At 60.0% G+C, this 115343-nt stretch carries 103 protein-coding genes, 1 tRNA gene and 1 pseudogene (2 of these 105 only partly in view); 62 read left to right on the top strand and 43 right to left on the bottom strand.

From position 1 onward, the window contains the following. The 4 genes from AB4O36_RS25515 to AB4O36_RS25500 form a co-directional block, all read right to left on the bottom strand. Nucleotides 1–92, bottom strand: the start of a protein-coding gene (locus tag AB4O36_RS25515; RefSeq protein ID WP_460140563.1) for an amino acid adenylation domain-containing protein. 3325 nt of this gene lie to the left of the window's left edge; 92 of the gene's 3417 nt are visible here — the first part of the coding sequence; its start codon is at nucleotides 90–92; the stop codon falls past the left edge of the window. 13 nt (nucleotides 93–105) lie between these two features. Continuing rightward, a complete protein-coding gene (locus AB4O36_RS25510; protein ID WP_460140562.1) occupies nucleotides 106–1035 on the bottom strand; it encodes a diiron oxygenase in 930 nt (309 codons plus the stop codon). Continuing rightward, nucleotides 1032–1808, bottom strand: a complete 777-nt coding sequence (locus tag AB4O36_RS25505) for a DUF3050 domain-containing protein (RefSeq protein ID WP_460119227.1) — start codon at nucleotides 1806–1808, stop codon at nucleotides 1032–1034. The genes AB4O36_RS25510 and AB4O36_RS25505 overlap by 4 nt, the downstream gene beginning before the upstream one ends. A gap of 646 nt (nucleotides 1809–2454) precedes the next feature. Then, entirely contained in the window at nucleotides 2455–3159 is a 705-nt protein-coding gene (locus AB4O36_RS25500; protein WP_460119225.1) for a GntR family transcriptional regulator, read from the bottom strand. Nucleotides 3160–3356: 197 nt separating this feature from the next. Here AB4O36_RS25500 and lapG point away from each other — a divergent pair, with 197 nt between their 5' ends. Both lapG and lapD read left to right on the top strand, forming a co-directional pair. Then, the gene (gene lapG / locus AB4O36_RS25495) at nucleotides 3357–4049 is read left to right on the top strand and encodes a cysteine protease LapG (protein ID WP_460119224.1); all 693 of its coding nucleotides are present in this window, start codon (nucleotides 3357–3359) and stop codon (nucleotides 4047–4049) included. A 14-nt stretch (nucleotides 4050–4063) separates the two neighbouring features. Further along, on the top strand, nucleotides 4064–6010 hold the full coding sequence (gene lapD, locus AB4O36_RS25490; protein WP_460119222.1) for a cyclic di-GMP receptor LapD: 1947 nt from the start codon (nucleotides 4064–4066) through the stop codon (nucleotides 6008–6010). 42 nt (nucleotides 6011–6052) lie between these two features. Here the strand turns inward: lapD and AB4O36_RS25485 are convergent, their stop codons facing one another. Next, complete coding sequence (locus AB4O36_RS25485) at nucleotides 6053–6418, bottom strand: tryptophan synthase subunit beta (protein ID WP_460119220.1); 366 nt, start codon at nucleotides 6416–6418, stop codon at nucleotides 6053–6055. A gap of 231 nt (nucleotides 6419–6649) precedes the next feature. On the opposite strand from AB4O36_RS25485, the gene AB4O36_RS25480 reads away from it, so the two are divergent. The 18 genes from AB4O36_RS25480 (at nucleotide 6650) to AB4O36_RS25395 (ending at nucleotide 26806) form a co-directional block, all read left to right on the top strand. Continuing rightward, nucleotides 6650–7537 carry a TauD/TfdA dioxygenase family protein gene (locus AB4O36_RS25480; RefSeq protein ID WP_460119219.1) on the top strand — a complete coding sequence of 296 codons (888 nt, stop codon included), beginning with the start codon at nucleotides 6650–6652 and terminating at the stop codon, nucleotides 7535–7537. A 14-nt stretch (nucleotides 7538–7551) separates the two neighbouring features. Beyond that, nucleotides 7552–8412: an ABC transporter ATP-binding protein gene (locus AB4O36_RS25475; protein ID WP_460119216.1), complete on the top strand. Its 861-nt coding sequence runs from the start codon at nucleotides 7552–7554 to the stop codon at nucleotides 8410–8412. A 21-nt stretch (nucleotides 8413–8433) separates the two neighbouring features. Further along, nucleotides 8434–9300: an ABC transporter permease gene (locus tag AB4O36_RS25470; RefSeq protein WP_460119214.1), complete on the top strand. Its 867-nt coding sequence runs from the start codon at nucleotides 8434–8436 to the stop codon at nucleotides 9298–9300. 91 nt (nucleotides 9301–9391) lie between these two features. Further along, nucleotides 9392–10309, top strand: a complete 918-nt coding sequence (locus tag AB4O36_RS25465) for a LysR family transcriptional regulator (RefSeq protein ID WP_460119212.1) — start codon at nucleotides 9392–9394, stop codon at nucleotides 10307–10309. A 186-nt stretch (nucleotides 10310–10495) separates the two neighbouring features. After that, nucleotides 10496–12010, top strand: coding sequence for an MFS transporter (locus AB4O36_RS25460; RefSeq protein ID WP_460140561.1), 1515 nt, complete (start codon nucleotides 10496–10498; stop codon nucleotides 12008–12010). A gap of 37 nt (nucleotides 12011–12047) precedes the next feature. Beyond that, nucleotides 12048–13100, top strand: coding sequence for an HlyD family secretion protein (locus AB4O36_RS25455; protein WP_460142177.1), 1053 nt, complete (start codon nucleotides 12048–12050; stop codon nucleotides 13098–13100). Further along, entirely contained in the window at nucleotides 13097–14653 is a 1557-nt protein-coding gene (locus AB4O36_RS25450) for an efflux transporter outer membrane subunit (RefSeq protein WP_460140560.1), read from the top strand. Before AB4O36_RS25455 ends, AB4O36_RS25450 begins: the two co-directional genes overlap by 4 nt. A 68-nt stretch (nucleotides 14654–14721) precedes the next feature. Continuing rightward, nucleotides 14722–15231 carry a sigma-70 family RNA polymerase sigma factor gene (locus AB4O36_RS25445; RefSeq protein ID WP_460140559.1) on the top strand — a complete coding sequence of 170 codons (510 nt, stop codon included), beginning with the start codon at nucleotides 14722–14724 and terminating at the stop codon, nucleotides 15229–15231. Next, nucleotides 15228–16184 (top strand): FecR domain-containing protein, encoded by a 957-nt coding sequence (locus AB4O36_RS25440; protein WP_460140558.1) that lies wholly within the window; start codon nucleotides 15228–15230, stop codon nucleotides 16182–16184. Before AB4O36_RS25445 ends, AB4O36_RS25440 begins: the two co-directional genes overlap by 4 nt. Nucleotides 16185–16285: 101 nt before the next feature. Next, nucleotides 16286–18742: a TonB-dependent siderophore receptor gene (locus AB4O36_RS25435; RefSeq protein WP_460140557.1), complete on the top strand. Its 2457-nt coding sequence runs from the start codon at nucleotides 16286–16288 to the stop codon at nucleotides 18740–18742. A gap of 156 nt (nucleotides 18743–18898) precedes the next feature. Beyond that, on the top strand, nucleotides 18899–19150 hold the full coding sequence (locus AB4O36_RS25430; RefSeq protein WP_460119199.1) for a DUF2789 domain-containing protein: 252 nt from the start codon (nucleotides 18899–18901) through the stop codon (nucleotides 19148–19150). Between the two features lie 112 nt (nucleotides 19151–19262). Then, complete coding sequence (locus AB4O36_RS25425; protein ID WP_460140556.1) at nucleotides 19263–19691, top strand: MarR family winged helix-turn-helix transcriptional regulator; 429 nt, start codon at nucleotides 19263–19265, stop codon at nucleotides 19689–19691. After that, nucleotides 19688–21760, top strand: a complete 2073-nt coding sequence (locus tag AB4O36_RS25420; protein WP_460140555.1) for an FUSC family protein — start codon at nucleotides 19688–19690, stop codon at nucleotides 21758–21760. The genes AB4O36_RS25425 and AB4O36_RS25420 overlap by 4 nt, the downstream gene beginning before the upstream one ends. Further along, entirely contained in the window at nucleotides 21757–21966 is a 210-nt protein-coding gene (locus AB4O36_RS25415; protein ID WP_392893187.1) for a DUF1656 domain-containing protein, read from the top strand. The genes AB4O36_RS25420 and AB4O36_RS25415 overlap by 4 nt, the downstream gene beginning before the upstream one ends. Next, on the top strand, nucleotides 21963–22844 hold the full coding sequence (locus AB4O36_RS25410) for an efflux RND transporter periplasmic adaptor subunit (RefSeq protein ID WP_460140554.1): 882 nt from the start codon (nucleotides 21963–21965) through the stop codon (nucleotides 22842–22844). The genes AB4O36_RS25415 and AB4O36_RS25410 overlap by 4 nt, the downstream gene beginning before the upstream one ends. Beyond that, the gene (locus tag AB4O36_RS25405; protein WP_460119191.1) at nucleotides 22841–24289 is read left to right on the top strand and encodes an efflux transporter outer membrane subunit; all 1449 of its coding nucleotides are present in this window, start codon (nucleotides 22841–22843) and stop codon (nucleotides 24287–24289) included. The genes AB4O36_RS25410 and AB4O36_RS25405 overlap by 4 nt, the downstream gene beginning before the upstream one ends. Before the next feature lie 82 nt (nucleotides 24290–24371). Further along, nucleotides 24372–25007 carry an NADH:ubiquinone oxidoreductase subunit N gene (locus AB4O36_RS25400; protein WP_460119189.1) on the top strand — a complete coding sequence of 212 codons (636 nt, stop codon included), beginning with the start codon at nucleotides 24372–24374 and terminating at the stop codon, nucleotides 25005–25007. Nucleotides 25008–25300: 293 nt separating this feature from the next. Next, a complete protein-coding gene (locus AB4O36_RS25395; RefSeq protein ID WP_460140553.1) occupies nucleotides 25301–26806 on the top strand; it encodes a YdgA family protein in 1506 nt (501 codons plus the stop codon). A gap of 3 nt (nucleotides 26807–26809) precedes the next feature. On the opposite strand, the gene AB4O36_RS25390 is transcribed toward AB4O36_RS25395, so the two are convergent. Beyond that, entirely contained in the window at nucleotides 26810–28336 is a 1527-nt protein-coding gene (locus AB4O36_RS25390; protein ID WP_460119185.1) for an FAD-dependent oxidoreductase, read from the bottom strand. Nucleotides 28337–28474: 138 nt separating this feature from the next. Between AB4O36_RS25390 and AB4O36_RS25385 the strand changes: the two genes are divergently transcribed. The 3 genes from AB4O36_RS25385 (at nucleotide 28475) to AB4O36_RS25375 (ending at nucleotide 30050) form a co-directional block, all read left to right on the top strand. Continuing rightward, the gene (locus AB4O36_RS25385; protein ID WP_460140552.1) at nucleotides 28475–29035 is read left to right on the top strand and encodes a YbhB/YbcL family Raf kinase inhibitor-like protein; all 561 of its coding nucleotides are present in this window, start codon (nucleotides 28475–28477) and stop codon (nucleotides 29033–29035) included. A gap of 30 nt (nucleotides 29036–29065) precedes the next feature. Next, complete coding sequence (locus AB4O36_RS25380; RefSeq protein WP_460126857.1) at nucleotides 29066–29290, top strand: hypothetical protein; 225 nt, start codon at nucleotides 29066–29068, stop codon at nucleotides 29288–29290. 439 nt (nucleotides 29291–29729) lie between these two features. Next, on the top strand, nucleotides 29730–30050 hold the full coding sequence (locus AB4O36_RS25375) for a DUF6124 family protein (protein WP_460140551.1): 321 nt from the start codon (nucleotides 29730–29732) through the stop codon (nucleotides 30048–30050). Nucleotides 30051–30254: 204 nt separating this feature from the next. Here AB4O36_RS25375 and rhuM read toward each other — a convergent pair. Next, nucleotides 30255–30509 (bottom strand): annotated as a pseudogene (rhuM, locus tag AB4O36_RS25370) (RhuM family protein); the annotation flags it as partial. Nucleotides 30510–30818: 309 nt separating this feature from the next. Next, a tRNA-Arg gene (locus AB4O36_RS25365) sits at nucleotides 30819–30895 on the bottom strand. Nucleotides 30896–31243: 348 nt separating this feature from the next. On the opposite strand from AB4O36_RS25365, the gene gabD reads away from it, so the two are divergent. From gabD to AB4O36_RS25350, 3 genes are all read left to right on the top strand, one after another. Next, nucleotides 31244–32686 carry an NADP-dependent succinate-semialdehyde dehydrogenase gene (gene gabD, locus AB4O36_RS25360; protein ID WP_460119179.1) on the top strand — a complete coding sequence of 481 codons (1443 nt, stop codon included), beginning with the start codon at nucleotides 31244–31246 and terminating at the stop codon, nucleotides 32684–32686. Between the two features lie 189 nt (nucleotides 32687–32875). Next, nucleotides 32876–34153: a 4-aminobutyrate--2-oxoglutarate transaminase gene (gabT, locus tag AB4O36_RS25355; protein ID WP_460119177.1), complete on the top strand. Its 1278-nt coding sequence runs from the start codon at nucleotides 32876–32878 to the stop codon at nucleotides 34151–34153. Nucleotides 34154–34290: 137 nt separating this feature from the next. After that, entirely contained in the window at nucleotides 34291–35505 is a 1215-nt protein-coding gene (locus tag AB4O36_RS25350) for an HDOD domain-containing protein (protein WP_460140550.1), read from the top strand. Between the two features lie 36 nt (nucleotides 35506–35541). On the opposite strand, the gene AB4O36_RS25345 is transcribed toward AB4O36_RS25350, so the two are convergent. Beyond that, nucleotides 35542–36531, bottom strand: coding sequence for a GGDEF domain-containing protein (locus tag AB4O36_RS25345; RefSeq protein WP_460140549.1), 990 nt, complete (start codon nucleotides 36529–36531; stop codon nucleotides 35542–35544). 144 nt (nucleotides 36532–36675) lie between these two features. Next, nucleotides 36676–37863 (bottom strand): delta-9 fatty acid desaturase DesA, encoded by a 1188-nt coding sequence (gene desA, locus AB4O36_RS25340; RefSeq protein ID WP_460142176.1) that lies wholly within the window; start codon nucleotides 37861–37863, stop codon nucleotides 36676–36678. A 148-nt stretch (nucleotides 37864–38011) separates the two neighbouring features. Between desA and dibA the strand changes: the two genes are divergently transcribed. The 6 genes from dibA (at nucleotide 38012) to AB4O36_RS25310 (ending at nucleotide 44230) form a co-directional block, all read left to right on the top strand. Further along, nucleotides 38012–39943 (top strand): phosphodiesterase DibA, encoded by a 1932-nt coding sequence (dibA, locus tag AB4O36_RS25335; RefSeq protein WP_460140548.1) that lies wholly within the window; start codon nucleotides 38012–38014, stop codon nucleotides 39941–39943. A gap of 167 nt (nucleotides 39944–40110) precedes the next feature. Beyond that, nucleotides 40111–40293: a sulfur starvation response protein OscA gene (gene oscA / locus AB4O36_RS25330; RefSeq protein WP_007945260.1), complete on the top strand. Its 183-nt coding sequence runs from the start codon at nucleotides 40111–40113 to the stop codon at nucleotides 40291–40293. A 69-nt stretch (nucleotides 40294–40362) separates the two neighbouring features. Beyond that, a complete protein-coding gene (locus AB4O36_RS25325) occupies nucleotides 40363–41376 on the top strand; it encodes a sulfate ABC transporter substrate-binding protein (RefSeq protein WP_460119169.1) in 1014 nt (337 codons plus the stop codon). Between the two features lie 156 nt (nucleotides 41377–41532). Then, nucleotides 41533–42351: a sulfate ABC transporter permease subunit CysT gene (gene cysT / locus AB4O36_RS25320; RefSeq protein ID WP_460119167.1), complete on the top strand. Its 819-nt coding sequence runs from the start codon at nucleotides 41533–41535 to the stop codon at nucleotides 42349–42351. 13 nt (nucleotides 42352–42364) lie between these two features. Then, a complete protein-coding gene (gene cysW, locus AB4O36_RS25315; protein ID WP_460119165.1) occupies nucleotides 42365–43237 on the top strand; it encodes a sulfate ABC transporter permease subunit CysW in 873 nt (290 codons plus the stop codon). Nucleotides 43238–43240: 3 nt separating this feature from the next. Continuing rightward, the gene (locus AB4O36_RS25310) at nucleotides 43241–44230 is read left to right on the top strand and encodes a sulfate/molybdate ABC transporter ATP-binding protein (protein WP_460119163.1); all 990 of its coding nucleotides are present in this window, start codon (nucleotides 43241–43243) and stop codon (nucleotides 44228–44230) included. A gap of 107 nt (nucleotides 44231–44337) precedes the next feature. On the opposite strand, the gene AB4O36_RS25305 is transcribed toward AB4O36_RS25310, so the two are convergent. Continuing rightward, complete coding sequence (locus AB4O36_RS25305) at nucleotides 44338–44859, bottom strand: Mpo1 family 2-hydroxy fatty acid dioxygenase (protein WP_460140547.1); 522 nt, start codon at nucleotides 44857–44859, stop codon at nucleotides 44338–44340. Between the two features lie 85 nt (nucleotides 44860–44944). On the opposite strand from AB4O36_RS25305, the gene AB4O36_RS25300 reads away from it, so the two are divergent. Further along, on the top strand, nucleotides 44945–45631 hold the full coding sequence (locus tag AB4O36_RS25300) for a Crp/Fnr family transcriptional regulator (protein WP_460140546.1): 687 nt from the start codon (nucleotides 44945–44947) through the stop codon (nucleotides 45629–45631). 31 nt (nucleotides 45632–45662) lie between these two features. On the opposite strand, the gene AB4O36_RS25295 is transcribed toward AB4O36_RS25300, so the two are convergent. After that, nucleotides 45663–46667 carry an AraC family transcriptional regulator gene (locus AB4O36_RS25295; protein WP_460119157.1) on the bottom strand — a complete coding sequence of 335 codons (1005 nt, stop codon included), beginning with the start codon at nucleotides 46665–46667 and terminating at the stop codon, nucleotides 45663–45665. Nucleotides 46668–46767: 100 nt separating this feature from the next. On the opposite strand from AB4O36_RS25295, the gene AB4O36_RS25290 reads away from it, so the two are divergent. Beyond that, the gene (locus tag AB4O36_RS25290; protein ID WP_460140545.1) at nucleotides 46768–47841 is read left to right on the top strand and encodes a fatty acid desaturase; all 1074 of its coding nucleotides are present in this window, start codon (nucleotides 46768–46770) and stop codon (nucleotides 47839–47841) included. Nucleotides 47842–48139: 298 nt separating this feature from the next. Here AB4O36_RS25290 and AB4O36_RS25285 read toward each other — a convergent pair. Next, nucleotides 48140–49275, bottom strand: a protein-coding gene (locus AB4O36_RS25285; RefSeq protein ID WP_460140388.1) for an IS3 family transposase whose coding sequence is annotated in 2 segments (ribosomal slippage) — nucleotides 48140–49026 and nucleotides 49026–49275 — 1137 coding nt in all. Because the reading frame shifts where the segments join, the coding sequence is not laid out codon by codon here. Between the two features lie 261 nt (nucleotides 49276–49536). Between AB4O36_RS25285 and AB4O36_RS25280 the strand changes: the two genes are divergently transcribed. From AB4O36_RS25280 to AB4O36_RS25225, 12 genes are all read left to right on the top strand, one after another. Next, nucleotides 49537–50118 carry an alpha/beta hydrolase gene (locus AB4O36_RS25280; protein ID WP_414883324.1) on the top strand — a complete coding sequence of 194 codons (582 nt, stop codon included), beginning with the start codon at nucleotides 49537–49539 and terminating at the stop codon, nucleotides 50116–50118. A gap of 59 nt (nucleotides 50119–50177) precedes the next feature. Beyond that, nucleotides 50178–51104, top strand: a complete 927-nt coding sequence (locus tag AB4O36_RS25275; protein ID WP_460119152.1) for a sigma 54-interacting transcriptional regulator — start codon at nucleotides 50178–50180, stop codon at nucleotides 51102–51104. Between the two features lie 163 nt (nucleotides 51105–51267). Next, nucleotides 51268–52284, top strand: coding sequence for a hypothetical protein (locus tag AB4O36_RS25270; protein WP_460140544.1), 1017 nt, complete (start codon nucleotides 51268–51270; stop codon nucleotides 52282–52284). 320 nt (nucleotides 52285–52604) lie between these two features. Continuing rightward, nucleotides 52605–57017, top strand: a complete 4413-nt coding sequence (locus AB4O36_RS25265; RefSeq protein ID WP_460140543.1) for an RHS repeat domain-containing protein — start codon at nucleotides 52605–52607, stop codon at nucleotides 57015–57017. Between the two features lie 170 nt (nucleotides 57018–57187). Continuing rightward, nucleotides 57188–57970, top strand: a complete 783-nt coding sequence (locus AB4O36_RS25260; protein WP_095192416.1) for a MetQ/NlpA family ABC transporter substrate-binding protein — start codon at nucleotides 57188–57190, stop codon at nucleotides 57968–57970. A gap of 444 nt (nucleotides 57971–58414) precedes the next feature. Then, nucleotides 58415–59080, top strand: a complete 666-nt coding sequence (locus AB4O36_RS25255) for an amino acid ABC transporter permease (RefSeq protein WP_460119146.1) — start codon at nucleotides 58415–58417, stop codon at nucleotides 59078–59080. Next, on the top strand, nucleotides 59061–59720 hold the full coding sequence (locus tag AB4O36_RS25250) for an amino acid ABC transporter permease (RefSeq protein WP_460119144.1): 660 nt from the start codon (nucleotides 59061–59063) through the stop codon (nucleotides 59718–59720). Before AB4O36_RS25255 ends, AB4O36_RS25250 begins: the two co-directional genes overlap by 20 nt. Continuing rightward, a complete protein-coding gene (locus AB4O36_RS25245; protein ID WP_460119142.1) occupies nucleotides 59717–60493 on the top strand; it encodes an amino acid ABC transporter ATP-binding protein in 777 nt (258 codons plus the stop codon). The genes AB4O36_RS25250 and AB4O36_RS25245 overlap by 4 nt, the downstream gene beginning before the upstream one ends. Beyond that, entirely contained in the window at nucleotides 60490–61371 is an 882-nt protein-coding gene (locus tag AB4O36_RS25240) for a transporter substrate-binding domain-containing protein (protein WP_460119140.1), read from the top strand. The genes AB4O36_RS25245 and AB4O36_RS25240 overlap by 4 nt, the downstream gene beginning before the upstream one ends. Nucleotides 61372–61608: 237 nt before the next feature. Then, nucleotides 61609–62712 carry an efflux RND transporter periplasmic adaptor subunit gene (locus tag AB4O36_RS25235; RefSeq protein ID WP_460119138.1) on the top strand — a complete coding sequence of 368 codons (1104 nt, stop codon included), beginning with the start codon at nucleotides 61609–61611 and terminating at the stop codon, nucleotides 62710–62712. Then, nucleotides 62709–63776 (top strand): efflux RND transporter periplasmic adaptor subunit, encoded by a 1068-nt coding sequence (locus tag AB4O36_RS25230; RefSeq protein WP_460119136.1) that lies wholly within the window; start codon nucleotides 62709–62711, stop codon nucleotides 63774–63776. The genes AB4O36_RS25235 and AB4O36_RS25230 overlap by 4 nt, the downstream gene beginning before the upstream one ends. After that, nucleotides 63773–66814, top strand: a complete 3042-nt coding sequence (locus tag AB4O36_RS25225) for an efflux RND transporter permease subunit (protein ID WP_460140542.1) — start codon at nucleotides 63773–63775, stop codon at nucleotides 66812–66814. The genes AB4O36_RS25230 and AB4O36_RS25225 overlap by 4 nt, the downstream gene beginning before the upstream one ends. Before the next feature lie 136 nt (nucleotides 66815–66950). Here the strand turns inward: AB4O36_RS25225 and AB4O36_RS25220 are convergent, their stop codons facing one another. After that, complete coding sequence (locus AB4O36_RS25220) at nucleotides 66951–67577, bottom strand: class I SAM-dependent methyltransferase (RefSeq protein WP_460140541.1); 627 nt, start codon at nucleotides 67575–67577, stop codon at nucleotides 66951–66953. Nucleotides 67578–67708: 131 nt separating this feature from the next. Between AB4O36_RS25220 and AB4O36_RS25215 the strand changes: the two genes are divergently transcribed. Then, nucleotides 67709–70465 (top strand): RHS repeat domain-containing protein, encoded by a 2757-nt coding sequence (locus tag AB4O36_RS25215; RefSeq protein WP_460140540.1) that lies wholly within the window; start codon nucleotides 67709–67711, stop codon nucleotides 70463–70465. A 15-nt stretch (nucleotides 70466–70480) separates the two neighbouring features. Here the strand turns inward: AB4O36_RS25215 and AB4O36_RS25210 are convergent, their stop codons facing one another. The 11 genes from AB4O36_RS25210 to AB4O36_RS25160 form a co-directional block, all read right to left on the bottom strand. Further along, a complete protein-coding gene (locus tag AB4O36_RS25210; protein WP_460140539.1) occupies nucleotides 70481–71125 on the bottom strand; it encodes a methionine ABC transporter permease in 645 nt (214 codons plus the stop codon). Then, nucleotides 71115–72236, bottom strand: coding sequence for a methionine ABC transporter ATP-binding protein (locus tag AB4O36_RS25205; protein WP_460140538.1), 1122 nt, complete (start codon nucleotides 72234–72236; stop codon nucleotides 71115–71117). Before AB4O36_RS25205 ends, AB4O36_RS25210 begins: the two co-directional genes overlap by 11 nt. Before the next feature lie 2 nt (nucleotides 72237–72238). Continuing rightward, on the bottom strand, nucleotides 72239–73048 hold the full coding sequence (locus AB4O36_RS25200; protein WP_460140537.1) for a MetQ/NlpA family ABC transporter substrate-binding protein: 810 nt from the start codon (nucleotides 73046–73048) through the stop codon (nucleotides 72239–72241). A gap of 98 nt (nucleotides 73049–73146) precedes the next feature. After that, complete coding sequence (locus AB4O36_RS25195; RefSeq protein WP_460140536.1) at nucleotides 73147–74505, bottom strand: LLM class flavin-dependent oxidoreductase; 1359 nt, start codon at nucleotides 74503–74505, stop codon at nucleotides 73147–73149. Beyond that, nucleotides 74505–75698 (bottom strand): SfnB family sulfur acquisition oxidoreductase, encoded by a 1194-nt coding sequence (locus AB4O36_RS25190; protein ID WP_460140535.1) that lies wholly within the window; start codon nucleotides 75696–75698, stop codon nucleotides 74505–74507. Before AB4O36_RS25190 ends, AB4O36_RS25195 begins: the two co-directional genes overlap by 1 nt. A 24-nt stretch (nucleotides 75699–75722) precedes the next feature. Continuing rightward, nucleotides 75723–76964, bottom strand: a complete 1242-nt coding sequence (locus AB4O36_RS25185) for an SfnB family sulfur acquisition oxidoreductase (RefSeq protein ID WP_460140534.1) — start codon at nucleotides 76962–76964, stop codon at nucleotides 75723–75725. 286 nt (nucleotides 76965–77250) lie between these two features. Continuing rightward, entirely contained in the window at nucleotides 77251–77991 is a 741-nt protein-coding gene (locus AB4O36_RS25180; RefSeq protein ID WP_460140533.1) for a hypothetical protein, read from the bottom strand. A 454-nt stretch (nucleotides 77992–78445) separates the two neighbouring features. Beyond that, nucleotides 78446–79201, bottom strand: coding sequence for an L-cystine ABC transporter ATP-binding protein TcyN (gene tcyN, locus AB4O36_RS25175; RefSeq protein ID WP_460119116.1), 756 nt, complete (start codon nucleotides 79199–79201; stop codon nucleotides 78446–78448). A 4-nt stretch (nucleotides 79202–79205) separates the two neighbouring features. After that, complete coding sequence (gene tcyL, locus AB4O36_RS25170) at nucleotides 79206–79871, bottom strand: cystine ABC transporter permease (protein WP_192307450.1); 666 nt, start codon at nucleotides 79869–79871, stop codon at nucleotides 79206–79208. Beyond that, nucleotides 79871–80665 (bottom strand): cystine ABC transporter substrate-binding protein, encoded by a 795-nt coding sequence (gene tcyJ, locus AB4O36_RS25165; RefSeq protein WP_460119114.1) that lies wholly within the window; start codon nucleotides 80663–80665, stop codon nucleotides 79871–79873. Before tcyJ ends, tcyL begins: the two co-directional genes overlap by 1 nt. 330 nt (nucleotides 80666–80995) lie before the next feature. Further along, the gene (locus AB4O36_RS25160; protein WP_460140532.1) at nucleotides 80996–81988 is read right to left on the bottom strand and encodes a D-cysteine desulfhydrase; all 993 of its coding nucleotides are present in this window, start codon (nucleotides 81986–81988) and stop codon (nucleotides 80996–80998) included. Between the two features lie 189 nt (nucleotides 81989–82177). On the opposite strand from AB4O36_RS25160, the gene epsC reads away from it, so the two are divergent. After that, nucleotides 82178–83104: a serine O-acetyltransferase EpsC gene (gene epsC, locus AB4O36_RS25155; RefSeq protein ID WP_460119110.1), complete on the top strand. Its 927-nt coding sequence runs from the start codon at nucleotides 82178–82180 to the stop codon at nucleotides 83102–83104. Nucleotides 83105–83410: 306 nt separating this feature from the next. Next, complete coding sequence (gene betT / locus AB4O36_RS25150) at nucleotides 83411–85405, top strand: choline transporter BetT (protein ID WP_460140531.1); 1995 nt, start codon at nucleotides 83411–83413, stop codon at nucleotides 85403–85405. Here betT and AB4O36_RS25145 read toward each other — a convergent pair whose 3' ends face one another. Both AB4O36_RS25145 and AB4O36_RS25140 read right to left on the bottom strand, forming a co-directional pair. Further along, a complete protein-coding gene (locus AB4O36_RS25145) occupies nucleotides 85406–85666 on the bottom strand; it encodes a hypothetical protein (RefSeq protein ID WP_460140530.1) in 261 nt (86 codons plus the stop codon). A gap of 147 nt (nucleotides 85667–85813) precedes the next feature. After that, nucleotides 85814–86554, bottom strand: a complete 741-nt coding sequence (locus tag AB4O36_RS25140; protein WP_460140529.1) for an SDR family oxidoreductase — start codon at nucleotides 86552–86554, stop codon at nucleotides 85814–85816. Nucleotides 86555–86675: 121 nt separating this feature from the next. Between AB4O36_RS25140 and AB4O36_RS25135 the strand changes: the two genes are divergently transcribed. The 4 genes from AB4O36_RS25135 (at nucleotide 86676) to mgrA (ending at nucleotide 89511) form a co-directional block, all read left to right on the top strand. Further along, entirely contained in the window at nucleotides 86676–87566 is an 891-nt protein-coding gene (locus AB4O36_RS25135) for a LysR family transcriptional regulator (RefSeq protein WP_460119102.1), read from the top strand. Between the two features lie 130 nt (nucleotides 87567–87696). Then, nucleotides 87697–87879: a type II toxin-antitoxin system HicA family toxin gene (locus AB4O36_RS25130; RefSeq protein WP_460119100.1), complete on the top strand. Its 183-nt coding sequence runs from the start codon at nucleotides 87697–87699 to the stop codon at nucleotides 87877–87879. 59 nt (nucleotides 87880–87938) lie between these two features. After that, nucleotides 87939–88340 carry a type II toxin-antitoxin system HicB family antitoxin gene (locus tag AB4O36_RS25125; RefSeq protein ID WP_460119098.1) on the top strand — a complete coding sequence of 134 codons (402 nt, stop codon included), beginning with the start codon at nucleotides 87939–87941 and terminating at the stop codon, nucleotides 88338–88340. Between the two features lie 133 nt (nucleotides 88341–88473). Then, on the top strand, nucleotides 88474–89511 hold the full coding sequence (gene mgrA, locus AB4O36_RS25120) for an L-glyceraldehyde 3-phosphate reductase (protein ID WP_460140528.1): 1038 nt from the start codon (nucleotides 88474–88476) through the stop codon (nucleotides 89509–89511). A gap of 137 nt (nucleotides 89512–89648) precedes the next feature. On the opposite strand, the gene tauD is transcribed toward mgrA, so the two are convergent. The 7 genes from tauD to AB4O36_RS25085 all read right to left on the bottom strand — a co-directional run bounded on the left by tauD (nucleotide 89649) and on the right by AB4O36_RS25085 (nucleotide 97978). After that, complete coding sequence (tauD, locus tag AB4O36_RS25115) at nucleotides 89649–90491, bottom strand: taurine dioxygenase (protein ID WP_460119095.1); 843 nt, start codon at nucleotides 90489–90491, stop codon at nucleotides 89649–89651. Between the two features lie 146 nt (nucleotides 90492–90637). Then, on the bottom strand, nucleotides 90638–91471 hold the full coding sequence (tauC, locus tag AB4O36_RS25110) for a taurine ABC transporter permease TauC (protein WP_460119093.1): 834 nt from the start codon (nucleotides 91469–91471) through the stop codon (nucleotides 90638–90640). After that, nucleotides 91468–92262: a taurine ABC transporter ATP-binding subunit gene (tauB, locus tag AB4O36_RS25105; RefSeq protein WP_460140527.1), complete on the bottom strand. Its 795-nt coding sequence runs from the start codon at nucleotides 92260–92262 to the stop codon at nucleotides 91468–91470. The genes tauC and tauB overlap by 4 nt, the downstream gene beginning before the upstream one ends. Nucleotides 92263–92278: 16 nt before the next feature. After that, the gene (gene tauA / locus AB4O36_RS25100; protein WP_460140526.1) at nucleotides 92279–93256 is read right to left on the bottom strand and encodes a taurine ABC transporter substrate-binding protein; all 978 of its coding nucleotides are present in this window, start codon (nucleotides 93254–93256) and stop codon (nucleotides 92279–92281) included. Nucleotides 93257–93422: 166 nt separating this feature from the next. Beyond that, complete coding sequence (gshA, locus tag AB4O36_RS25095; protein ID WP_460140525.1) at nucleotides 93423–95006, bottom strand: glutamate--cysteine ligase; 1584 nt, start codon at nucleotides 95004–95006, stop codon at nucleotides 93423–93425. 264 nt (nucleotides 95007–95270) lie between these two features. Next, complete coding sequence (locus tag AB4O36_RS25090; protein ID WP_460119086.1) at nucleotides 95271–95654, bottom strand: PaaI family thioesterase; 384 nt, start codon at nucleotides 95652–95654, stop codon at nucleotides 95271–95273. After that, nucleotides 95654–97978 (bottom strand): Tex family protein, encoded by a 2325-nt coding sequence (locus AB4O36_RS25085; RefSeq protein ID WP_460140524.1) that lies wholly within the window; start codon nucleotides 97976–97978, stop codon nucleotides 95654–95656. The genes AB4O36_RS25090 and AB4O36_RS25085 overlap by 1 nt, the downstream gene beginning before the upstream one ends. A 359-nt stretch (nucleotides 97979–98337) precedes the next feature. Here AB4O36_RS25085 and ompR point away from each other — a divergent pair, with 359 nt between their 5' ends. Together ompR and AB4O36_RS25075 are read left to right on the top strand one after the other, a co-directional pair. Further along, nucleotides 98338–99078: an osmolarity response regulator transcription factor OmpR gene (gene ompR / locus AB4O36_RS25080; RefSeq protein WP_192307465.1), complete on the top strand. Its 741-nt coding sequence runs from the start codon at nucleotides 98338–98340 to the stop codon at nucleotides 99076–99078. 103 nt (nucleotides 99079–99181) lie between these two features. Then, nucleotides 99182–100495: an ATP-binding protein gene (locus tag AB4O36_RS25075; RefSeq protein ID WP_460119081.1), complete on the top strand. Its 1314-nt coding sequence runs from the start codon at nucleotides 99182–99184 to the stop codon at nucleotides 100493–100495. Nucleotides 100496–100577: 82 nt separating this feature from the next. Here the strand turns inward: AB4O36_RS25075 and rimK are convergent, their stop codons facing one another. The 3 genes from rimK to rimA are packed head-to-tail and all read right to left on the bottom strand — an operon-like array spanning nucleotide 100578 to nucleotide 102756. Further along, a complete protein-coding gene (gene rimK / locus AB4O36_RS25070; protein WP_065257794.1) occupies nucleotides 100578–101483 on the bottom strand; it encodes a 30S ribosomal protein S6--L-glutamate ligase in 906 nt (301 codons plus the stop codon). Further along, the gene (gene rimB / locus AB4O36_RS25065; RefSeq protein ID WP_460119079.1) at nucleotides 101480–101959 is read right to left on the bottom strand and encodes a retropepsin-like aspartic endopeptidase RimB; all 480 of its coding nucleotides are present in this window, start codon (nucleotides 101957–101959) and stop codon (nucleotides 101480–101482) included. Before rimB ends, rimK begins: the two co-directional genes overlap by 4 nt. A gap of 17 nt (nucleotides 101960–101976) precedes the next feature. Beyond that, nucleotides 101977–102756, bottom strand: coding sequence for a S6 modification regulatory phosphodiesterase RimA (rimA, locus tag AB4O36_RS25060; protein WP_460119077.1), 780 nt, complete (start codon nucleotides 102754–102756; stop codon nucleotides 101977–101979). Nucleotides 102757–102871: 115 nt separating this feature from the next. Between rimA and AB4O36_RS25055 the strand changes: the two genes are divergently transcribed. After that, nucleotides 102872–103279 (top strand): RNA-binding S4 domain-containing protein, encoded by a 408-nt coding sequence (locus AB4O36_RS25055; RefSeq protein ID WP_460119075.1) that lies wholly within the window; start codon nucleotides 102872–102874, stop codon nucleotides 103277–103279. Between the two features lie 122 nt (nucleotides 103280–103401). Here AB4O36_RS25055 and AB4O36_RS25050 read toward each other — a convergent pair whose 3' ends face one another. Next, nucleotides 103402–104202, bottom strand: coding sequence for a phosphatase PAP2 family protein (locus AB4O36_RS25050; RefSeq protein ID WP_460140523.1), 801 nt, complete (start codon nucleotides 104200–104202; stop codon nucleotides 103402–103404). Nucleotides 104203–104306: 104 nt separating this feature from the next. On the opposite strand from AB4O36_RS25050, the gene hslO reads away from it, so the two are divergent. Beyond that, nucleotides 104307–105209, top strand: a complete 903-nt coding sequence (gene hslO, locus AB4O36_RS25045) for an Hsp33 family molecular chaperone HslO (RefSeq protein WP_460119072.1) — start codon at nucleotides 104307–104309, stop codon at nucleotides 105207–105209. Nucleotides 105210–105388: 179 nt separating this feature from the next. Then, complete coding sequence (locus AB4O36_RS25040) at nucleotides 105389–106930, top strand: phosphoenolpyruvate carboxykinase (RefSeq protein WP_460119070.1); 1542 nt, start codon at nucleotides 105389–105391, stop codon at nucleotides 106928–106930. A gap of 75 nt (nucleotides 106931–107005) precedes the next feature. On the opposite strand, the gene AB4O36_RS25035 is transcribed toward AB4O36_RS25040, so the two are convergent. Beyond that, the gene (locus AB4O36_RS25035) at nucleotides 107006–107860 is read right to left on the bottom strand and encodes an EamA family transporter (protein ID WP_460142175.1); all 855 of its coding nucleotides are present in this window, start codon (nucleotides 107858–107860) and stop codon (nucleotides 107006–107008) included. A 129-nt stretch (nucleotides 107861–107989) separates the two neighbouring features. Then, nucleotides 107990–108277, bottom strand: coding sequence for a hypothetical protein (locus AB4O36_RS25030; RefSeq protein ID WP_460140522.1), 288 nt, complete (start codon nucleotides 108275–108277; stop codon nucleotides 107990–107992). A gap of 302 nt (nucleotides 108278–108579) precedes the next feature. Between AB4O36_RS25030 and AB4O36_RS25025 the strand changes: the two genes are divergently transcribed. Continuing rightward, nucleotides 108580–109083, top strand: a complete 504-nt coding sequence (locus AB4O36_RS25025) for a polysaccharide deacetylase (protein WP_460140521.1) — start codon at nucleotides 108580–108582, stop codon at nucleotides 109081–109083. A 28-nt stretch (nucleotides 109084–109111) separates the two neighbouring features. Here the strand turns inward: AB4O36_RS25025 and AB4O36_RS25020 are convergent, their stop codons facing one another. Continuing rightward, nucleotides 109112–110173 (bottom strand): S8 family peptidase, encoded by a 1062-nt coding sequence (locus AB4O36_RS25020; protein WP_460140520.1) that lies wholly within the window; start codon nucleotides 110171–110173, stop codon nucleotides 109112–109114. A 252-nt stretch (nucleotides 110174–110425) separates the two neighbouring features. On the opposite strand from AB4O36_RS25020, the gene AB4O36_RS25015 reads away from it, so the two are divergent. The 3 genes from AB4O36_RS25015 to AB4O36_RS25005 all read left to right on the top strand — a co-directional run bounded on the left by AB4O36_RS25015 (nucleotide 110426) and on the right by AB4O36_RS25005 (nucleotide 114255). Next, complete coding sequence (locus tag AB4O36_RS25015) at nucleotides 110426–112381, top strand: RecQ family ATP-dependent DNA helicase (protein ID WP_460140519.1); 1956 nt, start codon at nucleotides 110426–110428, stop codon at nucleotides 112379–112381. Between the two features lie 66 nt (nucleotides 112382–112447). Then, nucleotides 112448–113674 carry a 3-hydroxyacyl-CoA dehydrogenase gene (locus AB4O36_RS25010; protein WP_460140518.1) on the top strand — a complete coding sequence of 409 codons (1227 nt, stop codon included), beginning with the start codon at nucleotides 112448–112450 and terminating at the stop codon, nucleotides 113672–113674. A gap of 161 nt (nucleotides 113675–113835) precedes the next feature. Then, on the top strand, nucleotides 113836–114255 hold the full coding sequence (locus AB4O36_RS25005) for an acyl-CoA thioesterase (protein ID WP_371051203.1): 420 nt from the start codon (nucleotides 113836–113838) through the stop codon (nucleotides 114253–114255). A gap of 60 nt (nucleotides 114256–114315) precedes the next feature. On the opposite strand, the gene AB4O36_RS25000 is transcribed toward AB4O36_RS25005, so the two are convergent. Both AB4O36_RS25000 and AB4O36_RS24995 read right to left on the bottom strand, forming a co-directional pair. After that, nucleotides 114316–114789 (bottom strand): glycine zipper domain-containing protein, encoded by a 474-nt coding sequence (locus AB4O36_RS25000; RefSeq protein ID WP_460119057.1) that lies wholly within the window; start codon nucleotides 114787–114789, stop codon nucleotides 114316–114318. 291 nt (nucleotides 114790–115080) lie between these two features. Beyond that, on the bottom strand, nucleotides 115081–115343 hold the final stretch of the coding sequence (locus tag AB4O36_RS24995; RefSeq protein WP_460140517.1) for an FdhF/YdeP family oxidoreductase. The gene runs 2086 nt beyond the window's last position; only the last 263 of its 2349 coding nucleotides appear in the window; its start codon lies off the right edge, out of view — the gene reads right to left on this strand; the stop codon is at nucleotides 115081–115083.

The following is a 115343-nucleotide window of genomic DNA, read 5'->3' as shown; positions in this document are numbered from 1 at the left end:
TGCGTCAGTGAATGGCCGTGTTGTTCAAGCTCCAGCGTCAGTTCGGTCAAGGCCGGACTGCGGCCAATGAACAAAATATCGAGACGTCTCATGATGTGCTCCTCGTTAAGCCAGGTATTCGCTCAAGGCGGTCTGAACGCACGGTGAGTCGAGCAGCGAACTGCTTTGGAAAAACCGCACGATGTTGGCGACCAGCGGGTGATGGCGGTTGACCGGGTAGGCCAGTCCGCCGACTTCACTCTGGAGGGCATGGCGTGTGGTATCGCTGATCTGCAAGGCATCGATCAGGCGCAAGTCGAAGGATTTCTGGATGTCGTTGGTCAGGTAATGGCCGATGAACACCGGCAGGATTCGCGCGATGCATTGGCGGTCCGCTTCACTCGCCGTGTGCCAGTAAATGCGCACCAATTGTGCCCAGAAGCCGGAATGGCGACCCTCGTCCAGCAAGTGATCGGCCATCAGTCCCTTGATCGACTGCTTGACGCTGTCGTCCCTGGCGAATGCCGCGACATCGCCGGTGACGGTGTTCTCGGCTATGGCCACACAGATCAACTCCACGGCTGCGCGCAGAGGCTCGGGTGCCAGTGCGATCGCTGCTGGAATCGCCCGGCTCAGCTCGATTTCATCCGGCAACTCGATGGGAGCGATTCCCGTGAGTGCAATGGTCTGCTGCATGAAGTCCATCGCCACCAATGCGTGATAATCCTCATCAATCACCACGCTCATGGCGTCGTAACGGCAGGCAAACGGGAAGGGCACGGGGAAACGATTCTTGGCAATGCTGCGTGCGGTTTTGTCGACGATCTCGGTTTCGAAAATCACCACATCGTTGATGAACTTATAGAGCGTCTGGACGAGGGCGAAATCCCGTTGTTCCGGGCATTCGCTCCCGAAGGTCTCGCTCAGCACCAGTGGCTGGCGGCTGAGCGGGTAGATCAGCCTGTCGTCGTTCTCCAGCATGCGGCGCGGGCGGGTGCGAATGGTCGCGCGGCTTTCCCAGGTGTCGGCAAAGGATTGGTAGTCGGCGGCGTTCATGCGTTCACCTGCGCCAGGGGTTCGTTCATGCTTTGGCGCAGCCCGTCCCATAACGCTATGCGGCTTTCCACGGCGGCCAGGCCGCTGGCATACACGTCTTCTTCGCGTTTTGGGTCGCCATCGACCAGCCGAGCCAACAATTGTTGCGCAGCGGGGCCGTGATCTTCGGAATCGACTTCGATATGCCGTTGCAGGTAGTAACGGAAGGTCGGCGCCTGATCCATGCCGATGCCCCAATCATCGAGAATGCGTTGGAACATCTGCGGGATCACGCTTTCGCGTCCATGCAGAAAAGCGGCCGCCACGCTGTGGGCGGGCGCGTGCAGGGCAGTGCGCAAGGTTTGGCGCACGAACTGCGCGACAGCCGGGTCGACCTCTACGCTGCGCAACGCCACGTCATAACTCACGCCTTGCCGTTGCAGCGCCACGAAACGTTCTACGGTAAAAGTGCTGGCACCGACTTCGCGCATGGCATCGACGTACAACTCGAAATGGCTGCAGTGGCCCTGGATGGGACGATCGTCGGATTCTTCACCAAGCACGATTTCATTGATCAGTCGCGCGGCACGGGGATCCGATGGCGGCAGCCATGGCAACTGGACGCACGTCAGTTCCTGTTGCATGCGTTTGGTCAGCGACATGAAATCCCAGACTGCAAACACATGGGATTCCATGAAACGTTGAAGTACCGAAAGGGAATGTATTTCAGAAAATATGGGGTGCGAACTTAATTCTGCCTTTTTCTGATCAAGACGATCTTTAATCGATTTCATGACGAGCCTATAGGTCGATAATTTGAAAGAGGTGTACTGGGGTTACAACTTAAATGAAGTTTCCTTTTGGCGAGCGAGTGCTGCTGGCGTTGAGCGGTCAGTGATGTACACGACACGGTGTTAGCGCCTTCGAGCCATGATTCAGGGTGGCGCATAAAAAATTAATACACGAACAAAGTGTTGGGCAAGTTATTTTTATACTATTTTAAAGTTTAACTTTTTAATGCGCGACAGGCCCCGATAAAACTTTTTTATCAGGTTTTATTGGGGCGAAGTTGCTCCTTCCGACTTATATAAGTAGAAATGGAAATAAAGAGTGAATGCCTCACTCGAGCAACTTTCTAAGAGGGATAATTAGTGTGATTTGAGGAGTGGAAGATGGCCGAATGCCAATCCTTCCTTTTCCCGTGGCAAGACTCCTTCCGTAGGTTCTTGATGGGGTGGCGGCGCCGATCACACAGCGCTTCGCCGATTTGTTATTGGTTGGCAATCCAAGAGTGAGCGTAAATCAAGGCAGCCGCTATCACCGACGTGTCCTGTCGTCAGAGAAGGGATGGAACCCGCGGGAGGAAGGGACGTACGCGCTCGCGGCAGACACCTCGAGCAGGAACGCCTGCTCGATCAGGGCTGACACAACGCTTTGTATCTAGGCTTTTCTGTTTTTGGCTTCGGGGCTTTCGAGGTAACGGGTGATGGCCTCTACGCCTCGATTGAGGTGGTTTTCCAGCAACTGCACGGTGTGCTCGATGTTGCGCGCTTGTGCCGATTGCAGTAACGCGCGGTGATCATCCTGGGACAGCTTGCCCAGGCCCATGGCTTCCAGGTTGAAGCGCAGGAAACGTTCTTCTTCGTTCAGACCCTCTTCGATCAGCTTCAACAAACGCTGGTTAGGTGCCCGACTATAGAGTGCCATGTGAAACAAGCGGTTGAGCCGACCGATTTCGGCGTAGTCGTGCTCGGTTTCCAGCTCGTCGATACAGCGGGCCGCCAGTTCGAGATCCTCGGGTGTGAGCAACGGGATTGAAAGCCGCAGCGCCTCACACTCCAGCAGTATGCGCAGCGCATAGGTTTCGGCGGCATCACCCTGGACCAGGGGCGCCACGACCGCGCCTTTATGGGCGATGACATTGAGCAACGCCTGGGCTTCGAGCTGGCGCAGTGCTTCGCGCACGGGCATGCGGCTGACCCCGAACAGGTCGGCCAGATCCTGCTGACGAAGAGCGGCGCCGCACGGGATTCGACCGTCGAGAATGGCGGCGCGCAAGGTTTGCTCAATGACGGAACGGGCCTCGTGGGCGGGAATCGGGCCGTTGACCTTGATACTGCCCAAAGGGTTCGGTTTTTGTGTCACTACAACGCACCCTGAATGCTGAAAAATTGGATCCAAATTGACACTAGTGACTGCCCTCAAAGGTTGTCAAACCCGCTATTCAAACATCTTGTACACGCAAGCTTAGCGCGGCTGCGCGATCTCACCGTGCCATTGCTGCTGTAAACGGCTAACCTTCACCACCAACCGACTCCACCTGCCTACATGGATGCCTCGCATTGGCGGTACGTTTCGCGATCCCTCGGACTGTGCGCTGGCTATGCGGCGCGTTGTTGCTGGCCGGCATCTTGCCGTTTGGCCTGCATGCCGATTGGGATTTTTCCCTGATCAGCCGTCGGGCGCAGGCATTGTACGGACCTTTGGGCGAAGGTCAGCAACGAATCGATGCCTGGCAGAATCTGCTGGCTACGCAAAAGCAGGTCAGCGAGCTGGAGAAGCTCAAGGTGGTCAACCAGTTCTTCAATCGGCAAATGCGCTATCAGGAAGACATCGACCTCTGGCACACGGTCGATTACTGGGAGACGCCGATCGAAGCCTTGTGGAAGGGCGCCGGAGATTGCGAAGACTATGCGATCGCCAAATATTTCAGTCTGCGCCATCTCGGCGTTCCCAGCGACAAACTGCGCATCACTTACGTCAAGGCGCTGAGCCTGAATCGCGCGCACATGGTGCTGACGTACTACGCCAGCCCCGATGCGGTGCCACTGGTGCTCGACAGCCTGATCGAGGCGATCAAACCCGCCAGCCAACGAACCGACCTGCTGCCTGTCTACGCTTTTAATGCCGAGGGCGTGTGGCTGCCGGGTGCCAAGGGCAATAAACGAGTCAGCGATACCAAACGCCTGTCCCGCTGGCAGGACGTTCTGAAAAAAATGCAGGCCGAAGGATTTCCGGTCGAGTCGACTAACTAGGAGCACGCTCTCAGATGTCTTTGTTCAAACAGCTGTTGATCGCAATCTGTCTGTTCCTCGTGGTCGCCTTCACCGGCAGCTTCATGGTCAGCCTTGAAAGCTCGCGTACCCAATACGTCAACCAGCTGCGCTCACATGCGCAGGACGCCGCGACAGCGCTGGCGCTGTCGTTGACGCCGAACATCGATGACCCGGCGATGGTCGAGCTGCTGGTCAGTTCGATTTTCGACAGTGGGTATTACGCCAGCATCCGCGTGGTCGATCTGTCGAACGACAAGACGCTGGTCGAACGCAACGGCATTCCTTCGGTGAACAACGTGCCGGACTGGTTCGTCAAGCTGATCGGCCTGGAACCGGCCGGTGGGGATGCGATTGTCAGTCGTGGCTGGGAGCAGGCGGCGCGGGTCGAGGTGGTCAGCCACCCGATGTTCGCTATCGCCAAGTTGTGGCAGAGCGCGCTCGGCAGCCTCGGCTGGCTGCTGCTCTGCGGCGCGGTCAGTGCGGCACTGGGTGCGTTGCTGCTGCGCCGGCAATTGAAGCCGCTGGACTACATGGTTCAGCAATCCCATGCCATCGCCCGCCGGGAATTCCTCAGCCTGCCCGATCTGCCGCGCACCCCGGAATTGCGTCGGGTGGTCCAGGCCATGAACCAGATGGTTGAAAAGCTCAAGGCGTTGTTTCAGGAGCAGGCCGAACGCAGTGAAAAACTGCGCGACGAGTCTTATCGGGATTCGTTGACCGGGTTGGCTAACCGACGGTATTTCGAGATGCAGCTGAATGCGGCGGTGAGCAATCCCGAATCGGCCAGTTCGGGTTACCTGATGCTTTTACGGGTCAAGGATCTTGCCGGGTTGAATCAGCGCCTCGGGGGCCAGCATACCGATGAGCTGCTCAAGGCGGTCGGCCTGCAGCTATCCCGTGAATGCGCCAGGCATCCCGAGACGTTGAACCTGGTGACGCGGGTTCGCGGTGGCGAATTTGCCGTGCTGGCGCCGGGGCTGATGCATGCCGAAGCGCTGCAACTGGCGCAACACCTGGACCTGGCCCTGACCAGTTTGCATGCGACGGGCGCCACCGATGTGGCAGCAGTGGCCTACATTGGCCTGGCGCCGTTCAAATTTGGCGATGCACCTCAGGCGGTACTTGGCCTTGCCGACCAGGCCCTGGCCCAGGCAGAAGGCCAGGGTGATTCGAGATGGGTGTGCCTGGATCACAGCGCACCTTCCACCCTCGCCGACGATCATCACAGCTGGCACCGTTTGCTCGATCAGGCGCTGAACCAGCGTCGGTTCGAGTTGTATTTCCAACCCGTGGTGGCCAGCCAGGACACGACGTTGGTGCTGCATTACAAAGTGCTGTCGCGGCTGATCGACGATCAGGGCGAGGCGATTCCCGCTGGTCGGTTCTTGCCGTGGCTCGAGCGTTTCGGCTGGGCCGCGCGGCTGGATCGCCTGATGTTGGAACAGGTGCTTGAGCACATGCCAGGCCATCAGGCGTCACTGGCGCTGAACCTGTCGTCGGCGACGCTGACCCATCCGCAGGCGCTGGGGAAAGTCTTCGACATCCTGCGCGCCCATTCCAACCTCGGTCCAAGGCTGATCCTGGAAATCGGCGAAGAACAATTGCCAGAACAGGCCAAGCTGGAAGACCTGATGCGACGCCTGCGCGAGATTGGTTTCTCACTGGGCCTGCAACACTTCGGCGGGCGCTTCAGCATGATCGGCAACCTGGCCCGCCTGGGGCTGGCGTATCTGAAAATCGATGGCGTGTACATCCGCGCCATCGATCACGAGAGTGACAAGCGCTTGTTTATCGAGGCGATCCAGCGCGCGGCACACAGCATCGACCTGCCGTTGATTGCCGAGCGGGTTGAGACCGAAGGGGAGCTGGCGGTGATTCGCGAGATGGATATTTTTGGTGTGCAGGGGCAGTTGGTTGGGGAGCCAAAGCCCTGGGAGTGATTCCGCAAAGGCTTTGCCCTCCTCAAGGACAAAAATCCGAAGCTAGATCAGCCCCAGATCATCCTCATCCACAAGATGAGCCAAACCGCCCAGCGCTTCCCGCGCCTGGTAGCGATCTGACAGCTTGGTTTGCGCGGCGGCTGGAAGGTCGGTGACGCGGATGACGCCCTTCTCGATCAGCACTTGGATCAGGTCGTCGATGACCCGGATCATGTCCAGGTCGCTCTGTTTCAATTGCTTGAGCTGTTTGATCTGCTGCGATTGTTTCTGGCTGGTGGCCATCAACTTGCTGGCAAACCATTCCTGCAGGTCGGGGTGATCGGCCGGCAGGGTTTCGGTGGATTCGGCGTACGCTTGGGCTTCGACGCGCATCAATTGGCCGGCTGTGTCGCGTTGCACGTAGAACATTGAGCATCCCTCACACGTTGAGCAGCGTCATCCTGTCAGCAGCATAGGCGAAATAAGCCATATGGTTATTCGCTAACGGTATTTAAATTAAGCTTCTTATATCTATAAAGTCATCCCCCTGCGTACCTGCCGACCAATCGGCGCGCCGCACGACACGAACCAACACGGGACCTCCGTGAGTTTCTGATCGACGTGCGCGCCTTTGAGCGTGCCGTGCGTGGGAGTAATTTTATGTCCGCCGTTTGCGAAACACGCAATATCGCACCGCAAGCCTTCGAGATCCGCCCGTTCAACGGCGTCGTGGGTGCCGAAATTGTCGGCCTCGACCTGTCCCTCCCGGTCAACGACCAGGACTTTGCTCGCATCCATCGCGCACACCTGGAACATCATGTCGTGGTCTTCCGCGACCAGCGCATTACCCCAGAACAACAGATCGCCTTCAGCCGCCGTTTCGGCGTGTTGCAGATCCACGTACTCAAACAATTCCTGCTGACCGGGCACCCGGAAATCCTCATCGTTTCCAACATCATCGAAAACGGCCAGTCCATCGGCCTGGGTGACGCCGGCAAATTCTGGCACTCGGATCTTTCCTACAAGGAACTGCCCAGCCTGGGTTCGATGCTGCATGCTCAGGAGTTGCCCTCCGAAGGCGGCGACACCCTGTTCGCCGACATGCATAAAGCCTGGGACAACCTGCCCGACGCGTTGCGCAAGGCCGTCGAAGGACGCTCGGCGGCGCATTCCTACACGGCACGCTACAGCGAGACCAAGTTCGAGGGCAATTGGCGCCCGACCCTGACGCCGGAGCAACTGGCCCAGGTCGCCGAAGTCGTTCATCCGATCGTGCGCACGCACCCGGAAAACGGGCGTAAGGCGTTGTTCGTCAGCGAGGGTTTCACCACCCGTATCGTCGGTTTGCCTGAGGACGAGAGCAAGCACCTGCTCGATGAGCTTTATGCCCACAGCGTGTTACCGCACAACATCTACCGCCACCAATGGCAGCCCCACGACCTGGTGTTCTGGGACAACCGCTCATTGATCCATCTCGCCACAGGTTGCCCAAGCCATCTGCGCCGCAAGCTGTATCGCACCACCATCCAGGGCACCAAGCCGTTTTAAGGGAGCTGATCGACATGAACGCCCCATTGCCAGGCCACACGGTCAGCAACCCGAACGCCACAGCCCAGGCGCTGTTGTCGGTCGATAACGTCAGCCTCGAGTACCGCACGCCCCAACGGGTGGTTCGAGCGACCCATCAAGTCAGTTTCGAGATCGATCCGGCGGACCGTTTTGTCCTGCTGGGGCCATCCGGATGCGGTAAATCGACCTTGCTCAAGGCTGCAGCCGGATTCATCCAGCCGGTCGAGGGTGAAATCCGTCTGCAAGGCCAGCGCGTCGATGCGCCGGGGCCGGACCGGATCGTCGTATTTCAGGAATTCGATCAGCTGCCGCCGTGGAAAACCGTCAAACAGAACGTGATGTTCCCGTTGCTGGCGTCGAAAACCCTCAAGCGCAAGGAAGCCGAAGCCCGAGCGCTGCATTATCTGGAGAAGGTCGGGTTGGCGGCATTCGCCGATGCCTATCCGCACACCCTCTCGGGCGGCATGAAGGCGCGCGTGGCCATTGCCCGGGCCTTGGCCATGCAGCCAAAAATCCTGCTGATGGACGAACCCTTCGCCGCGCTCGATGCGCTGACTCGGCGCAAGATGCAGGAAGAATTGCTGCTGCTCTGGGAAGAGGTGCGGTTCACGTTGCTGTTCGTCACGCACTCCATCGAAGAAGCATTGGTGGTGGGCAATCGCATCCTGTTGCTGTCACCGCATCCGGGGCGCGTGCGGGCGGAAGTCCACAGCCATCAATACGATCTGCACAGCCTGGGTGGCGCGGGGTTTCAGGAATCGGCGCGGCGCATTCATCGGCTGTTGTTCGATGAAGGCCCGTCAGAGCAAACCGAACGCGAACTGGATTTCACCGATATCCGCATCGCTTATTGAGCCAGTTGAGAGGAGGGCCCGATGAGCCATTTATCATCCCCGCGTGAAGAATTCGAAAATGTTCTGCCGCCACTTGCCAACGTGCCGCTGGAGCGTGAACTGCCGCTGGGCCAGCGCCTGTGGCAACAGGGCTGGATTCGCAAAGGCCTGATCCTGATTCTGTTGGCGGTGCTGTGGGAAGCCATCGCCCGTTACCAGAACAACGACCTGCTGCTGCCCAGCTTCGTGCAGACCGCCCAGGCGCTGTATGGCGGGCTGGCCAGTGGCGAATTGCTCGGTAAGGTGTGGATTTCCCTGGTGGTGTTGGTCAAGGGCTACCTGATCGGCATCGTTCTGGCGTTTGCCCTGACCACCCTGGCGGTGTCGACCCAGTTGGGCCGTGACCTGCTGAGCACGCTGACCTCGATGTTCAACCCGTTGCCGGCCATTGCCTTGTTGCCGCTGGCGCTGTTGTGGTTCGGGCTGGGTCAGAACAGCTTGATATTCGTGCTGGTGCATTCGGTGTTGTGGGCTCTGGCGTTGAACACCTACGCCGGCTTCCTCGGTGTTTCGGAAACCCTGCGCATGGCGGGCCGCAACTATGGCCTCAAGGGCATGCGTTTTGTGCTGTTCATTCTGATCCCGGCCGCGCTGCCATCGATCCTCGCCGGGTTGAAAATCGGTTGGGCGTTCGCCTGGCGCACCTTGATTGCGGCGGAACTGGTGTTTGGCGCCACCAGTGGCAAAGGTGGACTGGGCTGGTACATCTTCCAGAATCGCAATGAGTTATACACCGACAAGGTGTTCGCCGGGTTGGCGGTGGTGATCCTGATTGGGTTGCTGGTTGAAAATCTGGTGTTCGATTCGCTGGAGCGGGTGACGGTGAAGCGGTGGGGGATGCAGCGGTAGGTGTTGCCTGCTCGCGATGGGCCGGTGCAATCACCACCCGTTTTGCTAGCATTGCGCTCAAATCAATCCCCATTGCCAATGAGTGCTCAGCATGCAACTCCCGGACATCAACCTTTTGGTCGCCCTCGACGCCCTGCTCGACGAAGGTAGCGTGGTGGGCGCGGCGCGGCGGATGAACCTCAGCCCGGCCGCCATGAGTCGCACGTTGACGCGCATTCGCGAGGCGATTGGCGATCCGATTCTGGTGCGCGCCGGTCGTGGCCTGGTGCCGACACCCAAGGCGCTGGAGTTGCGTGAACAGGTGCGCGATGTGGTGGAGCAGGCCGCCAGGCTGTTTCACTCGGCGCGAGTGGTGGACCTGGGCAGCTTGCGCCGGCGCTTCAGCATCCGTGCGAACGACTTTTTTGTCGGGGTTTACGGCGGCAAGCTGTCCGACACCCTTGAGCGTCAGGCGCCGCATTGCGAGCTGCGTTTCGTCCCGGAAGGTGATGGCGATGATGAGGCGTTACGCGAAGGGCGTATCGACCTGAACGTCAGCAACAACCGTCCGCTGATGCCGGAAGTGAAGGTGCAAAATCTGTTTTCCACACAGTTTGTCGGCCTGGTGCGCGAGGATCACCCGCTGCTGGACGAGGAGATCACGCCCGAGCGTTTTGCCACCTTTTCCCACATCAGCGTGTCCCGGCGCGGCATCGCTCGCGGACCCATCGATACGGCGTTGAATGCCCTTGGCCTGGATCGCCGGGTCGCGGTGATCGCCCCGAGTTTCCATGCGGCGATGTTCGCATTGCCCGATTCTGACCTCATTCTGCCAGTGCCGCGCGAAACGTTGCTGAGCGTGCGCCGCCTGGGCTTGAAATTGCGTTCGTTCACCCTCCCGGTCCCGCTGCCAACCCTCATGCTGACGCAAGCCTGGCACCCGCGATTCGACAATGACCCGGCACACCGCTGGCTACGCGAAACGGTAAAAGCCTGCTGCGAGGAAACGTGGTTGGCCGCCCAAGGTTGATGACTGCAATGGTCGTTAACACCTATGGATGGTGTTGCGTCTGACACTGAGGTGTCAGGCTGTGCGCCTCGGAGCGCGACACAACATCGTTGTGTCTGGTGCACTTATACATTGCCGATAAGTCAGTTTTCGTCAGTGGTGGGCGTCCGTAAACTGCCAACCTATTCATTTTGGAGTCTTGAACCGATGACCTCCCTGACGGCCTCGGCGCCGTTGGCCGCGCCCGCACAATTGGGCCTGCGGACCATTATTGGCCTGGTGGGCGTGTTGCTTGCCGTGCTGGTGTCGGGCCTCAACGAGATGGTCACCAAGGTCGCCCTCGCCGACATTCGCGGGGCCCTGGCCATCGGCTACGACGAAGGCACCTGGCTGGTCGCCAGTTACACCGCTACCTCGGTGGCCGCAATGGCCTTCGCGCCGTGGTGTGCCGTAACGTTCTCGTTGCGACGCTTCACCCTCTGCGCCATCGGCCTTTTCACCTTCCTGGGCGTGCTGTCGCCGTTTGCCCCGAACTACGAAAGCCTGCTGCTGATGCGCACCTTGCAAGGCCTGGCGGGCGGTGCATTGCCGCCCATGCTGATGACGGTGGCCCTGCGTTTTCTGCCGGCCAACGTAAAGCTATATGGCCTGGCCGGTTATGCCTTGACCGCCACGTTCGGCCCTGGACTGGGCACGCCGTTGGCGGGTTTGTGGACCGATCATGTCGGATGGCAATGGACGTTCTGGCAAATCATCGCACCGTGCCTCATTGCCATGGCGGCGGTGGCCTATGGCATCCCCCAGGACCCGGTGCGTCTGGAGCGTTTCAAGCAATTTAACTGGCGCGGCGTGGTACTGGGTTTTCCAGCGATCTGCATGTTGGTCATCGGCATTTTGCAGGGCAATCGGCTGGACTGGTTCGAGTCGAGCCTGATCTGCGGCTTGCTGGGCGGCGGGCTGGTTTTGCTGGTGCTTTTCCTTTTCAACGAATGGTCACAACCGATTCCGTTCTTCAATCTGCAGATGCTGGGCATCCGCAACCTCTCGTTCGCCTTGCTGACGCTGGCCGGCGTATTGGTGATCCTGCAGGCGGTGATCATCCTGCCTTCCAGTTACCTGGCGCAGGTTCAAGGATATCGCCCCGTGCAGACGGCACCGATCATGTTGCTGGCGGCCTTGCCGCAGTTGATCGCACTGCCGTTGGTAGCGGCACTGTGCAACCTCCGTTGGGTGGATTGCCGCTGGGTGTTGGGGGCCGGCCTGAGCATGCTGGCGCTGTCCTGCATCGGCGGCTCGCAACTGACGTCGGTGTGGATTCGCGACGACTTCTACGCGCTGCAACTGCTGCAGATTTTCGGCCAGCCGATGGCGGTGCTGCCGTTGTTGATGCTCTCCACCGGCAGCATCACGCCAATGCAGGGGCCGTTCGCCTCTTCGTGGTTCAACACCGTAAAAGGCCTGGCAGCGGTGATCGCCACAGGCGTGATCGAGACGCTGACCACTTCGCGGCTGCACTTTCATTCGACCATGTTGGTGGACCGCCTCGGTCATTCGCCGATGGTCGATGGCGATAGCGCGGGCTTGGCCCATCGGCTGCACGAGCAAGCCGTGGTGCTGACCGCTTCGGACCTTTATCTGTGCATGACCGGTATCGCCGGCGTGCTGATGCTGTTGATTTTCTGGCTGCCGACCCGGATTTTTCCGCCGCGCGCGCCGACGTGAATGCTCCACTGGAACTGAAGGTTTTTATGATGACTCAATCAAAGAAAAAGTGGCTGTAGCCATCGCCGCCGTGGTGGCGGTGGGCGTGCTGGTCTATGTCCTGGCGCCGGGACTGTTCGGCAAACGCACCCAACAGAACACCAATGATGCCTTTGTTTCCGCTGACTTCACCCTGGTGGTGCCGCGTGTCGCCGGGTTCATCAAAGAGGTGTACGTGGAGGACAACCAGCAGGTCAAGGCCGGGCAATTGTTGGCGTTGATCGATGATCGGGACCTGCGCGCCGCCGCCCAGGCGGCCGACGCCGAAACACTGGTCGCGCGGGCGCAACTGCAAAACGCGAGGGCGACGCTGGAGCGCCAGGTGTCGGTGATTGCCCAGGCGCAAGCTTCGGTCGTGTCGGCCAAGGCGGAACTGGCTTTTGCCGAACATGAATTGAAACGCTACAACCACCTGGCCGGCGTTGGCGCGGGCACGGTGCAGAATGCCCAGCAAGCCAGCTCGCGGATCGAACAGGCCACGGCCAGGCTGGCGAATGCCACGGCGGTGCTGGCAGCCGAACGTAAACAAGTCGAGATCCTCACGGCGCAGCGTGATGCGGCCGACGGGGGCTTGAAACGCGCACAGGCGGCGCTGGAAATCGCCAGCTTCGAGCTGTCCTACACTCGCATCGTCGCCCCGCAGGACGGCATGGTCGGCGAGCGCGCAGTGCGCGTTGGTGCGTATGTCACGCCCGGGAGCAAGCTGCTCGCGGTGGTGCCGCTGACCCAGGCCTATGTGGTCGCCAACTTTCAGGAAACCCAACTGACCGACGTGCAACCAGGGCAGGACGTGCAGGTGCGCGTCGACAGCCTGGGCGGTGCGGCGCTGTCCGGTCGCGTCGAGAGCATCGCACCGGCCACCGGGGTGACCTTTGCCTCGATCAAACCGGACAACGCCACCGGGAACTTCACCAAGGTGGTACAGCGCATTCCGGTGAAAATAGTGCTGGAGCCGGGGCAGCCGTTGGCCGATCGGTTGCGGGTGGGGATGTCGGTGGAGGCGATTATTGATACCGCTGGAGGCGGCAAGCGTGAGGTTGTGCAGCGATGAAGATTATTGCTGGCCGCTCTGGCTTCATCGCGGGCAAGCCCGCTCCCACACGAGCACCGCTGTACCTGTTGAAGCAGGCTTGTCCAATCGTCGCACCGTCGCGATGGCGCCATCAGCCCCCACTCATCGTCGGCGCCTTGCTGGCCATCAGCTTGTCAGCCTGTACCCTTGGGCCTGACTTTCACAAACCCGAATCCCAGCCCATCAGCCAATGGTCAAAACCTGAGCAGCCGGCCCCCAGCCAAGCCGTTGCCGAGACCATGAACGAGCGCTGGTGGGAGGTATTCCAGGACGCCAAACTGTCGGCCCTGACCCAGCGTGCACTCACCCGCAACCTGGACCTCAAGCTTGCCAGCAGCCGCTTGCAGCAGATCCGTGCCGTGCGCCAGGTGATCACCGCCGAGCGTTACCCGAACACGGCGGCCACGGCCAGCTACGGACGCAAGCGCAACAGCAGCGAAGGCTTGAGCGACCCATCGGGGCACCAGGGGAAATCGGCTTTCAACTTGTGGGACGCGGGCTTTTCCGCCTCCTGGGAGCTGGATTTCTGGGGTCGGGTGCGCCGTGAAACCGAAGCGGCGGATGCGACCCTCGAAGTCGCCGAAAATGACCAGCGCGGTGTGCTGTTGTCGGTGCAAGCCGAAACCGCTCAGGATTACATTCAACTGCGCGGCGTGCAAAACACCCGGGCGGTCACCGAACAGAACCTGGAGGTCGCAAGGCACAGCCTGAAGCTGTCGCGGCTGCGTTTGGCTGACGGTGTGGCCACGGACCTGGACGTTGCAGAGGCTGCCGCGCAGGTGGCTGCCATCGAATCGCGCCTGCCGGCATTGGAGCAACGCCAGTCGCAATTGATCAACGCGCTGAGCTTGTTGATGGGCGAACCGCCGCAAGCGCTGCAAGCCGAATTGTCCGCTGACGGCCCCGTTCCACAGACCCCGCGCCAGGTAGCGATCGGCCTGCCCTCGCAATTGGCCGAGCGCCGGCCGGACATTCGCCAGGCCGAAGCGCGCCTGCATGCCGCCACAGCGAACATTGGCGTGGCCAAGGGTGACTTCTATCCGCGTATTACGTTGTCCGGCAACTTCGGTTCCCAGGCAATGCAATTGAGCGATTTTGGCTCCTGGAGCTCGCGCTCGTTCGGCATCGGCCCGCAGATTAGCCTCCCGCTGTTTGACGGTGGTCGCCTTCGCGGCGTGCTGGAACTGCGTGAAGCCCAACAACAGGAGGCCGCGATTGCCTATCAGCAAACCGTACTGCGCGCCTGGCATGAAATCGACGATCAACTGACGGCCTACAACGCCACTCAACTGCGCCGCGACAGCCTCGCCGAAGCGGTGCGGCAGAACCAGATCGCCCTGAGCACTGCCAAGCAGCAGTACGTGGAAGGCGTGGTGGATTTCGTCAACGTCCTCACCGTGCAAGCCGAGTTGCTGGCGACGCAGCAGCAATGGGTCGAGAGTTCGACCGGCGTGTCGCTGGCGATGGTCGGGTTGTACAAGGCGTTGGGTGGCGGGTGGGAGTCCGTGTATCCATTGGCGGCGCAACGCTAATCGTTTTGCCAAGTGGCTGCGTTAAGTGTAATGATAATTGCTATCAATCACGCGCATAGAATCACACCATGGACGCAGCCACTGGCGGCAACGATTCCCTTCATCGTCTTTACCGCGAGAACCATGGCTGGCTGCAAGGCTGGTTGCGCAAACGCCTGGGCGACCGGGAGCACGCGGCGGACGTGGCGCAGGATACCTTCCTGCGCCTGCTGGTGTCGGGTCGCATGCCCGGCCCGCAGGAAAGCCGCAGTTACCTGACGCAAATTGCCCGCAATCTAGTGATCGATCAGTGGCGCCGCCTGCGGATCGAGCGCGCCTATCTGGAAAGCATCGCGCATCTGCCGGAGCCGGAATCGCCTTCGCTGGAAACCCGAGCCCTGATCCTTGAAACCCTGATGCAGATCGACGCGATGCTCGATCGCATGCCGGATAACGTGCGCCAGGCTTTCCTGCTCTCGCAATTCGAAGGGATGAGCTACGCGCAAATCGGCGAGCGGCTCGGGGTCACGGTCAGTTCGGTGCAGAAGTACATGACCCGGGCGATTCTCGCCTGTTATCAGTTGGTCTACGAGTCATGAGTCGCGCCCACGACGCGCCCATTGATCCGGTCATTGTCGAGCAGGCGAGTGAATGGCTCATGCTGCATTGGGGCGATGATCTGAATGCCGAGAAGCGCCAGGCCTTCGTGCTGTGGCAACAGGCTCATCCAGAGCACCAGCGTGCCTGGCAGCGCTTGCAGCAACTCCAACAAACCTTCGGCTCGGTGCCGGCGCAATGTGCACGGGCGGTCTTGCGCGACAGCCCTGACCCGCAGCGCCGCGCTGCGCTGAAGATGCTCGGTGTGCTGCTGGTCGCGGGTGGGAGCGGATACCTGCTGCAAAATCAGGTGGCCTGGCGCGCTACCTTCGCCGAGCACCGCACCGCCACAGGCGAGATTCGCCACATGACCCTGGGCGATGGCACCCGGCTGGACCTCAACAGCGACAGTGCAGTTGATCTGCGTTTTACCGCGCAGGAGCGTCGGATCAAATTGATCAAGGGCGAAGTGCTGCTCACCAGTGGACACGACCCGATCCGGCCGCTGATCGTGGAAACCGCCGGCGGCGATGTCCAGGCGTTGGGCACGCGGTTTTCCGTACGTGAAATGGATGACGGCGCGCTCGTTGAACTGTACGAAGGGCAGTTGCGCATCAGCCCCAGACGAGGCACGCCAGTGCTCATGGATGCCGGCCATAGGCTGTGGTTCAACGCTGGCGGAACCGGTTCGATGCATCCGGCAAGCGTCACTGCCAGCAGTTGGAGCCAGGGCCGCCTGGTGGCCGAACGGCAGCCGCTCGGGCTGTTCCTGGCGGAGCTGGCGCGTTATCGGCCGGGTTGGATTCGCTGCGATGAGTCGGTCTCGCCGTTGCTGCTGACCGGCGTATTTCCACTCGATAACACCGACGCGGTCCTCGCCGCGCTCGAACGTACCTTGCCGGTGCAAGTGCGGTCCGTGACCCGTTACTGGGTGACGGTGAAACGCCGCACCTGAAGTCGCAAAAAAATTTCTCACAAGCGCTTGTCGGTTTTCTTGCCCCGTTCGGGATACCTCTTGAAAGCAAATCAAGAAGCATTCTCATACGGAGTTCCAGAATGCCAACACAGAAGACTTTTGCGCTTGATGGCGTCTTGCGTCGCAGCGTATTCGCTACCTTGCTGGCCACCACGCCACTGGTGCCAAACCTGGCCTGGGCCGAAGACGCCGCCGTCAGTCAGGCACGCCAGTACACCATTGCCGCCGGCAACCTCGATCAGGTTCTGAATCGTTTTGCCAGTGAGGCGGGCATTCTGCTGTCGGTGGATGCGCAGCTCACCGAGGGCAAGCGCAGTGCCGGTCTTCAGGGGCGTTTCGATGTGAGCCAGGGTCTTGAACGGTTGCTGGCGGGCAGTGGCTTGCAGGCCGTTTTTGCCCAGGGTGGCTGGTCCTTGCAGCCGATCTCGCAAGATGGCCCTCTGCAGTTGGGCGCTACCCGTGTCAGCGCGCCCGAGGCGCGGGAAAATGCCTGGGGCCCGGTCGCGGGCATCGTCGCCAAGCGTAGCGCCACCGGCACCAAGACCGATGCCGCGCTGGTGGAAATCCCGCAGACGATCAACGTCGTCACCGCCGCCGAAATCAGCTCGCGCAACGCGCAAAGCGTGACCGAAGCCCTGCGCTACACGCCGGGGATTACCGGCGGTGGCTTCTCCGACCGGGTAAAGATTTTCGATGAGCCAACCTCGCGCGGCTTCTCGCCGACGCCGCTGTACCTCGATGGCCTGCACCTGCCGTATGGCGGTGGCAGTACCGGTGGTGCATTGCAGATCGAGCCCTACTCGCTGGAACGCATTGAAGTGCTCAAAGGCCCGGCGTCAGTGTTGTACGGACAGAATCAGCCGGGCGGCATCGTCAATCTGGTCAGCAAGCGCCCGACCGCAGAGGCCCTGCACCAGATCAAGTTCGAAGCTGGCAGTTACGATCACAAGAGCGCCGCCATCGACCTCGGTGGGCCGCTGGACGACGAAGGCAAGTATCTTTATCGCCTGACGGCCCTGGCCAACGACAGCCAGGATGAAATCGATTACGTCAAAGACAAGCGTCAGTTCATCGCCCCGAGCTTCACCTGGCGCCCCACTGACGACACCAGCCTGACCCTGTTCGCCCAGTACCAGAAAGACGAAGGTGTTCCTGAGGCGCAGGGACTTCCGGCCGTGGGTACGTTGTTCGATAACCCCAATGGCAAGATCGACCGCGACCTGTTCCTCGGCGAGCCTGGCGTCAATGACTATCACCGCGAGCAGTACGCCTTCGGCTACGAGTTTTCCCATCGCCTGAACGACGTCTGGACCCTCAAGCAAAACGCACGATATGCGCGGGTCAACGACCACTACACAGCGCCCCTGCATGGTTACCGCTTCGTCGCCAACCCGATCACAGGGCAGAACGATCAGCGCTACCAGACCCGTTACGGCGTGAACTGGCAACAGGACAACAAGGTGTTCGGTGTGGATAACATCGCTCAGGCCGAGTTCGACACTGGGCCTCTCAGCCATACGGCAATCGTCGGTGTCGACTACTACCACTTCAACTCGAAGTTCGACGGTCTGTATGACTACAACCCGCCGATCATTGACCTGTTCACGCCGGTCTATGGTCAGTCGCTGAATTTCAGCAACAACAATCGCTGGGACAACACCATCACCCAGACCGGTTTGTACGCGCAGGACCAAATCAAACTCGACCAGTGGGTCTTCGTGCTCGGTGGTCGCTACGATTGGGCCGAAACCGATAACAAACAGCCGCTGACAGGTGTGCACAGCAACAACAAGGACGAGAAGTTCACCGGGCGTGGTGGCATCGTCTACCTGTTCGATAACGGCATTGCACCTTTTGTCAGCTATTCGGAGTCGTTCCTGCCAATGACGGGCACCGATGTACGGGGCAGCGCCTTCGACCCGTCCACTGGCAAGCAGTACGAGGCGGGTGTGAAGTACCAGCCGCCGGGCCAGAACAGCTTTGTGCAGATATCCGCCTACGAGTTGGAACAGGAAAACATCCTGACCACGGACCTCGCCAATCCCGGCTTCAGTGGCCAGACCGGCGCCATTCGCTCCAAGGGGATCGAGTTCGAAGCCAAGGCCGAGGTCACCGAATCCCTGCGTGTGATCGCCTCGGCATCGCGTAACGATATCAAGTACACCAAGGACAACGACGGTCGAGAGGGTCGCCACCCGGCGAGCAGTCCGCCGCTGACGGCGGCAATGTGGATCAACTACACGGTGCTGGGCGACACACCGTTGGCCGGAGTCGGCGCCGGGGTCGGCGCGCGGTATGCCCGCAGCAACTATGGCGATGATTACGAGGGTTCCTTTCAGATTCCTTCCTACACCGTGTACGACGCGAGCCTGACGTACGACCTGGGCATGTCTGCCTTTCGTCTCAAGGGGGTGAAACTGGCGTTAAACGTGAAAAACCTTACGGACAAGGAATACGTCGCCAGTTGCAGAAGTGAGTGGGATTGCTACTACGGAGAGGGTCGGACGGTGGTGTCGAGCGTGTCTTACGATTGGTAACCCGGGCTGTGCTAGCCGGCATCCAGGCGCGATGCCGGCATCCGGCCTAGACTTTTGGGTCATGAGCGAAGTGGTCGTCGCCGCACACACCGCTATCGCGAGCATGCTCGCGATTGATCGCAAAGCGGTCGCTCAACTTTTCCCCAGGAGCCCACTATGCAATCCCCAACCCACAGCCTGCCCTCGCTCTTCAAGCAATTGGGCCTGCCCAATGATCCGGTCAGCATTGACCAATTCATCACGTCCCATTCCCCGCTCAAACCCGACCTGCACCTGGCCGACGCTTTTTTCTGGAGCCAGAGCCAGGCGGCGTTTCTGCGCGATGAAATACTGGATGACGCCGATTGGGCGGAGGTTGTGGACCAGTTGAACGTGCTGCTGAGGAAGGGGCGGGTACAGGGTTGCTGATCGGATAATTGTTTCAAAACTTGACCGGATTTCCCGGTGGATGTCATATTGATAGTTAGCAAACTAACAGTGTGTCCTTTATCCCGTGCCCAAAAACCTCGACGCTCTCCAGATGAACATCAGCAGTGCCATGGTGGTGGCCGCCCGGCATTGGCGGAAAATCTGCCAGACCACACTGGTCAACTACGGCATCTCCGAAGCCTGCGCCGTCCCTTTGTTGATGATCGGGCGATTGGGCGAGGGCGTGCGTCAGGTGACAGTGGCACAGGCTGCCGGGATGGAGAGCCCGTCGTTGGTGCGCCTGCTCGATCAGCTGTGTCACGCCGGCTATGTGCGGCGCACCGCCGATGCCCAGGACCGTCGCGCCAAATGCCTGAGCCTGACGGACACCGGCCGCGAGCTGGTGCAGGCGGTGGAGGTCGAGCTGGTACGCTTGCGTCACGAAACGCTCGCCGGTATTCCCACCAGTGATTTGGAAGCCGCATTGCGCGTATTAAAAGCCTTTGAGGCGGCCAATGCCCCAGCCGTGGTGACACCTTGAGCGGATTTTTCGCCGGCGTTCCCCCGGCCCGCGACTGGTTTTACGGCGTGCGAACCTTCGCGGCCTCGATGATCGCGTTGTACATCGCCCTGCTCATGCAAATGCCGCGTCCGTACTGGGCGATGGCCACCGTCTACATCGTCTCCAGCCCCTTCGTCGGCCCGACCAGTTCCAAGGCGCTGTACCGCGCGATCGGGACATTCATGGGCGCGGCAGCAGCGGTGCTGTTCGTGCCGATGTTCGTGCAAAGTCCCTATGTGCTGGTACTCGTCATTGCCCTGTGGACCGGGATCCTGCTGTTCCTGTCCATGCACCTGCGCACGGCCAATAACTATGCGCTGATGCTGGCCGGCTACACACTGCCGCTGATTGCGCTGCCGGTCGTGGATAACCCGCTTTCCGTATGGGACGTGGCAGAGGCACGCACGGAAGAAATTTTTCTCGGCATCGCTGTTGCGGCGGTCGTCGGCGCGATGTTCTGGCCACGCAGGCTGGCGCCAGTGTTCAGCGACTCGGTGAGCAAATGGTTTGCCGATGCCTCGACGTACAGCCTGCGCTTCCTCAGTCGCAACGTGCAGCCCGAAGAAATCAGCGCGTTGCGCTCATCAATGGTCGCCACATTCAACACCCTGGAATTGATGATCGGCCAGTTGCCCCACGAAGGTGCCCGCCCTCAGACCGTGCGCAATACCAAGGAGCTGCGCGGGCGAATGATTCACCTGCTGCCGCTGATCGACGACCTGGATGACGCGCTTTACGCCCTTGAGCGGCGCACGCCAGAGCTGGTAGACCGGTTCGCGCCGTTGCTCGCCGCCACCCGGCAATGGCTCGAGTACAAGGACGCGGACATCGGGCGCTGGCAAGCATTGAAGGATCAACTCGAAGCGCTGCAACCGTCTGCCCGGGCGCTGGATGATCGCAAGCAACTGCTGTTTTCCAACGCCCTGTATCGACTCGGCGAGTGGATCGATCTGTGGCAGGACTGTCGCAGCCTGCAATACGCCATCCAGTGCGAAAGCCAGGACAGCTGGCATGCGGTCTATCGGCATTGGCGACTGGGGCGGTTGTCGCCGTTCCTGGACCGTGGGCTGATGCTGTATTCGGCGGCGTCCACGGTCACCGCGATCATCGTCGCCTCGGTGCTGTGGATTCTGCTCGGCTGGACCGACGGTGGCGCTGCAGTGATTCTCGCAGCGGTGGCGTGCAGTTTCTTCGCGTCGATGGATGACCCGGCTCCGCAGATCTACCGGTTCTTTTTCTGGACCGCGATGTCAGTGGTATTCGCCAGCCTTTACCTGTTCCTGGTACTGCCCAACCTGCACGATTTCCCGATGCTGGTACTGGCGTTTGCGGTGCCGTTCATTTGCATCGGCACGCTGACGGTCAAGCCGCAGTTCTACCTGGGCATGCTGCTGACGCTGGTCAACACCTCGTCCTTCATCAGTATCCAGGGCGCCTACGACGCGGATTTCCTCAGCTTCGTCAACTCCAACCTGGCAGGTCCCGTGGGTTTGCTCTTCGCCTTTGTCTGGACGTTGATCGCCCGGCCCTTTGGTGCGGAGCTGGCGGCCAAGCGCCTGACCCGTTTCAGCTGGCGCGACATCGTCAGCCTGACCAAGCCGGCGACCCTGGCCGAACACCGGCAGTTGGGGGTGCAGGTGCTTGATCGGATGATGCAGCACTTGCCGCGCCTGGCCATCACCGGCCAGGACACCGGCATCGCGCTGCGCGAAGTGCGTGTTGCGTTGAACCTGCTCGACCTGCTGGCCTACACCCCGCGCGTGCTGGGTGTTCCACAGGTGCTGCTGCATCAAGTGGTGAACGAGGTCGGCGAGTATTTCAAGGCTTGCCTCAAGGCCGATGAGCGCCTGCCTGCCCCGAGCGCGTTGCTGATGTTGATGGACCGTACGCGCCGCGCCCTGGATCGCGAGTGTGATGACGGTGCGCGCCTGCACCTGCTGCACGCCTTGAGTGGCCTGCGCCTGGCCTTGCTGCCCGGCGTCGAATTTGTCGGCAGCGCAGAACCCGAAGAACCGCTTCCCCATGGCATCGATGGAGCGCCTTTATGATCGGTGATCTGGATATCAGTGGGGTGTTCCTGCCCACGCTGCTGGTGCTGATGGGCATTACCTACCTGATTTACCTGCTGGTGCACGGCCTGCTGACGCGCCTGCATTTTTACCGCCTGGTCTGGCACCGGGCATTGTTCAACGTGGCTCTGTACGCCTTGCTGCTGGGCGCTGTGGATTCACTCAGCCGATACCTGATGACATGAAAAAACCTTTTTTGACCCTCGGCCGTGTGGTCCTGACGCTGTTGATCGTGAGCTTCGCGGTCGTCGTGGTCTGGCGCATGGTCATGTATTACATGTTCGCCCCCTGGACCCGTGACGGGCACATCCGTGCCGACATCGTGCAGATCGCGCCGGATGTGTCCGGGCTGATCCAGCAAGTGGAAGTACGGGACAACCAACCGGTCCAGCGTGGCCAGGTGCTGTTCAGCATCGACCAGGACCGCTTCAAGCTGGCTTTGCGCCAAGCCAAGGCCTCGGTCGCCGATCGCCAGGAAACCCTGGCCCAGGCCCAGCGCGAAGCCAAGCGGAACAAGGGGCTTGGCAACCTTGTGCCGGGCGAGCAACTGGAAGAAAGCCAGTCGCGGGTGGCCCGTGCCGAAGTGGCGTTGATGGAAGCGCAGGTGGCGGTGGACAGCGCCCAGCTCAACCTCGACCGCTCGACCATTCGCAGCCCGGTGGACGGCTACGTCAACGACCGGGCCCCGCGTCCCCAGGAGTTTGTGACCGCCGGGCGTCCGGTGTTGTCGTTGGTGGACAGCAATTCATTCCACATCGACGGGTATTTTGAAGAAACCAAACTGGACGGCATTCACGTTGGCCAGAGCGTCGACATCCGTGTAATCGGCGACAACGCTCGCCTGCGTGGCCATGTTCAAAGCATTGTCGCCGGCATCGAAGACCGTGACCGCACCAGCGGCAGCAACCTGCTGCCCAACGTCAACCCGGCATTCAGCTGGGTGCGCCTGGCGCAACGGATTCCGGTGCGGATCGCCTTCGACGATGTGCCACCGGACTTCCGCATGATTGCCGGGCGCACTGCCACCGTGTCGATCATTGACGACAAGGAGTCGGCAAAATGAGCAAGGCCTCGGGTTTGGCGATCGCCGGATTAGGCTTGCTGTTGTCGGCGTGTCAGACGGTTGGGCCGGATTATCACGTACCGCCGGAGGCGGCCGTCCAGCGTGCAGATTTGCAGGGTGAACTGGCGGTCAATGGTAAACCGGTGGTCTCAGCCCCGGTGCCGGCCGATTGGTGGCGCTTGTATCAGGATCCGCGACTCAATCAATTGGTCCAGCAGGCGCTGGCGTCCAACACTGATTTACGTGTGGCCGCTGCGAGCCTGCTGCGGGCACGCGCCCAAGTCGATCAGGCCGAGGCCGCCGGTGGCTGGAGCGGTGGTATCAAAATGGGTGCCCAGCGCTTGCAGGAATCGGGCGAAGCGTTCCTGTTGCCGGAAAAAGTGCCGGTGGCCAACATCGGTGATATCGGCATCAGCGCCTCCTATCAGTTCGACCTGTTTGGCACGCTCAAGCGCGGCATCGAAGCCGCCAAGGCCAATGCCGATGCAACCCAGGCGGCCGCCGATACCGCACGCATCACCCTGGTGGCCGATGTGGTGCGGGCCTACACCCAGGTGTGTGCGGCCAACGAGGAGCATGAGATTGCCCAGCATTCCCTTGATCTGCAGTCGCAAAGCACCACGTTGATCCAGCGGCTGCGCGATGCCGGTCGGGGTGACGAAACCCAGGTCACCCGTTCGCAAACCCAATTCAAATCCCTGCGCGCCGAGATGCCGCGCTACGAGGCGGCGCGCCAGGCAGGGCTGTACCGTCTGTCGATGTTGCTGGCCACGCCGGTCGATCAGTTGCCGGCCGGCACCGCGACGTGTGCAGAACTGCCGAAGATCGCCCAGTTGATACCGGTGGGCGATGGCGCTTCGCTGCTCAAGCGTCGTCCCGATATTCGCCAGGCTGAACGCCGATTGGCCGCCGCGACTGCCGGGATCGGTGTGGCCACCGGCGAGCTGTACCCGGACATCCGCATCGGCGCGACGATCGGCACTGTCGGTCTTCTGGAAAACCTCGGTGAGCCTTCCGCCAATCGTTGGGGATTCGGACCTTCGCTGACCTGGAACGTGCCGACCAACGGCGCCAGGGCGCGTATCCGTGAAGCCGAAGCCGTGACCCAGGCGACCCTGGCCCACTTCGATGGGGTGGTGCTCAATGCCATCCGTGAAACCCAGACCAGCCTGGCGCAGTACTCGGCATTGTTACAGCGCCGCGAGGCCCTGGCGGATGCCGAGCAATCGGCGAAGCTGGCCGCCGACCAGACGCACCGCTTCTTCCAGGCGGGCCGCGAATCGTTTCTCGCCGACCTGCAGGCGACCCGCACCTACACCGATGTCACCGCGCAACTGGCCGCCGCCAATACCCAGGTCGCGCTGAGCCAGATCGATTTGTTCCTGGCGCTGGGTGGTGGCTGGGAAAGCGGACGAACGCAAGGTTCGAACGCCAGCAAACCCTGAGGCCGTTGCTATGCTTTGACTTGATGAGGTCGCGCGACGAACTCATCAATCAAGGCTAGCGTTGGTCATGGGGACTCTAATAATGAAAAACCCTTATGCTCCCGGCTTTTGGTGCGCCATTGCGGCATTGGTCTTGCTGTCGGCCACCTATTTCTACGGCGTCATGCTGGCGCATCAGCTCGATCAAGCGATGGTGTTTCTCGACAGCGCAGCCGCGCTGATCGCGGTGATGGCCATCGTGGTCGTGGCCTGGGCTTCGCTTCAGGGCCAGCGCATCAAAAAAAGACAACTCGAGCAAGGCAAGACACTGGTGCTGATCTGGGACACCAAGGTTGCGTTGCGCCGGGTAGAAACCGTATTCGATCGCTATTTCTGGGGCAGCTACTGGCAACCGGGGCGCACGTTCCAGGAAGTCATGGGCGAGCTGACCGGCACGCCGCTGGAAAAAAGCCTCGAAACCCTGAAAAAGCAGTGCCAGGCGCTCGACAAGCAGATAGCCGAGGAGGGCTGGCATTGGCTGAACAATGCCCGTGAGCTCTCGGATGTCGCTTCGGCCATGGCTCGCGAACGTTATCAACTGGACTTCTGTGACCCGCGCGCGGATGTGACGGGTGGGGCGGTGATCAATCGCGACTTTGAAGTGCTGGTGTACACGTGGACGGCGCGGCTCAAGAGCTTTGATCATCAGCTTGATGAGATGGAAGTGCAGTATTCCTGAGTGCTGTGGTGCCTGGGCGGGCCTCATCGCGGGCAAGCCCGCTCCCACAGGGATCGTGTGAACACCACCTTCCACTGTGGGAGCGGGCTTGCCCGCGAAAGCGATATTGGTATCACCGCAAATTCCAGGCGATAGCCAAGCCGAAATGACATTCTTTCACCTTTAATCATTGGGCCACCCCCCGCGCCTGATGCTAACCTGCATGCCACTTTCGTCGGAGTCGAGCCATTAACCCGCCAAGGGTTCAGGGAAGACGACCACACCTCAAACAACGGACATTGACTGGGTCATTCATGAATAAATCAGCAGGCGTACTTCTTGGAATTGTTGTAGCGATTGGCGTCATCAGTGCCGGCGGTGCCTGGTACACCGGCACCCGAATCGAAGGGGTGTTGAACAGCTCGATCGCCGACGCCAACAAGGAGCTGCAAGCCGCGCTGGTCGGCACCAAGGGTACCGCTTCGCTGGAACTGGTGTCGCTGGAACGCCACCTGTTCAGCAGCACCGCGCACTACCGCCTCAAGGGTGAGGGGGACGCGTTCGGCGAAACCCCGGTCGAATTGCTCTTCGTGGACAACATTGAACACGGCCCACTGCCATTCTCGCGACTGGTGTCGCTCAAATGGCTGCCCGTCATGGCCACCAGTCACTACGCACTGGAAAAGACCCCCGTCACCGAGAGGTGGTTCGCCGCCGCCAAGGACAAGTCGCCGCTCACCGGCGTGGTCAACATTGGCTACGACAATTCCACCAACGGCAATTTTGAATTGCTGCCGTTGGACGTGGCGCTGGACGACAAGTCCCACCTGAAATTCTCCGGCCTGAACCTCGAAGTCTCGGCCAGCGCCCAGGCGCAGAAAGTCAAAGCCAACGGTTACATGGACAACTTCACCTTGACCACCGTCGACGAGAGCCAATCGCCTGTCAAAGTCGAGTTGAAAGGTCTGACCCTGGCCAGCAACCTGATCAAGAGCACTTATGGCTACTACACCGGTGAGAACACGGTCGAGCTGACGGACAGCAAAACCACATTCGGTCCACAGCAATTGGTCTTGGGCCTCAACAAATTTGAAATGAAAAGCCTCACCGAAGAGTCGGGCACCAATGCTTCCGGGCGCGCTGACTACAAGATCGGCGAAGTGTCGCTTAACGATAAAAAAGTGGGCTCCGCGCAGTTGGCCATGAGCCTGAAGAACCTCGACATTCCAGCGACGATGTCGTTGATGCAGGTATATCAGACCAAACTGCAACCCTATGAAGAGGCCGCTGCCAAGGCGGCTGCTGCCGGTGAACCGGCCCCCGAGCTGGTGCTTACCCCGGCTGAAGAGACTCAGGTCAAAGCCGATCTGGAAAAACTGTTGGCTGCCGGCCCTCAACTGGTGCTGGAAAAACTCGCCTTCACCACCGCCAACGGCGAAAGCCACGCCAATCTGGTACTGGACCTGACCAAGCCGAAATCCATGGACCTGCCGCCTGACCAGTTGATCAAACAAGTGGTTGCCCTGCTGGACGTCAACATCCAGGTGTCCAAGCCGATGCTCGTTGATGTGTTAAGCGTTCAGGGGCAACTCGATGGCCAGACCGACGCCAAGACCATTGTCGATCAGGCCAAGGCCACCGCTGATATGTTTGGCGCCATGGCCGTCGGTACACAGTTCGCGACGGTGGACGGCACAAACGTCATCAGCAAACTGCACTACGCCAACAATGAAGTGGAGTTCAATGGCCGGAAGATGACTGTTGAACAGTTTATCGGCTTCATGATGAGCAAGCTCGGCGGCGTCGAAGTCGCCGAGTAATCCCTAGAGGTCGCGGATCAGCCGCCACGCTTCGTCAATCGGCAGCGGCTGTTTCATCCGTTCGGCGAGCATCGCCATTGCCCGCTCTTCATCGCAGGCGATGGCGGCCGTAACCACCCCGTTCTTGCCGAACAGGCCAATGAACGGTGGATGATAAGGGTCGCCCTTGAACTCGACCTCGTCCCAGTCCTGGGCATGACCGAGATAGTCGTAGTTCTTGCCAAAGTGCCAGGTCCAGAAGTACGGCACATCCAGATAGTGCTCATCGCCACCCAACATGTTGGCCGCCGCAATCCTTGCGTGTTGTTGCGCCAGGCGCCAGTGTTCGATCCTTTGTGGCTGGCCGTTGAACGGGAAGGTGGCAATATCGCCTGCCGCCCACAGTCCTTCACTGACACGCATGCCGCCGTCGACTTGCAGTGACAGGTCTTTTTCCATGGGCAACCCGGCAAACGGGTCGGTGGCTGGGCTGACGCCGATGCCCACCAGGACCAGGTCTGCCGGAAGGCGCTGGCCGTCCTTGAGCTTAACCGCCTCGACCTTGTTGTTGCCCACTATCTCCGAGGCTTCGCTGTCGGTATGGAACACCACGCCGTGGGCCACGTGGCGAGCCAGAATCGCCTTGCCGACGGTCTCACCGAACTGCTTGGCAAAGGGCACGGCGTGACGGGCCAGCACCGTGACATCCAGGCCGTGTTCGCGCAGGGCGGCGGCGGACTCCATGGCAATGAAACTGTCGCCGATGACCACCGCCCGCTGGCCGGGTTGCGCGGCGTTCAGAATGGCTTGTGCCTGGTCCTTGGCGCGCAGCAGGAAGACCTGCGGCAGGTCCGCACCGGGCAGCTCGAGCGGTTTGGGGGCCCCGCCCGTGGCGAGCAACGCGGCGTGGTAGTTCACGGTCTGGCCGTTGGTCAGGCGTACGCTTCGGCTTTTGGCATCCAGGCTCGCCACTTCGGCTAGCAGGCGCTCGATGCGTTGCTCGCGATAAAAGTCATCGTCTCGCAACGCCGGGATTTCGTCCGGTGGCATTTCACCGGCGATGACAAATTTGCTCAGCACCGTGCGGTCATAACCGGCATCGGCTTCGCGGTCGATTAGCAACACGCGGCCGCCAAAACCTTTTTCCCTTAGTGCGGCTGCCGCTGCCGTGCCTGCGGCCCCCGCACCGATAATCACAAAGGTGCGATCATCATCGGCTGGCGGGGTGTGGGAATCGGGCAGCGGTTGCTCATCCACCCAGATTTCATCGCCACGGGTTTCCAAGGGATAGCGCCTGAGGCTGTCCAGTGACGGCGGCTCGCACAGGGCGCCATCGTCGATCCGATAAGCCGCTTTATGCCAAGGACAAATCAGCCGCCCATTGCAGAGCGCACCCTCGGCCAGCGGCGCGCCGGCATGGGGGCATTCGCCTTGATAAGCGCGCAGTTGATCACCTGCGCGCAACAACACGATTTTGCGCTCGCCAACACGCACTTCCAGGCCTCGGTTTTCGGGGATATCGGCTAAACGGGCAACGCGGTGCAGTGCCATGATCGCTCTCCAGGAAGGCGTTTCACTTAAGAGTTTGGCCAATATTGCGAGGTTCAGCCAAATCCCGCTGCCACGGCACGAACGGTCCGCTATAGTTTGCACGCCGACCACGGCCCCACCCGCACAAGGTGCTCCGGAATGACTCGATTGACCTCTCTGAACCCTTGGCTGGCGGCCATTGCCGTCGCCCTTTGCGTGCAGATTCCCGCACAGGCCCAGGAACGCTTCACCGTCAGCATGCCTGGCGTGTCGGACAACCGTCTTTTCACGTCGGTGGCGGCGAGCGACGCCAGCGGCTGCGGCGGCAAGAACCAGTCGCCGGCGCTGAGTTGGAACGCCGGCCCTTCGGGTACCCTGAGCTATGCCGTCGTGATGCACGATCCGGACGGCCAGAAAGGCCTGGGTGTCGATCACTGGATTCACTACGGCCTCAAGGCCAGCACCCGGCAGATCCCGTTCGGCGCTGGCACCAAGACGTCCTTTGAAGGCGCGGCGGGCACCAACAGCAAAGGCACCACCGGTTACATCGGGCCATGCCCGCCGGTGGGCGACAGCTCGCATCACTACATCATCCAGCTCTACGCCTTGGACCTCGCCCCGGACGCCTTGCCGGCGGGCCTCACCCGTGCGCAACTGATGGAAAAAATCAAAGGCCATGTGCTCAAGAACAGCAGCGTGGTGCGGCGTTATCACCGCTGAAGATTTTTCTGCGGGTTTAAGCCACTATCTATTTCAGTCGCCGATGCGTTGGAGGATGCCGTGGCCAAGAAAATCGATCGCATCGCCCAAATGCTCAATTGCCCGGAAAAGGGCGAAGAACTGCGGCGAGCGATTACCGAGAGTCGTAAGGAGTTTCTTCTGGCCAAGCAGGCTGAAGAGCCGGAGGAGGAAGACAACCTCGATGAGGACGACTTCGACGATGATTACGACGAGTTCGATTGGACCACCCCGTAGGAGCGAGCAAGCTCGCGATGGGGACCAATGATAACGTGGGAAATCTGAATGCCCGCGGTGTTTGGCCTTCCATCGCGAGCATGCTCGCTCCTACAGGAGATCAATGTCGGCCCTGTGTTGGGTCGGCTGTTTAACAGGCCTCTGTTTTACTTCCTGCAAGCTACAAATTCTTGCGCCGTTGCCTACCGCCACGCCAGAATCCGCCGGCTTGTGCGCTTTGGGACCGCTCGGTAATTTGATTCCTGTCACTGATTGTCAGTGATCGGGTTTAGCAGCCTGTCGTGTTAGTGAAGTGCATAGCGTCCTCTTCATGGTGGCTGTGCGTGGGGCGCCCTCGGGCGCGCCGGTTTGCTAACTCCCCGGTCTGCTAACCCGCGCACAGCCGCCACCCATCGTTTAGCAGCGACGCGTGAACGGCTCCACTTCCGGAGTTAGTCAAATGTCCAAAGCCATTCCCGACCCACCGAAAACCGAACCAGAGCAACCCGCACGCGAAGGCTCGCTCTTTGCCGTCAATCCCCACATCCACACCGAAGCCCTGCTCTCCAACGCCTCCGAAGACCTGCTGGCGATCAGTGCCTTGGCCGCTGACCTCGCCGACGAAATCAACGGCTCCCGCCGCTCCATCGCCCTGGCGATCAACCGCATGGCCAATGGCGTCCACCTGCTGGTGGAACGAGCGCTGGATCATCTGGATGACCCGGAAATGGCCGCCATCTTCGCCAAACAACAAAACCGTTCCCTCGACGCTTCAACATAGCCCGTGCACACAACCTGTGGGGAGGCTGCCGAACTTCGTGAAGCTATCGCTGCCAGCTGTCGGCGGATATCGATCATCTGTTGCTGCGTCAGGTGGCGGGTCACCTGGACAGCCAGCGTGTGGTACTGGCCCCGGGCAGCGCGGCGCTTTGAGGCGCGCATCGTCCATGACGAAGCCTTTTTGCAGGTACTCGCCCAGCGTTCGGGTGGCCCATTGGCGAAATTGCGAGCCGCGGGTTGAGCGAACGCGGTAGCCGATGGCAATGATCATCGGCAGAGCATAGAGCTGAGTCAGGTAATCCTTGCCATCAGCAGCAGTTGTCAACTTTGAGTTGACAACTGCTGCCTCTGCCAGCTCCCCCTCGGCCAAAACCGCCTGAATGTGTTTGTTAATGTTCTGCTTGCTGGACTGATACAGCTCGGCGAGTTCCAGTTGAGTCAGCCAGACCTGATCATTCATTTCTCGCAGACTGAACTGCGCCAAGCCATCTTCCGTGCTGTAAAGAATCAAGTCGTTGACGGCCATTAGGCAATTTTTACCCCGATCCGAAATTTCCTGGCGACAGGTCTTTTCATCAGTGCGAAGCTCATGTCACTTCCTTTGTTGTATGGGTGGCTCTGAAGACAAAGTCTGTCGGGTTGATCGGCATATTGAACGCGTTGCCGAAAGGGCGGAACAAGGAAGGTGTTTCAGCTATCGACAGCGGCGCAATTGCGCCCACAAAAAAGCCCCAGACCCTACGGCCTGAGGCTTTCTCGTTTGCAAATATGGTGCACCAGGCGGGATTCGAACCCACGACCCCTGCCTTCGGAGGGCAGTACTCTATCCAGCTGAGCTACTGGTGCAATGCGGGCGCATGATACTCATATGCTTGGCGGGCGTCCATGCTGCTGAATCGACAGCGCTTTTTCAAAGCGTAACCCACGTTTGCTACGCTGATCTGAAAAATGAGGTTAAGGCGGCGTTTTCGTTCTTTTTTTCGAACAGGCTATTGTCCTTTACCCCCTTTGATCCTAGGATTCGTTTGAGATTTCAAACGCTCTTGTCTGGGTGCTGAACCGCACGAATCCATTGCGTGCGCTATTTATGTGCTTCAGCCCGGTGAATGATTTCCCTGACGGCAGCCTTCAAGGCGCCTTTCTACAATCATAATTCGCTCCGCGCGTGCGCGGTGCTGTTCAAGGAAAGCCGACATGCAGCTTAAAGACACCCAGTTGTTCCGCCAGCAAGCCTTCATTGATGGCGCTTGGGTCGATGCGGACAATGGTCAGACGATCAAGGTCAACAACCCGGCAACGGGTGAAATCCTGGGCACCGTGCCGAAGATGGGCGCTGCCGAAACCCGCCGCGCCATCGAAGCGGCCGACAAGGCGCTGCCGGCCTGGCGTGCACTGACCGCCAAGGACCGCGCCAACAAGCTGCGTCGCTGGTTCGAGTTGATCATCGAGAACCAGGACGACCTGGCGCGCCTGATGACCCTCGAGCAAGGCAAGCCATTGGCCGAAGCCAAGGGCGAAATCGTTTATGCCGCTTCCTTCATCGAGTGGTTCGCCGAAGAGTCCAAGCGCATCTACGGTGACGTGATCCCGGGCCACCAGCCAGACAAGCGTCTGATCGTGATCAAGCAGCCAATCGGCGTGACCGCCGCGATTACCCCGTGGAACTTCCCGGCCGCTATGATCACCCGTAAAGCCGGCCCGGCCCTGGCCGCCGGTTGCACCATGGTGCTCAAGCCTGCTTCGCAAACCCCGTTCTCGGCTTTCGCCCTGGCCGAACTGGCCCAGCGTGCCGGTATTCCGGCTGGCGTGTTCAGTGTGGTGACCGGCAGCGCCGGCGACATCGGCAGCGAGCTGACCGGTAACCCGATCGTGCGCAAATTGTCCTTCACCGGTTCGACCGAAATCGGTCGTCAACTGATGTCCGAATGCGCCAAGGACATCAAGAAAGTGTCCCTGGAACTGGGCGGCAACGCGCCGTTCATCGTGTTTGACGACGCGGACCTGGATAAGGCTGTCGAAGGCGCGATCATTTCCAAGTACCGCAACAACGGCCAGACCTGCGTCTGCGCCAACCGCCTGTACATTCAGGATTCGGTCTACGACGCGTTCGCCGAGAAGCTGAAAGCGGCTGTGGCCAAGCTGAAGATCGGCAACGGTCTGGAAGAAGGCACCACCACTGGCCCGCTGATCGACGAAAAAGCCGTGGCCAAGGTTCAGGAGCACATCGCTGACGCGGTTTCCAAAGGCGCCACCGTGCTGTCCGGCGGCAAGTCCATCGAAGGCAACTTCTTCGAGCCGACCATCCTGACCAACGTGCCAAAGAACGCGGCCGTGGCCAAGGAAGAAACCTTCGGTCCATTGGCACCGCTGTTCCGCTTCAAAGATGAAGCCGAAGTGATTGCGATGTCCAACGACACCGAATTCGGTCTGGCTTCTTACTTCTATGCCCGTGATCTGGGTCGTGTGTTCCGTGTGGCCGAAGCCCTGGAATACGGCATGGTGGGCGTCAACACCGGCCTGATCTCCAACGAAGTTGCGCCTTTCGGCGGCATCAAGGCCTCGGGCCTGGGCCGTGAAGGCTCCAAGTACGGCATCGAAGATTACCTGGAAATCAAATACCTCTGCCTGGGCATCTAAGGCGTCCCGGCAAGGCATTGCTTCAAGCGCAAAGGGCACGAGAGCGCTGTCCTTTGCGCCGCTTCAAATGGCAAATTTCTTTGCGGCCGGGAACGCCGTGGCAGTCGATCATCGCATGCTGCCGCCGTTGACTCCCCGCCGCTTCATCCTTGAACCACGCCGCCCGATGAGCGGTGAATGAGGACTGTAATGAGCAAGACTAACGCTGATTTGATGGCCCGCCGTGTCGCCGCTGTACCTCGCGGTGTTGGCCAGATTCACCCGATCTTCGCCGAGTCCGCGAAGAACGCCACCGTGACGGACGTTGAAGGTCGCGAGTTCATCGACTTCGCCGGCGGCATTGCCGTGCTGAACACTGGCCACGTGCACCCGAAAATCATTGCCGCCGTGACCGAGCAGTTGAACAAGCTGACCCACACCTGCTTCCAGGTACTGGCCTATGAGCCATACGTGGAACTGTGCGAAAAAATCAACGCCAAGGTGCCGGGTGATTTCGCCAAGAAAACCCTGCTGGTCACCACCGGTTCCGAAGCGGTCGAGAACGCCGTGAAAATCGCCCGTGCGGCGACTGGCCGTGCCGGCGTGATCGCGTTCACTGGCGCTTACCACGGTCGCACCATGATGACCCTGGGCCTGACCGGTAAAGTCGTACCTTACTCGGCTGGCATGGGCCTGATGCCAGGTGGCATCTTCCGCGCGCTGTACCCGAACGAGCTGCACGGTGTGAGCATCGACGACTCGATCGCCAGCATCGAACGCATCTTCAAGAACGACGCAGAGCCAAAAGACATCGCCGCGATCATCATCGAGCCTGTTCAGGGTGAAGGTGGTTTCTACGTGGCACCCAAAGAATTCATGAAGCGCCTGCGTGCCCTGTGCGACCAGCACGGCATCCTGCTGATCGCTGACGAAGTGCAAACCGGCGCTGGTCGTACCGGCACCTTCTTCGCCATGGAGCAGATGGGCGTTGCCGCCGACCTGACCACCTTCGCCAAGTCCATCGCGGGCGGCTTCCCGCTGGCCGGTGTGTGCGGCAAGGCCGACTACATGGACGCCATCGCTCCAGGCGGCCTGGGCGGCACCTACGCCGGTAGCCCGATCGCTTGCGCTGCGGCGCTGGCCGTGATGGAAGTGTTCGAAGAAGAGCACCTGCTGGACCGCTGCAAGGCCGTCGGCGAGCGTCTGGTGACTGGCCTCAAGGCTATCCAGGCCAAGTACCCGGTGATCGGCGAAGTGCGTGCCCTGGGCGCGATGATCGCCGTCGAGCTGTTCGAAAACGGCGACAGCCACAAGCCAAACGCTGCCGCTGTAGCCTCGGTCGTGGCCAAGGCGCGCGACAAGGGCCTGATCCTGCTGTCCTGCGGCACCTATGGCAACGTTCTGCGCGTACTGGTGCCGCTGACTTCGCCGGATGAGCAACTGGACAAAGGCCTGGCAATCATCGAAGAGTGCTTCTCGGAGCTTTGATTAGAGCCTCGATGATTGTGTGACCTGATCGACAAAAAACCCGCTCCGGCGGGTTTTTTGTTGCCTGCGAAACACCCTGGCCTGTTTCGAATCGCGCACATTGTCTAAGGTGCATGTATTGAGAGGGAGCTTTGTGCATGACTGCTGTTGATTTGCCTGCCGTACCCCGAGTGCTGATTGCTGAGGCGGACCCCTGGTCGCGCGATCTGCTCAAGGAAGTCCTGCTGAAAGTGCGTTGCGATGCGCGCCTGGACCTGTGTGCCGATGGCAAGGACGCGCTGACGCGTCTGGCAGAAAACGCTTACGACCTGGTCATCGCCGACTGGGAGTTGCCGGGCGTGGATGGCCTCAACGTCCTGCGTGGCATTCGTCAGCGCAAACGTCAGCCACCGCTGCCATTCATCCTGATGAGCAGCCGCAGCGACAGCGCCAGCGTGCGCGAGGCATTACCCCTGGCGCCCACCGCCTACCTGACCAAGCCGTTGAACATGGACAGCCTGACCCGGCGCCTGCAGGGTTTGCTGCTTGACGCCGGTGAAGAAGTGTTCTGTGAGATTCCGGCGCTGGCGCCAGGCATGACACTGTCGGTGTTTCTCGAGCGTCGCCGCGACCTGACCGAAGGCGCGCCGCTGATGACCGATGTGCAATTGGCGGTCAAACGCAGCCTCAACCCCAATGGCCTGGACCTCACGCGACTGGAAGATGAAGTACGTAACGATCCACAAATTACTGCGGTGCTGATCGCCGCTGCCAACAGTGCGGCCCAGCATCATGGTGCGGGCGTGCAAACCCTGTCTCAGGCGCTGCAACGCCTGGGCACCGGTCAGAGCATGAACCTGATTCTCGGTCTGGCGTTGAAGCGCAGCGCGCAGCTCAGTGATCCTCTTCTTGCCGATTACGCCGAGCGTTTTTGGGACCTCTCGCTGCACACCGCCGAATACGCCCGCACGCTGGCGCGCTTGCTGGATCTGGATCAGGAGCGCTGTTACTGCGCGGGCATGTTGCATCGCTTGGGCGACCTGGCGTTGCTGCGCTGCTTGCAGGAGTGGCGGCAGGCCGGCGGTGAGCTGGATGAATGGGAAGAAGTCGGCGAGGCGCTGGCCGAATTTGGCGCGGCCTACGGTTCGGCGCTGCGCACCCGCTGGCGGCTGCCCCTGGAGCTGCGTGAGCTGATTGCGGCGGTGTATCAGCTCGGTGGCGGGGTTTATTCCCGCGAGGCGCTGGTGATGAACATGGCGGCGCAGTTGGCGCGGCTGAACGAGCATGAGGGGCTGGAAGAGCTGGCCAAAAGCCGGACGGCGCGGTTGCTCAAGATCGGTTTGCCGGAACTGGTGCGGATGCGCAAGAAATAAGACTGCCGCTCCCACAGTTGTTATGTGTACAGGCCATCACCCCGAAATAATCCGGTTCTTGCCCTGACGTTTGGCTTCGTACATCGCCGCGTCTGCCCGGGCAAACAGGCTTTCGATGCTTGCATCCTCGGCCTTCAGGTTGGTCAGGCCCTGGCTGACGGTGATACCGAACGTCCTCTGCTCATGGTTGAAACTCAACCGTTGAATCTCCCGTTGCAAACGTTCGGCCACTTGCAGGGCCATGTCGGGTGCACACCCTGGGAACACCGCCGCAAACTCCTCGCCACCAATGCGCCCGAACACATCGCCCCGTCGCAAGGCGCCGCGCCCGGTCTCGGCGATCTGCTGCAACACCTTGTCGCCCTCGGGATGGCCGTAGGTGTCGTTGATCTGCTTGAAGTCATCGATGTCCAGCAACAGGAACGCCAGGGGGCCGCCTTGCTGGCGAGCCAGCTCGAATTCGCGGTGGGCACAGTCGAAGAAGTGCCGACGGTTACTGCTCTGGGTCAGCACATCGGTGGTCGCGAGGCGATGCAGCTCGCTTTCCATGTTTTTCTTGTCGGTGATGTCTTCGGCAAAGCCGACAATGATTACCGGCTGGCCCGGCTCCACCCGGCGTTTGAGGAAGCACTTGTCACTCAGCCAGCGCACCTGGCCATCGGCGGCGATGATGCGGTACTCACGGTCTTCGACCGCGCCCTTGACCAGTACTTCGGCGAGGCTGCGCTCGGCGTATTCCAGATCGTCCGGGTAAATGCTGTCGCGCCACTGGTTGTAGTCGCTCAGTAACAGACCCGCGGAACGACCAAATATCCGTTCATAGGCAGGGCTGACATAAAGCACCTGGCGGGTTTCCCAGTTGAACGCCCACAGCACGGCGTTGACGCTCACCAGCAGAGCGCTGAACAACTGTTCGCGTTCACTCAGGCGGGCGACCTCTCCCTGGGCATGCATCAAGGCCATCAGGGTTTGCGCGGCCTCGGGCCACGGGGGGACGGATGAGTCTTGCAGGTTCTTGTTGAGCATCGACACAAATCTCAAAGGGCGTGCTGCGTGTTCGACAGCGGCTACAGCCAGGCCCGCCGTAGTGGCGAAGTGTTTTTGAGATATGAGATTTGGAGCGAAGTTCCGAAGGGTGCGCCCCTGAACAGGGCGCACCGATCAACGGTGTCAGGCGACAGTGGCGGGGCGTAGGGAGTAGGTCTTCAACTGGTCGGCGAAATCGCGCAGCGACTGAATCCCGCTGGCTTCGGCTTCGTGGACCCAGTCCTTGATCGCCGCCAGCATGTCGTGACCATTTGCACTGGTCTTGACCCAGATCTGCTGCAAGGCCAGTCGTTTCTCGTAAATTACCTTCAGCGCCTGACTGTGCTCGAGCATGGTCTGGATGCGAACGTGGTGTTTGTCATCGAGCAGGCTGGTCTCGCGCGAGAGCAGGCGCTTGGCCCGGTGGAACTGGTGACGGACCGAGTGATCGACCTTTTCCAGCTCCTGTTTGACCAGCGGCGCGATGACCAATTTGCGGTACTGGGCCATGATCTGGAAGCGGTTGTTAAGGATGGCGATGGCGGTGTCCATGTCCAGGATGCCCTTGCCTTCGACCCTATGGGCGATTGGCGCCACCCGTTGCACCTTGGCCAGGCGCAAGAAGCTGAAGACCTGGATCCAGGCCCAACCCAGGTCGAATTCCCACTTTTTCACCGACAGTTTGGCCGAGTTAGGGTAGGTGTGATGATTGTTATGCAGTTCTTCGCCGCCAATCAGGATGCCCCACGGCACCAGGTTGGTCGCGGCATCGCGGCATTCGAAGTTGCGGTAACCCACGGCATGCCCAAGGCCGTTGACCACGCCGGCCGCCCAGATCGGGATCCACATCATCTGGATGGCCCAGATGGTGATGCCGATGGTGCCGAACAGCAGCAGGTCGATGACCGCCATGATCATCACGCCCAGCTTGGGGTAGCGGCTGTAAAGGTTGCGCTCGATCCAGTCCTCGGGGCAGTTCTTGCCGTAGATGCGCAGGGTTTCGGGATTTTCGGCCTCGGCGCGGTACAGCTCGGCGCCTTTGCGCAGCACCGTGGACAAGCCTTTGATGACCGGGCTGTGCGGATCATCGACCGTTTCGCACTTGGCGTGATGCTTGCGGTGAATGGCGGTCCACTCGCGGGTGTTCTGGGCTGTGGTCAGCCACAGCCAGAAGCGGAAGAAATGTTTCAGACCGGCATTGAGCTCAAGGGAGCGATGGGCTGAATAACGATGCAGATAGACCGTGACGCCGATGATCGTGACGTGGGTCATCAGCAGGGTGACTGCCACCAGAGACCAGGGCGACAAGCCGAGAAAACCTTGGTACCACATAGACAATTGGGCCCTCGAATAAAGAAAAAACAGCCGTTGCATTATCACTGAGCACACAGATAAAACCAGTCGCTCTTTCAGATAAGAGTCTCTGGATGTTACTTAACTTATAATTCGAAACCTTTTTCAGGGACAGGGACAGCACGAAATGTCTGCCACCTATCGCGTCGCATTGCGTGCGGCACTGTTCTACCTGCTGCTGTCGGTCGTATGGCTGCAGGTGAGCGGTTATTTATTGAACAGTTTCTTCGATGGCTCCGACGAGCAGATGCGTTGGCAACTGATCAACGGTTATTTCTGGGTCCTGCTTAGCGCCGGGCTGATCTTCGTTGCCCGTACGCGATTGCTGCGTTGCCTGGGCTTCGGCGCCACATTGCGCGAACATCATGAGGATCGCGAGCGTCTGCGTCAGGCTGCGGCCGTGTTCGATTGCACCCGTGAGGGCGTGCTGGTCACCAACGGCGAGGGGGTGATCGTCCATGTAAACCGCGCTTTCATGCAAATCACCGGTTATCAGCAAGAAGAAGTCCTGGGTCAGGAGCCCAGGATGTTCAAGTCCGGCCACCATCCGGCATCGTTCTACCAGACCATGTTCAACACGCTGCAGCGCGGCGGCGAATGGAGCGGTGAAATCTGGAACCGTCGTAAAAGTGGTGAAATTTACCCGCAATGGCAGACGATCCGCCTGATTCGCGATGATCACGGCGAGCCCAGTCACTACGTCGCGGTATTTTCCGACATCAGCAAGATCAAGGACTCGGAGCACGAGCTCAAGTACCTCGCGCACCACGACCCGCTGACCGACCTGCCCAATCGGCTGCTGTTCACCGACCGCGCCCAGCAGGCCCTGGCGTCGGCACAGATCAACAAGCGCGGCTGTGCGCTGCTGCTGATCGATCTGGATCACTTCAAAATGATCAACGACAGCCTGGGCCACACCGTCGGCGACAAACTGCTCAAGGCGGTGGCCAAACGCCTGAAAGCGATGTTCGGCCCGGGCATTACCCTGGCCCGGCTCGGCGGTGACGAGTTCGCGGTGCTGGCGGAGAACTGCCCGCAACTGGTGCAGGCGGCGGCGCTGGCCCAACGAATCCTTGATGGTCTGCGCGAGCAGTTCCCGATCGATGACCACCAGTTGTTCATCAACGCGAGTATTGGCATCAGCCTGTTTCCTGGCGATGCCCTGAGCGCCGAACAGCTGTTGCGCAATGCTGACTCGGCCTTGTTCAAGACCAAAAGCGCGGGGCGCGATGGCTACGCGCTGTACACCGAAGAACTGACCGCCCATGCACAGCAGCGGGTCGAAACCACGTTTGAGCTGCGCCGGGCGTTGGAGCAGCAGGAACTGCGCGTGCATTATCAGCCAGTGCATGAACTCAAGTCCGGCCGCCTGGTGGGCGTCGAGGCGCTGGTACGTTGGGAGCATCCGCAAAGGGGACTGGTATCGCCCGCCGAGTTCATTCCAATTGCCGAACGTACCGGCCTGATTGCCGAGATAGACGCCTGGGTCATGCGTCAGGCCTGCCAGCAGATGTGCCAGTGGCAACAGGCGGGCGTCGTGTTGTCGTTTGTCGCGGTGAATGTTTCATCACGCCTGTTCGCCCGTCACGAGTTGTATCAGCAAGTGGCGCAGGCCCTGCACGACACCGGGCTGGATCCGGCGTACCTGGAACTGGAAGTCACCGAAAGCGCAGTCATGGACGACCCGGAAGTGGCACTGGAGCAGATGTACCGCCTGCGCGAGCTGGGTGTGCGGTTGGCCATCGATGATTTCGGCACGGGTTATTCATCGTTGCTGCGGCTCAAGCGCTTGCCAGTGCAGAAGCTCAAGATCGACCAGGGTTTTGTCGCTGGCTTGCCGTGGGACGAAGACGATGGCGCCATCGTGCGGGTGATCATCGCCTTGGCACAAAGCATGGGCATGCAAGTCCATGCCGAGGGCATCGAACAGGTCGAGCAGGCCGCGTTCATCCTCGAGCAGGGCGGCGATCTCGGCCAGGGCTACTGGTTCGGCCGCCCCATGCCGGCCGAACAACTCGACTGGACCCGAGCCCCGTTAATCCCCGTCGTCACCTCCTGACAGCTTGCAGCTTGCAGCTTGCAGCTTGCAGCTTGAAGCTGCTTTTTAGTTCTATAAACATTCTTAAATAGTCTTTTTAAGAATATCTGCATCTCTCTACTATTGGTCTCACGCCGTAAGCAGTCCCGAAAGCTGCCAGGCAACCTCTCAGTCGAAGGAGCAGCACCATGAGCGCATCCCTGCGTAGCGTTGACGGTCAAGACGAAGCCACCATTTTGCGTGAGATCCAGAGCGCCCTGCGCGACCTGCGTTTCGGCGCCGTGGAAATCACGGTGCACAACGCCCAGGTGGTGCAGATCGAGCGCAAGGAAAAATTCCGCTTGCAGAACCCGAGCAACAAGCCGAGCTGAACCGCCGGCAAGCCGCTACCCGCCCCTATAAAAAAAGCCAACACACTTAGAATTCCAGGAGCTTTCACCATGTCGTCGATTCGTCATTTCGCTTTGGCCGCCCTGGCCAGTGCCCTTTTTGCGGGTTCCGCGGTTGCCAAGGACTATGAGCTGCTCAACGTGTCGTACGATCCGACCCGTGAGCTGTATCAGGACTACAACGCCGAATTCGTCAATTTCTGGAAGAAAAGCAATCCAGGCGACAACGTGAAAATCCAGCAGTCCCATGGCGGTTCGGGCAAGCAGGGCCGCGCCGTCATCGACGGGCTGCGTGCCGACGTGGTGACCCTGGCCCTGGCCGGCGACATCGACGAAATCGCCAAACTGGGCAAGACCCTGCCGGCTGATTGGCAGAAACGCCTGCCGGACGCGAGTACGCCTTACACGTCGACCATCGTGTTCCTGGTGCGCAAGGGCAACCCAAAAGGCATCAAGGACTGGGGCGATCTGGTCAAGAATGACGTGTCGGTCATTACGCCTAACCCGAAAACCTCCGGCGGCGCACGCTGGAACTTCCTGGCCGCCTGGGCCTATGGCCTCAAAGCCAACGGCGGTGACGAGGCCAAGGCCAAGCAATATGTAGAGACCTTGTTCAAGCACGTGCCTGTGCTGGACACGGGCGCTCGTGGTTCGACCATCACCTTCGTCAACAATGGTCAGGGCGACGTACTGCTCGCCTGGGAAAACGAAGCCTTCCTGGCCCTGAAAGAAGATGGCGGCGCCGATAAGTTCGAAATCGTCGTGCCTTCGCTGTCGATCCTTGCCGAGCCGCCCGTTGCAGTGGTCGACAAAAACGCCGAGAAGAAGGGCAACGAGCAAATCGCCGAAGCCTACCTCAAGCACCTGTACAGCCCGGCCGGCCAGGAAATCGCCGCGAAGAACTTCTACCGTCCACGGGACAAGGACGTGGCCGCCAAGTACACCCAGCAGTTCCCGAAACTGGAACTGGTGACCATCGACAAGGACTTTGGCGGCTGGAAAACCGCACAGCCGAAGTTCTTCAATGACGGTGGCGTGTTCGACCAGATCTATCAGGCGCAGTAATCTACCCAATACGAGCCTGGATGCTCAGGCATACAAACCTGTAGGAGCGAGCTTGCTCGCGATAGCGGAGTGTCAGTCAAGTATGTATCAACTGACCCACCGCCATCGCGAGCAAGCTCGCTCCTCCAGGATTGCGTTTATTGACCAAGGACTTTTATGTCGCGTCGTATCTCCCCCGTCATACCCGGCTTCGGGCTGACGCTGGGCTACACCTTGGTGTACCTCAGTCTGATTGTGCTTATTCCGCTGGCAGCGATGTTTGTCCATGCGGCCCAACTCACCTGGGATCAGTTCTGGGCCATTGTCTCGGCGCCCCGCGTGCTGGCCGCATTGAAGCTGAGCTTTGGTACCGCGCTGTACGCTGCAATCATCAACGGCATCATTGGGACGTTGCTGGCCTGGGTGCTGGTGCGCTATACCTTCCCGGGTCGCAAGATCATCGATGCGATGATCGACCTGCCGTTCGCCCTGCCCACCGCCGTGGCGGGTATCGCGTTGACCGCGTTGTACGCGCCGGCAGGCCTGGTCGGGCAATTCGCTACTGACCTGGGTTTCAAAATCGCTTATTCCCCTCTCGGCATCACCCTGGCACTGACCTTCGTCACGCTGCCGTTCGTGGTCCGCACCGTGCAGCCGGTGTTGGCTGATATTCCTCGTGAGGTTGAGGAGGCGGCCGCTTGCCTGGGTGCGAAACCGCTTCAGGTGTTCCGTCATATCCTTGTGCCCGCGCTGCTGCCCGCTTGGCTGACCGGTTTCGCCCTGGCCTTCGCTCGTGGGGTCGGCGAGTACGGCTCGGTGATTTTCATCGCCGGCAACATGCCAATGAAAACCGAGATCCTGCCGCTGCTGATCATGGTCAAGCTCGACCAGTACGATTACACCGGCGCGACGGCCATTGGCGTGCTGATGCTGGTGGTTTCCTTCGTCCTGTTGCTGCTGATCAACCTGCTGCAACGCCGCATCGAAACCCCATAAGGAGGCGCGAACCATGTCCCAATCGTCTATTGCGGCCGCCTCTTCGGCCAATGCTGCCCGCCGTGGCAGTGCCACTTCCCGACGCGTCCTGATCGGCCTCGGCTGGTTGGTGTTCGCGCTGTTCCTGTTGTTGCCCCTGTTGATCGTCGTGTCTCAGGGCCTGAAGAATGGCCTGGGGTCTTTCTTCACCGCGATCCTTGAACCGGACGCCCTGTCGGCGCTGAAACTCACGGTGATCGCCGTATTGATTTCGGTGCCGCTGAACCTGGTGTTCGGCGTCAGCGCCGCGTGGTGCGTGAGCAAGTACTCGTTCCGTGGCAAGAGCATTCTGGTGACGTTGATCGACCTGCCATTCTCGGTGTCGCCGGTCATCGCGGGTCTGGTGTATGTGTTGATGTTCGGTGCTCAGGGCCTGTTCGGGCCGTGGCTGCAGGATCACGACATCCAGATCGTCTTCGCCTTGCCGGGCATCGTGCTGGCGACGATTTTCGTCACCGTGCCGTTCGTGGCGCGCGAGCTGATCCCGTTGATGCAGGAACAAGGCACTCAGGAAGAGGAAGCCGCACGCCTGCTGGGCGCCAATGGCTGGCAGATGTTCTGGCACGTCACCGTTCCCAACATCAAATGGGGCCTGATCTACGGCGTGGTGCTGTGTACTGCCCGTGCGATGGGTGAGTTCGGGGCGGTGTCGGTGGTTTCCGGGCACATTCGCGGGGTGACCAACACCTTGCCGCTGCACGTCGAGATCCTCTACAACGAATACAACCACGTGGCTGCGTTCGCGGTTGCGAGCCTGTTGCTGATCATGGCGCTCTTCATCTTGCTGCTCAAGCAGTGGAGCGAAAACCGTATTAACCGCCTGCGCGCCAGCGCCGCGGAGGAATAATTCATGTCGATCGAAGTGCGTAACGTCAGCAAGAATTTCAACGCGTTCAAGGCCCTGGACCACATCAGCCTGGATATTCAGAGCGGCGAACTGGTGGCGCTGCTGGGCCCGTCGGGTTGCGGCAAGACCACGCTGCTACGGATCATCGCCGGCCTGGAAACGCCGGATCAGGGCAACATCGTGTTCCATGGCGAGGACGTTTCCGGCCACGACGTGCGTGATCGCAACGTCGGCTTCGTGTTCCAGCACTACGCCCTGTTCCGCCACATGACGGTGTTCGACAACGTCGCGTTCGGCCTGCGCATGAAACCGAAAAACCAGCGTCCGAGCGAAAGCCAGATTGCCACCAAGGTTCACGAACTGTTGAACATGGTGCAACTGGACTGGCTGTCGGATCGCTACCCGGAGCAACTGTCGGGGGGACAGCGCCAGCGTATCGCCCTGGCTCGTGCCCTGGCGGTGGAGCCCAAGGTGCTGCTGCTGGACGAACCGTTCGGCGCCCTCGACGCCAAGGTTCGCAAGGAGCTACGGCGCTGGCTGGCGCGGTTGCACGAAGACATCAACCTGACCTCGGTATTCGTGACCCACGACCAGGAAGAAGCGATGGAAGTCGCCGACCGTATCGTGGTGATGAACAAGGGCGTGATCGAGCAGATCGGCTCGCCGGGTGATGTCTACGAAAACCCGGCCAGTGATTTCGTCTACCACTTCCTCGGCGACTCGAACCGCCTGCACTTGGGCGAGGACAACCATGTGCTGTTCCGTCCGCACGAAGTGTCGCTGTCACGGCATGAACTGGATGATCACCACGCCGCCGAAGTGCGCGATATTCGTCCGCTGGGCGCGACGACCCGTGTGACGTTGAAGGTTGAAGGGCAGAGCGATCTGATCGAGGCCGAAGTGGTAAAGGACCACGACAGCCTGATTGGCTTGGCGAAGGGGGAGACACTGTTCTTCAAACCGAAGGTCTGGCAGAAAGTCGCCAATCTCTAAAAGCGAAAAGCATCGCGGGCAAGCCCGCTCCTACAGTGGGCCGGTGTGAACACAAAATCTGTGATCAACCGGTAACCCTGTGGAGCGGGCTTGCCCGCGATAGCGATCTAAGCCGCTGCGCGATTCGGATTGACTCGCACCCCACCCACCCGCGCCTCGATCTGCTCTTTGAGGCCGTGCCGCATCCCCAGCAGGAACGCCAGTTCCACCACCACGAATAACGGCCCGACGATCAAACCGGTCAGGTCATCGACAAACGCCGGCTTGCGCCCTTCGTAATAATGCCCGACAAACTGGATGGCCCAGCCCACCACGAACAGCCCGATGCCGCTGGCCAGCCAGACCAGGGTGCTTTGCTGCGCCACGGCGTGGCCCGCCCAAACGGCCAGCCCCATCAAGACGCTCATCAGGACGCCCAGGCGCAGTTCCAGGCGCAGGTAGAACCAGGCCGATGCCAGGGCCACCAGCACCGCCGGGGAAAGCCAGCCACCGGCCCATTGCGGACGGGCCAGCAACACGGCCACCGCCACGACAATCAGGGGAATGCCAACAAAGTGGCTGGCGATATTGCGCGGGTCACGGTGATAGGCGGCGTATTGGCTGAGTTGATCAACGAGGGTTTTTTTCATTGTTATTCCTCCTGTAGGGTGATCGATCATGCCCCAGGTTTCGGCGTTCGCTCTGTCAGCCAGGCGACAATCTCCAGGAGTTTCGATGGACACGCAGGTTTGGCGCTCGCGCCTGATGACGGGCCAGTGGTTCAGCCATCTTCCTTCGCCCTTACAGAATAGTCTGCTGTCGACCGCCAGGGTGCGACGCCTGGCGGCCGGACAGCGTCTGTTCAAACGCGGTGATCCACCCTGCGGGTTGTACGCGGTGCTGGACGGCGCGATACGCATCGGCACGGTGAGTGAACAGGGCAAGGAAGCGTTGCTGAGCCTGGTGGAACCGCCGCACTGGTTCGGTGAAATCTGCCTGTTCGACGGCCAACCGCGCACCCACGATGCATTTGCCATGGGGGAATGCACGCTGCTGCACATTGCGCAGTTGACGCTGCTGGCCCTGCTCGACGAGCAGCCTGCCTACTGGCGACAACTGGCTCTGCTGATGAGCCAGAAACTGCGGCTGACCTTCATCAACCTCGAGCAGCTGAGCCTGATGCCGGCCCCGGCCCGTCTGGCTCATCGCCTGTTGCTGATCGCCGAGGGCTATGGCGAACTCGACCCACCACGGCGAGTCCTGCACCTGCCACAGGAGCAATTGGCGTCGATGCTGTCGCTGTCACGCCAAACCACCAATCAAATTCTCAAGGACTTGCAGGGGCAAGGGATTCTGAATTTGAAGTATGGCGAGATTGTGATTCTGGATGTGGAACGGTTGCGGGTGTTGGCGTCGATTTGAAAGCCGCTCCCACAGGGGCAGAGCTACAACCTCACCGCAACCCATCCCGAAACTGCCCCGGTGTCATCCCGGTCCAGCGCTTGAACGCACGACTGAAACTGCTGGTGTCGGCAAACCCCAGCAGGTAGCTGATCTCATTCAACGAACATTGCGGGTCTCGCAGGTGCAGCAGGGCGAGGTTCTCGCGGCTTTCGTTGAGCAGTGTGTCGAATCGGCAACCTTCGTCCGCCAAGTGCCGTTGCAGGCTGCGCAGGCTCAGGTGCAGGGCTTGGGCGATGTGCTCTGCGCTGGGTTCACCCTCGGGCAGTTGCTCTTCGATGGCGTCGCGCACCTTGCGCTCCCAGGTCAGCGGTTTGAGCTGCGCCAGGGTGCGCTTGAGCACGGCTTCATTGTGCTCGGCCAGTTCCGGGTTGGCATCGTCCAGGTGGCTGTCGAAATCCGCCAGGGAAAACTCCAGCCGGTCCTCGGCAGCCGAAAAATGGACCGGGGCGCGAAACACCTTGTGCCATTGATGCGGGTCTGCCGGTTCGGGGCGGCGCAGGTACACCGCCAGTGGCGCGTAATCCCGACCGAGACGGTTGCGACAAGTGCGCACGTAGATTGCCATGAAGGCGTCGATGGCCTCGAAGGCCGGCGATGGATTGCCGGGCGGGATGTGCAAGCGAAAGTGATAGCGGTCTTCGGCACGGCTCAATTCAAGCACCAGGGCATCGCTGACCACCGGGTGATAGCGCACGATGCGCTCGAACACCTCGCGCAAGCTGCCGCTCGCCACCAAGGCATAACCGAGGGCATGGAATGTGGTCGGGCTGACGAATCGAGACACGCGCAACCCAATCGCCGGGTCGCCGCTGGCCTGCACGGCGATTTCCCAAAAGCGTGTGGTGCCGGACAACGGGTAACGTGCGTTCGGGTCGTCCATCCATTGCGGGTCGAGCCCCGCCTGCCTGCACAGGTCGGTGCTGTCCAGACCCAGCGCATCGAGTTGCTTGCGCAGGGCACGGGTCCAGCTGGCGAGGGTGGTCGGTTCACTCATGCTGATTGGCGCTTCCGGTCAACAGGTTGGCGTCTACGGCTACCACGTGTCGAGACTTCACAGGGCAGGATGCGAACATCAATAACCAGAGGATGGAAGCATGGAAGGTACTTCTGCAAGTCCCCAGCGACACAATGCAGCGCAGCGTTCGGCGCACATTCGCGAAGTGGTGTTGGCCAAGGGGGTCGAGCTGCGTAGGCGTTTTCCGATTCTTAACCATCAAGATGCCTTGGGCGCGGCCATCCTTGCCTTCGCGCTGGCGGGGATGATCGGCTCGGCAGCGCTCTATCTCGGTGGCTACATGGCAGGGTGGGTGTGCCTGCTGCTCAACGCATTTTTCGCTTCGCTGACCCATGAACTGGAACACGACCTGATCCATAGCATGTACTTTCGCAAGCAGCGCGTGCCGCACAACCTGATGATGGGTTTGGTGTGGCTGGCGCGGCCAAGCACGATCAACCCGTGGATTCGCCGGCAGTTGCATCTCAACCACCACAAGCTGTCCGGCACCGAAGCAGATATGGAAGAGCGGGCGATCACCAATGGCGAACCCTGGGGCATCGCCCGGTTGCTGATGGTCGGCGACAACATGATGTCGGCCTTTATCCGCCTGCTGCGGGCCGGGACCTGGGCGCACAGATTCAGCATCTTCAAGCGCGTGCTCAAGGTCTACGCGCCGCTGGCGTTGCTGCATTGGGGAGCGTGGTACGTGTTCCTGGGCTTCCATGCCGCCAATGGCGTCGCCGCCGTGTTGGGCACGAGTGTCGAGTGGTCGGCGACCACGCTGGCGGTGATGCAGGTGATCGACATCGCGGTGGTGGTGATCATCGGGCCGAACGTATTGCGCACTTTTTGCCTGCATTTCATCAGTTCGAACATGCACTACTTCGGCGATGTGGAACCGGGCAACGTGATTCAACAGACCCAAGTGCTCAACCCCTGGTGGCTGTGGCCGATGCAGGCGTTCTGCTTCAACTTCGGCAGCAGCCACGGCATTCACCATTTTGTGGTGAAGGAGCCGTTCTACATCCGCCAGATGACCGTGCCGGTGGCGCACAAGGTCATGCGTGAAATGGGCGTTCGGTTCAATGATTACGGCACTTTTGCGCGGGCCAACCGCTTTGCACTCAAGGAGGACACGGCGATGGAGGAGGTGCGCACGGCCCAGGCCTGATCGATGACCCCGGAAACTCAACGAAGCACTCGTCATCAATCTGACCCAAACGGGCGTTAGGTTTGGAGGTTATCGGGTGGTTCAGCTTGATATGCGTAATTGGCCTAAGCAGGTAATTAAATATTCCTTTATCGGATATCCGTTTCAGCCAATCATCACCTCATCAGATTTGAGTTTTCCGGGGCCGTCTCCTTGGCAGGGTGCGGTCCCTTTTTTATTCCTTGGATAACCCCCGCAAACCCTACCCCTGTAGGAGCGAGCTTGAACTGGTCAAGTAATCTTGGACACTGATTACGGTTCACGCCGCCAATCTTTCCTTCACGACCGGCGACCTGTAGTCGTTATAGCTGTGAGGCCTGCTGATGTTGTAGCGCGAGACATAGCGCTGCACATCTGCCCGGGCCTCATGCTCCAGTTTGTAGCCCGTTTCAGGCACCCACTCGGACTTCAAACTACCAAAGAAACGCTCCATCGGGGCATTGTCCCAGCACTCGCCTTTACGGCTCATACTTTGCCTGAACCGATGTTTCACAAGCGCATTTCGGAATTTATGGCTGGTGTACTGGCAACCTTGATCAGAATGAAACAACACATCCTGGGGATGGCCGCGCAGCTCAACCGCCATGCGTAGCGCTTCGCAGGTCAGGTTGGCATCAGAAATCATCGAAAACGACCACCCTACGATCCTGCGAGCGTACAGATCCAAAACGGCGGCGAAGTACATCCACCGCTTGCCGACCTTGATGTATGTCACGTCGCCACACCACACCTGATTAACCGCCGTCACATCAAATTTTCGCTTGAGCACGTGCGGCGCCACCAAGGCCTCCACACCCGGCGACTTGTACTTATGGCGCCGGCGCTGACGACTAGCGATGCCAGCTTCGCGCATCAAACTGCGAGCCATATAACGCCCGATACGATGCCCTTTGGCTTGTAGCTCCTTGGACAAAGTACGTGCGCCGGCCGACTCTCTGGACGCCTTGTGGTGCCTGACCAACGCGGCTTTGAGCTTGTCCCGTTCAGGATTTGCTCTGCCTTGGCGCTGGCGCCAGGCGTAAAAGCTACTGCGGTTGCCCCCAAACGCCCGGCAACACTTTTTAACGCCGTACTGCTCGCCCAGCTCATCGATCAGCGTGAATGATCTTTGGCGTCCAAAAGCAGGAGAGCACTGGCCTTTTTTAGGATTTCGATATCCAGGTCTTTCTCTCTGAGCAGAGCTTTGAGTCTCTGGATTTCTCGTTGATCAGCGGTAATCGCCTTGGCCCCCACCGGAGTCGAGCCCAAGCGCTCTTTTTGCACTTGATCAACCCAACGGCGCAGGGCTGTGGGGCCGATATCCAGGCTGGCACAGACTTCGGTAACCGGCTGACCTTCATCCAACACCATGCTGGCAGCCTTGAGCTTGAACTCACTCGAATAGGATTTACGCATATCCAAACACCTCAGATTTGGGCGCTATCATAGCGCCCGATTGAAGTGTCCAAAATCATTAGGCCAGTTCAGCTTGCTCGCGATGGCGCTGGGTCAGCTAGCATCATCGAGGATTGATACACCGCTATCGCGAGCAAGCTCGCTCCTACAGAGGCTTTCTTATATTCGATAGGTCTTAATAAATAGCTTCTTATTCCTTAACGAATATAACTCTCCTCCCTATACTCGGTCAGCAACAGACACGCAGCAGGAGAGTTCCCCATGCGCAACGAATCCATCCGTTACCTGATTGTGCCGGGCTGGCAAGGATCGCCAGAAGATCATTGGCAGTCCCATTGGCAAAACAGCTTGCCGAACAGCGCGCGGGTGGAACAGGCCGACTGGCTGACGCCGCGTCGTGAAGACTGGGTGGCGGCGCTCGCCGAGGCGATTGCTGCCGACAGTACGCCGGTGATCCTGATCGCCCATAGCCTGGGGTGCATTACGGTCGCGCATTGGGCGGCCACTGCGCCGCTGAATTTCTTGCGTCAGGTACGCGGGGCCTTGCTGGTTGCACCGGCCGATGTCGAGCGTCCAGCGTGTGCGCCAGCGCTGCGCAACTTTGCGCCGATTCCGACCGATCTCTTGCCGTTCCCCAGCCAGGTCGTCAGCTCCGACAACGACAGCGCCGTCAGTGCGCCGCGGGCCTTGGAGCTGGCGCGCAACTGGGGTGCCGAGGCGGGAATCCTCTCAGGTGCCGGGCACATCAACGTGAAGTCCGGTCATCAGCGTTGGGAGCAGGGGTTTGCCTATCTGTACCGCCTGCAGAACCGCATGGAACATCACGCGCTGCGTCGCGCTTGAGCCCTTTATATTTTTAAAACGCCCCCCCGTCTCCCGGCGGTTTGGGGCGGGAGTCTGCCATGAGTCTTGAAATCTTCGGCCAGCCGCTGCTGACCTTCCCCGACGCCGAAAAAAGCCCCCTGAGCATCCGCGCCAAGGCGCTGGTGTTCGTCGATCCGCGCTCACGCCAGCTACGCGAAGAACTGGAGCAACTGGCACCGCGCGAGGTCTCGGTACTGATCCGTGGCGAAACCGGTAGCGGCAAGGAATTGCTAGCCCGGCATATCCATCGTGCCAGCGATCGTGGCGGGTTGTTCGTGTCGGTCAATTGCGGGGCGATCAGCCCGACCTACGCGGATGCTGAATTGTTCGGTTATGCGGCAGGCAGTCATAACGGCTCGGCGAGCAGTCGTGCCGGGTGGTTCGGGTCGGCCAATGGCGGCACGCTCTACCTGGACGAGATCGGCGACCTGCCGCTGCCAATTCAGACCAAGCTGCTCGCGGCGCTGGAAAACCACGAAGTCACCCGCGTCGGCGCCACCCACCCCAGCCCGGTGGACGTGCGCCTGGTGGCGGCGACCAGCATCGATCTGGCTCAGGCAGTGGCGGCTGGAAAATTCCACGAGCGGCTTTACCACTACCTCAGCGAAGGCCAACTCGAATTGCCGGCGTTGCGTGAGCGGGTTGGCGACATCCTGTCGCTGTCCGAGTACTTCCTGGGCATCTACAGCCAGCGTCTGGACCTGCCCGTGCCGCTGATCAGCGAGTCCGCGCAGCGGGTCCTGGAGCGCCACAACTGGCCCGGCAATACTCGCGAGTTGGAGAACGTGATCCACTTTGCGCTGTTGGTCAGCAGCGGCGACGAAATCCTTCCGGAGCATCTGAATCTGCCCACGACATCGCCGTCTGTGCCCGTTATCCAGAACTTGATCACCCAAGTCCTGAAAATGGGAGACGCCTGCGATCGTGAGGCGTTAATTCAATACCTTCGTAGTTTGAATATTTAACGCGCCGATCGTTCGTCATCTATTCCATTGTTGTGTTTGGAAAATGTTGTAATGCGGGCGTAACAATTTTTCCTGCGTGATCGGTGGTGGCCCTGTCGTATTCTTTTTCCTTGTGGATATTTGATATCCAAAACGACTAAATTGTTTAAGGAAAAAGATTGTAATGGACTTCATTAATAATGACGCGGCGACCATTCCGGATATTGACGACGTTCGAAGTTCCGGTCATGCCCTGGAGTCATATGCACTTGCCGATGCGGGGATGGCACCGAACTGGATAGAGCTAAAACACTTTGGCGTATTTTCCGCCTGGGGAGGAAACCGTCTCTACGCCAATGGCCGTCAGCAATTGAAACTTATCGTTGTCGTACAGGCTGTCGGTTCAGATTACAAAGTCGTCAAGCTTTCCCGGGAGGAGGTGGAGAGCATCCACTTAGTGGATGCTTACACGAACACGGCACTGCCGATCGATACCATCCACGATGGTGAGCGCGCTTCCTGGAAATGCTCGCTGGCGCGCAATGAAAGATTCCAACCCTTTCCTTACTCTGGCGATCTGCAGGGCCCCGATACGCGTGGTAAGGACACGGTGCTGAAGGAGTTCTTTGTCAGCAGCAACAGTTTGGAGCCTATCAAGCTGGTGGCCGCCATTACGCGTTCGGATGGCAAAGTATTTTATTCGCAAGACACTGCAGAATACGGCCATATCAGTCTTAATACGGTTCCACCTGCAACTTATCGCAAAGAACAATACAGATTGAGTCGTTCATCGGTTTACCTGCCAGCGACGCAGAATGTCGCCAAAGTAGACCGTTATGTACTGGACCTGATACTCGAGCAACGTCATTTGAAGTTTGTCGAGTGCAACATGCCCTTCAAATTGCAAGCCCGCAGCAACCATCATGACTACCTTGGGTATTATGTTGTTCCCTATTTCAATGGCGGCAAGGCCGACAGCGATCTTTGGGCCACCTGGGAAACTGCAGATCACGTTGCGGCGAGTGATGACGAGTCTGGGAGAATGGTTTTCCTGTTGCACTTTGCAAAAAAAGGCGGACGCGGTCAGATTCGGTCCGATTCATTTCAGGCCAAGGCTTATCTTCGGGATATGTTCGGCAATCAGCATGTACTCAACATCACGTTGAATATGGCCGATCCGTCGATCATCGAGATCAATTAATCACCCATCAAAAGGACAGGATGATGAGTTCAGCAGGGCAGCAATTAGAATCGAGTGCTTTCAATTTCTCTGAATATATCCAGTCCGGTGTCGATGTACGCACCGGGTCTTACAGTACCCGTCTGAAACTGGCGGGCTGGACCGCGAATGAGGGTAATGGCCCGCACCTCCCCTTGCAGGTGTCGTTCGACAGTTTCCGTGCGACGGACCTGGGGTGGGGGCGCGGCTGGTCGCTGAGCCTGAGCTCCTTTGATCAGAAGACCCATCGGCTCACCCTGGCCAGTGGCGTTTCCTATCGCCTTTTCATCGACAACGGCCAGGTGATCGTCAAGGACAAGAAGCTGGAAAATACCCGGGTCACCCTTGATGGCGACAAGCTGGTGGTCAGCCATCTGGACGGGACCATCGAGGTGCTCTCGCGACCGGACGACACCTATGACGAGTGGCTACCCGAGCATGTCTACTCCAATGAAGGTCGCTCGATCAGCCTCAGCTACGGGCTGGTACGGGGGCGCCGGCTGTTGAAAGAGATTCGTGATCAGCAGCACCGCGCGGTGCTGCTCGATTATGAAAGCGAAGATCAATCAGCCAGCATCATTCTTTGGCCGGACATTGCGCAAAGACGCCTCGGTTTCAGTTTCCGGGTGCGCGATGGATGGCTCCGGCAGATAGACCTGGATGACGGCTCCGACACGGAGATGAGCTGGTCGTTCGACTACCAATTGCTCAACGGCCTACTGGTCATGACCGATGTCAGATCCCCCGGCGGGAGCTTCGAAAGGATCGAGTACGAGCCGCAGGGTCATCGCTTGCCCTTGGACGCGCCGGTCAAATCGATCCCGGCCGTCAGGCGCCGAGTGCTGGCTCCAGGCGCGGGGCGTCCACCCATCACCCACGCCTACGAGTACTCGGCCGCCAACTTCCTGGGCTTTCAGTCCGGCCTGCGCTGGACGCAAGACGGCGATGTTCTGGCGAGTCACGGCGGACCCTACACCTACACCTGTACCGAGCGACTGATGAACACGCAGGGAAGTGAAGGGGTCGAGGAAAGCCGTACGCAAAGAACCTACAACCGCTTTCACCTGATGATCGAGGAAAAGCACATCGCAGGCCGGAAAGCACAGCAAACGAACGTGACTTATCACGACGTCGATGGCCTGGCTTTCGCTGATCAGCCGGCGAATTTCCAGATGCAAAAAACCTCGGCCGTCACGTACTCCGACTCCGCGGCCAACACCCCACCCAGAACCGAAACCACCCACACGAGCTACGACGTATTCGGCAATCTGCTGGTCAAGATCAACCCCAGCGGTGCGCGTGAGGATTACCTTTATTATCCGGCCGAGGGCGCCCAGGGCTGCCCCGCCAACGCGCTGGGATTCATCTCGGCGCTCAAGGAACGCGCGGTAACGCCATCGCCGGACTTTGCCCCGGCGCAGACCGTTCGGGTGCGTTTTACCTACATTGATCTGCCGTCTTTGCGCAGGGGTGGCCATCGCTTCCTCCTGCCTCAAAGCGAAAAGCTGTTCGAAGGTGATCAGACCCAGGCGCGTCTGGACACGCGTTTCGAATATCACGATGACACGGGCCATGAATTTTTCGCACGTGTCAAACAGCGCTCGCTGGTCGGACAGTCCGAGGCTCGTGCGCTGGAGTCGGCGTATTCAATCGAAGGGGACTACGTAAAGACCCTCGAAACGTTGGTGGTGTCAGGCCATCGTCACGTGCGTGAAGTCTGGCACGACCGGCTCACCGGGCTCGAATGCAGGGCTCGGGATGCAGGCGGGAATGAACTCATCCGGCAATACGACCGCATAAGCCGTGTGATTCGGCAGACGGTGGCCTCCAATCAATCTTCGCAGGGGTCGCGGACCACGGCTTACCTCGCGGATGGCGAACAGGGCCTGCGCATCGATGTTACCAGCGTCAGGGGCGTATCGAGCAAAACCTGGGTGGATGGGTTGGGGCGCACCCTCAAGGTCGAGCTTCAGGATGTCGACGCCCCAAGCCAGCCGATGCGCCGGGTCCATGAGGCCGAATACGATCATGCAGGCCGGCTGACAAGCGAAGTCAGCCACGATTGGTCGGGTGAACAGTCGACTCCTTCAGCCACTAGCTATCACTACGATGGATGGGGGCGTGTCTGCAAAACCGTAGCGCCCGAGGGGGTCATTACCCACGATGTGTTCGACCCGGTGGCGATGACGCGGACTCGCTGGATCGATGGCGCCGGCAAGACCCGCACGACCCTGAACGTGTTCGGCAAGCCTGATCGGGAGGAGCGTCTTCAGACCCAGGGATCGGACGAGGTCAGCCGCGTAGTTGCAACCTTTTCCTACGACGGTTTGGGACGATGCGTGCGGCAAACCAACGAAGCAGGGGCCGAGACGCGATTCAGGTATGACGTGTTCGGTCGCGTGATCGAAACAGTGCTGGCCGATGGCACCTCGATAAAAAAGCAATACAGCCCCTTGAGTACTGGCGAGCATCCGATCGCGATCAAGGCCAACGACTATCTGCTGGGCACGCGCACGTATGACGGTCAGTTTCGTGTCACCCGTGAAACCGTCGGCGGCAGAAGCCAAACCAAGCGCTACGAGGGGGGATATTTGCAAGCCTGTGAACAGGTGACGGCAGCCGGCGACCGTTTCACCTTTACCCTCGATCCCCTGCTCAATGGAGCCGTCACCGCGCGCGAAGGTGCGCATGCGCAGTCTGCGAGGTTCCGCTTTGATCCCTTGACCGCGCAGATCGTCGAAGCCGCCAGTCCGGTCATTCAGCGACGGGTTGAATACGCGCCTTCCGGTCAGATGAAATCCGAAACCTGGCGTTCAAGCGACAGCCGTTTCAGCAACGCCATCAACCGTTCGTTGAAGGGCCTGCCGACCCGATTTACGGATGTCAACAATGTGACCACGACTTACACCTATGATGCCGCAGCGCGACCTGTGCTCATTCAGCAGGGCTCGGTAGTGGCGAAGTACACCTATGACCCGCAAGGGCAGGTTCTGACACTGGCGCTCGAGGATACCGCTTCGCAACGCTCCGTGAAGACGACGCTGACCCACGACCCGTTTGGGCGCGAGATCAGGCGTATCTCTGAGTTCGGGTCCGGCGCCCGGCTGGAAATCCTCCAGACGTTTGGTGCCGACGATAAGCTGCAACAGCGCTCGCTGACCTGTGGTGCAGCCACTCGCAGCGAAACCTTCGCCTACGACCTGCGCGGACGATTGACGCGTTATGACTGCCAAGGTACGAACGCCCCGACCGACGCCTGGGGCAAGCGCATCGCGTTTCAAGTCTTCACCTATGACTACCTGGATAACCTGTCGACGGTGCTGACCGGTTTCGAAGGAGAGGAAAACCTGTGCACGTTTTCCTACGATCGCCCTGACAAAACCCAGATGAGCGCGTTGACCCACAGCCATCCGGACTATCAACCTCGGAACGTGACATTTGAATACGACACCAATGGCAATTTGCTCAATGATGATCAAGGACGCACATTTAAATACGACGCCTTGAGTCGGCTCGAGTATGTGATGGGCCTCGGCGACGGCTCGCACTATCAGTTCGATGCCGAAGATCAGTTACATGCGGTGGCCTCCGACGCTGGCTCGTTGCTCAGGTTCTTCTACAACGAGCGGGCATTGTGCAGCGAAGTCGAGGGCGGGCAGCGGCGCAGTCTGCTGGAAAATGGCGGGATGGTATTGGCCGAGCGACAAGGTGACGAGGTCGTCTTGTTCATGACGGACGGGCAGGGCACATCACTCGGGCGCGTGGGATCTGCGGACGAGCCCTTTTTGTCCCACACCCCCTTCGGTGATCGTCCTGCCTCGAGCGGGCTGGGCAGTCTGCCAGGATTCCAGGGTGAGCGGCTGGACCCATCCACCGGCTGTTATCTGCTCGGAAGGGGCTACCGGCCCTACAACCCGCGCCTGATGCGATTTTGCAGCCCTGACAGCTGGAGTCCCTTCGAGGGCGGCGGCATCAATGCTTATGCCTATTGCCTGGGCGACCCTGTCAATCTCAAGGATCCGACCGGGCATATCTCGGCGTGGGGATGGGTGAAAATCGGTGTCACGGCGGCGCTGACGGTAGCCTCGGTTGCATTGACGATCGTCACCCTGGGCGGCGCGGCGCCGCTGGTGCCGATTTCCGCGAGCTCCTTTGCGTGGCTGGCGATCGAAGCGGTCAGCGGCGCGATTTCGATTTCCTCCAGCATTGTCGACGAGTTGGCACCGGACACCCTCGGCGCCGAGATTCTCACCTACTCCTCGTTGGCGTTTGGGTTGTTTGCCTTGAACGCCTCCGTGGTTGCAAAGTTTAGCAACAAGGGCATTGGCTATGCGGTGAAGAAAAGCGTCGAGTCCCTGGAAAGCGTGGCGATGGCGCAACGCGGCGCTGCACGGGTCGCGGTGGGCCGACGGCAGTATGGCGCGCTTTCCACGGCCAACGCGGCGCTGAGAAACACGACGAAACTGCAGCGTCGCCTCGATCATCTGCTGACGGCTAAACCCATCACCAGCGCGGTGAGCGTCATTTCAAAGAGCGCGTTCGTCGTTGCCTATTCTGAGAAATACGCCGCCAAAGCCGACCAGTTTCTTGAGGACAATATCCCCTCGCTGTCGCAAGAGTTCAGCCTTCAGGATCTTCGGCAAGATGTCATTGACGGCCTCGAAGGTTTCGCCCAGGAGATTGGCGATCGTATTTCCAGTCTGCGCGCAGAGTAAGCGCTCACAAATTTGCACGTGAGCAAAATGGAATATAAGAGTGAATAAAAGTTATTGTTCGGGAATATAAAATCCCGGTATTGTCCGCTCCACGCCAGCGATAGCACATCACTGGCACACGTACTAAAGCCGTCGTCGATGACGACCGTGATTTTCGATAAGGACACTGCATGAAAAAGGTTCTGTTGTTCACCGCATTGGCGGCTGCCCTGACCACGGGCCTGGCCCAGGCTGGCGAGAAACTGGTGGTGGCGGCCACCCCGATCCCGCACGCCGAGATTCTCGAGTTGATCAAGCCAACCCTCGCCAAAGAAGGCGTGGACCTGGAAATCAAAGTGTTCACCGACTACGTTCAGCCCAACGTACAGGTTGATCAGAAGCGCCTTGACGCCAACTACTTCCAGACTCTGCCATACCTCAAGAGCTTCAACGAAGGTAAAGGCACACACCTGGAAACCGTGATCGGCGTTCACGTTGAACCGTTCGGTGGTTACTCGAAGAAAGTCAAAACCCTGGCTGAACTCAAAGACGGCGCGACCATTGCGATCCCGAATGAAGGCAGCAACAGCGGCCGTGCCCTGATCCTTCTGCAGAAGGCTGGCCTGATCGAGTTGAAAGACCCGAAAAACGCCCTGGCCACTCCGAAAGACATCGCCAAGAACCCGCACAACTTCAAGTTCAAGGAACTGGAATCGGCCATGCTGCCACGTGTTCTGGACCAGGTTGACCTGGACATGATCAACACCAACTACGCACTGGAAGCTGGTTTGAACCCGGCAAAAGACGCGCTGGTGATCGAGGGTGCCGATTCGCCTTACGTGAACTTCCTGGTGGCCCGTCCGGACAACAAGGACAGCGTCGCCATCCAGAAACTGGCCAAGGCATTGACCAGCCCGGAAGTGAAAGCGTTCATCGAGAAGAAGTACAGCGGCGCAGTACTGCCGGCGTTCTGATTCAACGCAACATCGAACCCCTTCAGGGTTTAAAACGCCGACGGCTTGCACAGCGTCGGCGTGCTCGTTCCCGCCTCAGGCCACCCCGGCCTTCAATGCCCTGCGCAACGCCACCAGCAGTTTCAGAATGTCCTGCGGGTCCAGGCGTTTCGGTGTTCTTACGTCAGCCATATTGTTCTTCCTTGTGATGTGAGGCCAGGGGCTGGCCAACGCTGTGCGTCCTTGGAGGGCCGAAGTGAACAATCCCTCCCGCAGCGCTTGGAAAAGTAGTCGTGATCCGGCATTCCAGCAAATTCGCAGGATAGGTTTTTGCGTGATATCGATATGCTTTAACGGTATTTAAAATTAATTTCTTATACCTATAAAGTCGGTGCTTGCCGGGCAGTCATCCACTGCCCATGGACTGCACCACCGTCGCTTACCGAGCGGCGTCCAGGATGTTTCATGAACTTCGATTACGCCTTCATCCTCAGCACCCTGCCGGCGTTTCTCACCGCCGTGGGCGTGACCTTGCAGGTCGGCTTTATCGCCATCGGCACATCGTTGCTGGTGGCCGTGCTCAACGCAACGATCCTGGTGTTCCGCACGCCTTACCTGCGGCGCCTGGTGGGGATTTACGTGGAGCTGGCGCGCAACACACCTTTGTTGATCCAGCTTTTTTTCGTGTACTTCGCGCTGCCGGCGCTGGGAATCAAGGTCTCTGGCTTTACCGCCGCGATCATCACCATGACATTCCTGGGCGGTGCCTACCTCACCGAAGTGCTGCGTGCCGGGGTGGAAGCGGTGCCAGCGGCGCAATTGGAATCCGGACGCTCCATTGGGTTGTCCCACGGCCAGTTGCTGCGCTACGTGATCCTGCCGCAAGCCGGCATCCTCAGCCTGCCATCGTTGTTCGCCAATTTCATTTTCCTGCTCAAGGAAACCACCGTGGTCTCGGCCGTGGCGGTGCCGGAGATTCTCTACACCACCAAAAGCTACATCGCGCTCTACTACAAAACCTACGAAATGCTCGCCGTGCTGACGCTGATTTGCGTGCTGTTGTTTTTGCCGTTGTCGCTGTTGCTCAGCCGTCTCGAAAGGAGGCTCCAGCATGGCCAGTTCGGGTCTTGAGTTGTTGTGGGTATCGTTGCCGCAACTGGGCAAGGGCGCTGCGCAAACCCTGTCGATCTCCTTCCTGAGCATTGCCATCAGCACCGTGGGCGGCATTTTCTACGGTGTCCTGCGCACGCTCAACTCGAGATGGCTGAACGCGATTTTGCGGGTGTACCTGGAGCTGTTCAGAGCGATTCCGGTGCTGGTCTGGTTGTACCTGTTGTTCTTTGGGCTGCCCATTTTCTTCGGCCTGAGCATTGCGAGTTTTTGGTGTGCGGTGCTGGTCCTGTCGTTGTGGGGCGCCAGCGAGGTCGGCGAGGTGGTGCGCGGTGCTTTGCAGTCGTTGCCGCGTGGGCAGCGTGAAGCGGGGTTGTCGATCGGCCTGGATGGCGCGCAGCTCTACGGCTACGTGTTGTTGCCCCAGGCGCTGAAACGCATGACGCCACCGACCATCAACGTCTATACGCGAATCATCAAGACCAGTTCGCTGGCGGTGCTGATCGGTGTGGTGGACGTGATCAAGGTCGGCCAGCAGATCATCGAACGCACCTACGAATCGGTGCTGATCTATGGCGCGCTGTTCCTGTTTTTCTTTTTCATCTGCTACCCGCTGTCAGCCGCATCGCGTGTGCTGGAGCGACGCTGGACGCAAGCATGAGCGCACTGATCGAGTTCAAGGGCTTCAACAAGTTTTTCGGCGAGCAGCAGGTGCTCGAGGGCATCGATCTGCAGGTCAAGCCTGGCGAAGTGATCGTCATCCTCGGCCCCAGCGGTTGCGGCAAAAGCACCTTGCTGCGTTGCCTCAACGGCCTGGAGACCGCCCACGGCGGCAGCCTCAGGTTTGCCGGTCGCGAGCTGCTGGCCCCACGCACCGACTGGCGCGAGGTGCGGCAGCAGATCGGCATGGTGTTCCAGAGTTATCACCTGTTCCCGCACATGAGCGTACTCGACAACCTGCTGCTCGGTCCGGTCAAGGTGCAAAAACGCGAGCGCCGTGAGGCGCGGTCTCAAGCCGAGGCCTTGTTGGCTCGCGTCGGTTTGCTGGACAAGCGCGACGTCTTTCCCCGTCAGCTCTCCGGCGGCCAGCAGCAACGAATTGCCATTGTCCGCTCGCTGTGCATGAACCCCAAGGTCATGTTGTTCGATGAAGTCACCGCCGCGCTCGACCCGGAAATGGTCAAGGAAGTGCTGGAAGTCATCCAGGGCCTGGCCCGAGAAGGTATGACGCTGCTGATCGTCACCCACGAAATGGCCTTCGCCCGCGCCGTGGCCGACCGAATCGTGTTCATGGATGCCGGGCGAATCCTTGAACAGAACCCTCCCGAGACTTTCTTTACGAACCCGCAAACCGCACGAGCGCAGCAGTTCCTGGAGAAGTTCTCCTACGTCGCCGCCCTACCGAAAACGACTCAAACAAAGGAACTGCCATGAAAACTGCCAAGTCTTCACTGTTGTTACTCCCGCTGCTCGGCCTTGCGTTGTTGGCCGGCTGCAATAAGACCGAAGAACCTGCCAAGCCGAAAGTGGCCAGCGAAAGCGCCGCACCGGCCGGTTACCTGGACAAGATCAAGGCGCGGGACAAGCTGATCGTCGGCGTCTTCACTGACAAGCCGCCGTTTGGATTCGTCAACGAGTCGGGGCGTTATGTGGGTTTTGATACCGACATTGGCCGCCAATTCGCCAAGGATTTGCTGGGCGATGAAAACAAGGTCGAGTTCGTTGCGGTCGAGCCGGCTAGCCGCATTCCATTCCTGCAGAGTGACAAGGTCGATTTGATCCTGGCCAACATGACCGTGACCCCGGAGCGCAAGGAAGCGGTGGACTTCACCAACCCGAACCTGAAAGTCGCGGTCCAGGCGCTGGTGCCACAAACCAGCGAAGTGAAAACCCTGGATGACTTGGCGAGTCGCACCACCATCGTCACCACCGGCACCACAGCGGACATCTGGCTGACCAAGAACCACCCGGACTGGAAACTGCTCAAGTTCGAGAAAAATTCCGAGTCCCTGCAAGCCTTGGCCAATGGTCGTGGAGACGCCTATGCCCAGGACAACCTGGTGCTGTTCAGTTGGGCCAAGCAGAACCCGGGCTACCGCGTGCTGCCGCAGACCCTGGGCGCCGAAGCGCCAATCGCCCCGGCGGTGAAGAAGGGCAACATAGAACTGCGCGACTGGGTCAACGCCGAATTGGCCAAGCTGGGTGAAGAGAAGTACCTGCTCAAGCTCTACGACCAGTACGTGCGCAAGGAGCTGAGCGATGACACCAAGCCTGAGAGCGTGATTGTCGAAGGCGGCAAGTGGCAGGGGTGATCAGTTTTCATTGATCGCCCCCGTCCCCTGTAGGAGCGAGCATGCTCGCGATGGTGGCACAGACACCGCGGGATATCAGGCAACCCGCGTTATCGTTGACGTCCATCGCGAGCAAGCTCGCTCCTACAGGGGAACGGCAGCGCAATATGTTTAACCAGCCAGGCACCTTTTGAACCCTGTTCTAAGCTCAGAGTCGTAACGCCATTGGCACGTTTGTCCAAGGCAAAAGGAGTCTGCATGGCTGGTCCGGGTTGGAAGTGTGTGGTGGGGCTTGGCCTGCTGGTCCTGTTGAGCGCCTGCGGTGAAAAACCCCAGGTCGAGAAGGACCGCCCGCGGGTATTCGTACAAGTGGTCAAACCGGCCGAATACGCCGCGACTGTGACCCTCACCGGTGATGTGCAGGCACGGGTCCAGACTGACCTGTCGTTCCGGGTCGGCGGCAAGATCATCCAGCGATCGGTGGATGTCGGTGATCGGATTTCGGCCAAGCAGGTGCTGGCCAGACTCGACCCGAAAGACCTGCAGAACAACGTCGATTCCGCCCAGGCCCAGGTGGTCGCCGAACAGGCGCGGGTGACCCAGTCCGCCGCCGCCTTCGTTCGTCAACAAAAATTGCTGCCCAAGGGCTATACCAGCCAGAGCGAGTATGACTCGGCGCAGGCCGCGTTGCGCAGCAGCCAAAGTGCGCTGAGCGCCGCCCAGGCGCAACTGGCCAATGCCCGTGACCAACTCAGTTACACCGCGCTGATTGCTGATGCGCCGGGGATCATCACTGCGCGCCAGGCCGAGGTCGGCCAGGTGGTGCAGGCAACGGTGCCGATTTTCAGTCTGGCGCGCGATGGAGGCCGCGATGCCGTATTCAACATCTACGAGTCGCTGCTGGCGCAGGAGCCGGACGACAAAACCATCGTGGTCAGCCTGCTCGACAACCCGGCGATCAAGACCACCGGCACGGTGCGTGAAATCACCCCCGCGGTCTCTGCGCAGACCGGGACGGTCCAGGTCAAGGTTACCCTCGACAGTCTGCCGGATGGCATGCAGCTCGGCTCGGTGGTCAGTGCGACCGCCAGGATTCCTGGCAAGTCCTCGGTCGAGCTGCCGTGGTCGGCACTCACCAAGAATCTCAGCGAGCCGGCCGTGTGGCGAGTGGACGAGCAGGGCGCTGCGCAATTGCAAACAGTCACCGTCGGTCGTTACCTGACGGGCAAAGTCATCATCAGTGACGGCCTCAAAGAAGGCGAAAAGGTCATCATCGCTGGCGGCCAACTGTTGCACCCGGGCGTCAAGGTCGAGATCGCCGAGAACACCTACAAGGACCTGGCCGAAGGAGCCCAGCCATGACGCGGATGTTACTGGTTGCCGTTGCGCTGATGCTGGCAGCCTGCTCGGACAAGGAGCCGCCGCCCGAGCCGGTACGCCCGGTGTTGTCGGTTGAGGTGCAGGCGCTGGACGAGCAAACCCTCGGGCGCTTTGCGGGCAACATCCAGGCTCGCTTTGAGACCAATGTCGGTTTTCGTATAGCTGGGCGCATTGCCAGTCGCAACGTCGACGTCGGCACGGAAGTGGAGAAGGGCACCTTGCTCGCCACGCTCGATCCCTCCGATCAGCAAAACCAGTTGCGCGCCGCGCAGGGTGATCTGGCGCAGGTCCAGGCGCAATTGATCAACGCCCAGGCCGATGCTCGACGCCAGCAGGAGTTGTTCGATCGCGGCGTTGGTGCCCAGGCCCAGCTGGACGAGGCGCAAACCAATCTTAAGACCACCCAGGCCGCTCATGATCAGGCGAAGTCAGCGGTCGATCAGGCCAAGGATGCGCTGGGTTATGTCGAACTGCGCACCGATCACAAGGCGGTCGTCACCGCGTGGAATGCCGAAGCCGGGCAAGTGGTGACAGCCGGCCAGCAAGTGGTGACCCTGGCGCAACCGGACATCAAGGAGGCGGTGATCGACCTGCCGGACACGCTGGTCGAGCAGTTGCCGGCTGATGTGGTGTTCAAGGTGGCAGTAGAGCTCGACCCGAGTATCAGCACCACCGCCACTGTGCGTGAAATCGAACCCCAGGCCGAGAGCGCCACCCGTACCCGTCGCGCACGCCTGACCCTCGCTGAGACACCGCCCGCTTTTCGCCTGGGCACCGCCATCAGCGTCACCCTCAGCTCGGCGATCGCGCCGCGCATTGAGCTGCCCCTGACGGCCTTGCAGGAAGTCGACGGCAAAACCCGGATCTGGGTCATCGATCAGCAGAACGCGACGGTTTCGCCCCGTGATGTGAACGTGGTCAGTCGTACCGATTCAACGATGGTCCTGGCCAGCGGTGTGAAGTCCGGCGATCGGGTGGTGAGTGCCGGTGTTAACAGCCTGAAGCCTGGGCAAAAAGTGAAACTCGATGAGGACAGCCCACGATGAAAGGGAGTTTCAACTTATCCGAATGGGCGCTCAAACATCAGTCGTTCATCTGGTACCTGATGCTGGTTGCGCTGCTCATGGGGGTGTTCTCCTACATGAACCTGGGGCGCGAAGAGGACCCTTCTTTCACCATCAAGACTATGGTCATCCAGAGCCGCTGGCCGGGGGCGACGCAGGAAGAAACCCTCAAGCAGGTCACTGACCGCATCGAGAAAAAACTCGAGGAACTGGACTCCCTCGACTATGTGAAAAGCTACACCCGACCCGGTGAGTCGACAGTGTTCGTGTTCCTGCGTGACACCACCAGCGCCAAGGACATCCCGGAAATCTGGTACCAGGTGCGCAAGAAGATCAACGACATCCGTGGCCAGTTCCCCCAGGGCTTGCAAGGTCCTGCGTTCAACGACGAGTTCGGTGATGTATTCGGTTCGGTGTATGCCTTTACCGCCGACGGTCTGTCCCTGCGCCAACTACGAGATTACGTCGAGCAGGTCCGTGCCGAGATCCGTGACGTGCCGGGGTTGGGCAAGATCGAGATGATCGGTGAGCAGGATGAGGTGCTGTACCTCAACTTCTCCACGCGCAAACTGGCGGCGCTGGGCATTGATGAGCGGCAGGTGGTGTCGAGCCTGCAATCGCAAAACGCCGTGACCCCGGCAGGGGTGATCGAAGCCGGGCCGGAGCGGATCTCGGTGCGCACCACCGGGCAGTTCGCCTCGGAAAAAGACCTGGCCAACGTCAACCTGCGGCTCAATGATCGCTTCTATCGCCTGGCGGACATTGCCGACATCAGCCGTGGTTACGTTGACCCGGCGAACCCGGAGTTTCGCTACGACGGTCATCAGGCCATCGGCCTGGCCATCGCCATGAAGAAGGGCGGCAACATCCAGGAATTCGGCAAGGCGCTGCACCAGCGCATGACCGAGCTGACCGCCGACCTGCCGGTGGGCGTCGGCGTGCACAACGTCTCCGACCAGGCGGCGGTGGTCGAGAAGGCGGTCGGCGGTTTCACCAGCGCGTTGTTCGAAGCGGTGGTGATCGTGATGCTGGTCAGCTTCGTCAGCCTGGGCGTACGCGCCGGCCTGGTGGTGGCTTGCTCGATTCCGCTGGTGCTGGCCATGGTCTTTGTGTTCATGGAATACAGCGGCATCACCATGCAGCGGATTTCCCTCGGCGCGTTGATCATCGCCCTGGGCCTTCTGGTGGACGACGCGATGATCACGGTGGAAATGATGGTCACGCGCCTGGAGATGGGTGAGACCAAGGAGCAGGCCGCCACGTTCGCCTACACCTCTACAGCTTTCCCGATGCTCACCGGTACGCTGGTGACGGTCGCCGGTTTCGTGCCCATCGGGCTCAACGCCAGTTCGGCGGGCGAGTACACCTTCACGCTGTTCGCGGTCATCGCTGTGGCGATGCTGGTGTCGTGGATCGTTGCCGTATTGTTCGCGCCGGTGATCGGCGTGCACATCCTCAGCGCCAAGGTCAAACCGCACAATGCCGAGCCCGGCCGCGTGGGTCGGGCCTTCAATTACGGCATGCTCTGGTCGATGCGCAATCGCTGGTGGGCGATCGGGATCACCCTCGCCCTGTTCCTGGCATCGGTCTATTGCATGAAGTTCGTGCAGAACCAGTTCTTCCCGTCCTCGGACCGCCCGGAAATTCTTGTCGACCTGAACCTGCCACAAAACGCTTCGATTGCCGAAACCCGCAAGGCGGTGGACAAACTCGAGGCGACGTTCAAGGACGACCCGGACATCGAGCGCTGGAGCACCTACATCGGCGAAGGGGCGATTCGTTTCTACCTGCCGCTGGACCAGCAATTGCAAAACCCGTATTACGCGCAACTGGTCATCGTCAGCAAGGGCCTGGAATCGCGTGAGGCCCTTAGCCAGCGTTTGCGTGAGCGCTTGCGCAAGGATTTTGTGGGTATCGGCAGTTATGTCCAGGCTTTGGAAATGGGCCCGCCGGTCGGTCGGCCGATTCAATACCGGGTCAGTGGCAAGGACATCGACCAGGTGCGCAAACACGCCATCGCCCTGGCCACGGAGTTGGACAAAAACTCCCACATTGGCGAGATCATTTATGACTGGAACGAGCCGGGCAAAGTCCTGCGCATCGACATCGCCCAGGACAAGGTGCGGCAGTTGGGATTGTCATCGGAACAGGTGGCCAACCTGATGAACAGCATTGTCGCCGGGGCGCAGGTGACGCAGGTCGATGACGACATCTACCTGATCAATGTCGTGGGCCGCGCGGTTGACGAAGAGCGTGGCACACCGGAGACCTTGCAGAACCTGCAGATCGTCACGCCCAGCGGCACTTCGATTCCGTTGCTGGCCTTTGCCACCCTGCGCTATGAACTGGAGCAGCCGCTGGTCTGGCGACGCGACCGCAAGCCGACGATCACCATCAAGGCGGCGGTGCGCGACGAGATTCAACCGACCGACCTGGTGACACAACTGAAACCGACCATCGATCAGTTCGCGGCCTCACTCCCGGTGGGTTACAAAGTCGCCACCGGCGGTACGGTGGAGGAGAGCGCCAAGGCCCAGGGCCCGATTGCCAAGGTCGTGCCGCTGATGCTGTTCCTGATGGCCACATTCCTGATGATCCAGTTGCACAGCGGACAGAAAGTGTTCCTGGTCGCCAGCGTCGCGCCGCTCGGGCTCATTGGCGTGGTGCTGGCGCTCATTCCCACTGGCACGCCGATGGGCTTCGTGGCGATTCTCGGGATCCTGGCGCTGATCGGCATCATCATCCGCAACTCGGTGATTCTGGTGACGCAGATCGATGCCTACGAAAAGGCTGGCTCCACGCCCTGGGATGCGGTGGTGCAAGCCACGGAGCACCGGCGCCGACCGATCTTGTTGACGGCGGCAGCGGCGAGTTTGGGGATGATCCCGATTGCCCGGGAAGTGTTCTGGGGCCCGATGGCTTACGCGATGATTGGCGGGATCATCATTGCGACGTTGCTGACACTACTGTTTTTGCCAGCGCTTTATGTGGCTTGGTACAAAATTCGAGAGCCAAAGTAGAGAAGCAGAGCGCTTCGCGCTCTATCGCGAGCAAGCCCGCTCCCACAGTGGACCGAGTTGTTCAGTAGAACTCGCTCTCCTGTGGGAGCGGGCTTGCCCGCGAAGGCGTCAGTTCTCACACTGCAGAATCAAAGCCCTACACCTTGCGCCAGACACTCGCCAACCAAGGCTGCTGCTCGCGCGGCAACCCCGTTGGCCGGTAGTAATGCTCCAACTCCACAAACCCCGCCTCGGTGAGCAACCCCTGCCACGCCGCCAGATCGTGATAGGCCCCATACCGCGAGCCGTTCCAGCCTTCCTGATTCTCGCCACGCGGATTGGAGCTGAACAACACTCCGCCCGGCTTCAAGGTGCCGTGCAATTGCTTCAAAACGCGAGGCAGCTCCTGACGGGGAATGTGAAACAGCACCGCATTGGCAAAAATGCCGTCGAAGCGTTCGGCTGGCAGGTCGAGCTTGAGGAAGTCCTGCTGCCACACCTCGCAACCACTGTCCTCGCGCGCCATCTGCGCAAACTTGTCCGAACCATCCAGGCCTACGGCGCGGTGGCCCAGGCGAGTGAAGGCTTGCAGGTCCCGCCCCGGGCCGCAGCCAAAATCCAGAATGTCGAACGGCGCCGCGCCCTGGACATGGCGCAACAGCGCGTCGATGTTCTGGCTCACATCATGATCGCGTGTCCCCTCACGAAAGCCTTCGGCCACTGAGTTGTAATGACCCAGCGTGGTGGCGGTGATTTGTTCGAGGTCGGTAGGAGACTGTTTCATGGTCGGCTGCACGGCAATGGGATTTGACCCAATATACGCTATGCCACTGGTCGCCCCTGTTACTTCTAACAGTATCGGTTCGCCGCTCGATGTCTCAGTCTGTGCCGATTGGGGCGAGGGACTGTCAGGCCGTGAATGCTCACCGCGACACACCGACGTTGACCGTTGTGGACCCGCGTTCGCGACCGATCCGCAGCGTCGGTTATTGTCGCCTGGCTGACGGGGAGGACATTGAATCGCGCGTCACCCGTCAGGTTTTCGATGAAGTGGGCCGCACGGTTGCAACCTGGGATCCACGACTTTTCGGCACTTCAACGAAAGCCAATCAGGCGACAGTGTTTGGACTGAGCGGCCAGCCTGTGCTGACGGAGAGTGTGGATGCAGGTTGGCAACTGAAACTGATGAATCACGCAGGTACACTGCACTCGGTTTGGGACGGCCGAGGCAACCAGACGCGATTCGAGTACGACGACCAGCAGCGTCCGCTGACGGTCATTGAACAGATGCGGGTCGTGGATCGGTTCAGTTACGGTGATGGGGCGGCCACGCGAAATCAATGCGGTCGGTTGATTCGTCATGATGATCCGGCGGGCTCCGGCATCATTGATGAGTATGGATTGCTCGGTACTGCGTTGGTTGAAAGTCGGCGCTTTCTCAACGAATTGGAAACGCCCGACTGGCCCCTTGATCTCGAAGAGCGAGAGCAACGGCTGGAACAGCAGTCCTATGTGACACGTCACGCTTTTCTTCCCACGGGAGATGTTGAACATCAGACCGATGCCATGGGTAACGTCCGAAGCTTCGTTTACGACGTGGCGGGCAGCCGGCGCGAAAGCTGGTTGGTGGTGACAGGGAAACCGCCGCAGTGCCTGGTCAGACATATTCATTACAACGCCCTAGATCAGGTCGAGTGCGAGACCGCTGGCAACGGCGTACGTACGCTATTCTTCTACGGCGACGATGATGGTCGCTTGCTGAACTCCGTTGCATCGGTGGGCACACAGGCGCCGTTGCAAGATCTGAACTACACCTACGATCCGGCGGGCAACATCACCGAGTTGGAAGACAAGGCCCAATCGGTAACCTGGTTCAACAACCAGCGCGTCGAACCGATCATCCGTTACCGTTATGACAGCCTGTACCAACTGATCGAAGCTTCAGGTTGGGAAGTCGTTACTCCGAGCCACGGCCCTGCATTACCCGCCTTACTCCCCATCCCGCTGGCCCCCAACCAACGGCGCAACTACACCCAGGGTTTCGACTACGACAAGGCCGGTAACCTGATCAACCGCCATCACAGCAACGCCCCCGGTTTGACGATGTTCACGTCGGCTCACAGCAACCGAAGCTTGCCCCAACGTGAGGACGGATCGCTGCCCGGCGAGCCCGATATTGACGCGGGTTTCGACGCCGCTGGCAACCAGCTGGCATTACAGCGCGGACAAGTCATGACCTGGGACACACGCAATCAATTGAGCCGGGTGACCTTGGTCAGCCGCCACGATGACCCCGGCGATGATGAGCGATACGCCTATGATCGTCCGGGTCACCGGGTGCGTAAGGTAAGCGTGAGCCACAACAGTCGCCGCGCGTTGCAAGTAGAAGTCCGCTACCTGCCCAACCTTGAGATACGCCGTCAGGCTGATGGTGAAGAGCACCACGTGATTTCGATCGAAGCGGGGCGCAGTAGCGTTCGAGCACTGCATTGGCCGCAAGGTGTGTATGCCGATCAACTGCGTTACAGCCTAGGCGATCATCTGGGCTCCTGCACGCTCGAACTGGACCAGGACGCGGATGTGCTGACGCAGGAGCACTACTATCCCTTCGGTGGTACCGCTTGCTGGGCGGGCAAGTCCGAATGGGTGGCGAAGTACAAGAACCTGCGCTATTCGTGTCGGGAGCGTGATGCCACCGGGTTGTACCACTACGGGCATCGTTATCTGGCGCCTTGGCTCCAGCGCTGGATCAGCCCAGACCCGGCCGGGCAGGTGGACGGGCCCAATCTTTATGCGATGGTGCGGAACAATCCGATCAACTTCTACGACTGGCAAGGCACGCTGTCGTTTCCGGTGGATATTTTCATCGCCGATATTGTCAATCCGATGAACAAGACCATAGGCACAGGATGGTTCGAAGAGTTGACCTGGAACCAGGAGCAAAGCGCGTTCATGAGTACCGGCCCGGTGTATGGCCGGGGAATGAACGTGATCGAAGGCGAAAATTCCGAGTGGTACCCGTCGTCCTCAGGCCAGGCCATTACCTTGTTTCGCGATCAGCAGGGAAAGCTCCGCCTGTTTGCCAACATGTACTTCCAGCATTTGGGCATGCAGCCGCAAATGGGGCTGCCGGTGTTCGCCGGGATATTGAAAGTCGACGAGCATGATGCGGGCAAATTCATATTCGACAACCATTCCGGGCATTACAAACCCGACTCCACGATCGATGTCGAGGGCTTGATCCGAGAACTCGGGCCGCCGCAGAACGCTGTGAGTTACGCTCCGATTCCTCAAGGCGCGGCGTTTGACTCGACACTCAGAATCAACGCCATCGGCTCGCCCGAAAGCTACGAGCGCCTGGTTAACATGTACAAAAAGGACTTCAATGGTTTGATCTCGTATTTGAAAAAGCAGGGCGTTTGGGAGGCAGCCAAAGAGCGCTGGGGTGAAAGCGCGGGCATGAACATCATCTTCAGGATGGAGGCGACGGGGATGACTGCCCAGCAAATCTACAACGAGGATTTGGCACGCAGTCATGCCCCGGCAGCCCCAGCAGCCCCAGCAGCCACAGCGCAGCCGGCGCCCCGCCCTGCCCAGGACTGGGCGGCCGCACCACCGCATCGGGAAAGACCGAAGAAGTCTTTCTTCAAGTCGTTGTTTGCCAGGCGTTGAAGGGGGCACCCACTCTCACCGCTTATTCAACCCCCGCGCCAACCGATCCCCACCCAACTGAATCACCGCCACCAACGCCACCAGCAACACAATCACCGTCAACATGATCTGGCTATCAAAACGCTGATACCCATACCGATACGCAATGTCCCCCAACCCTCCGGCCCCGATTGCTCCGGCCATGGCCGAGGAGTTGATCATGGTCACCAGGGTAATGGTGAAGCCGCCGACGATGCCGGGGAGCGCTTCGGGCAGGAGCACATGCCAGACGATGTGCCAGCGACGGCAGCCCATGGCCTGTGCCGCTTCGATCAAACCGTGATCGACTTCGCGCAGGCTGACTTCGGCGATCCGCGCGAAGAACGGCGTAGCAGCGATGGTCAGCGGCACCACGGCGGCCCACACGCCGTAGGTGGTGCCGACGATCAGGCGGGTGAACGGAATCAGCGCGACCATCAGGATCAGGAACGGAATGGAGCGGAACAGATTCACGAATGCGCCCAGTGCACGGTTCAACGCTGGGGCCTGGTAGATGCCTCCCTGGCCGCTGGTGACCAGGATCACCGCCAAGGGAATACCCGCCAGCAGCGCGATCAATGAGGACACACCGACCATCAGGAAGGTGTCGATGAAACCTTGTAGCAAGCGATCAAACCACATAGCCCAGCACCTCGACCTGTTGTGCCCAGTTTTGCGCACGCTGGCGCAACGATTCCGCCCCGAGCGTTGACCCGGACACCGCCAGCACCAATTGCCCCAGTGCATGCCCTTGAATGTGTTCGACACCGCCCTGGAGCAAGCGCACCCGTCCGCCGAGGGCGGCGAACAGGGCGGCGAGGTCCGGTTCATCGGTGGCGCTACCCGTGAGCTGCAGACGCAGGACCACCGCAGCTTCAGAAGAGGGCGGTTGCACGTGCAGGCGGCTTTGCAACTCGGCCGGCAAGCCATGCTGCAACGGGGCGAGCAAGGTCTTGCTGACCTCGTGCTGCGGGTTGCCGAAGACTTCCCACACAGGCCCTTGCTCGACAATGCGGCCGTGCTCCAGCACCACAACGCGGTCGCAGATGTCGCGGATCACGGCCATCTCATGGGTGATCAGCACAATGGTCAGGCCCAGGCGCCGGTTGATCTCGCGCAACAGGCCGAGGATCGACTGCGTGGTCTCCGGGTCCAGTGCCGAAGTGGCTTCATCGCACAGCAGAATATCGGGGTCGTGCACCAGGGCGCGGGCGATGCCGACGCGCTGTTTCTGTCCGCCGGAGAGCTGCGCCGGGTAAGCCTTGTGCTTGGCTTGCAGGCCCACCAGCTCCAGCAATTCACGGACTTTCTGCTCGCGTTTTTCTTTCGGTACGCCGGCGACCTTCAACGGCAGCTCGACGTTCTGCCACACGGTCTTGGCTGACATCAGGTTGAAGTGCTGGAAAATCATGCCGATGCGTCGGCGCAGCGTCACAAGGCGGTCTTCATCGAACTCGCCGATGTCGACCTGATCGATCAGCACGCGGCCGCTGCTCGGTTGTTCCAGTCGATTGATGGTACGGATCAGCGATGATTTGCCGGCGCCGCTGCGGCCGATGATGCCGAACACTTCACCACGCTGAATCGCCAGGTCGATGCCGTGCAACGCGGCCACTGGACCTTGCTGGCCGTTGTAGGTCTTGCCCAGGCCGATGAAGCGTACGTGCGCGTGATTGAGCTGCGGATGCAGGACTGTCTGTTCAACTTTATGGGGCGCTGGAGTTTCCAGTCGCAGTGGCGTCGCGGCACTCATTCTCAGCTTTCCCAACCGGCTTGATAGAGTTTGCCGTGAGCCTTGTCCAGCGCGGCGCGAACGGCAGGCGAGTGTTGGTAGATGTCGACGAACTTGATCAGCCGAGGATCGGTTTTGCTCTTGGGCTGAATGACGAACTGAATCACGTATTCCTTGTGGTCCAGGCCGTCGAACAGCAGTGCGGAACCGGCATCGAACGTCTTCGCCAGGCGGATGTAGGCCGGGTAACCCTGCACCAGGTCGGCGTCGTCGTAGGCGCGCACCAGTTGCACGGCTTCGACCTGCAGGATCTTGATCTTCTTCGGGTTGGCGATGATGTCTTCTTCGGTGGCCTTGTAGCCCACCCCTGGCTTGAGTGTGATCAGCCCTGCCTTGGCCAGCAGTTGCAAGCCGCGACCGCTGTTGATGGGGTCGTTGGCGATGGCCACGCTAGCGCCTTCTGGCAGTTCGTCGAAGCTTTTGTATTTCTTCGAGTAGAGGCCGACGTTGTTGATGATCCCTGGCGCGAACGGCACCAGGTCGAAACCGGCAGCGGCCTTGGCGTTTTCCAGGAACGGGATGTGCTGGAAGTAGTTCACGTCGATGTCGCCGGCCGCGAGGCTGACGTTGGGGGCGATCCAGTCAGTGAACTCCACCAGTTCGACTTTCAGGCCTTGTTTGCTGGCTTCATCGACGGCGGCCTCCAGCGGAATGGCGAAGGCGGCGGTGGTGCCGATTTTCAACGGCGCGTCAGCGGCGAAGGTGATGGAGCTGAAAAGGCCGAGGGCCAGGGCCAGTGCTTTGACTGGGTGGGAGAGGGTGTGTTTGGTCATGGTGGTTTTCCAGTCAGTATTTGAAATGTGTGCTGTTTGGTCTGGCCTCATCGCGGGCACGGCCGCTCCTTGTAGGAGCGGGCTTGCCCGCGATGCTTTTAACGCCGGTAAGCCGACCCGGTATGTTGCCCAGGCAAATGATCCCCTTCGCGAAACAGCTTCTGCCGCAAGCTGCCCTGGTCATACGCGGTCTTGTACGACCCGCGCCGCTGCAGCTCGGGGATCACCAGATCAATGAAATCGACATAACTTTCCGGCGTGACAATGCGCGTCAGGTTGAACCCGTCCAGGCCGGTTTCGGCGATCCATGATTCCAGCTCATCGGCCACTTGCTCGGGCGAGCCGACCACGGTGATGTAACGACCGCCGAGGGCGTGTTGTTCAAGCAGTTTGCGGCGGGTCCAGTCGTTGTTTTTCAGGTGCTGGGTGGCCGACTGGATCGCGTTGCTCTTCACGTACTGGATCGGCTCGTCGATGGCGTACTCGGAAAAATCGATCCCGGTGGACGCCGAGAAATGCGCCACGCCGGCCTCGGCACTGGCGTAGCTCAGGTACTCGGCATGTTTGGCCCAGGCCTGTTCCTGGGTGGCGCCGACAATCACGTTCAGGCCCATGAACACTTTGATGTCTTGCGGGTTACGCCCGGCCTCGACAGCGCTGGCGCGTACCTTGTCCACTTGGACACGGGTCGATGGTTTGTCCCGACCGCTGATGAATACGCACTCGGCATGCTGGCCGGCGAAGCGCAGCCCACGGTCCGAACTGCCAGCCTGGAACAGTACCGGGGTGCGCTGCGGCGAAGGTTCGCAGAGGTGATAACCCTCGACCTGATAGAACTCGCCCCTGTGCTCGACCTTGTGTACTTTTTCCGGCTGCGCGTAGATGCGCTGGCTCGGGTCGTCGAGCACTGCGTCGTTTTCCCAGCTGCCTTCCCACAGCTTGTAGAGCACCTGCAAGTATTCGTCGGCCTGGTCGTAACGCCGGTCATGTTCCACCTGCTCCCTCAATCCCATGGCCTTGGCCGCGCTGTCCAGGTAGCCGGTGACAATGTTCCAGCCCACCCGGCCGCTGCTCAGGTGATCGAGCGTCGACATGCGTCGGGCGAACAGGTACGGCGGCTCGTAGGTCAGGTTCGCGGTCAGGCCGAACCCGAGGTTCTTCGTCACGGCCGCCATGGCCGATACCAGCAGTAGCGGGTCGTTGACCGGCAACTGAATCGACTCCTTGAGCGGCACGTCTGCCGAGTGCTGGTAGACGTCATACACGCCGACGATGTCGGCGATGAACAGCCCGTCGAACAGGCCACGCTCCAGCAATTGCGCCAGCTCGGTCCAGTAGTCGAGGGTCTTGTACTGGGTAGAGGTATCCCGTGGGTGCGTCCACAAACCATGGTTGATGTGCCCGATGCAGTTCATGTTGAACGCGTTGAGCAGGATCTTCTTTTTCGCCCCGGCCATCAGATCGTCCCCCGCAGTGGAGGATTCTCGTCGTTGAGGTAGTAGTTGCCCACGGCGTGATACTTCCAGCGCACCGGGTCGTGCAGCGTGTGGACCCGCGCGTTGCGCCAGTGGCGATCGTAACCGTGTTCGATCAGGGTGGCCTGGCTGCCGGCGAGTTCGAACAGCGTGCTACCAGCCGCGAGGGAGACTTCGGTGCTGATGGCGCGGGCTTCGGCGACTGCAATCGATGCCGCCGCGACTGTATCGGCGCGGGTGTCGGCCTGCGCCTTGTCGAGGAATTCACCGGCGCGCTCCAACAAGGCCTCGGCGGCATGCAAACGAATGCTCAGGTGGCCGAAGCTCTTGAGGGTCAGCGGGTCTTCGCTGGCTTTTTCATGGGTGGCGTCGATCCACGGGCGCGTCTTGGTCCGCACGAAATGCAGCGCGTCTTCAAAGGCTGCGCGAGCGATGCCAGTGTCGATGGCGGCGTGAAGAATTTGCGCCAGGGGGCCGACCGGGGTCGGGGTCTCGAATGCGCTTTGAAAAGGGATCACATCCTCGGTCGCAACAAATACGTCTTCGAACACCACTGAACCGCTGCCAGTGGTGCGTTGGCCGAAGCCGCTCCAGTCGTCGATCACCGTTAAACCTTTGCTGTCATGGGGTACGAAAGCAAGTTGCTGTACGCCGTTTTCGTCCACCACCGAAGTCGGGATGCGCTGCGCGTAGAGGGCGCCGGTGGCGTAGAACTTGCGCCCGTTGATGCGGTAGCCATCACCGTCGCGGCTCAAGCGCGTGGTGCGGTCGTGGGCGGTTTTGGTGCCAAGCTCGGCCAGCGCATTTCCGAAGCGTTGACCGGCGAGTACTTCGGCATAAAGACGCTTTTTCTGCTCGACGCTGCCGGTTACGCGCAGCACTTCGAGGGCGTAAAAATGGTTTTGCGGAATCTGTCCCAGGGAACCATCGGCCTGGGCGATCAGGGCGATCACCTTGGCCAGTGTGACATTGGAAACACCGGCGCCGCCGTATTCCCCGGGCACGCTGATGCCCCACAGGCCAGAGCGGGAAAATACTTCCAGCTCCGGGTACGGCAGACGGCGCTCGCGATCACGCAGTGCGCTGTCGCGTTTGAAATCTTCGGCCAGGTCAGTGGCGACGATCAGGGCTTGCTCATCGCTGGTGATGACCGCGACGGGACGAGAAAGAGGCATGTGTTTTCTCCAGGTGTCTGGTCGTTAAATCCAGGAATGACGAGCCGGCAATGTGCCGTTCAGTCGGTAGGCGCCGACGGCGTGGTATTTCCAACGCACGGGGTCATGCAGGGTGTGCACGCGTGCGTTTCGCCAGTGGCGGTCGAGGTTGAACTCGGCCAGGGTGGCGCGGCTTCCAGCCAGCTCGAACAGTTTCTCGCTGGCCGCCAGCGAGATCTCGGTGGTCAGTACCTTGGCCTCTGCCACGGCAATCGAGGCGCGTGCGGCAGACTCGGCGGTGAGCGGCGCGGCGTGCACCTGATCCAGTACTTGAGCGGCCTTGCGCAGCAGCGCCTCGGCGGCGTGCAGTTCGATCTTCAGTTTGCCGATGTCGGCGATCACATACAGGTCATCGCTGGCGCGTTCGACCTTGGCATCGATCCAGGGACGGGCGCGGGTTTTCACGAATTCGATGGCATCGTCGATGGCGCCACGGGCGATGCCTGCGTCGATGGCCGCTTGAATCAACTGCGACACCGCACCCTGGGTGTTGGGTTTTTCGTTGATCTTCCAGTTGTCCACCACCAGCTCGGCGTCGACCCGCACGTTATTGAGCAGGATGGTGCCGCTGGCGGTCGTACGCTGACCGAACCCGGACCAATCGTCGACGATACGCAGGCCTGGTGTGCCGCGACGAACGAAGGCCAGCACCTGCTTGCCCTCATCGTTCAGTGCCTTGACGGCGACCCAGTGCGCGAACAGGGCGCCGGTGGAGTAGAACTTCTGCCCGTTGATGATATATCCGTCGCCATCAGCGGTGATCCGCGCCTTGAGTTCCAGAGTGTGTTTGGTCCCGCGTTCAGGCCCTGCGTTACCGATGCGCCAGCCCTCGAGTACGCTTTTGAACAGCTGCTTTTTCTGCGCTTCGGTGGCGCTGCCGAGTACCAGATTGAGAATGCCGAACTGGTTCTGCGGGATCTGGCCCAACGCCGGATCGGCAGCGGAAATGATCGCGAACACCTCAGCCAGGGTGACGAAAGAAACCTGCGGCCCCCCGTATTCGCGCGGTATGCCAATGCTGCCCAGGCCGCTGCGGGTGAACTGTTCAATTTCCGACCAGGGCAACTTGCGCTGACGATCGCGTCTGGCCGCCTGCAAGCGGGCGACCTGGGCCAGCTCGTGGGCTGCCTCGATGGCTTGGGCGTCGTTGCGCAGGACTTGGGCGGGTAACAACAACGGGGCGATGTCCAAATCGCTCTGGACGATTGCGTCTGCAAGACTGGACATCAGTGCCGCTCCTTGGCTGCATGCAATGCCCTGGCGATCTGCACTGGGGTGATTGTGTTCCGGACCATACCTACCTCACATCTCATGAACCGCCGCGGGGGCGGCGAAGTAAAAACAAGAAGGTCCGGTGGTCCGGTTCATATACCCTAAATGCGTATAAAAATTTAATAAACTAGATTTTTGGAATATGGATAGAAGTGTGTCTCTACCCACTGTGTGCCCGGCAACACTTGCTGGTGCAGCAACAGTGAAAAGGCGCACTTCGTTCAGTAACAAGGTACGAGGGTCAGGATGTTTCCTTCGTCCGGACCATCAGGCACGGGTTGCTGCAGCCGATTTTCAAGGTGCGTGCCGGCGCCCAGCGCGAGTTGTTACCGACCCGGTCAAGGATGCAATAGGTCACTTCGAGTCGCAGATCTTCGCCGGCTTCAAGAATGATCGACGGCGGTACCCAGACATGAATCGGCTGGCCGACTTCGCTGGCCTTGAGCCGTGGCAGGTCCATGCGCGCGTCACCCCAGCGGAGGGTGATTGCGTCATCGACGGCCATGTTCAGGTACGGCTCGATGGTCAGGGGAACGCCGCGCTTGATCTGGTTCGGGTTAACCCCCTGGCGCCGGATAGTTTCCGGGATGCTCACGGGTGCCAGGCTCTGGTTTTCGTCACCACACAAGGGGCATGGTCGGCCACCCGGGCAGTCGAGCTTTACCTGGATGCGCGTCATGGCGGACAGCGCAGGCCCCTGACCTACCTGCATGAGGCGGTAATGAATACGTGAGGAGCCATTGGCAACAAAGCTTTCGGGCACTCGAAGGTTCACTGCTTTGCCGACGTCCTGGCGGGTCAGCACCTTGGAGGCCACGTAGCAGTCGTCCCAGAACAATTCGATCAGATCCCCCTCGTCCATGCCGGGGTAGGGCGCCACTTCGATCAACAGGTGAGACGCCGACGTCATGTTGATGCCGCTTTTGTGGGATTGCGCCACCCTCGGTGGCGCGAGTTCGGATTTGTTCGTGGGGTTTTTCATTGGGTTCTCCTTGAGGCGAAGCAGCGAAGTCCGTTTCTGAAATAACTGAATGAACGAGTAACAAACGACTCATTACTTTGCATGACAATAAAAAGTATTTGGCTTGACCGAGCGCTAGATAAAAGTGCGCAGGAATAAGTGTCAATAGAGTGAGGGGATGAAGTATCGCATCGGTAGTTATTCAGAAAGCTCCTACGCGTGCGGGTTAATAGGCAGCGCCGCATTGGCGAAGATGGCCACAGAATCCGCCGTTTTTCGCAGCTTTTTACTTCAGTCCTTTACGAAGGCTGGTTTGAATGTCAGTGAATGGTAGGCGACAGGAATTTGTAGCAGGACATAAATATGTACCGCACCAGAAATCGGCGGAGGGGAGAAATTATGAGGGTATTTGCGCAGGGTGTAATGGTCGATTTAACAACTTCCATCCATGGAAGTCTATATGTACATGCTGGGTTTAGTTGTGGGTGTTGTTCAGGAATTTGCTAAGAAACTGTTGGGTCCTTACTTCTTTTGGATTGGCAAACAGCGCCTTGGCTTCGCCTTGTTCAACGATCACGCCCTTGTCAAAAAACACCACACGATTGGCCACGTCACGGGCAAAAGCCATTTCGTGGGTGACGATCACCATGGTGCGTTTTTCTTCGGCCAGGCTGCGAATGGTCGACAACACTTCACCCACCAGTTCCGGGTCGAGCGCCGAAGTCGGCTCGTCGAACAGGATCACTTCCGGCTCCATCGCCAGCGCGCGGGCGATGGCCACGCGTTGTTGCTGACCACCGGAGAGGCGTCGCGGGTAAGCGTCTTCCTTGCCCGCCAGCCCGACCCGGGCCAACAACTTCTTGCCCAGGGCAATGGCTTCGGCAGGCGGCGTCTTCTTCACCACGATCGGTCCTTCGACGACGTTTTCCAGGGCCGTGCGATGGGGGAACAGGTTGAAGTTCTGGAACACGAAGCCCACATGCTGGCGCAAGCGTCGCACCAGGCTCTGCTGCTGGTTCAACGGGCGGTTGCCATCGATCTCGATGTCACCGACCTTGATCCGGCCGCTGCTGGGTTCTTCAAGAAAGTTCAGGCAACGCAGGAACGTGGTTTTGCCCGAGCCGCTCGGCCCGATGATCGCCACGACCTCGCCTTCCTTCACCTCGAGATCGATGCCGTTGAGCACAACGTGACCCTTGAACTGCTTTGTCAGTTTTTCCACGACAATCATGGGGTCAGGACTCCTGGTCGTGCCGATTGACCCGCGCTTCCAACTGGTTCTGCAGGTGCGAAAGCACCGTCGCCAGAACCCAGTAGATCAGCGCGGCTGCCAGATACATGGTGAAAATCTCGAAAGTTCGGGCGGTGATCAACTGCGCCTGGCGGAACAGTTCCGGCACCTGGATGGTGGCGGCCAGTGCCGTGTCCTTGACCAGCGAGATAAAACTATTGCCCAGCGGCGGCAGGGCCGTGCGCATGGCCTGCGGCAGGATGGCCCGGCGCAGGGTCTGCGCGCGGGTCATGCCGATGCTGGCCGCGGCTTCCCACTGGCCGCGCTCGATGGAGCTGATGGCGGCACGCAGGATTTCGCAGGCATAGGCCGCCATGTTCAGCGAGAAGCCGATCAGGGCAGCCGGCAGCGGATCAAGTTCGACACCCAATTGCGGCAAGCCGTAATAGATCACGAACAGCTGCACCAGCAACGGCGTGCCGCGAAAGAACGACACGTAGATGCGGGCAATCCAGCTCACCAGTTTGAAGCGCGACAGACGCATCAAGGCCAGGCCGAAGCCCATCAGCAGCCCGAAGAACATGCCGCCCAGGCTGAGGATCACTGTGTAGTACGCGCCCTTGAGCAGAAAGGGCGCGGAATCCAGTGCGAGTTGGAAAGCTTCTTCCATTATTTAGTGACGTCAGCGTTGAAGTATTTCTCGGAGAGTTTGGCCAGGGTGCCGTCGGCACGCAGTTTGTCGATGGCCTTGTTCACAGCGGCCAGCAGCTCTGGTTCACCTTTGCGCAGGGCGATACCGGCTTCCTGACGGGAGAACGCTTCACCGGCGGCGGTGGTGTCCTTGGCTTTCTTGGCGTATTCCAGCGCGGCCAGACGGTCGATCAGGATGGCGTCGATGCGGCCAACACGCAGGTCCTGGAACTTGGTCGGGTCGTCTTCATAGGTGCGCACGTCTGCGCCAGGCACATTGGCTTTGACCCACTGTTCGTAGTTGGTGCCCAGGCCCACGCCGACTTTCTTGCCGGACAGGTCTTGTGCAGTCTTGATGGTGTCCTTGTTCTTGGTCAGAACCAGTGCCTGAATACCGGAAACGGTGTACGGCTCGGAGAAGTCATACTTCTTCTTGCGCTCTTCGGAGATGGTCACCTGGTTGATCACTGCGTCCAGGCGCTTGGATTCCAGGGCTGCGAGGATGCCGTCCCATTTGGTCGGTTGCAGTTTGACCTTCACGCCCAGCTCTTTGGCCAGAGCTTCGGAGAACTCCACTTCGAACCCGGCCAGTTTGCCGTCGGCGTCGACGAAACTGAACGGTGGGTAGGTGCCTTCCAGGCCGACGTTGATCACGCCCGCGTCCTTGATTTTTTGCAGCTGCTCACCGGCAACCGCTTGCCCCAGCAGACCGGCGCTCAGCGCCAGGCCCAGCGAACCAACCAGCAGATTTCGACGTAGTGCGGAAAAATTCATGACAAGCCCCTGTGTTTTCTTATGAAGACGCTTCGAGTGTTGGCGTAATCGGGATTTGAACGACTGCAATATCCTGCCTTAAAGCAGCTTATGCGTCTCTCGGCAATTTGCCTGCTGTATGACTATATGATGGCTTTTTTAGATTGGAAAATAATGAATGTTATTTTTAATATTCCATTCAGGAATAAATGCTATTCCTGTAGGAGCGAGCATGCTCGCGATGGTCGCCAACGATGACGCGGGCTGTCTGAACGCCCGCGGTGTCTGGACCTCCATCGCGAGCATGCTCGCTCCTACAGGTTCCGCGTGATCGTGGCGGGCGATCCGTGCTTACAGAAAATCCTTATAGGCAAACAACGCCGGTGCGCCACCGGTGTGCAGGAAAATGACAGGCCCCTCGTCGAAACGCTGGCGACCAATGCCGTCGAGCAACCCGGCCATGGCCTTGCCGGTGTAGACCGGGTCCAGCAGCAGGCCTTCCTGGCTCGCCAGCAGCTTCACCGCCGCCAGGGTTCCGGCATTGGGTTCGCCGTAGCGCGGCGCGAAATATTCGTCCCACAACTGGACTTTGAAAGCGGCGGGTACGTTCACTTCCAGCAGCGCTGCGGTGCGCTCTGCCAGGCCCTGGACCTTGGGTCGTTGGTCCTCGTCAGTACGCGACACTGTCACGCCAATTACCGGCAGATCCGGCAGGGCTTCGCTCAACGCCAATGCCAGTCCGCTGTGGGTACCGGCGCTGCCCGAGGCCAACACCACCGCGGCGAAATTCAGGCCGGTGTCCTTGATCTGCTCGGCCAGCTCCAGGCCGGCTCGAACGTAACCCAGGGCTCCCAAGGCATTGGAGCCTCCAATGGGCACCAGATAAGGTTTTTTGCCAGTGGTGCGCAAGCGCACCGCCAGTGCCTGGAGTTGCTCATCGGCGTTGTCGAGATTCTCGACCAGCTCTACCTTTGCATCGAACAGATCCAGCAGCAGCCGATTGCCATTGCCGACGAAGTTGGCATCGTCAGAGCCCAGGGGGTTTTCCAACAGCGCGACGCAGCCCAGTCCGAGCCGGGCGGCAAGGGCAGCGGTCTGGCGCACGTGGTTGGATTGCAGCGCGCCGGCGGTGATCAGCGTGTCCGCACCCTGCGCCAGGGCATCGGCCCCCAGGTATTCGAGTTTGCGCAGTTTGTTGCCACCCATCGCCAGCGGCGTCAAATCGTCGCGTTTGACATAAATGTCGCGCCCCAGCCAGGTCGAAAGGCGCCCGAGTTTTTCCAGAGGGGTCGGGTGGCTGAGCAAGTCGAGGCGGTCGAAACGAGCGAGCTGTTGTTTGATCATGGGTCCGTACTGGGGATGGGCAAGTCAGGACTATAAGCACGGCTATAGAAGGGGGCAACCGCCAATCGTTTATAGCCAAAAGTGCTTAGTACAGCACAATCGGTTCTTAATTCGGCCTCCAACGCTTGCCGTAAAGTAATCGCCGTCAGCGCGGTCAGACAGTCCGGCCGCCCGTGTGGAGTTTTTACCGTGAGTGAGCGTTCCAGCCATTGGCAATTGCAGACCATCGTCAGCCAACTGCGTAGCGCGCGCGATCAGTGGCGTACGCAAAACGGCCGAGCCAGTGGCGAGCAGGGCGGCCGAGAACTGCCGTCGCGTGCGGCCATGGCAGACATTCTGGAAGCGTTGTGTGGCGCGTTGTTTCCCATGCGCCTGGGGCCGGTGGACTTGCGCGAAGAAAGCGAAGACTTCTACGTCGGTCACACCCTCGACGTTGCGTTGAATGCGCTGCTCGGCCAGGCACGCCTCGAACTGCGTTACGTCGCTCGTCACAACGCCGAGGCCGATACCGAGGTCGAGGCGAAAACCATCGCCATCATTCAAGAGTTCGCCCTGGCCCTACCGGGCTTGCGCAGCCTTCTGGATACCGACGTGCTGGCGGCCTATCACGGCGATCCGGCGGCGCGCAGCGTCGATGAAGTGTTGCTGTGCTATCCGGGCATCCTGGCGGTGATTCACCATCGCCTGGCCCACCATCTCTACCGGGCCGGGCTGCCCTTGCTGGCGCGGATCAGTTCGGAAATCGCCCACTCGGCGACGGGCATCGACATTCACCCCGGCGCGCAGATCGGCCGCAGTTTCTTCATCGACCATGGGACCGGCGTGGTGATTGGCGAGACGGCAATCATCGGCGAGCGCGTGCGCATTTATCAGGCCGTGACCCTGGGGGCCAAGCGTTTCCCGGCGGATGAAGACGGCCAGTTGCAGAAGGGTCATCCACGGCACCCGATCGTCGAAGATGATGTGGTGATCTATGCCGGCGCGACCATCCTCGGGCGGATCACCATCGGCAAAGGCTCGACCATCGGCGGTAACGTTTGGCTGACCCGCAGCGTGCCGGCGGGGTCGAACCTCACGCAGGCCAATCTGCAGCATGATGATGGGACGCAGAAGTAGGGTGTTGCTCTGGCCATTGAACTCTGTAGGAGCGGGCTTGCCCGCGATAGCGGTAGGTCGGTCAATGGATAAAGGACACTGACACGCAGCCATCGCGGGCAAGCCCGCTCCCACAATATTGAGAGTTAGGTGCTACACAAACACGACCGCCCAGCCTTGCGATTAGTCCTTAGCAGCCTATCCATGTTTAAATTGAACGCTCATTCAAGTTAAACCGGTGGTTCGCCGCCCGCTCACAACAGGAGGCCTGCCTTTGCTGAGTCCGAATTTCACAGCCACGTTTTACTGCTTGGAGGTGCACCGTTAATGAGTGCATCGTCCCTTCCCGCCACCGAACAGGTGCGCATGAACCCGCCGGTTTTTTACTTCGCGGCGACCTTCATCCTGCTGTTCGGTGTCGTTGTCATCTGTATGCCGGAACAGGCCGGTGCCTGGCTTCTTGAGGCGCAAAACTGGGCCGCCAATACGGTCGGCTGGTACTACTTGCTGGCGATGACGCTGTATCTGGTCTTCGTGGTGGTCACCGCCTTGTCCGGCTACGGCAAGATCAAGCTCGGTGCCGACCACGACGAGCCCGAATTCAGTTACCTGTCCTGGGCCGGCATGCTGTTCGCCGCCGGCATCAGCATCACGCTGTTCTTCTTTTGCGTATCCGAGCCGCTGACCCACCTGGCGCAACCGCCGCAAGGGGAGGCCGGAACGGCGGACGCGGCGCGCCAGGCGATGCAGATTCTTTTTCTGCACTGGGGTCTGCATGGCTGGGGCGTGTTTGCCTTCGTCGGCATGGCGCTGGCCTACTTCGCCTACCGTCACAACCTGCCGCTGGCCCTGCGCTCGGCGCTGTATCCGCTGATTGGCAAACGCATCAACGGTCCGATCGGTTACGCGGTGGACGGCTTTGGCATCATCGCCACGGTATTTGGTCTCGGCGCCGATATGGGTTTTGGCGTGTTGCACCTCAACTCGGGTCTGGACTACCTGTTCGGCATCGCTCACACCCAATGGGTACAGGTGGGGCTGATTACCCTGATGATGGGCGCGGCGATCATCGTTGCCGTCTCGGGAGTCGACAAAGGCGTGCGGGTGATGTCCGACATCAACATGCTGCTCGCCTGCGCATTGCTGCTGTTCGTGTTGTTTGCCGGACCCACGCAACATCTGCTCAATACCCTGGTGCAGAATATCGGCGACTACCTCGGCGCGCTGCCGATGAAAAGTTTCGATCTCTATGCCTACGACAAACCCAGCGACTGGCTCGGCGGCTGGACAGTGTTCTACTGGGCCTGGTGGATTGCCTGGTCGCCGTTCGTGGGGCTTTTCATTGCGCGGATCTCCCGTGGCAGGACCATTCGCGAATTCGTCTTCGGCGTGTTGTTGATTCCACTGGGGTTCACCCTGGCGTGGATGTCGATCTTCGGCAATAGCGCCATCGACCAAGTGCTCAATCATGGCATGTCAGCGCTGGGCCTGTCGGCCGTCGAGAACCCGTCGATGACCTTGTACCTGCTGCTGGAAACCTACCCGTGGAGCAAAACCGTGATCGCGGTGACGGTTTTCATCAGCTTCGTGTTCTTCGTCACTTCGGCCGACTCCGGCACCGTGGTGTTGTCGACGTTGTCTGCCAAGGGCGGGAACCCGGACGAAGACGGGCCGAAATGGCTGCGGGTGTTTTGGGGCGCGATGACCGCGCTGGTGACCAGCGCGCTGTTGTTCTCCGGCAGCATCGATGCGTTGAAGTCGGCGGTGGTGCTGACCTCGTTACCGTTTTCGATGATCCTGCTGCTGATGATGTGGGGGCTGCACAAGGCGTTCTTCCTGGAGTCGCAGAAGCAGATCGCACAGTTGCATTCGCTGGCGCCAGTGTCCGGGGCGCGACGGGGCGGCTGGCGTCAACGCTTGAGCCAGGCGGTGCATTTCCCGTCGCGCGATGAGGTTTACCGCTTCATGGAAAGCACGGTGCGGCCGGCCATCGAAGAGGTGACGGCGGTGTTCGTTGAAAAGGGGTTGAACGTGGTCACCGTACCGGACCCTGCCCATGACAGCGTCAGCCTGGAAATCGGTCACGGCGATCAGCATCCGTTCATCTATCAGGTGCAGATGCGTGGCTACTTCACGCCGTCGTTCGCACGGGGTGGCATGGGCTCCAAGCAGCTCAACAACCGGCGTTACTACCGCGCCGAGGTGCATCTGAGTGAAGGCAGCCAGGACTACGACCTGGTGGGCTACACCAAGGAGCAGGTGATCAACGACATCCTCGATCAGTACGAGCGGCACATGCAGTTTTTGCACCTGGTACGTTGATCAGGTTTGTTCGGTTAAGGCCATGAACAACACCAGCGCAGCCACCGGCACGCCGAACACGATGCTGCCCACCACCATCTCGGTGGTCACTGGCTGGCCCGCCGTGACCACCCCTATGGCGCCGTTGATCATCGTCAGGGCCAGCCACAGGACGATGAAGCTGTAGGTCAGCGTCTGGCGACCGAAGCCGATCTTCTCGCCGATGAACAGCATCAGCGCCAGGAGGATCAGGCCGAAGGTGATGATGATGGTGGTGTGCATGGGGGTGGCCTGTTGGATGGGGGGCCTTCATCGCGGGCAAGCCCGCTCCCACAGTTTCGATGTTGGTCGCATTATTCGGTGCGACGCAAACCCCGTAGGAGCGGACTTGTCCGCGATGAATTCACCTCGGTTGTGGATTGAGCATAGTCACACCAGCCCCCCATTGGCGCGCAAAATCTGTCCGTTGACCCAAGCCGAATCCGGCCCGACCAGAAACGACACCACCCGCGCGATATCCTCCGGCTGACCCAGCCGTTCCAGCGGCGCCATCTTCGCGAAATTCTGGATCTGCTCCTCACTCTTGCCGTGCAAGAACAGGTCGGTCGCCACGGGGCCAGGCGCAACCGCGTTCACCGTGATCTGACGACCGCGCATTTCCTTGGCGAACACCTGAGTCAGGGATTCCACCGCCGCCTTGCTGGCGATGTACACCGCGTAACCTGGCAGGTTCATGCCGACAGTACTGCTGGAGAAATTGACGATGCGCCCGCCGTCATTCATCCGCGTGGCCGCTTCACGCAGGGTATTGAAAGTGCCGCGCGCGTGAATGTTGAAGGTTTGCTCAAATAACTCGTCGCTGTGCTGTGCCAGCGGCATGACCTTGAGAATGCCGGCGTTGTTGATCAGCACATCGACCTTGCCCAGTTGTGTTTCGGTTTCCTCGAACATCCGCCGCACGTCATCGGCGTTGGCTACGTCAGCCCTGATCGCTATGGCTCGATGACCCGCCTGGCGCAATTCCACCACCAGTTTCGAAGCTTCAGTGGCGCTGCTGGCGTAGTTGATCGCCACGGCGAAACCTTCGCTGGCCAGTTGTTTGGCAATCACTGCGCCGATACCGCGGGAGGCGCCGGTGACAATGGCAACTTTCGATTGTTGAGCAGTCATGGTGCGGGTTCCTGTCGATGAAGAGTGGAGCCAATCTCACATGTTTACTCAACCTGATAAATGCACGAGAGTTGCCTTGACTGTTCAATAATCGCCAACAATCAGTGCTCAGGAGTTCGAGGTGGATCAAGTCAAGGCAATGAAGGTCTTTGTGCGGATCTACGAGCGCAGCAGCTTCACCCTGGCGGCCCAGGACCTGAACCTGCCGCGCGCCACGCTGACCCACACCCTGAATCAGTTCGAAGCCTGGCTCGGCACGCGTTTACTTGAGCGCAGTACGCGTAAGGTCCGTCCCACGCTGGATGGTGAAGCGTATTACCAGCGTTGCGTGCAGTTGCTGGCGGAGCTGGAAGATGCCGAACTGGCGTTTCGCGGCGTGGCGCCCAAAGGGCTGCTACGGGTGGATTTGCATGGCACCCTGGCCAGGAGCTTCGTCATTCCAGCGCTGCCGCAATTCATGGCGCGTTATCCCGAGATCGAGTTGTCGATCAGCGAGGCCGACCGTCTGGTGGACCTGATCAGTGAAGGCGTCGATTGCGTGCTGCGCGCCGGCACGCTGACCGACTCCACCCTGATCGGCAAACGCGTGGCCAATCTGCGCCAGATCACCTGCGCCAGCCCGTCCTACCTGCGCAAATACGGCGAACCGAAAAACCTCGACGACCTCAGGCACCATCGTGCGGTGAACTACGTCTCGCGCAGCAACGCCAAGCTGTTTCCATTCGAATTCCTGGTTGATGGCCAACTGCACGAAGTGCCAATCCCAAGCGCGATTTCGGTGTTCGGCGCCGAAATATACGCCGCCTCGGCCATCGCCGGCCTGGGCCTGATCCAGTGCCCGCAATACCGCATGCACACCCAGATCGCCCAGGGTCTGATCCAGGAAGTCCTGCCCGACACCCCGCCACCACCGATGCCTGTGTCGGTGCTGTACCCGCACAACCGCCACATGTCGCCCCGTGTGCGGGTGTTTGTGGACTGGTTGGGGGAGGTGTTTGCGGGGGCGCGGTAGCCATTGGTCTGGATGCAAGGTCGTTCCTGAGCTGACGGGCTAGTATTTTTCAAAGTGTGTATGGTGTGTATATTTGTTCAGCCTGTTCGCGTAGATTGCTCGAAGATTGCTGTCGAATAAGGCGAAGGAAATGCGGAGTCGGGAAATGATCAGGATGATCGAGGACGATGGTTGGTATCTGGTTGCCGTCAGAGGCAGCCATCATCAGTACAAACATCTCTGCAAGGCAGGGAGGGTGACGATCAAGCACCCTGATTCCGATCTTCCAAAAGGAACGATCAACAGCATATTGAAACAGGCGGGTCTGAAATGATGCCCGTGATCGAATTTGAAGGTCCCGTTGGGGACACTTCTCAGGAAGGATTCATCGACATGAAATTTCCAGTCGTTCTGCATAAGGATGCCGATTCGGACTACGGAGTGATCGTCCCGGATGTGCCGGGTTGTTTCTCCGCGGGCAGCACAGTGGCGCAGGCCCTTGATAGCGTGCAAGAGGCTTTGTCCCTGCATTACGAAGGGCTGGTGGCCGATGGTGACCCCTTGCCGCAAGTGCAGGAAATCGATGTGCACATCGCCAACCCCGATTACGCCGGAGGCGTTTGGGCGGTGGTGGAGTTCGATATCACGCCTTATTTCGGCAAGGCGGTGCGCTTCAATGCAACGCTGCCAGAGCAACTGCTTGAGCGAATCGACCAGACGGTAAGGCGCGACCAGCGTTACCGCTCAAGATCAGGTTTTCTGGCGGCAGCAGCGCTGCGTGAGCTGTCGACGTAGGAATCTGGCGAACGTTTTGTGAAACGTTTCAGCTAATAATCGAGTCAGAGGGTTTTTGGCGTTTGTCTGGGCGTATGCTGGGCGACTTGCGAAGCAGTCGATACCAACTTCAAGACAAACAAGAGAGGACTCGATGACTTACACCGCAGCCGAAAACCGCTATGAATCCATCCCTTATCGCCGCGTCGGTCGCAGCGGTCTGGTGTTGCCGGCCCTGTCCCTGGGCCTGTGGCACAATTTCGGCGACAGCACACCGATCGACACCCAGCGTGCCTTGCTGCGTACGGCGTTCGACCTGGGCATCAACCACTTCGACCTGGCCAACAACTACGGCCCGCCGTATGGCAGTGCCGAGATCAATTTCGGGCGTTTGCTGCGTGAAGACTTCAAGCCCTACCGCGACGAGTTGATCATCTCCAGCAAGGCCGGTTGGGACATGTGGCCGGGCCCATACGGGCAGGGCGGCGGGTCGCGCAAATACGTGCTGGCCAGCCTCGACCAGAGCCTGCAACGGCTGGGCCTGGACTATGTCGACATTTTCTACTCGCATCGTTTCGACCCGGACACGCCGCTGGAGGAAACGGCCAGCGCATTGGCCACGGCGGTGCAGCAGGGCAAGGCGTTGTACATCGGCATCTCGTCTTACTCCGGGGTGAAAACCCGCGAGATGGCCGCGTTGCTGAAAGAGTGGAAAGTGCCGCTGTTGATTCACCAGCCGGCGTATAACCTGCTCAATCGTTGGGTGGAAAAGGACCTGCTGGACGTCACCGATGAACTCGGCGCCGGTGTGATTGCTTTCACCCCGCTTGCCCAGGGGCTGCTGACGGACAAGTACCTCAACGGCGTGCCGGCCGATGCCCGTGTCAATCGTCCGGGAGGTGGTTCGTTACAGGCCTCGCACTTGTCCGAAGCCAACATCGCTCACGTGCGGGCGTTAAACGAGATCGCCCGGCGTCGTGGGCAAAGCCTGGCGCAACTGGCCTTGGCCTGGACCCTGCGCGATCCGCGGGTGACCTCGGCGCTGATCGGGGCGAGCCGGCCAGAGCAGATCGTCGAGAACGTGGGGGCGCTGAAGAGTTTGAGCTTCAGTGCCGAGGAACTGGCAGAGATTGACCGTTTTGCCCAGGAAGGCGGGATCAATCTTTGGGAGAAGCCTTCGTTGGCGCAGTGAGTGTTTGGCGCTGGATCCTCTGGCGCCTTTTCCTGACTCATCGCGAGCAGGCTCGCTCCCACAGGACGAGCGCGGTCTTCTGCAGGAGCGGGCTTGCCCGCGATGGGGCAGGGTCAGGCACTAAAGAAATCAGCTATTCAGCGAAAAAACGGCACATCCCCCAACACCGTCGCCCGCTGCATCACCCGCCGCGCCGGGCGGTAATCGTCCACCGCGTAATGCTGGGTCACTCGGTTGTCCCAGAACGCGACATCGTCCTGCTGCCAGCGCCAGCGAATGGTGAATTCCGGACGGGTGGCGTGGGCGAACAGGAATCTTAAAATCGTCTCGCTCTCGGTGTCCGACAGTTCGTTGATGCGCGAGGTGAAGCCTTCGCTGACAAACAGCGAACGACGCCCGCTCACCGGATGGGTGCGAATGACCGGATGTGACAGCGGCGGGTTCTTGCGCCGGGTTTCTTCCCATTGCGCCAGTGCCTCGGGAGTGTTGCCGTAGCGCTCCAACGGAAACGAGCGGGTGAAATCGTGAGTGGCGGTCAGCCCTTCGAGCAGGCTTTTCATCGGCGCCGACAGCGCTTCATAGGCGGCAATGCCACTGGCCCACAACGTGTCGCCGCCATACTCCGGGAGCAGTTTTGCGCTCAACACCGCCCCCATCGCAGGCGTCGCAAGGAACGTGACGTCGGTGTGCCAGATGGCGTTGTCGCGGACGTCGGTGACGGCGGTGTCGAGGATCAGTACCTCGGGTTGTTCCGGCACGTTCGGGTAGATCGGGTGAATGTGCAGGTCGCCAAAGTTGGCGGCAAAACGTGCCTGCTGTTGCGGGGTGATTGGCTGGTTGCGGAAGAACAGGACCTGGTGTTCGAGCAGTGCTTGTTCGACGGCATTGCGCTGTTCCACGGATAACGGCTGGCTGATGTCGATGCCGCTGATTTGTGCGCCAAGGGCGGAGCTCAAGGGGGTGATGTTCAGGCTGCTCATGGTAGTTCTCGTCGAATTCGGGGTGTGCCACTTTTCTGTAGGAGCGAGCTTGCTCGCTATGGCGGTGAATCAGGCACAGTTGTGCGGCTGAGACTCCGCTATCGCGAGCAAGCTCGCTCCGACATGGGGAGTTCGTTGTTCAGTGTTCAATGCGCCTGGCCATGCCATGGCACCAGTTTGCGTTGCAGTGCACGCAGGCCCATTTCGAGGGCGAAGGCGATCAGGGCGATCACCAGAATTCCCAGCACCACCACATCGGTGACCAGGAACTGCGCAGCCGACTGCACCATGAAGCCCAGGCCGCTGGTAGCGGCGATCAGTTCGGCGGCGACCAGCGTCGACCAGCCGACGCCCAGGCCGATGCGCACGCCGGTCAGGATGTCTGGCAGGGCGCTCGGCAAAATCACATGCCGAATCAGTTGCACGCGGGTTGCGCCAAGGGACTGCGCGGCGCGCAATTTCGCCGGGTCGACGGTGCGCACGCCGGTGGCGGTGGCGATGGCAATCGGCGCGAAAATCGCGAGGTAGATCAGCAGGACTTTCGACAGCTCGCCGATGCCGCACCAGATCACAATCAGCGGCAAATAGGCCAGCGGCGGAATCGGGCGATAGAACTCGATCAAAGGGTCGAGGATGCCGCGTGCAATGCGATTGGCCCCAATCGCGATACCGACGGGCACGGCGGTCAACACCGCGAAGCCCAGGCCCAGGCCAATCCGACCGAGGCTCGCGCCCAAGTGTTGCCACAACGTGGAATCCATGTAGCCGGAGGTTGCCAGTAGCCAGCCTTTTTGCAAGACGGCGGCCGGTGGCGGCAGGAACAAAGGTTCGATCAGCCCCGTAGCAGTGACAGCCCACCACAGGACAAGCAATGCAATCAGGGTCAGGACACTGATCCAGCGTGTGCTCAGACTGCGCCGAAGTGCAATGACGGTTGCGTCGGGTTTGACCGCGACGGCTGGAATCTCATAGCTGCTCATGCGCGCTCCTGCAGCAAAACCGCGCTGCGTTGCGAGAACACTTTGCCCAGAACGTGCTCGCGGGTTTCGATGAAGCGTGGGTCGGACTTGATCGAGCGCGCCGACTCACCGGCTGCGTAGCGCAGGCCGAAGTCCAGGTGCAGGCGCTCGACGATTTGCCCGGGGTTGGGCGCCAACAGAATCAGGTCCGTGGCGAGGAACACCGCTTCTTCGATGTCATGGGTAATCAGGAACACCGGTTTGGCGGCGCGTTGCCACACCTGCAACAGCAGCTCCTGCATTTGTTCGCGGGTGAAGGCATCAAGGGCGCCGAAGGGTTCATCCATCAGCAAAACACGTGGGTCGGCGGCCAGGGCGCGGGCCAGGCCGACGCGCTGCTTCTGTCCACCGGAAAGCTGCCAGATGCGCCGATGTTCGAAACCGGACAGGTCAACCAGCGTCAGCATTTCCCGGGCGCGCGCTTCGCGTTGCTCCCGGGGTACGCCGGCCAGTTCCAGGCCGAAACCGACGTTGGTCAGCACGTCCTGCCACGGCAGCAAGGCATCGTCCTGAAACACCACGCCGCGCTCGGCGCTTGGGCCTTTGACCGGCAAACCGTCGAGGGTGATGCGCCCGGCGCTGGGCTTGACGAACCCGGCAATCAGGTTCAACAGCGAAGTCTTGCCACTGCCGGACGGCCCGAGGGCCACCAGCAACTGCCGGGGGCCCAGGCTCAGGGAAATGTCCGCCAGCACCGGTTCCGGGCTGCCGGGGTACTGTGCGCTGATGCGCTCCAGTTGTAGCAAGGCCATCGCGATGTACTCCCGATCAGTTGGTGATGAACTTGGCGCTGACGAAGGGCGCGTAGTCCGGCAGCACGGCCTCGACCTTGCCTTGCTCCTTGAGGAACACGGCGGTGTCGGTGATGGCTTTGGTGGTCGGTGCGCCCAGGCTGCTCACCTGATCAGCCGCCAGCGGGTAGACGTTGCCTTGCAGCAGCAGAGGGATGTCGCTGGCCTTGGCACCGGACAGCTTCACCAGCTTGTCGACGTTGCTCTGGTTGGCGAGCCAGGCTTGCGGGTCCTTGCGGTATTCGGCGTAGGCGTCCAGGGTGACTTTGGCGAATGCGGTGACAATCTCCGGGTGCTTCTCGGCGAAGTCCTTGCGCACGATCCAGGCGTCGAAGGTCGGTGCGCCGAACTTGGCCAACTCACCCGAGGTGATCAGCACCTTGCCGTTTTCCTTGGCTACGCCGAGCGCCGGGTCCCAAACATAGGTGGCGTCGATGTCACCGCGTTTCCAGGCGGCGACGATGGCTGGCGGCGCAAGGTTGAGCACGGTGACTTTCGACGGGTCGATGTTCCAGTGCTTCAACGCGGCCAGCAGGCTGTAGTGTCCAGTGGATACGAATGGCACGGCGATTTTCTTGCCGACCAGATCCTGAGGCGTCTTGATCCCGGAACCGTCACGCGCGACCAGGGCTTCGGCGGCGCCGATCTGGGTGGCGATGAGGAAGGTTTGCACCGGGACCTTGCGGGTGATGGCGGCGGTCAGGGGGCTGGAGCCGAGATAGCCGATCTGCACGTCACCCGAGGCAATGGCGGCGATGATGTCGGCACCGTTATCGAATTTTCGCCAGTTGATGTCGGCTTTGGTGGCCTTTTCGTAGGCACCATCGGCCTGAGCGACTTTGGCCGGGTCGACGGTGGTCTGGTAGGCGACGGTGAGGTCGGCCGCCTGAGCAAACAAACTCGCCGCGGCCAGCGAAGCGGCCGCCAGGAGGCGAAGGGGGAAATGCAGTTTCATGGGAAAGCTCCTTGTCAGGCGACCGAGGATCGGCGTGAGAAGGAGACTAAATGATCTAAGAATTCTAAAATAAATAACTTTTTAGAATTAGCTTAGCGTTGGTGGATTTTAGGCGTGAAACCCATCGCGAGCCTGCTCGCGATGGGGGCTGCAAAACCCAAGTGGATCAGTTGCTGATCGCCAGAATGCTCGCCTGGTACGCCCCGACGAACACATCGAAATCGCCGACTTCGTGCTGTTCCAGCTCCACCTGCTCGGCCAGCGACGCCCGCGCGCGTTCTTCGAATGCTGTCTGGTCTTCGAGGCTCAGCGGCTCGCTGCGGAAGTACTCAGCGTGAGCCTGGCTCTGGCGCAGGGAGAACTGGGCGAAACTCTCCTTGTGCTCTGCCATGGCGGCCAACACCTGGGCCGAAGGGGTCAAGGACGAATCCCTGACCTTGGCCAGTTGCGCATCCAGCGCCTTGCTGTGGGCATCGCCGCCATGGCTCTGATCCAGCAATGCCGCCAGCGGCGCAATCTTCTCCAGCAACTCACCCGCCCATTCCTTGAGCGCGACCGGTTGACCGTCACGCTGCAGTTGCAGGCCGGGGCGGCGACCTTCCTTGACCACGCTGAGAAAGTTCGATGTCGCGTTGCCGCACGAATTGTTGGTCAGCAGCGGGCTGTCGTTGAGCGCGCAATACAGCAGGAACGCGTCAATGAAGCGTGATTCGGTGAGATCGATGCCCATCGGCAGGAACGGGTTGATGTCCAGGCAACGCACTTCGACGTACTGGATGCCACGGGCCATCAGGGCCTGGATCGGCCGCTCGCCGGTGTAGGTCACGCGTTTCGGGCGGATGTTGGAGTAGTACTCGTTTTCGATCTGCAAGATGTTGGTGTTGAGTTGAACCCACTCACCGTCCTGATGAGTTCCGATCTCTACATACGGCGCATACGGCGTGGCTACTGCCTGGCGCAGGCTGTCGGTGTAGCTCGCCAGATCGTTGTAGCACGGCGTCAGGCCGGCCTGGGCGTTGCTCTGGTAACCCAGGTCACTCATGCGCAGGCTGGTGGCATACGGCAGGTAGAGCGTGTCCGGGTCCAGTTGTTCCAACTGGTGCGAACGACCGCGCAGAAAACCGGCATCGAGCGCTGGCGAAGCACCGAACAGGTACATCAGCAGCCAACTGTAGCGACGAAAGTTGCGGATGAGGGCGATGTAAGCCGACGACTGATAGTCGCGATCGGTGCCGACAAAACCTTCGGTTTCCTTGAGCAGCGGCCAGAGCTTTTCCGGCAGGGAAAAGTTGTAGTGAATCCCGGCGATGCACTGCATGGTCTTGCCGTACCGCAGGGCCAAGCCCTTACGGTAGACATATTTGAGCTGGCCGATGTTGGAGGTGCCGTAATAGGCGATCGGGATATCTTCCTCGGCCGGCAGCGGGCACGGCATCGACGGACTCCACAGGTACTCGTTGCCGAGCTTGCTGTAGGCAAAACGATGAATCTTGTCCAGGCTCGCCAGGGTGTCCGCCGGGTCGGACAGGGCCGGAGTAATGAACTCCAGCAGCGACTCGGAGTAGTCGGTGGTGATCTGTTCGTTGGTCAGCGCGGAACCCAATTCTTCGGGGTGCGGCGTTTGCGCCAAGCGTCCTTCGCTGGTCACGCGCAGGCATTCACGTTCGATGCCGTGAAGGCACTGTTCGAGCAGAGAGAGGTTAGCGCGCTCGCCAAGCAGGGCCAGGCGGCGGTTGAGAAGTTCGCTCAAGTTGGATTCCTTCACGCGTCAGTCGCCCCAATATGGGGGTGGGCAGGACGGTCTACAAGGGTGAAGTTAAAACTGGCGTTTTCGCCTGGTTTTTGTCGCTGTTTGATCAAAATTTGCACAGTCCCCACCTCCTGTAGGAGCGAGCTTGCTCGCGATGCGGAGTATCAGGCGCCATTGTGCTGACTGACACACCGCATCGCGAGCAAGCTCGCTCCTACAGGGACGGGCTTTGTAGCGAAATTAACTCAAATTGATGGCGACTAGCTACAGCACAGCGAACGTGCCTTGTGCTTTTGCGACCAGTTTGTCGCCCTGCATCACCTCCGCCTCGACCACCAACGTGCGGCGGCCCGGGTGAATCACCCGCGCCGTGCACATCACTTCACCGTCGCTAACCGCGCGAATGTAGTTGATCTTGCATTCGATGGTGGCGCTCTGCTGGTCAAAACCGTGGGTACTGGAGCACGCCAACCCCATGGCAATGTCCACCAGACTGAACAACGCCCCGCCATGCAGCTTGCCGCCGCGATTACGCAGCGGCGGCTCAAGTGCCAGGGCGACTTGCGCTACCCCGGCTTCCAGGCTGTGCAAACGACAGCCCAGCAACTTGAAAAACGCGCTTTCGGTCAGCCCGGCCGGGATGTCCATCAACGCTTTTTCAACTGCTTGGCGTTGGCGAACAACGAAGCCATGGCGTTGTTGGCCGGGGCCGCCGCCGTGGTTTCCTTGCGCGGTGCGTTGTTCGACGACTGACGCGGCGCCGAACCCGGACGCGAGCCACGGGCACCGTCGACTTTTTCGCCTGGTGTGTCGCCCATGCGCATCGACAGGCCTACGCGTTTGCGCGGGATGTCGACTTCCATGACCTTCACTTTCACCACATCGCCGGCTTTCACCGCCTCGCGCGGATCCTTGATGAACTTCTCCGAAAGTGCAGAGATGTGTACCAAACCGTCCTGATGCACACCGATGTCGACGAATGCGCCGAAGGCGGTTACGTTGGTGACTACGCCTTCGAGAATCATTCCAGGCTGCAGGTCCTTGAGGTCTTCGACGCCTTCCTGAAACTCCGCAGTCTTGAACTCCGGACGCGGGTCGCGGCCTGGCTTCTCCAATTCTTGCAGGATGTCGGTGACCGTCGGCAGACCGAAGGTTTCATCGGTGTACTTCTTCGGGTCGAGGCGCTTGAGGAAACCGGCGTCACCGATCAGGGAGCGGATATCGCGGTCGGTTTCAGCCGCTATGCGTTGTACCAGTGGATAGGCTTCCGGGTGAACCGCCGACGAATCCAGCGGATTATCGCCGTTCATCACGCGCAGGAAACCGGCTGCCTGTTCGAAGGTTTTCTCGCCCAGGCGAGCGACTTTCTTCAGCGCTGCACGGGTTTTGAACGCGCCGTGCTCGTCTCGGTGGCTGACGATGTTCTGCGCCAACGTCGCGTTGAGCCCGGAGATGCGTGCCAGCAATGCGACGGAAGCGGTGTTTACGTCCACACCCACGGCGTTTACGCAGTCTTCGACCACGGCGTCCAGGCCGCGCGCCAGTTTCAGCTGCGATACGTCGTGCTGGTACTGGCCGACACCGATGGATTTCGGATCGATTTTCACCAACTCCGCCAGTGGGTCCTGCAAACGACGTGCAATCGACACCGCGCCACGGATCGACACGTCGAGGTCCGGGAATTCCTTGGCCGCCAGTTCCGATGCCGAGTACACGGATGCGCCGGCCTCGGAAACCATGACCTTGGTCATTTTCATGGCTGGGTATTTTTTGATCAGCTCGATCGCCAGCTTGTCGGTCTCACGGCTGGCGGTGCCGTTGCCGATGGCGATCAGGTCCACCGAATGCTTGGCGCACATGGCAGCCAGGATTGCGATGGTTTGGTCCCACTTGTTGTGCGGCACGTGCGGGTAGACGGTCGCGTGATCCAGCAGCTTGCCGGTGGCATCGACCACGGCAACCTTGCAGCCGGTGCGCAGGCCCGGGTCCAGGCCCAGGGTCGCGCGTGGGCCGGCCGGGGCCGACAGCAGCAAGTCGTGCAGGTTGTGGGCGAACACGTTGATCGCTTCGGTTTCCGCGCCGTCACGCAGCTCGCCGAGCAGGTCGGTTTCCAGATGGGTGTAGAGCTTGACCTTCCAGGTCCAGCGCACCACTTCGCCCAGCCATTTGTCGGCCGCACGGTTCTGGTTCTGGATGCCGACGTGCTGGCCGATCATGCCTTCGCACGGGTGCATCGTGCCTGGCAATTCATCACCCACTTTCAGCGCGGAGCTGAGGATGCCTTCGTTGCGGCCACGGAAAATCGCCAGGGCGCGGTGCGACGGCATGCTTTTGAGCGGTTCGTCGTGTTCGAAGTAGTCGCGGAATTTGGCGCCTTCCTCTTCCTTGCCGGCAATCACGCGGGCACTGAGGATGGCTTCCTGTTTCAGGTAGTTGCGCAGCTTGTCGAGCAGGCCGGCGTCTTCGGCGAAGCGCTCCATGAGGATGTACTTGGCACCTTCGAGGGCGGCCTTCACATCGGCCACGCCTTTTTCAGCGTCGATGAAGCGGGCGGCTTCGGTGTCCGGGGTGAAGGTCGGGTCGTTGAAGAGGCTGTCCGCCAGCTCGCCGAGGCCAGCTTCCAGGGCGATTTGGCCCTTGGTGCGGCGCTTCTGCTTGTACGGCAGATACAAGTCTTCGAGACGGGTCTTGGTGTCGGCGAGCTTGATGTCGCGCTCCAGTTGCGGGGTCAGTTTGCCCTGTTCCTGGATGCTGGCGAGGATGCTGATACGCCGTTCGTCGAGTTCTCGCAGGTAACGCAGGCGCTCTTCCAGGTGACGCAGCTGGGTGTCATCGAGACTGCCGGTCACTTCTTTCCGGTAACGGGCGATGAAGGGAACGGTTGAACCTTCATCGAGTAGCGCGACGGCCGCTTCGACCTGTTGTGGGCGTACGCCGAGTTCCTCGGCGATGCGGCTGTTGATGCTGTCCATAAAACCACCTGACAAATTGTGAAAGCAGACTCGCTGGCACGTAAACAGGGCTCGGCGAGTCTGGTTGAGCGGCCTGGCGAGCACCGCTGCCTGGATCAACAGGCATCCCGTTGACCCGTGAAATCGAACAATTACTGCGGCGGCCAGAAAGATAAACGAGAGCCGCGGCAACAGGAATCAGGCATCGCCTGACACAAATGGCCGCGCATTATAACCAGCGTTCTGTCATTCGGGTGCATCACGGGGTGTAGGCACAATGCCCGTATTTCTGGCGGTGAAGGAAAAATCTGCTAACAATGCACACGGTGCGTATAACGGCAGCTACGCCATAATGCGCGCCGAGATCAAAGGAGCATCCAATGAGCAGCACTGCAAACATTGCTGAAGGCGAAAAAATTCTAATCGTTGACGACGACCCGGGGCTCAGCAGCCTGCTGGAGCGTTTTTTCGTCAGCAAGGGCTACCGCGCACGCGCTGTCCCGAACACCGAACAAATGGACCGCCTGCTGGCGCGTGAAGTGTTCAACCTGGTTGTCCTCGACCTGATGCTGCCCGGTGAAGACGGTCTGACCGCCTGCCGCCGCCTGCGCAGCGCGAACAATCAGATTCCAATCATCATGCTCACCGCCAAGGGCGACGAGCTGAGCCGTATCAAGGGCCTGGAATTGGGCGCCGACGATTACCTGGCCAAGCCGTTCAACCCGGACGAGCTGATGGCCCGGGTCAAGGCGGTTCTGCGTCGGCAGTCGGCCCCTGTGCCAGGCGCGCCCGGCAGCGAAGAGGAAAGTGTGACCTTCGGTGACTATGAATTGTCCCTGGCCACCCGTGAACTCAAGCGCGGTGCGGAAGTGCATATGCTGACTACCGGCGAGTTCGCGGTACTCAAGGCATTGGTGATGAACGCGCGTCAGCCACTGACCCGTGACAAGCTGATGAACCTGGCCCGTGGCCGTGAGTGGGATGCGCTGGAGCGCTCCATCGACGTGCAGATCTCTCGTCTGCGTCGGATGATCGAACCTGATCCATCCAAGCCGCGTTATATCCAGACCGTCTGGGGTGTTGGCTACGTGTTCGTTCCGGATGGCGCCGCCACCAAGTGATTGGCGATTTGTAGGAGCGGGTCATGCGGACGCAGTTGTCCGCAGACTCGCAATCCGCAATGTGCGAGCATCGCTCGCTCCTGCAAGTGTGTAGCGGTTATCCATGAAAACCCCCGTGTGGTTCCCCCAGAGTTTCTTCTCCCGCACCCTGTGGCTGGTGCTGATCGTCGTCCTGTTCTCCAAAGCATTGACCCTGGTTTATCTGCTGATGAACGAAGACGTGCTGGTGGACCGCCAATACAGCCACGGCGTTGCCCTGACGCTGCGTGCCTATTGGGCTGCCGATGAAAACAACCGTGACAAGATAGCCGAGGCCGCGACCCTGATCCGCGTGGTCGGTGCCGGTGTGCCGGAAGGCGAGCAGCACTGGCCTTATAGCGAGATCTATCAGCGCCAGATGCAGGCGGAGCTGGGCGCCGACACCGAGGTACGATTGCGCATGCACTCGCCGCCAGCGTTGTGGGTTCGGGCCCCAAGCCTGGGCGATGGTTGGCTGAAAGTGCCGCTATACCCGCATCCGCTGCGCGGCCAAAAAATCTGGAACGTGCTCGGTTGGTTCCTCGCCATCGGTTTGCTGTCCACTGCGTCGGCGTGGATCTTCGTCAGTCAGCTCAACCAACCGCTCAAGCGTCTGGTATACGCCGCCCGGCAACTTGGCCAGGGCCGCAGTGTGCGCCTGCCGATCAGCGATACGCCCAGCGAGATGACCGAGGTGTATCGCGCCTTCAACCAGATGGCCGAAGACGTCGAACAGGCTGGCCGCGAACGTGAGCTGATGCTGGCGGGGGTCTCCCACGATTTACGCACACCGCTGACCCGGTTGCGCCTGTCGCTGGAGTTGATGGGCGACCGCACCGACTTGACGGACGACATGGTCCGCGACATCGAGGACATGGACGCGATTCTCGATCAGTTCCTGGCGTTTATCCGCGACGGCCGCGACGAGTCGGTGGAAGAGGTCGACTTGACCGACCTGGTGCGTGAAGTCGCCGCGCCGTACAACCAGAACGAAGAGAAAGTCAGGCTTCGTCTGGAGCCGATACAGCCATTTCCATTGCGCCGGGTGTCGATGAAGCGCCTGCTCAACAACCTGATCGGCAATGCCCTGCATCACGCGGGCAATGGCGTGGAAGTGGCGGCGCATGTGTCCGGCGATGTGAATGCACCATACGTGGTACTGAGCGTGATGGACCGTGGCGCCGGGATCGACCCGGCGGAGCTGGAAGCGATTTTCAATCCGTTTACACGGGGTGATCGTGCCCGGGGTGGCAAGGGCACCGGCTTGGGCCTGGCAATCGTCAAACGCATCGCTTCGATGCATGGCGGCAACGTCGAGCTGCGCAACCGCGCCGGTGGCGGGCTGGAAGCGCGGGTGCGGTTGCCGTTGGGGTTGATGTTGCCCAGGGATGCGGTATAGGAGCAGCTTCGAGCTGCAAGCTACAAGCGGCAAGAAAAAGCCGAGCATCTCGCCGCTTCATCTTGCAGCTCGAAGCTGCTCCTCAACCCTTTCCTTTGGTCCGGGTCATGTTCGGCCCACCATTCTTCTCCAAATGCTCGATGATGATGCCCGCCACATTCTTCCCGGTGGTGGTCTCGATTCCTTCGAGGCCCGGCGACGAGTTCACCTCCATCACCAACGGGCCGTGATTGGAACGAAGGATATCCACCCCCGCCACCGTCAGCCCCATCACCTTGGCGGCGCGCAACGCGGTCATGCGTTCTTCCGGTGTGATCTTGATCAGGCTGGCGCTGCCACCGCGGTGCAGGTTGGAGCGGAATTCCCCTGGCTTGGCCTGGCGCTTCATGGCGGCGATCACCTTGTCGCCGACCACGAAGCAACGGATGTCCGCGCCGCCGGCCTCCTTGATGTACTCCTGAACCATGATGTTCTGCTTGAGGCCCATGAACGCCTCGATCACCGACTCCGCCGCCGTCGCGGTTTCACACAGCACGACACCGATGCCCTGGGTGCCTTCCAGCACTTTGATCACCAGCGGCGCGCCGTTGACCATGTCGATCAGGTCGGGAATGTCATCCGGGGAGTGGGCAAATCCTGTCACCGGCAAGCCGATGCCCCGGCGTGACAACAACTGCAACGAACGCAGCTTGTCCCGGGAGCGGGCGATGGCGACGGATTCGTTGAGGGGAAACACCCCCATCATTTCGAACTGACGCAACACGGCGCAGCCGTAAAACGTCACCGACGCGCCGATCCGCGGGATCACTGCGTCGAAACCTTCCAGCGGCTTGCCGCGGTAGTGGATCTGCGGCTTGTGGCTGGCAATGTTCATATAGGCGCGCAGGGTGTCGATCACCACCATTTCATGTCCACGTTCAGTACCGGCTTCGACCAGACGACGAGTGGAATACAGACGCGGGTTCCGCGACAGCACAGCGATCTTCATGCAACACCTGTGGAGGAGGTAGATACCGGGAACACCGGCTTGTCTTGTACATATTTGACGCCCGGGCTGACTACCAACTGGCCGTCGATCAGGGCTTTGGAGCCAAGCAGCAGGCGATAACGCATGGATTTGCGGCAGGCGAGAGTGAACTCCACCCGCCATACCCGATCACCGAGGGCCAGGGTGGTGCTGACCACGTAACGCTTTTGCGCATGGCCGTTGGAGCTTTTGATGGTTTTCATCGTCACCAGGGGCGCCTCGCAACGCCTGTGACGCAATTGCACCACCGTGCCAAGGTGTGCGGTGAAACGCACCCAGCTTTCGCCATCGCGCTCGAACGGCTCGATATCGGTGGCATGCAGGCTCGAGGTGCTGGCGCCAGTGTCGATTTTGGCGCGCAGGCCCGCCACTCCCAGATCTGGGAGCGCCACCCACTCGCGCAGACCGACAACGGTCAAATGGTCAAATGTCTTCAATAGGGAAAAACCGACGGTTAACGCTTCCAGGCGTCAGGCGATACCTGAGCCATCGCTTTGAATGCGGGCCTGGCGAACCAGTAGCCCTGCATCAGATAAATTCCACAATCCGCCAGGAAGTCGCGCTCCCCAGCGCTTTCGATGCCTTCGGCAACGACTGTAACGTCCAACTCCGCACAGATTGTGACAATCCCCCGAACGATCACCTGTCGAACGCGGTCGCGGTCCACATCGCGGATCAAGGCCATGTCGAGCTTGATCAGGTCCGGCTGGAAGTCAGCCAACAAGTTGAGCCCGGAATGACCCGCGCCGAAATCGTCGATGGCAGTCTTGAAGCCGAATTCGCGGTATTCACGCAGAATATTAGTCAAATGGCGATAGTTATCTACGTGCTCGTTTTCCAGGGTTTCGAAAATCAGCCGATCAAGCGGAAAATTGTGTTTTCTCGCCGCTTCCAGGGTGCTGCGAATGCACAGTTCAGGACGGTACACGGCATTTGGCATGAAGTTGATCGACAAGTGTGTCTGCATGTTGATACCGGCCGCACCTTCGATGGCGCGCGTCCGGCAGAGCTGATCGAAGCGGTAGCGATTGGCGTCTGTGACCTGTTCGAGTACGGTCAGCGCACCTTCTCCGGCAACGCCGCGCACCAGGGCTTCATGGGCAAAGATCGACTGATCCCTGAGGTCGACGATCGGTTGGTAGGCAAAGGCGAAGTCGAAATCCAGGGGCTCGCTTTGCTGGCAGCCCCGGCAACCGCCCTGTGGCGATGTCAATGAAGATGGAAATTGGGTCACTCGATCACTCCATGCCGTGGTCCGGCTTAGTCGACAGTCTATCTGGAGAGCCGAGTTCTTGCGCCCGACAGAAACGGTAGTACAGTTCTGACTATTGGCGGAGAGAGGAATTCAAGTGGCACAAAAAAGCGAAGAGGACGACAAGGTTCGTCTCGATAAATGGTTGTGGGCGGCGCGTTTCTATAAAACTCGTGCACTGGCCAAGGCCGCGATCGAAAGCGGCAAGGTGCATTGGCGAGGCGAGCGCTGCAAGCCGGGCAAGGAGCCGCGGGTGGGTGATGAGTTCGAAATTCGTACCGGTTTCGATGAACGCACGGTTGTGGTTCAGGCGCTGTCGATCGTGCGCCGTGGTGCGCCCGAAGCGCAGGCGCTGTACGCCGAAACCGAGGCCAGTATCGCCAAGCGCGAAGCCGCCGCGGCGATGCGCAAGGCAGGAGCGCTGGGTGTCAGTACCGATGGCAAGCCGAGCAAGAAGCAGCGGCGCGATTTGTTCAAGTTTCGCGGGAGTAGCAACGAAGAGTAGGCCTGTTGTTCTGTGGTGCTCGGGCCGCCGCTTTCGCGGGCAAGCCCGCTACCACAAGAGCGAGGCATGCTTGTATGTGGGAGCGAGCTTGCTCGCGATCAAGTGCGCAGCACTCGCTCAACTCAACCGCTACGCACCACACTCATGCGCGACACCAGCGGCAGCTTCTCCAGCAACCCAAACAGCGGCGCGGTCACCTTCAGCAAAAACGTCGATACGTGATAGGCCAACGGCGTGTAATACCCCCAGCCCAACGCCCACACTGCCATCAACACGCCACCGATGTAATCGTCCTGGCCCCAATGCGCACCGGCTACCAGCCGCGGCATCATGAACAGCACCGCAAGGGCCCAGATCACCACGGTCTGCCAGGCCGTGCGGCTGAAAACGGTCATGAACAGTGCCCAGATCAGCAGCACCGAAGCGTGATCGCCCGGGAAGCTCTGGGTCGAGCGGTCCTTCAACTCCCAGCGGGCTTCAAGCCCCGGGAAGTAGTTGCTCATGCGGACGGCGCTGTCGATCATCATCGACGGGCTGCTGTGCTGCCAGCCCATGTAGCCGGTCAGCTTGGAGAACAGCATGCGGATGAACAACAGCAACAGCAGAATGCCGAAGAAACCGAAAAACGCCTGACGCACGTCGCCCGTCTTGAACACCCAATCGCCCTTGATCAGCAAGGTCAACAGAATCACCCCGACCACAGCGTCGAAAGGTCGCAGACTTGCAATTGCCCAAACGTGGAGCCATATCGGGTTAGTGGCCAGTGGAGAATTGAGCAGGTGAAACAGCCACTCGTCGAAAAGCACACACAACATCTGGCCCGTAGGCCATAACCAGAAGGCCAGCAGTGCCACTGGCACGAGATTGCAGAGCGCCAACCGGCGCAAGTTCCACCTTGCTTGGAACAAACCCGGATTGTTCATAAAATGCCTCCCTTGGCGAAACACCGCGCACCGACAGGGTGCTACGGGGGGCGCAATCTTCATGCTTTGTCATCATTTTGTCATTACTTCAGATACCCAGACCTATGACCGATTTACCGGATACCGATTACACCCAACGCTTCATCTTCGATGACAGCGACACCCGTGGCGAACTGGTTTCGTTGGAGCTCAGCTACGCCGAAGTCCTCGCCAAGCACGCCTATCCGGAACCGGTCGCGCAACTGCTCGGTGAGTTGATGGCCGCGGCGTCGTTGCTGGTCGGTGCCATGAAGTTCGATGGCTTGTTGATTCTCCAGGCCCGCTCGGAAGGCCCGATTCCCCTGCTGATGATCGAATGCTCCAGCGAACGGGAAATCCGTGGTCTGGCCCGTTACGAGGCGGACCGGATCGCCCCGGACGCGACCCTGGCCGACTTGATGCCCGACGGCGTACTGGCGCTGACTATCGACCCTCGCCAGGGCCAGCGCTATCAGGGCATTGTCGACCTGGATGGCAAAACCTTGTCCGAGTGCTTCACCAACTACTTCGTCATGTCGCAACAGGTCGGTACGCGTTTCTGGCTTTACGCCGATGGCCGTCGCGCCCGTGGCCTGCTGCTGCAGCAATTGCCCGCCGACCGCCTGAAAGACGAAGAAGACCGCGCGGCCAGTTGGCAGCACCTCACGGCCTTGGCCACTACCCTGACCGCCGATGAACTACTGAGCCTGGACAACGAAACCGTCCTCCACCGGCTGTATCACGAAGAACAGGTTCGCCTGTTCGATGCGCAGCGTTTGCGCTTCCGTTGCAGCTGCTCGCGCGAACGTTCTGCCAATGCGCTGGTCAGTTTGGGTCTTGAAGATGCGCAGGATCTGGTCGTCGAACACGGTGGCAACATCGAGGTCGATTGCCAATTCTGCAACCAGCGTTACCTGTTCGATGCCGCCGACGTTGCTCAATTATTCGTCGGCGCGGGTGTTGAGACGCCGTCAGATACCCGTCACTAAAACGGTTCAGCGCAGGTAAATTCACTGGTTTGTGCCGGAATAACGCCGTTACGACGGGAGGGCCCTACTTTTTTTGGGCGTTTCTGGCATAATCCGGCCCACTTTTTTCGCGGTAGTAGTGCACGACTTTCTACTACAACACGTTTGGAGCACTCGGCCACTGGCCGACGGGGAACCTCATGACGCAAGCCAATAACGCCGTGTACACCGATCTGAGTGTCGATGAACTCGTTAAAGAAGCCCTGAACCGCGGTGAAGGCGAGCTTGCCGACACAGGCGCGCTGGTGGTTCGTACCGGTCACCGTACCGGCCGTTCGCCAGTTGATCGTTTCATTGTTGAAGAGCCGTCCACTCAGGACGCTATCGCCTGGGGCCCGATCAACCGCAAGTTCCCCGCCGACAAGTTCGATGCCCTGTGGGCTCGCGTCGAGGCGTTCAACAATGCGCAAGAGCACTTCGTTTCCCACGTTCATGTAGGCGCGGCGGCCGAGCACTACCTGCCCGTGAAGATGACCACCCAGACTGCCTGGCAGAACCTGTTCGGTCGTTGCCTGTTCATCAACCCCGAGCAGTTCAACCCGGCGGGTCGTGATGAGTGGCAAATCCTCAACGTGGCCAACTTCGAGTGCGTGCCTGAGCGTGATGGCACCAACTCCGATGGTTGCGTGATCCTCAATTTCGCCCAGAAGAAAGTGCTGATTGCTGGCATGCGTTACGCCGGTGAAATGAAAAAAGCCATGTTCTCCGTGCAGAACTTCCTGCTGCCCGCTGCCGACGTGCTGCCTATGCACTGCGCGGCCAACATCGGCGAAGAGGGCGACGTGACCCTGTTCTTCGGTCTGTCCGGCACCGGCAAGACCACCCTGTCGGCCGATGAAAGCCGTTACCTGATCGGTGACGACGAACACGGTTGGGGTGAAGGCGTTGTCTTCAACATGGAAGGCGGCTGCTACGCCAAGTGCATCGACCTGTCCGAGAAGAACGAGCCCGTCATCTGGAAAGCCATCAAGCATGGCGCGGTACTGGAAAACGTCGTGATCGACGATGCCAAGCACGCCGACTACGCCGATGTCAGCCTGACCCAGAACAGCCGCGCGGCTTACCCGCTGGAGCACGTTGCCAAGCGTTCCGAAGCGAACCTGGGTGGCGAGCCGAACGCTGTGATCTTCCTGACCTGCGACCTGACCGGCGTACTGCCGCCAGTGTCGATCCTGAACAACGAGCAGGCGGCCTACCACTTCCTGTCCGGTTACACCGCGCTGGTCGGTTCGACCGAAATGGGCTCGGGCGGCGGCATCAAGTCGACCTTCTCCACCTGCTTCGGCGCACCGTTCTTCCCGCGTCCGGCTGGTGAATACGCTGAGCTGCTGATCAAGCGCATCAACGGTTTCGGCTCCAAGGTCTACCTGGTCAACACCGGCTGGACCGGCGGTGGCTACGGCGTCGGCAAACGCTTCAACATTCCGACCACTCGCGGCGTGATCGCAGCGATCCAGAGCGGCGCGTTGATCGGTGCCGAGACCGAGCACCTGGACACCATCAACCTCGACGTGCCAAAAGCCGTACCGGGCGTTGAGACTAACCTGCTGAACCCGCGTAACACCTGGGCCGACAAGGCCGCCTACGACGAAGCCGCCAAGGCATTGGCCGGCCTGTTCATCGAGAACTTCAAGAAGTTCGACGTGAGCGACGCCATCAAGGCTGCAGGTCCGAAGTTGTAAGATCGACATGCCGCACTGAAAAGCCGCCCTCAGGGGCGGCTTTTTTGTGCGCGATCCCTCCTGAAGGCCTGTGGCTCAAGTCTTCAGGTGCAAAACGAACGCCCCGACCAACACCAGCACCACACCCAACACCTGGACTTTGCCCAGTCGCTCCTTGAAGAAGACATACCCCAGAATCGCCGCGATGCCTCCGGACAGTGTACTGATCACGGTCACCACCGAAACCGAGCCTGCCACCGCACCCCAGGCGAACGACGAGAACCCACCCAGGTTCATCAGGCTGGCGCCGGTCAGGGTCAGGCAGTTTTTCAGGGCTGGAATTTTCAGCCCGTCCTTTAGCCTCAGCACGATGACCACCAGCACGATCAAGCCGATCAGGTACGCCAGCCACAGCATCATCACCGGCCCCAAAGCCGGGAGCACGAAATGGCCCTGCAGCCAGAAACTGGTGCCGTAAAAAAACGCCGCCAATAGCGCATAAGCAATCGAGCGGCTGGCCTGGGTGCTGTGCGGGATCTTCGAGTCGTCATGGATGCTCGACAGCACCACCCCGGTCACGCAGAGGGCAATGCACAGCAGTTGCAACAAGCTGATCTGTTCGCCGCCGGCCCAGGACAACAATGTGGTCACCACACCATAAGACGTCACCAGTGGCGCAACAATGGACGCCTTGCCCAGGGCGAACGCTTTGGACAAGGCCAGCGCCCCGGACACCGTCAGCGCAGCGGCGACCACGCCGAACAGCCAGACCTCCACGGATGCTGACATCGACTTGAGAATGAGCATGGGACATGCAACCAGCAGCACGCTCATGATGCTGAAGCCCAATGCCTGGCCAAAAAACACCGCACGCTTGACCCCCACCGCACGGGCATTCATACCCACCAGAAAATCCGTACCGCCCCAGAGCACGGCGGCCAACAACCCCATCAGTACGTCCAAACCAAGTCCTTATCGTTGTGCGTCGGCGCGTTGCAAGCCTTCAAGCGCTTCGGTGTCCCAGCGTTGGGCCTTGATCGCCCGATAGAGCATGTCGAGGGCGACTTTACGCTACAGACATCATTTCCGTGCGTTTAACTGCTGGCGGGCGACATCCAGCAGCTCACTCCCATCCTGGGTCAACAGGTACAACGCGCTGACAATGTTAGGTATGTCACTGGCGTCAGCCTGTTTGAAACACAGGCAATACAGGGTTTCGAGCAGGTCGCTGGCGGCGCGGATACGTTGGCGGGCGGCATCGAGAATTTCGTGGGGGTCGACATCGGTATCGATGACCAGCACCGGGGTGTCGCTGTAGCTGGATTTGAGGGGGCGATAGCGGGGAGTGCGTGCATCAGGCATGTTCATCGAGGCAATCCTTTGGAGAGTCTGGCAGTCTCGCCGGTGGGCCGATTCACTGTCGGCCGCAGGAAAACTATGAAGCGCCAGGCACCCAGCGGCAAGACGGTCGCAATCGACAGCGCTCGTAGGGGGTTTTACTGGTTTTTACGGAATGGCCCTACATAGGCTGATGGTTTTCCACAGTTAAACCCCTATAGGTGAAATATCCCTCGGGTTTGTCAGGCGGATAGCCGAAAACCCCTGTATGGTGCGCGCCAAATGATGTGGGACATTTCGCTGATGTCCGCTGGCACAAAAGGGAATCAAGGATGAACTGGCTACGAATGGCCTCGGTTTTGTTGTTGTGGGCAGGTGTATGGCGCGGGGCGGGTGCGGCTGATTTGGCGAACTCGACGATGCTTGCGAACATGGATCGTGCGGCGTGGCCGGACGCGCTCGCCACTCAGGCTGAGAGGGACACCGCGTCCCGAGCCGAGGTATTGGTGTTCGGCAAGGCACTGTTGGCCAGTGAGGCACTGGACGAACAAGGATTGAAGCAGCGCCTGGGTGTCCAGGCGCTGAAGCTCAAGTCCGTGCGGCAGGTGCGCGACGGGGTGTGGGACCGGTTACTGACGACCTACCGCCACGCCAGCCAGAACTGTGACGGCGAATCGTTTTGTCCACGTGCGCGAAGCATCGCGGATTTGCGTCAATTGGCAGCTGCGTTCACCGGCAACATCAGCCAGGCCCACACTGCCTGGGTGAGCAAGAGTCAGGCCCTCCACGAACAGTCGCTGAATGAACAATTGCGGGTGGCGGTGTTGGTGCCCTAGCGCTGCTGCCACCCGTCTCTTGCCCGATTCAGTTGACCACGGGTTGCGGATCCTGGCGCGAGGCCGCCTCAAGATCCATCAACCCACGACCGTAGGCCTCGCTGTTGGCGTAGATGCCCGTTCGGTTTGCCGTGGCCAGCAGACGTTCGCGTACCTGCTGCGCGGTCATTTGCGGATAGCGGCTATGCAAGGCGGCCAGCGCACCGCTGACCATCGCGGTCGCCGGGGAGGTGCCGGCGGTGCGTACGTATTTGCCATCTTTGCTGGTGGTCAACAGCCCCTGTTCACCCGCATCTCCCCCGGGAACCGCGATGCACCAGGCCGCCGCGACGCCGCAATAGTTGGATTTGGCGTTGATGGCCGTGCCGTCGGCCTTCAGCGCGACCACCGCGATCCAGCCTTTCTCCAGTTCGGGAAGCGCGAGCGGCAAGCCAGGTTCGGCCAATGGTTCTCGCTTGAGCTCGTTACCGGTCGGGAACACGAACACCGCGCCATCCTCGACCATGTCCCTGGCGACCTTCAATGACTCTGGCATGACCTGGTTGTAGCGCGCTTCATTGATCTCTGTCGCCGGTATGGCATTGGCCCACGAGTTGTTGATGATGAACGCGCCATGATTGAATCCGTATCGCCAGGATTTGGCGATCTCGCTGTCGAAGAAAAACGGCTCGTTGTTGTCGCCGAAGCGATAAGGGATCAGTTGGGCATTGAAGGCCACGCCATGCATGCCCTGGTCATCCTTGTTGGCGGCGAGAATACCGGCCATCTGGGTGCCGTGACCGACCCGGTCGGTGGTGCCAGGGCGGTCCTCGACAAAGTCATGACCGGGGTTGGCGACTCGGCCCTCGAATTCCGTCAACGTCTGGTTCAGGCCCGAGTCGACCAGCGCGACGATCTTGCCCTGCCCGGTCCCCCCTCGCGCATACAGGCTTGAAGCCTTGACCACCGCCAGGCCTTGCTGGCCCCTGTATTCGATGGTTTCGAAAGGGGTCGTATCGAGGGATGGCTTTGCGGGGGTTGTCAGGCATCCGCTTAATAAAAGAGGCAGAGAAAGTGCAGGGAGGAATGGCAACAAGGGGTGGCGAGGCATGATCGTTCCTTCAAGAAGTATCCGCAGACATCAGGTTGTTCACGGCGCGGTGCGCGCTGAGTTTTTTGGAAGCTGAACCTTAACGGCGGAAGGGGTAGGCACGTCATGGAGGCCAAGTGCCCCGTGTGTTTCAACCTGTGGCCGAGGCGTGGTCTGGCGGACGCGGTATCATCCCGTATCGTTTTCAACCCTGACCTTTGCTCGACCCCGGCTAGGCTTTGGGCATCGCAGCGGTCAAAGGAGTGGCAGCTCATGCGCAACACCCTGGAACAGGTTTTCGGTTATCCACAGTTTCGGCCTGGCCAGGAGGCAGCGGTGAGCGCAGTGCTTGCCGGGCGCTCGGCAGCAGCGATTTTCCCCACCGGTTCCGGCAAATCACTGTGTTACCAATTACCGGCCGTGTTGCTGCCGCACCTCACGTTGGTCGTCTCGCCACTGTTGGCATTGATGCAGGACCAGTTGGCGTTTCTGCAGCGTCACGGCATCGCGGCCGGCAGCATCGATTCCGCCCAGAGCCGCGAGGATGCGAGTTCAGTGATGGCCCGCGCCAAATCCGGCGAATTGAAGATCCTGATGATTTCCGTGGAGCGGCTGAAGAACGAGCGCTTCCGGCATTTTCTGCAACAGGTGCCGCTCTCGCTACTGGTGGTGGACGAGGCTCACTGTATCTCGGAGTGGGGCCACAACTTCCGCCCCGACTACCTCAAGCTTCCCGACTATCAACGCCAGTTCAAGATCCCTCAAGTGCTGCTGCTCACTGCCACGGCAACGCCCAAGGTCATTGCGGACATGCAGGCCAGGTTCGCCATTGCCCCCGCAGACGTGGTGACCACCGGTTTCTACCGCCCCAACCTCAATCTGCTGGTGGAACCGGTACGCGGTCAGGACAAGCGCCGACGCCTGGTCGAGTGGATGCAACAACGCATCGGTCAGCCGAGCATTGTCTACGTCACCCAGCAAAAAACCGCCGAGCAGGTTGCAGAGCACCTGGAGCGCAACGGCATTCAAGCCCAGGCGTATCACGCCGGCTTGCCGCACGAACAGCGCGAAGCGATTCAAAAGCGCTTCATGGCTGGGCAATCCAATTGCATCGTCGCAACCATTGCCTTTGGCATGGGTATCGATAAGAGCGATATCCGCAACGTCGTGCATTTCGATCTGCCGAAGTCCATCGAAAACTACAGCCAGGAAATCGGCCGTGCAGGGCGCGATGGGCTGCCGTCGGACTGCCTCGTCCTGGCTAATCGTGACAGCCTTAATGTGTTGGAAAACTTCGTCTACGGCGATACGCCGGAACTGAGCGGCATTCGTTGCGTGCTGGACGAATTGCAGGCCGCCGCGCCTTCAGGGCAGTGGGAGTTTCTGCTGGGTCCACTGGCCGACCAGAGCAACATTCGACAGTTGCCGCTCAAAACCCTGCTGGTGCAGTTGGAGTTGCGTGGAATCATCGCACCGCGTTATGCCTATTACGCTGAGTACCGTTTCAAGTATTTGCTTGAGCCGCAAGATCTGCTGGCCCGTTTCGAGGGTGAGCGCAGGGACTTCGTGGCGGCGATCATCCAGACCTCACCCCGCGCTCGAACCTGGGCCACAGTGAATTTTGACGCACTCTACGAGCAGTTTTCCGCCGAGCGCGGTCGGGTGGTCAAGGCGCTGGATTACTTCCAGGAGAAGGGATGGGTCGAGCTTGAAAGCAAGCAGATGACGGAGGTCTACAGCCTGTTGCAAACCGACTTCGACAGTCAGGCCCTGAGTGCTGAGCTGCACGCCGGGTTCACTCGGCACGAGCGCACCGAAATCTCACGCATCCACGCCATGCTGGCGTTATTCGCCACTGATCGCTGCCTGGGTTATCGCCTGGCCGAGTACTTTGGCGATGAAAACGCACCGCGGCGATGTGGACATTGTTCAGTGTGTCATGGGCAAGTAGCGCGATTGCCGGAGCCTGCGGAGCTACCCGCGCTTGTGGAAAAGAGTTTCGAGGCGTTGTGTGGTGAGTTTATTCGCAGGCACCAGCAGCATTCAGGTGGCGTACCTTCTGCCGAGCGAATGACGCGGTTCTTGTGCGGGATCAGCGTGCCACTGTTCACCAAACTCAAGGCGCGGTCGATTGTGGGGTTCGCGGCGCTGGAGGCGTATCCCTATGGCGAAGTGCGGGAGTGGGTTGAGGGGCATCCATTCGCTGAATACCTGACATCACACGCATAAATCCCGCAAACGTTTAAGGTGGTGCCTGTTACGCCGTCCTGTCTTCACACGAGAGAACAACAAAAAATGAGCCAGACGCCATACAACATTCAGCGCGCCGCCGTCATCGGTGCAGGCACCATGGGCCGTGGCATTGTCATGTGCCTGATCAACGCCGGGGTACCGGTGCAGTGGGTCGATAACAACCCGCAGATGCTCGAGCAGGCACTGGCCGCCGTGGCTGATACCTTGGCGCACAACGTTCGGCAGGGCCGGATCGACCAGGTCGAAGCGGATGCGCGTATTGCCCGTATCGAGACGGCGGTCGATTACATCGCGATTCGCAACGTCGACCTGGTGATCGAAGCGGTTTACGAAAACCTTGAACTCAAACAAAAAATATTCCGTGAGCTCGATGGCCTGCTCAAGCCCGAAGCCATCCTGGCGAGCAATACCTCGGCGCTGGACATCGATGCGATTGCTGCCGCCACTCGCCGCCCGCAACAGGTGTTGGGCCTTCATTTCTTCAGCCCGGCACACATCATGAAACTGCTGGAAATCGTACGCGGCGCCCAAACCGCGCCAGCAGTGCTGGAAGCCGCGCTGGCGCTGGGCAAGCGCATGGGCAAGGTCAGTGTGGTGGCGGGTAACTGCGATGGGTTCATTGGCAACCGCATGCTCAATACCTACGTGCTGGAGACCCGCAAGATGTTGCTCGAGGGCGCTCTACCCTACCAGGTCGACGCCGCATTGCAGGGTTTCGGATTCGCCATGGGCCCGTTTCGCATGTTCGATGTGGTCGGTATCGATCTGCAATGGCGCGCGCGGGAATTGGCGGGTGTCGGACAGGATGCGCCGCAGGTGCAGGTGGATAACCGCCTGTGTGAAATGGGACGTTTTGGCCAGAAAAGCGGCAATGGCTACTACCACTACGAAGCGGGCAGTCGTCAGGCCGAGCACGATTTGGTGGTGGATGCGCTGGTGCTGGAAGTCAGCGAAAGCCTGGGCTATCAACGACGTGAGATTGCGCCTGAGGAGATTCTCGAGCGTTGCCTGCTGGCGCTGGTGAACGAAGGGGCAAAGATCCTCCAGGAAGGCGTCGCGGCGTCTGCCCATGACATCGACCTGGTGTATCTCAATGGCTACGGCTTCCCGGCGGACAAGGGTGGGCCGATGGCCTGGGCAGATCGGCAGGGCCTGGCGGACATCCATGCGCGCCTGCTGGCGTTGGAAACCCGGCAGGGCGATCACTGGCAGCCTGCGCGATTGATTGGTGAATTGGCGGCGCAGGGCAAGGGGTTTGCTGAGCAATGATTGGCATGGCGCCTGTGAGGGCGCTATCGCGGGCAAGCCCGCTCCCACAGGAGGGTGTAGCGCATCCATTGTGGGAGGGCTTGCTCCGGGCGGCGTTCCGACGATGAACGATAACGCCGATTTCGCCTTAGACTAGCGAACTCACTCAGGAACCCACATTGATGCCGCTACGCACTGAATACCCCCACCTCCAACCCATCACCACCCGTTGGCACGACAACGATGCCTACGGTCACGTCAACAACGTGACTTACTACAGCTTTTTCGACACTGCGGTGAACACCTACCTGATCGAAGTCGGTGGCCTGGACATTCACGACGGTGAAGTCGTCGGGTTCGTGGTAAGTTCGGCCTGCGATTACTTTGCTTCCATCGCGTTCCCCGACCGGATAGAGATCGGTCTGCGCGTGGCCAAGCTGGGCAACAGTTCGGTGCAATACGAGCTGGCGGTGTTCAAGGCGGGGGAAGACGAAGCCTGCGCGGCCGGGCGCTTCGTGCATGTATTTGTGGATCGGGCGTCGAATCAGCCCGTGGCCATTCCTGCCGGGTTGCGCGGGGCCCTCGAGCGCTTGGTCGTTTAAACCGGGCAAAAAAAATCGCAGCCCTGAGGCTGCGATTTTTGACCTGAAACACAACCGGTCTCAATCACGGTGACGGTAGTACTTCTTGTGCTTGCGATGGCCATAGTGGTGCCCGCGATCATGGTGGCCGTCACGGTAGTAGCGACCACCACGACGATCGTCATCGTCGTCATCGCTTTTGTTGCCCATATAGTTACCCAACGCGCCACCGGCGCCACCGCCTGCGGCAGAGCCGATCAGGCTGCCGGTGCTGCCACCCAGGCTGCGACCGACCACGTTACCGCCTGCCGCGCCCAGCGCACCGCCAATGGCTGCTTCGCCACGGCTGCGTTTGTCTGCGCCGACGGCGCTACCACCCGCGCCACCCAGGGCCGCGCCAATGGTTGAACCTGTGTTGCCGCCTAACGATTGACCGACGACCGAGCCTAGAACCCCGCCCAATGCGCCGCCCACACCTGCTTCGGTGGTGCCACCGGCAGAGGCAATGCCACTAACCAGGCCAAGGGACAACAAGAGAATCGAGGAGAACTTCATGGAGGAACCTCAAGGGGATGACGACGCGATCCTGACGCTGTGTCTGGGGTGTGACAATCGAAATCCGACGAGTAACACGACTTCAGCACATTTCTATAAGTTACTGTTTTCTATGCGGAACTTAATGCTTTTTCGTCGGTCTTTAGCTACTTCGGAAGGGCCGTTTTTGTGAGAAAACGGCCTTTTTTGTGGGCGTTTGGAAAGTGATCGTTCAGGGATTGATGTTGTTCATTCTGACGCCATCGCGGGCAAGCCCGCTCCTACAGCGATGGGCCCAGTACAGCCGCTACATCAAGCCGACCTGGCCATGATCAACCCATTATCACTCGCCGCTTCCAGGCGAATCGCCACGAACTTCGACGTCGGCGTATGGCTGCCATCGCCAATGCTTTCCAGTGGCACCAGGGGGTTCACTTCCGGATAGTACGCGGCCGCTTGGCCTGCGGGGATGTCGAACGCCAGCAAGGTAAACCCTTTGACCCGACGTTCGCGGCCATCATCCCAGAGCGAGACGATGTCGGCTTTCTGTCCAGGTTTGAAGCCCAGTCGAATGA

This window comes from Pseudomonas sp. S2_E01, assembly GCF_054668365.1.
The sequence above is the reverse complement of the archived record's forward strand: the minus strand, read 5'-3'. Positions and strand labels throughout refer to the sequence as shown.

Coding starts and splice junctions, on each gene's coding strand:
- AB4O36_RS25510 (WP_460140562.1), bottom strand. CDS start 1,035: ATGAACGCCGCCGACTACCAATCCTTTGCCGACACCTGGGAAAGCCGC.
- AB4O36_RS25505 (WP_460119227.1), bottom strand. CDS start 1,808: ATGAAATCGATTAAAGATCGTCTTGATCAGAAAAAGGCAGAATTAAGT.
- lapD (WP_460119222.1), top strand. CDS start 4,064: ATGTCTTTGTTCAAACAGCTGTTGATCGCAATCTGTCTGTTCCTCGTG.
- AB4O36_RS25485 (WP_460119220.1), bottom strand. CDS start 6,418: ATGTTCTACGTGCAACGCGACACAGCCGGCCAATTGATGCGCGTCGAA.
- AB4O36_RS25480 (WP_460119219.1), top strand. CDS start 6,650: ATGTCCGCCGTTTGCGAAACACGCAATATCGCACCGCAAGCCTTCGAG.
- AB4O36_RS25475 (WP_460119216.1), top strand. CDS start 7,552: ATGAACGCCCCATTGCCAGGCCACACGGTCAGCAACCCGAACGCCACA.
- AB4O36_RS25470 (WP_460119214.1), top strand. CDS start 8,434: ATGAGCCATTTATCATCCCCGCGTGAAGAATTCGAAAATGTTCTGCCG.
- AB4O36_RS25465 (WP_460119212.1), top strand. CDS start 9,392: ATGCAACTCCCGGACATCAACCTTTTGGTCGCCCTCGACGCCCTGCTC.
- AB4O36_RS25460 (WP_460140561.1), top strand. CDS start 10,496: ATGACCTCCCTGACGGCCTCGGCGCCGTTGGCCGCGCCCGCACAATTG.
- AB4O36_RS25450 (WP_460140560.1), top strand. CDS start 13,097: ATGAAGATTATTGCTGGCCGCTCTGGCTTCATCGCGGGCAAGCCCGCT.
- AB4O36_RS25445 (WP_460140559.1), top strand. CDS start 14,722: ATGGACGCAGCCACTGGCGGCAACGATTCCCTTCATCGTCTTTACCGC.
- AB4O36_RS25440 (WP_460140558.1), top strand. CDS start 15,228: ATGAGTCGCGCCCACGACGCGCCCATTGATCCGGTCATTGTCGAGCAG.
- AB4O36_RS25435 (WP_460140557.1), top strand. CDS start 16,286: ATGCCAACACAGAAGACTTTTGCGCTTGATGGCGTCTTGCGTCGCAGC.
- AB4O36_RS25430 (WP_460119199.1), top strand. CDS start 18,899: ATGCAATCCCCAACCCACAGCCTGCCCTCGCTCTTCAAGCAATTGGGC.
- AB4O36_RS25425 (WP_460140556.1), top strand. CDS start 19,263: ATGAACATCAGCAGTGCCATGGTGGTGGCCGCCCGGCATTGGCGGAAA.
- AB4O36_RS25415 (WP_392893187.1), top strand. CDS start 21,757: ATGATCGGTGATCTGGATATCAGTGGGGTGTTCCTGCCCACGCTGCTG.
- AB4O36_RS25410 (WP_460140554.1), top strand. CDS start 21,963: ATGAAAAAACCTTTTTTGACCCTCGGCCGTGTGGTCCTGACGCTGTTG.
- AB4O36_RS25405 (WP_460119191.1), top strand. CDS start 22,841: ATGAGCAAGGCCTCGGGTTTGGCGATCGCCGGATTAGGCTTGCTGTTG.
- AB4O36_RS25400 (WP_460119189.1), top strand. CDS start 24,372: ATGAAAAACCCTTATGCTCCCGGCTTTTGGTGCGCCATTGCGGCATTG.
- AB4O36_RS25395 (WP_460140553.1), top strand. CDS start 25,301: ATGAATAAATCAGCAGGCGTACTTCTTGGAATTGTTGTAGCGATTGGC.
- AB4O36_RS25390 (WP_460119185.1), bottom strand. CDS start 28,336: ATGGCACTGCACCGCGTTGCCCGTTTAGCCGATATCCCCGAAAACCGA.
- AB4O36_RS25385 (WP_460140552.1), top strand. CDS start 28,475: ATGACTCGATTGACCTCTCTGAACCCTTGGCTGGCGGCCATTGCCGTC.
- AB4O36_RS25375 (WP_460140551.1), top strand. CDS start 29,730: ATGTCCAAAGCCATTCCCGACCCACCGAAAACCGAACCAGAGCAACCC.
- gabD (WP_460119179.1), top strand. CDS start 31,244: ATGCAGCTTAAAGACACCCAGTTGTTCCGCCAGCAAGCCTTCATTGAT.
- gabT (WP_460119177.1), top strand. CDS start 32,876: ATGAGCAAGACTAACGCTGATTTGATGGCCCGCCGTGTCGCCGCTGTA.
- AB4O36_RS25350 (WP_460140550.1), top strand. CDS start 34,291: ATGACTGCTGTTGATTTGCCTGCCGTACCCCGAGTGCTGATTGCTGAG.
- AB4O36_RS25345 (WP_460140549.1), bottom strand. CDS start 36,531: ATGCTCAACAAGAACCTGCAAGACTCATCCGTCCCCCCGTGGCCCGAG.
- desA (WP_460142176.1), bottom strand. CDS start 37,863: ATGTGGTACCAAGGTTTTCTCGGCTTGTCGCCCTGGTCTCTGGTGGCA.
- dibA (WP_460140548.1), top strand. CDS start 38,012: ATGTCTGCCACCTATCGCGTCGCATTGCGTGCGGCACTGTTCTACCTG.
- oscA (WP_007945260.1), top strand. CDS start 40,111: ATGAGCGCATCCCTGCGTAGCGTTGACGGTCAAGACGAAGCCACCATT.
- AB4O36_RS25325 (WP_460119169.1), top strand. CDS start 40,363: ATGTCGTCGATTCGTCATTTCGCTTTGGCCGCCCTGGCCAGTGCCCTT.
- cysT (WP_460119167.1), top strand. CDS start 41,533: ATGTCGCGTCGTATCTCCCCCGTCATACCCGGCTTCGGGCTGACGCTG.
- cysW (WP_460119165.1), top strand. CDS start 42,365: ATGTCCCAATCGTCTATTGCGGCCGCCTCTTCGGCCAATGCTGCCCGC.
- AB4O36_RS25310 (WP_460119163.1), top strand. CDS start 43,241: ATGTCGATCGAAGTGCGTAACGTCAGCAAGAATTTCAACGCGTTCAAG.
- AB4O36_RS25305 (WP_460140547.1), bottom strand. CDS start 44,859: ATGAAAAAAACCCTCGTTGATCAACTCAGCCAATACGCCGCCTATCAC.
- AB4O36_RS25300 (WP_460140546.1), top strand. CDS start 44,945: ATGGACACGCAGGTTTGGCGCTCGCGCCTGATGACGGGCCAGTGGTTC.
- AB4O36_RS25295 (WP_460119157.1), bottom strand. CDS start 46,667: ATGAGTGAACCGACCACCCTCGCCAGCTGGACCCGTGCCCTGCGCAAG.
- AB4O36_RS25290 (WP_460140545.1), top strand. CDS start 46,768: ATGGAAGGTACTTCTGCAAGTCCCCAGCGACACAATGCAGCGCAGCGT.
- AB4O36_RS25280 (WP_414883324.1), top strand. CDS start 49,537: ATGCGCAACGAATCCATCCGTTACCTGATTGTGCCGGGCTGGCAAGGA.
- AB4O36_RS25275 (WP_460119152.1), top strand. CDS start 50,178: ATGAGTCTTGAAATCTTCGGCCAGCCGCTGCTGACCTTCCCCGACGCC.
- AB4O36_RS25270 (WP_460140544.1), top strand. CDS start 51,268: ATGGACTTCATTAATAATGACGCGGCGACCATTCCGGATATTGACGAC.
- AB4O36_RS25260 (WP_095192416.1), top strand. CDS start 57,188: ATGAAAAAGGTTCTGTTGTTCACCGCATTGGCGGCTGCCCTGACCACG.
- AB4O36_RS25255 (WP_460119146.1), top strand. CDS start 58,415: ATGAACTTCGATTACGCCTTCATCCTCAGCACCCTGCCGGCGTTTCTC.
- AB4O36_RS25250 (WP_460119144.1), top strand. CDS start 59,061: ATGGCCAGTTCGGGTCTTGAGTTGTTGTGGGTATCGTTGCCGCAACTG.
- AB4O36_RS25245 (WP_460119142.1), top strand. CDS start 59,717: ATGAGCGCACTGATCGAGTTCAAGGGCTTCAACAAGTTTTTCGGCGAG.
- AB4O36_RS25240 (WP_460119140.1), top strand. CDS start 60,490: ATGAAAACTGCCAAGTCTTCACTGTTGTTACTCCCGCTGCTCGGCCTT.
- AB4O36_RS25235 (WP_460119138.1), top strand. CDS start 61,609: ATGGCTGGTCCGGGTTGGAAGTGTGTGGTGGGGCTTGGCCTGCTGGTC.
- AB4O36_RS25230 (WP_460119136.1), top strand. CDS start 62,709: ATGACGCGGATGTTACTGGTTGCCGTTGCGCTGATGCTGGCAGCCTGC.
- AB4O36_RS25225 (WP_460140542.1), top strand. CDS start 63,773: ATGAAAGGGAGTTTCAACTTATCCGAATGGGCGCTCAAACATCAGTCG.
- AB4O36_RS25220 (WP_460140541.1), bottom strand. CDS start 67,577: ATGAAACAGTCTCCTACCGACCTCGAACAAATCACCGCCACCACGCTG.
- AB4O36_RS25210 (WP_460140539.1), bottom strand. CDS start 71,125: ATGTGGTTTGATCGCTTGCTACAAGGTTTCATCGACACCTTCCTGATG.
- AB4O36_RS25205 (WP_460140538.1), bottom strand. CDS start 72,236: ATGAGTGCCGCGACGCCACTGCGACTGGAAACTCCAGCGCCCCATAAA.
- AB4O36_RS25200 (WP_460140537.1), bottom strand. CDS start 73,048: ATGACCAAACACACCCTCTCCCACCCAGTCAAAGCACTGGCCCTGGCC.
- AB4O36_RS25195 (WP_460140536.1), bottom strand. CDS start 74,505: ATGGCCGGGGCGAAAAAGAAGATCCTGCTCAACGCGTTCAACATGAAC.
- AB4O36_RS25190 (WP_460140535.1), bottom strand. CDS start 75,698: ATGCCTCTTTCTCGTCCCGTCGCGGTCATCACCAGCGATGAGCAAGCC.
- AB4O36_RS25185 (WP_460140534.1), bottom strand. CDS start 76,964: ATGTCCAGTCTTGCAGACGCAATCGTCCAGAGCGATTTGGACATCGCC.
- AB4O36_RS25180 (WP_460140533.1), bottom strand. CDS start 77,991: ATGAAAAACCCCACGAACAAATCCGAACTCGCGCCACCGAGGGTGGCG.
- tcyN (WP_460119116.1), bottom strand. CDS start 79,201: ATGATTGTCGTGGAAAAACTGACAAAGCAGTTCAAGGGTCACGTTGTG.
- tcyL (WP_192307450.1), bottom strand. CDS start 79,871: ATGGAAGAAGCTTTCCAACTCGCACTGGATTCCGCGCCCTTTCTGCTC.
- tcyJ (WP_460119114.1), bottom strand. CDS start 80,665: ATGAATTTTTCCGCACTACGTCGAAATCTGCTGGTTGGTTCGCTGGGC.
- AB4O36_RS25160 (WP_460140532.1), bottom strand. CDS start 81,988: ATGATCAAACAACAGCTCGCTCGTTTCGACCGCCTCGACTTGCTCAGC.
- betT (WP_460140531.1), top strand. CDS start 83,411: ATGAGTGCATCGTCCCTTCCCGCCACCGAACAGGTGCGCATGAACCCG.
- AB4O36_RS25145 (WP_460140530.1), bottom strand. CDS start 85,666: ATGCACACCACCATCATCATCACCTTCGGCCTGATCCTCCTGGCGCTG.
- AB4O36_RS25140 (WP_460140529.1), bottom strand. CDS start 86,554: ATGACTGCTCAACAATCGAAAGTTGCCATTGTCACCGGCGCCTCCCGC.
- AB4O36_RS25130 (WP_460119100.1), top strand. CDS start 87,697: ATGCGGAGTCGGGAAATGATCAGGATGATCGAGGACGATGGTTGGTAT.
- AB4O36_RS25125 (WP_460119098.1), top strand. CDS start 87,939: ATGAAATTTCCAGTCGTTCTGCATAAGGATGCCGATTCGGACTACGGA.
- mgrA (WP_460140528.1), top strand. CDS start 88,474: ATGACTTACACCGCAGCCGAAAACCGCTATGAATCCATCCCTTATCGC.
- tauD (WP_460119095.1), bottom strand. CDS start 90,491: ATGAGCAGCCTGAACATCACCCCCTTGAGCTCCGCCCTTGGCGCACAA.
- tauC (WP_460119093.1), bottom strand. CDS start 91,471: ATGAGCAGCTATGAGATTCCAGCCGTCGCGGTCAAACCCGACGCAACC.
- tauB (WP_460140527.1), bottom strand. CDS start 92,262: ATGGCCTTGCTACAACTGGAGCGCATCAGCGCACAGTACCCCGGCAGC.
- tauA (WP_460140526.1), bottom strand. CDS start 93,256: ATGAAACTGCATTTCCCCCTTCGCCTCCTGGCGGCCGCTTCGCTGGCC.
- AB4O36_RS25090 (WP_460119086.1), bottom strand. CDS start 95,654: ATGGACATCCCGGCCGGGCTGACCGAAAGCGCGTTTTTCAAGTTGCTG.
- AB4O36_RS25085 (WP_460140524.1), bottom strand. CDS start 97,978: ATGGACAGCATCAACAGCCGCATCGCCGAGGAACTCGGCGTACGCCCA.
- ompR (WP_192307465.1), top strand. CDS start 98,338: ATGAGCAGCACTGCAAACATTGCTGAAGGCGAAAAAATTCTAATCGTT.
- AB4O36_RS25075 (WP_460119081.1), top strand. CDS start 99,182: ATGAAAACCCCCGTGTGGTTCCCCCAGAGTTTCTTCTCCCGCACCCTG.
- rimK (WP_065257794.1), bottom strand. CDS start 101,483: ATGAAGATCGCTGTGCTGTCGCGGAACCCGCGTCTGTATTCCACTCGT.
- AB4O36_RS25050 (WP_460140523.1), bottom strand. CDS start 104,202: ATGAACAATCCGGGTTTGTTCCAAGCAAGGTGGAACTTGCGCCGGTTG.
- hslO (WP_460119072.1), top strand. CDS start 104,307: ATGACCGATTTACCGGATACCGATTACACCCAACGCTTCATCTTCGAT.
- AB4O36_RS25040 (WP_460119070.1), top strand. CDS start 105,389: ATGACGCAAGCCAATAACGCCGTGTACACCGATCTGAGTGTCGATGAA.
- AB4O36_RS25035 (WP_460142175.1), bottom strand. CDS start 107,860: ATGGGGTTGTTGGCCGCCGTGCTCTGGGGCGGTACGGATTTTCTGGTG.
- AB4O36_RS25030 (WP_460140522.1), bottom strand. CDS start 108,277: ATGAACATGCCTGATGCACGCACTCCCCGCTATCGCCCCCTCAAATCC.
- AB4O36_RS25025 (WP_460140521.1), top strand. CDS start 108,580: ATGAACTGGCTACGAATGGCCTCGGTTTTGTTGTTGTGGGCAGGTGTA.
- AB4O36_RS25020 (WP_460140520.1), bottom strand. CDS start 110,173: ATGCCTCGCCACCCCTTGTTGCCATTCCTCCCTGCACTTTCTCTGCCT.
- AB4O36_RS25015 (WP_460140519.1), top strand. CDS start 110,426: ATGCGCAACACCCTGGAACAGGTTTTCGGTTATCCACAGTTTCGGCCT.
- AB4O36_RS25010 (WP_460140518.1), top strand. CDS start 112,448: ATGAGCCAGACGCCATACAACATTCAGCGCGCCGCCGTCATCGGTGCA.
- AB4O36_RS25005 (WP_371051203.1), top strand. CDS start 113,836: ATGCCGCTACGCACTGAATACCCCCACCTCCAACCCATCACCACCCGT.
- AB4O36_RS25000 (WP_460119057.1), bottom strand. CDS start 114,789: ATGAAGTTCTCCTCGATTCTCTTGTTGTCCCTTGGCCTGGTTAGTGGC.